The organism is Rhodococcus sp. NPDC060086 (assembly GCF_042730275.1).
In the GTDB taxonomy this organism is placed as follows: Bacteria; Actinomycetota; Actinomycetes; order Mycobacteriales; family Mycobacteriaceae; genus Rhodococcus.
On record NZ_JBHWWZ010000013.1, the window covers coordinates 1 to 108256 of the forward strand.

The following is a 108256-nucleotide window of genomic DNA, read 5'->3' on the forward strand; positions in this document are numbered from 1 at the left end:
GGTCTGCACCGAATTCGGTGCAGACCGGGCTCACGAGAAGAACGGATCGAGACCGGGAACCCGGCCTGCGAAACTCAGATCAGGGGCCAGTCCTCCAGGCCCTCGTACAGCGGGATGTCCTGCGCCAGCTTGCTCACGCGGGCACGCAGCGCATCGAGGTCGGCGCCACCGATGAGGGTCTGCGCGATGATGTCGGCGACCTCGGTGAACTGCTCGTCGCCGAAACCGCGGGTTGCGAGCGCCGGGGTGCCGATGCGCAGGCCCGAGGTGGTCATCGGCGGGCGCGGATCGAACGGCACCGCATTGCGGTTGACGGTGATACCGACCTCGTGCAGCGCGTCCTCGCCCTGCTGTCCGTCGAGCTGCGAGTGACGCAGGTCGACGAGAGCCAGGTGGACGTCGGTGCCGCCGGTCAGGACGGAGATGCCCTTGTCGGCCACGTCGGCCTGCGACAGCCGCTCGGCGAGGATGCGAGCGCCCGACAGCGTGCGCTGCTGACGGTCCTTGAACTCCTCGCCCGCGGCGATCTTCAGCGCGACGGCCTTCGCGGCGATCGCATGCATGAGCGGGCCGCCCTGCTGGCCGGGGAACACCGCGGAGTTGAGCTTCTTGGCCCACTCCTTCTTGGCGAGGATCAGGCCGGAGCGGGGCCCACCGAGGGTCTTGTGCACGGTCGTGGACACGACGTCGGCGTACGGAACGGGCGACGGGTGCAGACCCGCAGCGACAAGGCCTGCGAAGTGCGCCATGTCGACCCACAGGTAGGCCCCGACCTCGTCGGCGATCGCCCGGAAGGCCGCGAAATCCTGCTGCCGCGGGTACGCCGACCAGCCGGCGACGATGACCTTCGGCTTCTCACGAAGCGCGATGTCGCGGACCTCGTCCATGTCGATGCGGTGATCGTCCTTGCTGACACCGTAGGACGCGACGTCGTACAACTTGCCGGAGAAGTTGAGCTTCATGCCGTGCGTGAGGTGGCCGCCATGCGCGAGGTCGAGGCCGAGGAGCTTCTCCCCCGGCGTCATGAGCGCCATCAGCACCGCCGCGTTGGCCTGCGCGCCCGAGTGCGGCTGCACGTTGGCGAACTCGGCGCCGAACAGTTCCTTCGCACGGTTGCGGGCGAGGTCCTCGACGACGTCGACGTGCTCGCAGCCGCCGTAGTAGCGGCGACCGGGGTAGCCCTCTGCGTACTTGTTGGTCAGCACACTGCCCTGAGCCTGCAGCACCGCGCGCGGCACGAAGTTCTCCGACGCGATCATCTCGAGGGTGTCGCGCTGACGAGCCAACTCGCCGGCCATCGCCTGCGCGACCTCAGGGTCGAGATCGGCGAGCGAAGCGGTGTTGACGTCAGTGCCGGGCACAGTTGTCACGAGGATTCTCCAAGCTGAGGGCGGCAGGATACGACCTCCAGTCTACGAACCGCACCCTGCTCCGAGGAACCCGGTCCCCGCAGGTGATCGAGGTCACCGCAGTGAGCTCGGCACGAGCGGTTCGTCCAGCAGTCTGCGGAACCGTTCGGCCCGCTCCACGCCCACCGGGGCCTGGGCGAGCCAGCCACCGAGCAGCCGGTAGCCCTCGACGTAGGTGCTGATGTACGCGCGCCACAGGGGCGATGACAGGAACCGCAGCGACTGCCGGGCACGCTCCGGGCTCGCCAGCGTCCAGCGCTGCAGGAACGCGGCGACCTCGTCGTGGCTGCGCCCACGGTCGTGCAGGAGCAGGGCTGCATCCTGACGGACCGACAGCAGCCCGGCGGACGCCTCCCCCAGAGCCTCGGCAAGTTCTCCGTCGAATCGCATGCCCAGGTCCGCGTAGATCTCCTGCGCCCAGAGCCCCCACCCGGGCCCGACGATCGCCTCGAGCGCGAGATCGGCGAGCCCCTCGGCCATGAGGCACTGCGGGGTGTTGACGAGGAACAGCGTCTGCTCGCCCTGCCCGTCCGCGACGAGGCCCGCTTCCTTCCTGCAGTGTTCGGTGTGGTGCCCGGGGTAGGCCTCGTGCGCGATAAGCCGCGGCAGGTTCGACATCTGCTGTTCGAGATCGGAGTTGATCGCCACCCGCGACCGGTAGTCGCCGAGGTAATAGTTGAAACCGGACCACGGTTTGTCGCCGACCACCTCGTATTCGACGCGCTCGGTCTCGGGCAGCGGATAGACGGCGCGGACCTTGTCGCGGAGCGCGCTCGAGAACGCCTCGACACATTCTTCGAGCCGGTCGGCCGGGATCACCTCGGCCTTGCGATGGGCCTGCAGCCGTTCTGCCAGCGGCTCCCCGCCAGGCAGAAGCGCGTCGAGGCGACGATGCGCGTCGCGGTAGTCGTCCTCGTTGCCCGGCTCGATATGCACGTCGAAGTAGGCCTCGACCTCGTCGACGAATCCGATGTCGTCGCCGGCGAAGGTGCGGGCGGAGCAGTCGAGGGCGCGCAGGTGGGCATCGAGGAATCGGGTTCGCTCGTCCGAGAGTCCCGCGGCCGGAAGCTCATCGCGGAGCCTCTGCGCAATGTGGGATAAATCACGAGGCACCGGCGCGGGCGCGTTCTCCGTTCGACGGCGCAACTCGGGGTCGCCCGTGTAGGCGTCGACGAATCCTTCTTCGAGGCGGTCGAAAGCCAGCCCGAGCTGCAGGTATTCCCGTACGAATGCGTCCGATCCCATACCCGGCAACCCTAGTCGCTCCCCCTGCGAGGCGGCGCGCAGTTCCGAGACGCGCGGGGACCCCGGCGACGCATCATCCTGTGTCAGCGAGCACAATCCCCTGCATGGACACGCAGCGCCACGACCCACCCAAGGACCGCATCGACGGGATGTGCGTCGTCGGAGGGACGTGCCGATGGCGCGCCTGAGCGAACCCAGCCCGTACGTCGAGTTCGACCGCAAGCAGTGGCGGACACTCCGCAAGTCCACCCCACTCGTACTCACCGAGGACGAACTGGTGGGTCTGCGCGGACTCGGTGAGCAGATCGACCTCGTCGAGGTCGCCGAGGTGTACCTGCCTCTCGCTCGCCTGATCCACCTCCAGGTCGCAGCGCGGCAGCGGCTGTTCGCGGCGACCGCGACCTTCCTCGGGGAGAAACACCCCGACCGCCAGGTGCCGTTCGTGATCGGCGTCGCAGGCTCGGTCGCCGTCGGCAAATCCACCACCGCGCGCGTGCTTCAGGCACTGCTGGCGCGATGGGAGCATCACCCCCGGGTCGATCTGGTGACCACCGACGGATTCCTGTATCCGTCGAAGGAACTGATCCGCCGGAACATCATGCATCGGAAGGGTTTCCCCGAGAGCTACGACCGGCGGAAGCTGCTGCGCTTCGTCACCGAGGTCAAGTCGGGGGCCGAAGAAGTTGCAGCCCCGCTCTATTCACACATCTCGTACGACGTCATGCCCGGCCAGTACCACGTGGTGCGGCAGCCCGACATCCTCATCATCGAGGGTCTCAACGTTCTGCAGACCGGCCCCCGCCTGATGGTGTCGGACCTGTTCGACTTCTCGATCTACGTCGACGCCCGCATCGAGGACATCGAGAAATGGTACGTCGACAGGTTTCTCGCGCTGAGGAAGACGTCGTTCTCGAACCCTGATGCACATTTCCACCACTACGCCGGACTGTCGGATCGCGACGCGATGAGCGCCGCGAAGGAACTGTGGCATTCGATCAACCTGCCGAACCTGGTGGACAACATTCTTCCCACCCGGCCGCGGGCGACCCTGGTGCTGCGCAAAGACGCCAACCACTCCATCAACCGGCTTCGGTTGCGTAAGATCTGACCCGGTCAAACCCCGAAACGGCGGTGCCGCGCCGCAAAGTCACGGAGTGCGCGGAGGAAGTCGACCCGCCGGAACTCGGGCCAGTACGCCTCGGTGAACCAGATCTCCGAGTACGCGCTCTGCCAGAGCAGGAAACCCGAGAGGCGCTGCTCGCCGGAGGTGCGGATGACGAGATCCGGGTCGGGTTGCCCCGAGGTGTAGAGGTGACTGTCGACGTCGGCGACGGTGACCGCGTCGATCAGTGCGTCACCCGACAGTCCTTCTGCCTGCTTCTTGCGCAGCAGCGCCTGTACCGCATCGACGATCTCCTGCCGGCCGCCGTATCCGACTGCGACGTTGACGTGTGTGCCGGTCCGGCCGGCCGTCCCCGCAGCGGCTTGACGCAACCGTGTGGCGTGATCGTCCGGCAGCAATTCGGGGGTGCCGACGATCTTCACGCTCCAGTTCTGACCCGGCGCCGAGATCTCTTCGACGACGTCGGCGATGATCTCGAGCAGCGCATCGAGCTCCTCGGGGTCGCGACTCAGATTCTCGGTGGAGAGCAGATAGATCGTCGCGGTCTCGATGCCCGCGGCGTCGCACCAGCTCAGCAATTCGGCGATCTTGCGGGCGCCCATGCGATGGCCGTGAGCGACGTCCGTGAACCCGTTCTCGCGGGCCCATCGGCGGTTGCCGTCGCACATCACCGCGACGTGTCGTGGGTGGCGCGCACCCTCGAGCTCCCTGAGCAGCCGCCGTTCGTAGAGCCCGTACAGCACGCCGCTGAGCCTCACCGCGTCATCACCACGTGAGTCACATTACGCCCCCGGGTTGTCGCGGTTTGCGTCGGTGGGCAACAACACTCGCGCGCCCCGCCCACGCCCCGGTAGCCTGACGTCACCAAACCTACGTAACCGTAGGTTACCGGCCGGTCGGGAAGGATCCGCGCACATGACGGTCTTCGGAATCGACGAACTGCCCGTCAAACCCCGCATGCGCGGGTGGATCCACCTCTGGGCATTCGGGGCCGCCGTGGTCGCGGGCATCGTCCTGGTGAGCCTCGCCGCAGCGACGCATCCCGCTGCAACGTGGCCGACCGCGATCTACAGCATCACGGTGTGCGGCGTCTTCGGCGTCAGCGCCCTGTACCACCGCGTCCACTGGACCGACCCCCGGCACCGAATGTGGATGAAACGCGCCGATCATTCGATGATCTTCGTGTTCATCGCGGGCAGTTACACCCCGTTCGCGACGCTCGCCCTGCCGCCCGACACCGGACGGACCCTCCTGTCGATCGTGTGGGCGGGAGCGGCAGCCGGTGTCGCGCTGAAGATGCTGTGGCCGACCGCACCGCGATGGGTGGGCGTACCGCTCTATCTGCTGCTCGGGTGGGCCATCGTCCCCGTTGCCGGCGATCTCGTGGCCGCGGCCGGCGTCGCGCCGATGATCCTGCTCCTCGTCGGCGGTCTGCTCTACAGCGGCGGAGCGATCCTGTACGCGACGAAGTGGCCCGATCCGTGGCCCTCGACGTTCGGACATCACGAGTTCTTCCACGCGGCGACCGTGATCGCGGCACTGTGTCATGCGGTGGCGGTGTGGCTCGTCGTCTTCGCCTGAGCATCGCTCCTGGCCACGATGATCACGGATTGATAACATCGAAGGGATGCCTATTTCGCTCCTGTCCTTCGAACTGACCGACACCCACCGCGACTGGTTGATCGACCGTCCGCTGACGATTGTGAGCTACATCGTCGTGGCGGTGCTTCTGCGCTATGTGCTGCACAAGATGATCGATCGCATGACCAAGCCGCGACCTACGGTCGACGAGGACAGCAGCACCAAACGATCCATCCTGCGACCGCTCCAAGAACGTGCGGCCAGGAACGGTGTCGGTATGGGCGACCCGGCCGTGCGCGAACGTCGCGCCCAACGGGCGCAGACCATCGGTTCGGTGTTCAAATCGGGCGTCTCGATCGTGGTGCTCGCCTGGGTGGTGTTGCAGACCCTTGCGACGCTCGGGTTCAACGTCGCACCGTTCATCGCATCGGCCGGCATCGCCGGTGTCGCGCTCGGTTTCGGCGCTCAGAACCTCGTCCGGGATTTCATCTCCGGCATGTTCATGCTGCTCGAGGACCAATACGGCGTGGGTGACGTGGTCGATGTGGGCGACGCGATCGGCACGGTCGAATCCGTCGGGCTCCGCGTGACCACCATTCGCGACATCGACGGCACCCTCTGGTACTGCCGCAACGGCGAGATCCAGCGCGTCGGCAATATGAGCCAGGGCCACGCGGTCGCAGTCGTCGACGTTCCCGTCGCCCCCACCGCAAACGTCGACCGTGCCCAGCAGGTCGCCTTCAGGGCGGTGCTCGACACGGTCGAGCGTGACGACCTCGCCTCGTTCGTTCTCGAGAAGCCGGAGTTGCTCGGCGTGAACTCGGTGACGGCAGGTGCGGTCACTCTGCGCATGACGGTGCGAGTGCGCGCCGGCAAACAGTGGGCGGTTCGGCGTGCACTGACCGGCGCGGTACTCGAGGCGTTCGATTCCAGTGGCATCGAGTCGCCGTCGCTGATGCTCGCGACGGTCGCCGGTTCCTAGGAGACGTCGACCGTTTCTTCTGCGGTCACCGAGCCCTCCGGCTTCTTCCTGCCACGCACGATGTCGATCGCGATCACTCCCAGGAGCGAGACGACACCCCAGATCGCGAACGTCACCAGATGGGTGCCCACGGCATCCGCACCGAAGTACACGATCGATCTGATCGACTCGACGGCCGCGGGCATCGGCAGAATGTCGTGCAGCACGCGGAAGATCTCCGGGCTCATGTAGACCGACATCGCACCGTTCGACGCCGGCACACCCAGGAACATCAGGATCGCGACGGCGGGGATGACCGCGAGCATCCCGAACAACCTGGTGAGCAGCGTGGAGAACATCGCCGTGCAGAAGATCGCGACGATTCCGGTACCGAACAACTGCAGGAAGTGTCCGTCGAGGGCGCCGGTGAGAGGATCGGCGATCACCCATACGACAAGCGACATGAACACCGAGAACCCGGCTGCGATCGGGAGCAGCTTCTTCAACCGCATGGCCGCCGGAGCGGCACTGTTGCCCACGACCGCAAGCATGAATCCGGCCATGATCCAGCCCATCGCGACATACATCGTGACCGTGCCCATGGTGTCGGAGTCAGGGAGCGGCGCAAGATCTTCCGTGGTGAGCGGCACCTGCATTCCCGCAGAGACCTGCTCGAACGTCATCGCCACCACCTGCTGCTGGCTCATTCCGGCGGCCTGGCTGGTGATCAGCGTCGCCGTCGGAGACTCGACCGAAGGCAACACGTACGCAGCGACAACGCTGCGGTCCGCAACGGCGGCACTCGCCTCGTCGACGGAGTCGGACGCGGTCAGCTCGAACAGTCCGGTCATGTTCTGTTCGAGTCCGGCCACGCTCTGTTCGGCCTGCTCCATCGTCGCGGCCACCACGATGACGGGCATCTCGCGCGGCGCCGGCTGGTACATCGCGCCGAGCATGATCGAGAACATCATGACGACCATCGCGAGCGGAAAGCATCCGAGGGTGAGGTAGCGGACCCAATTGCGCTCGGGTCGCGGGCCTGCGGTGAGCGAGGCCACCGTGATCTCCGGGTCGCCCCCGTCGGGGTTGCGCTTGCGCTTGATCGCATCGACACCGAGGGTCGCGGCGAGCGCGACCACCGCACCGATCACCAGGACGAGGACATTCGAACCTAGTCCGTCACCGTCGAAGTACAGGACGGAGCGAATGGCCTCACCGGTCGCCGCCGTCGGCAGGAAGGCATGCAACGTCGTGTAGAGCGAGGGCAACGTGTAGATCGACATGCCCATGTTGGACGCGGGAACGCCGAGCACCATGATGAAGAGCATGCCGACGAGCACGGCCATCGGACCGAAGATCTTGGTCAGGAACAGCTGCACCGAGCCCACGGCGAATACCGCGAGCCAGGAGATTCCCAGGATCGCAGCGGTGTGCCCTTCGATGGCACCGAGCACCGGGCCGGCGATGAACCACACGAGCGCGGAGATGAGCGCGGACCAACCGGCGAGGAGCGGAATCGCACGGCGCGTGCGTAGCAATTCGGGTGAGTTCGACAACGTGATGCTCCACGGCATGTAACCCGCGAGCATCAGCCCCGTGGCCATGAACATTGCAGCAAGACCTGCGGTGTCGTTGCCTGGTAGCGGCGCCAGATCTTCGGCGACCAGATCGAGCCCTTGACCGATCACCTGTGGCGCCAGCAGGCCGGTGACGGTGGACGACTGAGAGGCACCCGCGGCACCCGCGGTGTAGACCGTGGCGGACCCGGTGTCCGACAGCGACACCGCGCCCGCAACCTCACGGCTGAAGACGAGGTCGCGCGCTTCGTCGGCCGTGGATACGACCCGAACGTCCACGGCATCGGGATCGGCGTCCTCGAGCGTGCGAGCGAACTGGACGGCCTGCTCGGTCGACCCGGCCACGGCGATCGGCATGTTGTTCGGCGCCGGGGCGTGCATCGCGGCGAGATACCCGGTGATCATCATTCCGACCATCAGGAAGGGCATGACGAAGATCGCGACGTATCGGCCGATTTCTTCCTTGCGGGCACGAGCAAGGTCGGCTTCGGACGGCTCGCCGTCGCCCGGCGGTTCGCCTGTGGGTTGCTCGAGGGTCGATGTGGACATGGCGAATACTCCTCGAATAATTACGTTGCGTGACTTAAAAATGTTACGCTAAGTGTCTTAAATCCTCCAAGATGCAAGACTGGTGACCTTCGTCCCACCCCGGCGGGGGTGTTCGACCGACTCGAGAAAGCGACGGAAGCGGGCATGGGCAGCTACGGCGATCGGGTTCGGCAGGCTCTGCTCGACTCCGCGGAACAACTCTTCGCCGAGCACGGCATCGACGCGGTATCGAACCGTCGCATCGCGGAGCACGCCGGCAACTCCAACCACTCCGCGGTGAACTACCATTTCGGCAGCCGCGACGAACTCATCCGCGCCCTGTTGCACCGATTCTCCGACGACACCTATGCCCGGCGGCGGGAACTCCTCGCGATGCTCGGCCCGGACTCGGGCCTACGAGATCTGTTGACCTGCCTCATCGTTCCGTTCACCGACCAACTGGCGTCGATGCCGATCCCTGGTTGGCGTGCGCGATTCCTCCGCCAGATGCGAAGCGTCCCGTCGATTGCCGAGACCGTGGCCGGCACCATCACGGCCGATCCGGTCGTGGACGACCTCATCCAACGCATACGCGGGCTGCTGACCGAGATCCCGTCGTCGGTACTCACCGGCCGGTCGTGGATCCTCGGTCGCATCGTCACCGACCTCTGCGCCGACTACGAGGAGCGACTCGGGACCGAGCAGGCCGAGCCCAACTGGACCGGCTTCGCGAACTTCCTCATCGACGCCTGTGCGGGACTGCTCGAAGCACCGGTGACCAGCGAGGGGGACTTCCTCGGAGCGCGCAGCTCCCTGGTCTGGCCGTGACCGCGGGGGCAGCAGTCAGCGGGTAGCAAGCGCCTCGCGCAATTTGGGCACCGCCGTGACCGGTCGATCACAGGCGACAAGGTCATCGCTATCGTGAACCACAAGGTCACCATTCAGTCGTAGACGGGCCGACGTGGCCAAGTCGACTCGCGGACCGGAAAGAGTGGCGTCGGATCATGGCAGAGGACCTGACCGTGACTGGGGTGCTCGTGATACCCGCGTCCGAGTTACGCGAACGGTTCTCACGGTCGTCCGGTCCGGGAGGGCAGCACGTCAACACCACCGACAGCCGGGTAGAGCTGTCGTTCGACCTCGCCAACTCCCCCTCGGTGCCGGATCGGCTGCGCACCCGAATGCTCGACCGCCTGGCCACCCGCCTGGTCAACGGGGTGCTCACGATCGCCGCATCGGAGCAACGCGCACAGCTGCAGAACCGCGCGGCTGCCCGCGAACGCCTGGCCTCGTTACTACGTGACGCCGCTGCCGCCCCGCCACCTGTTCGCCGCGCCACCAAGCCCTCGCGCAGAGCAAAGGAACGTCGCATCTCCGCGAAGAAGCGGCGCGGCGTCACCAAACGCAACCGCCGCGCCTCCCCTGACGACTGACCGAAGGTTTCGCCCCCGGGGCAGTGCCGAAACCCACGCCAGCGACGTCCTGGGCGAAGACCGCCGGCCGCGACCGGCTACAGGCCGCAATCCTCACGATCCGGGCGGACCTGGCCTGACGCTACATGGGGCTCACTTCCCGCTGTGAGGAGTCTGCTTCCCGTCTTTCTCGGTGACATCCTCAGTGGTGTCCTCTGCGCGCGCGTCCGCAGCGCCACGGTCGGTGCCCTCGTCGGCGGCCTGGTCGGCCTCGGGGCTTTCCGGCTCGAAGGTCTCGGGGAGATTGCTGAGTCGCTTGTTCATGTTCCAGATGAGCAGAACGATGGCGACCAGCAGCAAGAGGACCAGCGCGAGGCCGAGGGGCGACGCCTTACCGAACTCCGGGCCGGCGGGTGCCTGCGCGAGAACCTCGATTGCCAGCGTGCCTAACGTCATCTCACCTGTCCGTCCTCGATACCCGCGAACAGATCCGATTCGGGGATCTTCGTGGTGACGCGGGTCTTTGCCAACTCGAACTCCTCGGTCGGCCACACCTTCTGCTGGATATCCAGCGGCACCGCGAAGAACGACCCGTTCGGATCGATCTGAGTGGCGTGAGCCCGAAGCGCATCGTCGCGATTCGGGAAGTAGTCACCACAGGTTATCTGGGTGGTGACCCGTGCCATGAGATCGCCCTGCTCGGTGCGCCAGCGGCTGAGCCACTCCTCCATCGGGAACGGTTCGCCGCGACGTTCGTACTCGTCGCGGAACAGTTCGATGCGCTTACGGATGAAGCCGTGCGAGAAGTAGACCTTCTGCACTTCCCACGGCTCGCCGAGCTCGGGGTGGTAGTTGGGGTCGGCTGCCGCGTCGTACGCAGCCATCGACACCTCGTGGCAACGGATGTGATCGGGGTGCGGGTAGCCACCGTTCTCGTCGTAGGTGGTCATGACATGGGGGCGGAACTCCCGGATGGCCTCGACGAGCTTGCGGGTGGGCCCGTCGAGCGGCACCACCGCGAAGCACCCCTCGGGCAGCGGCGGCTTGGGGTCGCCTTCCGGAAGCCCGGAGTCGACGAAGCCGAGCCAGCGATGCTGCACCCCGAGGTGACGGGCCGCGGTCGCCATCTCCTCGCGGCGCACCTCGGGCATGCGGTCCCGGATACCGGGCACGTCCATCGCAGGATTGAGGATGTCTCCTCGTTCGCCGCCTGTCAGGGTCACGACGAGCACATCGTGCCCCTCCGCTGCGTAGCGGGCCGTAGTGGCGGCACCCTTGCTCGACTCGTCATCGGGATGGGCATGCACGGCCATGAGCCGTAGTCCGCTCACGTGTTTCCTCCACCTCACCGTCGTGTATGTCTCGGGACCGGACAGCTACCGCCGGTGCGGGCCGTTCGGATCCCTCCCCTATAGTTCCACCTGACAACTCCTCCGTCAGCCGTGGCCCCACGGGAGCACCCGAACTTCGGCCCTGGCACGAAAGAAAATGATGACCGACACTCCAGAAGAACCCCGCCGCAGCGCGAGATATCCGTCGAAGACACGGACGACCCGCGGCAAGAAGTGGGGGTTCACGGCCATGGGCGTCATCGCGGGGATCGGGCTGGGATTCGTGATGTTCCAGCAGTTCGGGCCCGCCGAGATCGAGTACGAAGTGGTCGCGTTCGAGGTCATCGACGACGACACCCTCGATATCAAGTTGTCGGTCACGCGCAAGGACCCGTCGCAGGAAGCGGTGTGCATCGTTCGTGCACGATCGCGGGACGGCAGCGAAACAGGTCGGCGTGAAATCTTCGTCCCCGCGTCGGACACATCGACGGTGGTACTGGATTCGACGGTCAAGACATCACAGCGCCCCGGCATGGGCGACGGGTACGGCTGCAGCTTCAACGTTCCGGAATACCTGCACGCGCCCTGACGTCAGTGCGGTCCACACCGGGGTTGTACTGCGACTTCCGTGCACGACCCCGCACTGGTGCTAGAATATGCGAATACACGGTTCCACCCATTGGGGCCGTGTATTGCTGCATCAGAGACAGTGCGACCCCGTTCACCGCATTACAGGGGGAACGACGAGGGTCGTGCTGTTGCGGTCGTTGCGTATGCACGACTTGTCCACGGAGCCGGGGGCTCCAACCCGAAGGAAGTGATCGATGATGACCGAGACCCAGGCTACCTGGCTGACGCAGGAGTCCCACGACCGTCTCAAGGCGGAACTGGACCAACTCATTGCCAATCGTCCCGTCATCGCGGCCGAGATCAACGAGCGGCGTGAAGAGGGTGACCTCAAGGAAAATGGCGGTTACCACGCCGCCCGCGAAGAGCAGGGTCAGCAGGAAGCACGCATCCGTCAGCTGCAGGAGTTGCTGAGTGCCGCGAAGGTCGGCGTCGCACCCACGCAGTCCGGTGTCGCGCTGCCCGGTTCGGTCGTCACGGTGTACTACGACGGCGACGAGTCCGACAAGGAAACGTTCCTCATCGCGACCCGCGAAGAGGGCGCGCGCAACAGTGAGCTCGAGACGTACTCGCCCAGCTCCCCGCTCGGCAAGGCCCTCATCGAGGCCAAGGTCGGCGAGACTCGCGAATACGCGCTGCCCAACGGCAAGAAGATGAAGGTGACGCTGACTTCCGCGGAGCCGTACCGAGGCTGATTCCGACGTACACGAGTGAGGCCCGGCCGGAGATTTTCCGGCCGGGCCTCGCTCGTTGCTACTGCGCTCGCTCGTTGCTACTGCGTCAGATGATCCGACGGGCCTTCATGTCGGGGAAGACCGCGCCGACACGCACCACATCGCCGGTGGTCGGTGCATGCACCATCTGGCCGCCGCCGATGTAGATCGCGACGTGACCGGGTCCGCCGGCCTGCCAGTTACCGAACAGGAGATCACCCGGACGGGCAAGCTCGAGCGGAATCTCGGTACCCACATGCCACTGGGTTTCCGAGGTGCGGGGCAGAGTGATGCCGGTCGCGGCGTGCACCGCGTACGAGGTCAGGCCCGAGCAGTCGAAGCCGCCACCGGAGGGCCCGTTGATGTTGCCGCCGCCCCAGACGTACGGCAGACCCAGGAACTTGAACGCAAGGTCGACGACGCGGTTGCCGACGTCGCTCGCGCCGCCCAGTCCGAGGCCGAGGAACGGCGAGAGCAGCCGGGAGAACGCTGCTTCGGTGGCCCGGATCTTCGCGACGTACGGCTTGGTCTGATTCTCGTAGTCGGGCAGCCCGGAAGGCATACCACCCGATCGGCGGACCGCACCCGCACCAGCGTTGTAAGCCGCGATCGTCAGATCCAATGTGTCGCCCTGGACAAGGCCACGCTTCTTCCAGTCGTCGATCTGCTTGTAGTTGTCGCACAACAGGTTGCCGGATGCCATGACGGGGTCGGCGATGCCGAGGATGTCCACCTTGCCGTCACCGTCGGCGTCCTTTCCGTACTCACGCCACGTACCGGGCATGAACTGTCCGGGCCCCTTCGCGCCGACCGGCGACACAGGGGCGGTCGCTCCGAAGCGGAAGCCGTTCTCGGCCGAGTACAGGGCCGCGAGCACCGGCGCGGTGATTCCATCGCAGATTTCCCCGGCTTTGCGCAGCCACGGAGCGAACACCGCGATGGCCCCGATGGGTGCCAGGCCGGTGCCCGGCAGAATCGCCGGAATCGCCGGGAGGGTGACGCCACCTATCGTGGCGCCCGGTTGCGGGCCGAGTATCGGGGCCTGGGGCACCGGCGCGATTCCGAAGGCATTCGGCCGGGGCGCAGGCGCTGCCGGCGCGATCTCGGATTCCGGTGCAGGCGGCCGGAGCGCTTCGAGCGCTTCCTCCGGTAAATGCGGCTCGATAGCCGTCGCGAGCGAGTCGGTGGTGTCGGCGACCACCTGCTCGGCTTGCCCCTGCATCTGCTCAGGCAACGCTGCGACGAAGTCTTCGACCTGCTTGTCGGTGTCCGGGGCCCCTGCCTCGAACGACTCGATCGCCGACGTCACCTGATCTCGTATCTCTGCTGGTATGTCCGCTCCTTGCACGAGCGCACTCGCTGCCGTGGCAACCGCCACGATGACCGCAGACGGGTCTACCGACATACGCAACCCCCATCCATCTTCGAACGACCCCACCGTACTTGTGATGCCGATCACCGGCACGGGTTCCGCTACTTGATATCACATATATTTAAGAACACGTTCCAGTTATGAAACGAGTGGGGTTGATGTGACGGGACGTACCTCGTTGTTACCCGTCCGTTGCCTGTACGGATAAGGACGGATCGGTCAGTAGCTCCACGAGCCGGACAGCGGTGAACTCGGCGTCGTCCTGCCTTTCACTGAGCAACCAGATGATCGCATCACACTGCTCCCGGGTGACCGGCGTGGCCGCTCCCAGGATCCGCCAGGTGTCGCCGACCGGAAAGACCCGCGCGCACAACAGTCCACCGACCGGAACCTCCGAACTCACCGCGGGCGCAGTCAGTTCGCACTGCTCGCCCGAACGCATATCGCGCAACGTCAGGCCCTCCCCCACCTCGACCGCCTCGACCTCGTACACCGAGCGCTCCACCGGCAGCCACTGCGCGAGCAGTTCGCGTTCGTCCTCCGGCAGCAGATGGCCTCGAACCTCCGCGAACTGCGCCAGCCCGCCGCCTTCGCCGAGCATCACATCGTCGAGCAGCGGGTCGGACAACACCGCCACCAGGTCGTCTTCGTTGTCGCTGTATCCACAACGCGCATCCGCGAGATCGAATCGCGTCTCCACCCACAGGAACTCCGTCAACTGCATGCATGCCTTGAAGTACAGCCAGGGCGCGCGGTCCTCCAGTGAGTGCTCGGCCCTTCCCAGATGGCAGGACTTGTATTTGCGACCCGACCCGCACCAGCACCGATCGTTGCGGCCCAGATCCGGACGCTCCGCGGGCTGGAAGGCCTCCAGTACCGAATGCAACGGGTGATCCGGGCCGTCGAGCGACCGACCGAGCAACGACAACGCACGGACGGCATCCCCGCCGTCGGAAACGTATCGCGCCAGATCTTCGAGAGCCGGGTCGAACTCCGAGTCCAGGTCCGTGGAGCGCTCGAAGTAGCGGGCAGCATCATCGACACGGGTAGCGGCCTCCGCGGCCTTCCCTGCGAGCCAGTACGCCGCAGCACCGACCTTCCGCGGCCCGTGGTCCTTCGACCACAACGCGGCACGCTCGATCGACTCGGGTGCAATCGCCTGGTCGAAGAGCTCGTCGAGGACCGTCTCCGCGATGTCCGGGTCGGACAACACCGCGAACAGTCCGGCTTTGCCCTCCGAGAACCGCGACTCGAGGTCGCTGTCGTCTCCCGTGTCGATCGCGTCGACGAGGGACGCGAACAACACGACGCCGGGCACCGCCTCGACCGGAACACCGACCTGTTCGGCATAGGAATCGAATGCGCTGCGGGCGAGGTAGCCCGCGAAGTCGAACCCGGACGGCGCCACGAGACCGCCCGACATCTCCAGTCCCGATTTCTCGATCTGTTCCGACAACGGCAATCCCGGCTCGGTGAACGCGGTGGGCGCCTCGACCATCGCGGCGAACACCGACGCCTCGAGTTGAGCGGGATCACCAGATGCGAGCGCCGCCTCCAACACGGAGGCCAGTTCGGGCGCGGAGTCGGTCGTGGCAACTGCCGGCGCGATCATCAGGCCCGTGTCCGTCACTGTCGCGGCCACGAGATCACCCGGCGATCGCTCGGCGAACGCGCCCCGTCGGAATACGAGCGCCTCGCCGGAGAACGACTCGAGGTCGACGATGCCGCGATCTGCGAGACGGTCGGGCTCGTCGTCCACCTCGACGAGGTCGTAGGCCTCGTCGCCGGTCACGAACACGAGCAGCGGAGAGAACTCGTCGACGGGAAGCACGGCGGACGCGATCTCGGATTCGGTGAGCCGATGTGTCAGGACGCGGCCTCCGAGAAGCGCGTCGAACGCGGCGTACCGGTCGTCGCTGAGATAGGCCAGCATCGGATGCAGGGGCAGCTCCTCGATCGGCAGGTTCAGATCGTCGGCATCGCCACCCGACGCGAGCCGCTCCCCTATCTCGTCGAGCGTGAGCGGTCCGTGCTCTCGAAGCAGGGGAAGCACGGCGGCGATCAGCGCATCATCGGCGGCGAGGTCGTAGTCGAAGTCCACACGCGTGATCGTACGGGGCCGATACGACCTGAGGGTCGTTGCAGACGACTTCACCGTCGCCGGTGCGGCACTATTCGATCTCCACCGCGTATCCGGCATCACCAAGAGCGCCGAGCACCTCACTACGATGTTGCGCGCCACGGGTTTCCATCGTCAACGCAACCTGCACCTCATCGAGCGCGAGCTGCCTCGCCGTGCGCGAATGCACGACGTCGGCAACGCTCGCATCCGAGTTGCCCACCACGCTCAGCAACCCCACCAGCGCGCCCGGTCGATCCGGAATCGACACGCGCACAGCGAGGTAGCGACCATCGGCCCGCAGGCCGTGCCCGATCACATGGGTGAGTACCAGCGGGTCGATGTTGCCGCCGGAGAGGATCGCGGCGACCGGTCCGTCGAACTCCAGTCCGGCAGTGGACAGCGCGGCGACCGCAGCTGCCCCCGCGGGCTCGACGATGAGCTTGGAGCGTTCCATGCACAGCACCAGAGCGCGGGCGAGGGCGTCATCACTGACGGTGACGACGCAGTCGACGTAATCCTGAACGAGCGGAAACGGCACGGCCCCCGGCATTCCCACGGCGATACCGTCGGCGACGGTCGATATGCCCGGTGCTCGTTCGGGGTGCCCCGCCTGCAGCGAACCAGGCCACGCGGCCGCTCCCTCGGCCTGCACTCCGATCACTCGGATCCCCGGACGGACCGCGGTCAGCGCCGCGGCGACCCCCGCGAGCAGACCACCGCCGCCGGTCGGGACCACGACGGCGCTCACGTCGGGGAGTTGTTCGGCGATCTCGAGCCCGACGGTGCCCTGCCCGGCCACGACGTCCTCGTGGTCGTAGGGATGAATGAAGACCGCGCCCGTCTGCGCCGCGAAGTCCTGGGCCGCCACCAGCGCGTCGTCGATCGTGTGGCCGGTGAAGTGGACGTCGGCACCGTAGGCGCGGGTCGCGGCGACCTTCGGCAGAGCGGCACCGACCGGCATGAACACCGTCGACGCGATCCCGAGCCCGGCTGCCGCCCACGCGACGCCCTGCGCATGGTTCCCCGCACTGGCCGCCACGACGCCGCGCGCCCGGTCGTCGGCTGCGAGTCGCGCGATGCGGTAGTACGCACCGCGCGGTTTGAACGAGCCGGTGTGCTGAAGGTTCTCGCATTTGAACCACACCGGCACCCCGGTGCGTTCGGAGAGCACGCGCGACGGCAACACGGGGGTTCGTCGTATGACGGGCGCGAGCATCTCCGCGGCCGCACGGATCTCCGGTTCCCCGACGCGCACCTGATCGAATGCACCCATCGCCTCAGGGTAGGCGACCCGGAACGCGAACGAGGCGCCCCGAAGGGCGCCTCTTCGCGTGTCGCGGGAGCTATCCGAGAGCCTGCTCGATGTCGGCGAGCAGGTCGGCGGCATCCTCGATGCCGACGGAGAGCCGCACGAGATCGTCCGGCACCTCGAGAGCCGAGCCCGCCGTCGACGCGTGGGTCATGGCACCCGGGTGCTCGATCAGCGACTCGACGCCACCGAGCGACTCGGCGAGCGTGAAGATCTCGGTGCGCTTGCAGAAGTCGAGCGCAGCCTGCCTGCCACCGGCGAGACGAACGGAGATCATGCCGCCGAACCGGCGCATCTGCTTCGCTGCAGCCTCGTGGCCCGGATGCGAGTCGAGGCCCGGGTACAGCACCTGGGTGACGGCCTTGTGCCCGGAGAGCGCGTCGACGATCTTCTCGGCGTTGTCGCTGTGACGCTCCATGCGCACCGCAAGGGTCTTGATCCCGCGCAAGGTGAGGAAGGCGTCGAACGGCCCGGGAACTGCACCGGCACCGTTCTGCAGGAACGCGAACGCGGTGTCGAGTTCTTCGTCGTTCGCCACCAGAGCACCACCGACGACATCGGAGTGACCGCCGATGTACTTGGTGGTCGAGTGCAGCACGACGTCGGCGCCCAGCGACAGCGGCTGCTGCAGGTACGGCGACGCGAACGTGTTGTCGACGACGAGTTTCGCCCCACCGGTGTGCGCAATGTCGGCGAGTGCAGCGATGTCGCCGATGTTGAGCAGCGGGTTGGTGGGGGTCTCGATCCACACGAGCTTGGTGTTCGGGCGCAGGGCCGCGCGCACCTCGTCGAGGTCGTTGACCGCGGCGGGCGTGTACTCGATGCCCCACTGCGTGAAGACCTTGTCGATGAGCCGGAACGTGCCGCCGTAGGCGTCGTTGGGGATCACGAGGTGGTCGCCGGGCCGCAGCGCCGAGCGCAGCAGGCAGTCGGTGGCGGCCATACCGGAACCGAATGCGCGACCGTAGGCGCCGCCTTCGAGGGCAGCGAGGTTCGCTTCGAGGGGACGGCGGGTGGGGTTGCCGGTACGCGCGTACTCGAAGCCGTTGCGCATCTCACCGACGCCGTCCTGAGCGAACGTCGACGACGCGTAGATCGGCACGTTGACCGCGCCGGTCTGCGGGTCGGGCTCGAAGCCGGCGTGGATGGCGCGTGTGGCGAACCCGTGCTGGGTGTTGTCCGTCATGTGTATCGGTGTCCTATCGGCCTTCGGAGATGAAACCAAGAAGATCGTGGCGGGTGATGACGCCGACGGGCTTGCCGTCGTCGATCACCATGAGCGCGTCGGTGTCGCCGAACGCCTTCGTGGCGGAAGAGATCGATTCGCCGACGCCGATGTTGGGCAGCGGCGGGCTCATGTGCTGTTCGACAGAGTCGGCGAGGTTGGCGCGACCTTCGAAGACGGCGCTGAGCAGTTCGCGTTCGCTCACCGACCCGGCGACCTCACCTGCGGTGACCGGCGGTTCGGCGCCCACGACGGGCATCTGCGACACGCTGTATTCGCGGAGGATCTCGATCGCGTCGCGCACGGTCTCGGAGGGGTGAGTGTGCACGAGGGCGGGCAGGTCGCCGGACTTGCCTCGCAGCACGTCGCCGACCACGGAGTCGTCGGGCTTGCCGTCCAGCGGAGCACGCAGAAATCCGTACGATGCCATCCACTTGTCGTTGAAGATCTTCGACAGGTACCCGCGACCACCGTCGGGCAGCAGCACGACGACCACGGCGTCGGGGCCTTCTCGCTCGGCGACCTCGAGTGCCGCGACCATCGCCATACCGCACGAGCCGCCGACGAGCATGCCTTCCTCGCGGGCGAGGCGGCGTGTCATCTCGAAGGAGTCGGCGTCGGAGACGGCGATGATCTCGTCGGGGATGGCAGGGTCGTATGCGGCAGGCCAGAAGTCCTCACCGACGCCTTCGACGAGGTACGGGCGACCGGTGCCACCGGAGTACACGGAGCCTTCGGGATCGGCGCCGACGACCTTGACCTTGCCGCCCGACACCTCCTTGAGGTAGCGGCCGGTACCGCTGATGGTGCCGCCGGTACCGACACCCGCGACGAAGTGCGTGATCTTGCCGTCGGTGTCGTTCCAGATCTCGGGGCCGGTGGTCTCGTAGTGGCTCTCGGGACCGCCCGGGTTGGAGTACTGGTTCGGCTTCCAGCCGCCGGGGATCTCGCGGGCGAGCCGGTCGGAGACGTTGTAGTAGCTGTCGGGATGCTCCGGCGGCACCGCGGTCGGGCATACGACCACTTCGGCGCCGTAGGCCTTGAGTACGTTGCGCTTGTCTTCGCTGACCTTGTCGGGGCAGACGAAGACGCACTTGTATCCGCGCTGCTGGGCGACGAGCGCCAGGCCGATGCCGGTGTTCCCGGAAGTCGGTTCGACGATCGTCCCGCCCGGCTTCAGTTCGCCCGAGGCCTCGGCCGCATCGATCATCTTCACCGCGATGCGGTCTTTCGAGCTTCCGCCGGGGTTGAGGTATTCGATCTTCGCTGCTACCAGCGCCGATCCGGGTTTGACCACCGAGTTGAGTTTGACCAGGGGGGTATTGCCGATGAGGTCGACGACAGAATCCGCAATGCGCATACCACCATGATCTCAGACCGTGGTTGTTCGGGGCCTCTCGACCGTCCCCCTCATGGCCGAATGTGACATCGATGCACTCGGAATGGCCCGATCTCACCTTCGGCCACAGCGCCGCGGACGAACGACAACGGCCGGACCACCGCGAGGTGGTCCGGCCGTTGTGCGCTGTGGCTAGTCGCCCTGGAAGTAGGTGAGCAGTCGAAGGATCTCGACGTACAGCCAGACCAGAGTGACGGTGAGACCGAACGCCACGCCCCACGCAGCCTTCTCCGGCGCCTGCGCGCGGATCAGCTGGTCGGCGGCGTCGAAGTCCAGCAGGAAGCTGAACGCGGCGATGCCGATGCATACGAGGCTGAAGATGATGGCAAGGGCGCCACCGTCGCGCAGGCCGAGGCCGCCGTCGATGAAGAAGCCCGCGACCAGGTTGCCGAGCGCGAGGATCAGGACACCGACGAGAGCGCCGACGATCATGCGGGTCAGCCGCGGCGTGACGCGGATCGCGCCGGTGCGGTAGACGACGAGCATGCCGAAGAAGACACCGAACGTACCGAGGATCGCCTGCGCGATCAGTGTCCCGCCGCCTGCACCACCGAAGGTGATGTCGGTGAACATGAACGACAGCGCGCCGAGGAAGAAGCCTTCCGCGACCGCATAGGCCAGGACGATGGCCGGGTTGTCCATCTTGCGGCCGAACGTCGCGACGAGGACCAGGACGAGGCCGATCAGGCCGCCGCCGATCACGAAGGGCAGTGCCAAGCCCACGTTGGAGTGGACGAGGACGTACGAGATGAGCGCCGTGACTGCGAGCACACCGAGTGTGATGCCGGTCTTGGTGACGACGTCGTCGATCGTCATGGACCGCTGATCGGTGGGGCGCGCCCACGGATCGGCAGGCGCGTGCTGCGGCTGTCCGAATTGCTGAGTGGCCTGAGCGGCGCCCGCTGTCGCAGAGCCGAATGAGGCGTATCCGCCGCCCTCTTGCTTGGGCAGGTTGCGGAACACCGGATTACTGGTGGTGCGCACCGTGCACTTCCCTTCTGATGGTTCGCTTCTGTCCGTTGAACCTGTTGTCCGTTAGAACGAGGCAGCCGCGACGAAAGTTCCCGGCGTGGAGCGGGGGCCTTTCGGCTGCGCCGATCGTGCCCCTTCGGCGTGGCCGATAGTGCCCCTTCGGCGCAGCCGATCTTGCCTCGGACAAACCGGACTCTACCGGGTGCGAACCGATCGGGTCACGGTGAACTTGCGGTTGCGACCCGCAACTGTGGTTCGCCCGACCAGTTGCTGCAGGTTGCTGTGGTAGCCGAGGGTGGAGTTGTGCACGGTCCACAGTTCGCCGCCGTCGCGGAGGATGCGGGCGGTTGCCTCGAACATCTTGAACGCGACACCGGTGTGCACCGCGGCACCGACGTGGAACGGCGGATTGCACACCACGATGTCGACGGAGGCGTCGGGCAGTGAACCCGCGACATCGTCACGCAGAGTCTCGATGCGGTCGGCCAGACCGTTGGCGGCAGCGGTCGCAGCGGCCGAGGCCACCGCAGCCGCGGACTGGTCGGTCGCGATGACCCGCGCCGACGGCCGGAGCTTGGCCAGTTCGGCGGCGAGGATCCCGGTGCCGCATCCGAGGTCGACTGCCACGCCGATGTCGCGCGGTGTCTGCCGCAGGAAATCGAGCAGGTAGCGGGTTCCGACGTCGAGTCGCGGACCGGAGAAGACGGCGCCGTGCGCGACCACCGTCAGATCGAGGTCGGCCGATGTCTCGGTGACCGGGTAGGTCGGCTCACCGGGGATCGGAGTGCGGGCTGTGAGCACCCGCGACTTCTGCCGACCCCGCGAGGCGCGCACTTCACCGAACGAGCGTCCGAGGACGTCGTTCATCGCGATGGTGATGTGCTTGTCGCGGCCGCCGGCGAACACTGTGACGTCGGGCGCTGCGTGCCGGGCGATGATCTCCGCGATCTCGGTGAGTGCGCTCAACGAGCGCGGCAGCTGCATGAGTACCACCTGCGCGCCGGAGAGGAGCTCGGCGTCGAGACCGTGGGAGGTGAAGCGATCCGACAGGCCTTCACGGTCGGCGTTCGCGGCAAGTGCGCGTTCGGCGACGATCGAGTCCTGGTGGACGCGGAGTCCGGACGCATCGTGTCGTACGGCGGCCCCGAGGGTGAGCGCACCGAAGTGGTCGTCGATGACGACGACGGATCCGGCGGGCGCAGCGGCGAGCGCGGCGTCCGCCTCATCGAGAATGAGACGATCCGCCGCGTCGACGGCGAGCAGATTCGGCGCTTCCACGTCGGGGAAGCGCCGCAATCTGTCGAACAACTCGCTGTTTATGAGCACTGCCCCTTACCGGCATCTTCGATGGCCTTCAGAGTATCGGCCTGTTCTTCCTCACTCAGGGTCTCCCATTCCGGGAGTTGCTGCTGAGCTTCGGCAACTGCGGCCGCGGCCTGGGCGCGATCCTGGCCCCATTCTTCGAGCTCGTCGAGGTACGGGAGCATCGCCGCGCAATTGTCCTCGTAGGAGTCACCGAGGGTTACCGCAGGGCTACTCGGCGTGCCGGACTCGGCCGATGCGGACGTACTCGTGCCGGCGGCCTCCTCGGCCGGGTCGGATGCCTCGTCGGAGGATCCGCACGCCGCCGTCAGCAGGACCACGCCTGCACCGAGCAGCGCCGCGAGAGTCTTCTTCATGTGTGTGTCCCACTTCTCGTCGCAGTGTCGTTTTCGTCCGGGTCGTCGGCTTCGTCGCCGCGCCCCGGCGGCACAAAGGTAATCGAGACCGGCGAAGCGATCAGCGCCGGGCGTACACCCAGCGGGACTAAACTGGAGAAACCGCTGAACGAGGCACGCCGATGATCGAAAAGGATCCGTTCGTCACCCGGGCTGCACCGGTCCTCACCGCCAACGAGGCCGACACCGTTCGGGCACTGGTCGCTGCCGGATTCACCGATCCGGAGGAGATCGGGCGAGGCGGTTTCGGCGTGGTCTACCGCTGCCGCCAGGAGTCGCTCGACCGGACCGTAGCGGTGAAGGTTCTCAGCACCACCCTCGACCCCGACAACCTCGATCGGTTCCTGCGCGAGCAGCGCGCGATGGGCCGGTTGTCGGGCCATCCGCACATCGTCACCGTGCTGCAGGCAGGCACCGGCGACACAGGGCTGCCCTACCTGGTCATGCACTACCACCCGCACGACTCGCTCGAGGCACGCATCCGCCGGCACGGTCCACTGGAATGGCGGGAGGTCATCCGCATCGGAATCAAGGTCGCGGGTGCGCTCGAAACCGCCCACCGGAACGACGTACTGCACCGCGACGTGAAGCCCGGCAACATTCTCATCACCGAGTACGGCGAACCGCAGCTCACCGATTTCGGTATCGCACGCGTCGGTGGAGGGTTTCGTACCTCGTCCGGTGCCGTCACCGGGTCGCCTGCCTTCACGGCCCCCGAGATCCTGCACGGCAACACCCCCACCGCTGCCGCCGACGTGTACGGGCTCGCGGCCACTCTGTTCTGCACGGTCACCGGCCACGCCGCCTACGAGCGCCGCGAGGGCGAGAAGGTGGTCGCGCAGTTCTTGCGGATCACCTCCGAACCCGTTCCGGACCTGCGCGGTGACGGAATTCCGGACGGCGTGGCCGACCTACTCGAACGCGGCATGTCGACCGATCCGGGTGCGCGTCCGAGCACCGCCCTGGAATTCGGTGAAGAGCTACGGCAGATCGAGCGTCGCAGCGGTATGGCCGTCGACGACATGGCACTGCCCGAGGGCATGCCCTCCGGGCCGACACGCAAGGCCCTGCCGTCGGTCACCACGGGGCGACTGCCCTCCACTTTCATCTCGCCGCCCACCGCTCCCTCCACACGATTCCGGCCACCGGCCCCCAGCCGGCCACTCATCGACCGCACCCGGCTCATCGACCTCTTGCGTGCAGGTGAGCGGCGCCGGCTCACCGCAATTCACGCGCCCACCGGATTCGGCAAGTCCACCCTCGCCGCCCAATGGCGCGATGTACTCGCCGGCGACGGCGTCCCGGTCGCGTGGCTGGCCGTCGACAGCGACGACAACAACGTCCTGTGGTTCCTGACCCATCTGGTCGAAGCGATCAAGCAAGTGCGTCCACATCTGAGCCGTCAGCTCGCGCAGATCCTCGAATCCCACGGCGACGAGGCCGAACGATACGTACTGAGCACCTTGATCGACGATCTTCACAGCAACAAGGTCCAGACCACCTTGATGATCGACGATTGGCATCGGGTCACCTCCCCCGAGACGATCGCCGCGCTGGACTTCCTGCTCGAGCGCGGGTGCCACCACCTGCAGATCGTCGTCACCAGCCGCACTCAGGCCGGACTGCCGTTGAGCCGCATGAGGATGCGCGACGAACTCGTCGAACTCGATTCGAGCGTCCTGCGATTCGACACGGACGAGTCCGATTCCTTTCTGCGCGAAGTGGGCGGACTGCACCTCGACCGCGAGGACGTCCAGGACCTCAACCGCTCCACCGAGGGGTGGGCCGCGGCGCTGCAGCTCGCGTCGTTGTCGTTGCGCGACAGCGATGATCCGACGGGGATGATCGAGAACATCACCGGACGTCACCACGCTATCGGTGAATTCCTCGCCGACAACGTCCTTTCCACACTCGAACCCGAGATCTACGACTTTCTGCTGTCCACGTCGATCACCGAATCCGTCAGTGGCAGTCTTGCGTCGGCCCTCACCGACAACCCTCGGGGACAGGCGATGCTCGAGGAGGTCGAGCAGCGAGACCTGTTCCTGCGGCACGTCGACGACGAACGCATCTGGTTCCGCTATCACCACATGTTCCTCGACTGCCTGCGGCGGCATCTCGAACGAGACCGGCCGGAACGGATCCCGGAATTGCATCTGATCGCGGCGAAGTGGTTCGCGCGTCACCACATGTTGCGCGAGGCGGTCGATCACGCACTGACCGCCGACGACACGCAGTTCGCGGTGGACCTGGTCGCCATCGACGGGATGTATCTGATGGAACACGGCCGCATGACGACATTGCTCGCGCTCATCGAGAAGCTTCCGCACCGCGCAGTGTCGGATGATCCGCGCCTTCAACTGTCGTGTTCGTGGGCCAGCGGGGCGCTACAGCGGGGCGCCAAGGCCAGGGCCGCACTCGAAGCCGCCCGTGACGCACTCGAGCGGAGCGCACTTCCCGAGGAAGAAATCGAAGCGCTTCGTATCGAGATGGACGTGGCCGAAGCGGCAATCCTCATGAACGCAGACCATCCTGCCGACATCGACCGACTCATCCGGCCGTGCCTGGATCGCGCCGACACCCTTCGGCCATGGGTGGTGGCCGCTGCCGCTGTTTTCGCGACCTACACCTCCATATTTCGCTTCGATTTCGTCGAGGCGCAGCGATGGCAGCAGTGGGCCGAACCGTATCACCGGGGCACCCAGGGACCGTTCGCGGGAATCTACGGGCACTGCCTCTCCGGGATCGCCGCCTCCGAACTGCTCGATGTGGCCTTCGCAGAGAAGCACTTTCGTACGGCGCTGCGCACCGCACGCCGCAGCGACGGCGTGCACTCCCACGGCGGCCGGCTCGCCGCCGCGATGCTCGGGGAACTGCTCTACGAGCAGGGCCGGCTCGCCGAGGCCGAAGCACTCTTCGACGAAAGCACCAAGCTCGGGATCGAAGGCGGCATCGCGGATTTCATGATTGCACGGTTCGCCACTGCCGCGCGATTGAAGGTCGCGCGCGGTGATCACGACGCCGCTGTCGCATTGCTCGACGAGGGCTTGCGTGCGGCCGCCACTCACGATCTCCGGCGCCTACGCGCCCGCGTCGACAACGAGCGCGTCCGGCTGGGCCTGTCCACCACACCGCGCGACGCCCGGGACATGCCGGCGACGGACGATCCCGACCCCGACGGTGTAGCCGAGGTGACCGCACAGGTCGAGGACGCCACAGCGATCCGTCTGCTGTACAGCAGCGGCGACCCCGATTCCGTGGCCCACGCCGTCGAATGGGCCGAGTTGTGGCACCGGCGCACCGCCGTCAACGGACGGCGACGCGCTCACCTGCAGGCGACCCGCCTGCTCACCTCGTGCCTGCACGCTGCGGGACGATTCGAAGACGCCGAACACATCCTCGCGCCTGCCGTCGAGATCTGCGGCGACCGCGGCATGCTCCGGTACCTCGTCGATGGTGGAACGCACGTCGTCGCCGTGCTCATCGCACTCCGCGACAGGTTGCGTGAGGATCGATGGCCGAGGGAATGGCCCGTCGTCGACGCAGCGTTCCTCGACGAGATGTTGCGACTCACCGAAACCGGAGAAACCAGCACCGCGCTCTGAGTACGGCACACTTCGAGCATGGCGAACCTCCCCGGAGACGTGCGTACACGGTTGTGGCACGACGGTGTGCTCGTCGCGGAGGACTTCCCCCTCGACGATGTCTCGGAGCATCTCTCGGACGAGCGGGCATTGTTGTGGGTGGACCTGCTCGACCCCGGACACGACCAGCTGAGCGCTCTCGCAGCCGAGCTCGAGTTCGAACGCCACGCGGTCGAGGACGCAGTGGCGCGGGGCGAACGTACCAAGGCCACCCGCTATCCCGGCCACACGTTCCTCACGGTGTACGCGACCCATCTGGAGCAGGATCGCGGCTCGGTCGACGACATCGAGTCGCGCCTGCGCACCACCCGCGTGTCGGCGTTCGTACTGCCGCGCGGAATCGTGACGGTGCGCCGCGGAGGACAGTTCGACATCGACGAGGTCGTCGACCGGTGGGACGAGCACACCGACCTCATGCGATTCGGCACCGGCGCCCTCCTGCACGGCTTGCTCGACGTGATCGTGGACGGACAGTTCGACACCGTCCAGTCATTGGACGACGCGATCGAGAGCATCGAGGACGGACTCTTCGGCGACACACCGATGAGCCGCGCGACCCAGCACCGCATCTATCGTCTCCGGAAGGAACTCGTCCAGCTCAGGCGCGTCGTACTTCCGATGCGCGAGGTGGTGAACGCGGTGATGCGGCACCGCGCCGAGACCGGTAACCATGCCGAACTCGACAGTTGGTACACCGATCTCTACGACCACGTCATCCGGGCGACGGAGTGGACCGAATCGTTGCGAGACATGGTGACCACACTGTTCGAGACCAACCTGTCGCTGCAGGATGCACGACTGAACACGGTCATGAAGAAGCTCACCGGTTGGGCCGCGATCATCGCGGTCCCCACTGCGGTCACCGGGTGGTACGGCATGAACGTGCCCTACCCGGGCTTCGATCAGCCGTGGGGTGTGCTCGTCAGCGCCTGCGTCATCGCAGGGTCGGCGGGGCTGTTGTATCTGCTGTTCAAGCGACGCGACTGGCTCTGACCTCGCGTATTCACACGAATACGAGGATCAACACGATGACCAGCACAACGGCGATGACCGCTGCGAGCACCGAGATCACGGACGTACGACGCCTCCCTGCGCCGCTGCGCACCAACTCAGGATCTGCGTCCGGTGCGTCACCGATGGGGTCTCCGTCGTTCGAATGAGACATGGCACCTCCCGAATCATCGAGCATTGACGCCGGTGTACTCAGGCAGTCTTGCACGTGTGGGTCGTTGCGGTGCGGACGTTTGCGCGCCGATCCGGTGGGTACCCGTAAAGAGCACGAGTATTGCATCGTCACGAGGAGGATCGATGGCCGACTTCATCGACAAGGCCAAGCACAAGGTGGAAGAAGCCACCGGCAAGGCCAAGGAAAAGACCGGCAAGGCTACAGATGACCGCGACCTCGAAGCCGAAGGCAAGAGCGACCGCGCCTCGAGCGGCTTGAAGCAGGCCGGGGACAAGGTCTCCGACGCTGTGGACGACGTGAAGGACGCGTTCAAGAAATAGCCGCCGAAGTCGTGAAACGAACGAGGGTCGGTATACGGAGAATCCGTACACCGACCCTCGTTCTGTGCGTCTATTCCGACGCTCCCTCGGTGCTGTCGAAGAAGTGCCACGTCCCGTCGTTCTCGTGCTGCGCCTCCATGCGCCATCCGAGTTCGGAGTTGTCCGCCCGAACGTCGACGAACCACGCGTGCGCGTCGTCGGCGCTCTCGATGTCCTTGGTGTCCACTACATCCCCGCTGGGGTCGATCACTCTGTACGTTGCCATGTGGTGGGGCTTCCCGGAAGCGACGATGATCAAACGTCAAGGGGGCCCGGTCAGCTGTCGCCCAGTTTCCCGGACAACATCTCGACACGTCTCAGGCTGGCGCCGTCCAGGCCGACGATCTGCGCGGTCTTCCCCTTCTCGGAGTACTTGTGCAGCACCGAATCGAAGGTCGCAACGGTCGACGCATCCCACACCTCCGCGTCGGTGAGATCGATGACGACATGTTCGGGGTCACCGGCGTAATCGAACTGGTAGACAAGGTCGTTGCTCGATGCCCAGAACAGTTCGCCCGACACCGTATAGGTGCGCACGCCGTCGGCGTCGTCGGTGGCGTGCACCCGTGTCATGTGCGCGACCCGGCGTGCGAACGCGACCATCGCGGTGAGCACACCCGCAACGACACCGATCGCGAGGTTGTCGGTGGCCAGCGTTCCGATCACGGTCACCAGCATGACGAGCGTTTCGCTGATCGGCATGAGCTTCAAGGTGCGCGGGGTGATGCTGCGCCAGTCGAAGGTGGTCACGGCGATCACGATCATCACAGCGACCAACGCCGCCATCGGGATCGCGCCCACGACATCGCCCACCGTCACGCACAACACGAGCAGGAATACACCTGCGAGGAACGTCGAGATGCGGGTCCGGGCCCGTCCTTCCTTGACGTTGATCATGGTTTGGCCGATCATCGCGCAGCCACCCATCCCGCCGAACAGAGCCGCGGCACCGTTCGCGACGCCCTGTCCCCACGCTTCACGGGTCTTGTCGGAATGGGTGTCGGTGAGGTCGTCGACGAGCTTGGCCGTCATCAGCGACTCCATCAACCCCACGAGCGCCAGACCCACCGCGTAGGGCGCGATGATCCCCAGCGTCTCGACCGTGAACGGCACGTCGGGGATCATCCAGGTCGGGAAGCCACCGGGAAGCTCACCCTGGTCGGCCACATCGGGAACATCCACACCGAACAGCACGACGACGCCGGTCAGTACGACGATCGCGATCAGTGCGGCAGGCACCGCCGTGGTGAGCTTCGGGATGAACACCACCATCGCGATACCGAAGGCGACCAACGGATAGACCAGCCACGGGACGTCGAACAGATGCCCGAGCTGCGCACTGAAGATGAGGATGGCCAGCGCGTTGACGAACCCGATCATCACCGAGCGCGGAATGAACCGCATCAACCGCGCCACACCGGTCACCGCCAGCACGATCTGCAGCGCGCCGGCCAACCACACGGCGGCGATCAGATAGTCGAGCCCGTGCGAGGCCACCAACGGCGCGATGACCAGGGCCGTCGCACCCGCAGCAGCCGACACCATCGCCGGACGCCCACCCACGAATGCGATGGTGATGGCCATGATGCAGGAGGTGTACAGCGCCACCTTCGGGTCGACGCCGGCGATCACCGCGAACGAGACGACCTCGGGAATCAGGGCAAGCGCGGTAACCAACCCGGCGAGGATTTCGGTGGTCAACCTCCGCGGCGATCGGAGAGTTGCGAGGACGGTATGCACCGATGAAGTCTAGGCACGCGCGTCGTGGCATCGCGCGTCACGGCAGTGCACAGTGTAGAGTTGGACCATCGACCGGTTCGCTACATCCGGACATCTTCCCCGATACGAACCTCGATGATCCCTCCCGAGCTGCACGTTGCTGATTTTGCGCACCCACGTGCTCCTCGGCGATACCCAGATTTTCACGCAGTACCGAAAGGACTCATATGAGCCAGTACACCGAAGACACGGGCCCGCTGTTCCTGCAGCCGGTCAACCCGCACCAGACCGAACCCGAAGTGGTGGAGGCGGAGCACCAGTCTTCACCCGAGCCGTTCGACTACAAGTCGATCTTCTCGTCGCGCGGAGCTTGAACCACCTATCTCCCCGCGAATTCGGCGAGCGCCTCCGAAACCGGTTCGAGGCGCCCGTCGTTGCGCTCGCCGGCTGCAGTGAGCACGTCGATGTGGTTGTAGCCCGGCAGCACGATCAGTACGTTGTCCGGATGTTCTGATTCCGGCAGCGAGATACCGCCGCTGCCCTGCAGCGTGAGGATCGGATGTCGCGCGACCCCGTCCCTGTGGATGTGATGCGTGGCAAACGACGCGGCCGACAACAGTGCCAGATCCGACGGCAGCCGAGTCGGGAAGTACCACTCGGTGAAATCGAGTGGAGGTTCCGACAGATTGCGCGCCAGTTCGTTGATCGACGAGACCTCGCTCGCCGGAGTCGTATAGCGCGACTCGTCCGGAAGCGATTCCGCTGTTCCGACCTCGTCGTAGTCGAGCCACCTGTAGAGCACCTCCGGTCGGCCGTACACCGACGGTGACGCTTTCGGTGCGTCGCCGAACAATCCCGAACCCAGTACCTCGGGTGTGCTCGGGACGGGAAACAGCTTGTCCTGCACGGGGGCTCCCGTGATGAAACCGATGCTGGCCTGCAAGAACCCGAACGGCTGCGAATTGTCGTCGAGGATCGCTCCGAGAACCGCCTCGTTGGTGGCATTCAGCGTGCGTACATCCGGATCCCCGGTCGCGAACATCGCGGCGTCCTTTGCGAACAGAGCCCGCAACGTCCAGTCGACGTTGGGGTTGCCCGGCAACCGCTCGACGAGATCGTTGACGCCCTCCGGGTCGAGACGCGCCGCGAGACCTGCCAGCGCGAGCATGTTCGTCGTCTCCGGGTTGATCACTGCCGGAAGTGCCAGTACCGGCATGGCCCCGGTAATCGCTCCCGTCGCTGCGTCGAGCGGAGCTTTCACGATGTCGGGAATCTGCGGGAACGATCCACCCACCGGTGCGGGAGACTTCGCGACGATCGCGGTGTCGAGTGCGAAATATCCCGAGCACTGGTTGAATCCGGCGTCATCGAGGGTGTGCGCGTTACCGTCGAAATCCCATTCGGCGAAGAACCCGGTGATGGAGCCGCCCAAAGAGTGCCCGCCACACAAGACCTTCTCCCTGCGGAGTTGCGGGTCGGGAAGCTCGTGTCGTAGAACGTCGTACTGGTCGCGCAGGGTCTGTTCGAGTCCGACGTGTGCAAGCCACGCGACGTCGTCGCCCGCGGCGTACCCCGCGAAGCGTGACCCATCGATCTCGGCGTCGTGGAAGTAGTAGTCGGTGGCAGTGTCGAAGTCGCCGGTCGCGAGTGCCGCCTGAATGCCGGTGTGGTCTTCGAGGCAGTTCGAGCGCCTGTCGAGCGCCCAGAACTCGACGTGTGCGCCCCGTGCCGCGGCCGCGACGACGGTATTGCGTGCGACGCTTTCGAATGCGCCTGCACCCTCGAAGATTCCGGGCTGGGCAACGAAAATGCGGTCGGCTTCCGAGGATTCACCTGGCCCGTCGGCCGATCGCCAGCGCAGGTAGGACAGGCGATCGCACCGTTCCGGTCGCGGACCGACGTACCCCGGCAGGGGCGCGGGGATCGTGACCACCGAGCCGATCACCTCGCCGGCGAGCGGCGCGGTAGAGGTGTAGGTCGTCTCGGTTCTGTCGGCAGGATTCGCGGATGCGTGTTGCGCGACGACGACGCTCCCGGCGAGTGCTGTTGCTATCGCCAGCGCGACCCGTATCGCAGTGCTCCCCATCCCATCCCCCAGTGCTTCTGCCCGGTCCCCACGTCAGGATTCAGCAACAGTAGCGGAGACGCAGCGACGAAACACGGTCCGCGGACAGAAACAATAGTTCGGGGAGGCCGTTTCTGTCCGCTGGTGTTGTAGTTGTGCGGCACGGTTGTCCAGGACCACACGCTCTGCAACATTCCGTAGACATCGCGTACGGCGCTGTGCCAAGATCATCGCCACAAAAGAAAAGGTGCCCGCCGCGAGCTTGGACCCTCGCGACGGGCGTCGTCCGACTTAACCCAAGGAGTCGAACGTGGCACAGCATACCCATGCCCCATTACAGGGCGGAATCAGACGCGGCCCGCGCCTGGCCGACAATTTCACTGTCCTCTCCAACACCGTCATCAACGACGGCCAGCTGAGTTTTCGCGCCAGGGGCCTGCTCATCATGTTGCTGAGCAAGCCTGCCGATTGGCACATCCGCTCCGAATCGATCGCGCGCCACTCCCCCAAGGAAGGCCGCGACGCCATCCGCACAGCCATGCGCGAACTCGCCGAAGTCGGGTATCTCGTGGTGGAGAAGTTCCAGGACGAGCGTGGCCGGTGGATCACGATCCAGACGATCTACGAGGAACCGCGCGGGGAAACCCCTGTTCCGCCGAGGCCTGGGAAACCGCCCGCCGGGCCCGCCGACATCGGAAAGCCCGCCCCTCTTACAAGTACTCGGAAAACAAGGACTGAAACGAACAACGACGTCGTGGCGTCGTCGACTCGTCCTGGAACAGACGACGACCGCGCTCTCGTCGCCCTCGAAGCCGCCACTGTCTCGGCGGGCCTGATGGCCTCGTTCGCCAGGATCAAGCCGTCGCAACGATGCGAAATCCTCGCACTGGCGGCGCTACACGGCGTCGACGCTCTCGCATCGGCCGCGAAATCTGCTCATCGACCGGCGAATCCGACGATGCACGTGCACGGCTGGCTGCGCCTCTGGCGCGCACTGCCCGCACCCCGGATGCCGTTGCCTCCCAGGTGCGGGCGGTGCGACGAATACGGCTGGCTCGACGACGACGACCACGGACGCGCCGTCCGGTGCGGTTGTCGCGTGCCGGTTGCCGCCTGACTCACGCCACGCTGACGACACCACCGCACGACGTGGTCGGGATGCTCCACAACGGAATGCTGTTGACGGCGCTCACCGTGAACTCGACATCACCGGGACCCGAGTTCAAATCGAACGTCACAACGTCTCCGCCCGGATACGCGACGGTCGCGGTGTCGTAGAGCGTGCCACCATCACCGGTGTCGCGGTTGCGCCACTCGAACTTCACGTCGGTCTGATACCCGCCGGCGAAGAACCACAAGCTCGACACGTCGGGCATCTGGAGCTGGATCCTGCCCGGCTCGGTCTGCCAGCCGAACAAGCGGCCCGGTGCGTACGGCTGGTCGAGGATGTACGGGCTCACGCCCCAGCACCGATCCATCGGTACCTCGACCGTTTCGGCAGCGGCCGTTCCGGTTCCCACTGCGAGTCCTGTGAGCATCCCGGCGGCGACGATCGTGGCGGTGCCGGCGCGGCGAAGGGCTCGTAAAGACATGCTTACACCTTTCTTATCGGAGGCAGTCCGGCCAGTGCACCATGAATACGAGCGCTTTTGGTGGTTTCCCGCGGAGACGCAGCGATGAAACACGGTCCGCGGACAGTGAGGTTCTTCGAGCCGCTCGGAAACCTTCCTCCGTCTCCACGGGTTTCCTCACCTCGACGACCCGAGGAAACCCGTGCAATGGGAGGAAGGTTTCCGCGTACCGGGTAGTTGCGGGTGCGAAGAGAGCAACTTGTGTAACACATGACACACCTGAGGCGACCATCCAGCGAGGAACCGTGCCAAAACGGACAACCCCCGCCCACGAGGAAGCCTAGAGATGCGTCTGACCGCAGGATCCATGACTCGACGAATCGGCACCGCCATCATCATCGCCGCGACCGCTGCACTCACTGCCGCAACCCCCGCGGCAGCCGACACCATCGTCTACCCCGCCACACTCGACGACGCATTCTTCAGCACCCCGGCCGACATCGCCGATCGGCAGCCCGGCGACGTACTCGCCGTACGCGCCGTACCGCCCCCGCTCGGGTTCCCCGGCACCGATGCGGTGCAGCTCAAATTCCGTTCGACGAATTCCCACGGTGAGCCCATCTCCGCTGTGACGACAGTACTGTCGCCACACGGCGCTGCGCCGGGCCGACCGCTCCTCTCCTATCAGGCCATCATCAACGCCCTCGGTCTCGAGTGCGCTCCGTCCACCGCGCTGTATGCCGCGAATCCGCTGCGGGGAATCCGCGAAGCTCCCGGACTGATCCTGGCGATTCAACGTGGGTGGTCACTCGCCATACCCGATCACCTCGGACCGAACAGCGCGTACGGCGCAGCGAAGGTCGGCGCGCAGATCACCCTCGACGGAATCCGCGCCGTGCAACGGCACTCTCCACTCCAGCTCGCCGACAGTCCCGTCGGGCTCGCGGGTTACTCCGGTGGTGGCATGACCACCGCGATGGCAGCGGTGCTGGCCCCGATGTACGCGCCGGAGCTCGACCTCGTCGGCAGCGCCTACGGCGGGGCGCCCATGGACATCGGCGAGATGGCCAAGGGACTCGGCGAATCCGCCCACCCGGCTTTCGGGCTTGCGATGGCAGCCGCGCTCGGACTCGAACGCGAGTATCCGGACCGGATGCCGATCACTGCGCAACTCAACGAGCCCGGACAAGCGCTGCGCGACCGAATCGCCAACGCATGCACCAATGAGATCCTGGCCTCCGGCGCAGGTCTGAGTATCGCCGACGTCGCCGATCCTGAGGTCGGCATGTCGCTGCTGGAAAGTCCGTCCGTGCGAGAAGTGCTGATCGAGAACAGCGTCGAACAGGTCGCGACAGTGCCGAATGCTCCGGTATACGAGTGGCATTCCCCGACGGATGTTCTGATTCCCTTGGACTCGATCACCACCACTCTGCGGAGGTACTGCGACGCCGGGGTACCGGTTCTGTCCGAACTCGTGCCGAGTCCCGACCACATCACCGCCGCAGTGATCGGACTTCCGGGCGCCTTGGACTTCTTCGACGGCCGATTCGCGGGCGACGAGCCCACGTCGAACTGCTGAGGAGCCGGCGGAGCGTCCGACACACGCTCGCTGAGCGAGGGTTCAAGTGAACCCTCGCCTTGATCTCGGTCTTCAGCACCTTTCCGACCCTCGATCGAGGAAGATCCGGCCACACCTCGATCTGCTCGGGTGCCTTGACCGATCCGATGCGTTCCTTCACGAAGGCGGTGAGTTCACCCGGATCGATGTGCTCGCCCGAGTGCGGTGCGGAACGATGCCGGCGATATCGACGACGTGTCTGCGACGGCAGCCTCGAACCAATTGCGAGACAAGGCCTTGACACTCCTACCCGACCTCGTTTCCGCACGCCGAAAGAGACGGGCGTACCGGTCCCACTGCCGTCGCGGTCGACGGTGCGATCGACAGGGCTCACCGCGCCTCCTGGAAGGGAGCGGCGATGCCTGCCACCGAGCGCGCTTCCAGTCTGAGTGCGGCCCGCCACAAGGGCGCCAACTGAACTACCTCAGGCCCTACGACGAACGCCTGCAGACGGCAGGAAGTTCCGCTATTGTCCTATTCAACTAATGTTGTAGTGAAAGTAGCGACTGCGATGGTCCCCTTTCGGATCGACCGCCACTCCGGCATCCCGACATATGTGCAGTTGGTGCTGCAAACCAAGCAGGCACTGCGACTCGGGGAGTTACGCGAAGGTGATCGACTCCCCACCGCGAGAGAGGTGGTCGGAGCATTGGCCATCAACCCCAATACCGTCCTCAAGGCGTACCGGGAACTCGAACGGGACGGCTTGGTCGAGGCACGTCCCGGCGTAGGGACCTTCGTGATCCGCTCGCTGGCGAAACCCGGCATGGCCGAAAAAACCGCACTACACCGGGAATTGGCACGGTGGGTCAGGCACGCCCGCGATGCGGGGCTGGACCGAGCCGACCTCGAAGCCCTCATGAACAGCGCGCTGGCCATCGAGTACGGCCCCGACCCGGAAGGAACCTGATGACGGGCACTGCCGACGCTTCCCGCATTGCCCTGTCCATGCAGGACGTACACATTCGTTTCGGGAAGACACACGCGCTGAGTGGCTGCTCCTTCGAGGTGCTGCGAGGCAGTATCACTGCGCTTGTCGGACGCAATGGGGCGGGCAAGTCGACGTTGATGTCCGTGCTTGTGGGCTTATTGACGCCCGACAGCGGATCCGTGTCGATACTCGGCCGATCCCCCGGGCAGTCAGGAATCTGCCCGGGATTGTCGTATCTCGCGCAACACACACCGCTGTACCGCACGTTCACCGTCGCGGACATGCTGCGCTTCGGCCGGCATACCAATGCCCAGTGGGATCAGGCCTATGCCGACCGCTTGGTGTCGGAAGCCGATCTGCCTATGGCCGCGAAGGTCAAAACGCTGTCCCCGGGACAACGAACACGGGTGGCGCTCGCGTTGGCCCTCGGACGCCGACCCGAAGTTGTTCTGCTGGACGAACCGCTCGCCGATCTCGATCCGGTGGCACGCCGCGCTGTTGCGCAGACAGTCATGCGGGACGCGGCCGAATACGGCACCACCGTGGTGTTGTCCTCACACATCCTCGCCGAGTTGACCGATGTGGCCGATCACCTACTCCTGCTCGATCAGGGGCGAATTCAATTGTCCGGCAGCCTGGACGATCTCCTCGACGAGCATTATCTGCTCACCGGTTCCGGTGAACAAGAGCCGATCATCGGGCAAGGATCGGTCATCGAGTCCCGGCTCGGCACCCGGAACAACACCTACCTCGTCCACGGGCCGCGCCCACACAGTTGCGGTGAGTGGCAACTCGAGCAACCCGGAATCGACGAGATCGTGCTCGCACATTTGACCGCACCGAAGGAGACGCGAGCATGATCTGGGTGACATGGCGGCATCATCGAAGCACCATCATCGCTGCGCTGGGTTCGATTCTGGTTCTGATGCTGGTAGGGCTGATCGCCGGCCGGATCGTGACGAACGATCCCGGTGCACGTGCTTTCGGCACCTTCTTCGGATGCTTCCGCTCCACCCAGGCCGTTTGCCAGGCCGAATCCGCCCTCACCACCGTCACCATGATCGCCGTGGCGCTGCCGGTGTTGTTCGGGCTTCTGGTCGGGGTCACCGTGTTCTCCCGCGATATCGAACGCGGCACTCACGTGTTGGGCTTGTCCCAATCCGTCAGCCGGGCACGATGGTTCTGGATGCGGATACTGGTGGTGTTCGTGCCCATCAGCGCCGCGATGACGGTGCTCGGATTCGTCCTCGAATGGACCCGCTCCAGTGGCGACGGGCAAAATGGCGCCTTCATCTCCGGGGCCGGTTTCGACCCGTCACGCTTGACCTTCCCGCTGTTCCAATCTTCCGGGATAGTTCTGGGCGCGTTTACATTTGCTGCGCTGATCGTAGGAACGACGGCAGCACTGATCGTGCGCAATACCCTCGGCGCGATGGTGATCACGCTCATCGGGACCGTGTCGGTGATGGTCGGATTGCAGTTGGCGGCGCGTCCGCATTACGCGCCGCCCAGTATCGATGTCCGGCCGCTCAGCGGTGCGGCGCCGTACGTCTCCTACGGCGACGCAGACTTCTGGTTCAATTCGTGGACGATCGGATCGGACTACGTGGACGAGAGCGGCAACATCGTCGAGATCGACTATGACGAATGCACTCGAATGTCGTACAACGACAATTTCGACCAACGTCCGGAAGAGACGTACGCCGAGTACACCGCCCGCGCCGATCTACTGTACGAACAGCACCAGCAGAATTATTCGGCCTGCTTGCGCGCTCAGGGAGCCGACCATTTCGAGGTGCGGTACCACCCCGACAGCAGATTCCGGCAATTTCAGCTGACCGAAGCTGCACTCGTTCTCCTTCTCGCCGCAGTCCTACTCGTTCCCGCGCGGTGGGGACTGCGCCGATTACGGCCTTGACTCGGTGGAACGTCGAGGACGCTTCGCCGGTCTTTCAAGAATGCCGACACCGAAGGGGTCCGGAACCGTGAACATGTACGAGCTTTCGGACCACCGACTATCCAAAGCCCTCACTCACGTTCAGTACCAGCTCTGACCTGCGGCTACATGGTGCCCCCAGTCGGACTCGAACCGACACTGTGCGGATTTTAAGTCCGCTGCCTCTGCCAATTGGGCTATAGGGGCCAACTGGATCACACTAGCGTGTGAGCCAGTCGCGACGATCCCAGCTTCCCGCAACTGCAATCGCGCAAGCGGGAAGCTGGGATCGTCGCGGATAGATCATCGCGCGAGGGACATGGCGATGCCGTCGAGGATGTCGTGCTCGCTCACCACGAGCTCGGTGATCCCGGCACGTCGACCGAGTTCCTCAGCGAGCACGGTGGTCACGATCGAGCCACCACCGATGACGTCGACGCGTCCTTCGTGCATCGGTCCGAGAGCCGCGCGTTCGGCACGGGTCGCGGCGACGAGACCGTCGCACACTTCCTTCAACCGGTCGAACGGGACCGACGACAGGTGGATCCTCGCCGGGTCGTACTCATCGAGATCGTGGGCGAGCGCGGCGAGGGTGGTCATGGTACCCGCGACACCCACCCACGTATGCGCCTTCTCGACGGGGACGCGCTCGAGCGCTTCAGTGATCTTCTCCCCCGCGACCACGCGCGCAGCCGCGACCTGATCCGAGGTGGGCGGATCGTCGTGCAGGCATCGCTCGGTCAAACGCACGCAGCCGATATCTGTGGAATATGCTGCGTGCACACCGTTTTCGTCGCCCAGCACCACTTCGGTGGAACCGCCACCGAGATCGACGACGACGAAAGGCCCACGCGCCGGGTCGAGTTCGCCCACCGCTCCGGTGAACGACAGTCGTGCTTCTTCGTCGCCCGTGATGACTTCGGCTTCGGCACCTGCGACCACGGCACCGAGCACTTCTCGGGTCATTGCGAAGAAGTCGTCACGGTTCTGCGCGTCGCGGGTCGCCGATGTCGCGACCATCCGCACGGCGGTGGCGCCGGTCTCGCGAATGAGGTCTGCGTATTCGACCAGTGCGACGCGGGTGCGTTCGATGGCTTCGGGTGCGAGACGGCCCGTCGCGTCGACGCCCTGCCCGAGCCGGACGACCTTCATGAGCCGGGTGACGTCGGTGAGGGTGCCGTCGTCGGCGATATCGGCGATCAGCAATCGGATCGAATTGGTTCCGCAGTCGATGCCGGCGACACGAACCGTGCTCACTGAGGTTCTCCACGCAGCTCTGCGTACGTCGGCCAGTCGGCGGGGATCGCGGTGCCGCGCAGGCCTGCGTCGGCGGCGAGCGCCACCGATTCGTCGCCCAACGGGTTGAGACCCGGCCCCTTGGCAAGCGAATGAGCGATCAGCACGTGCAGGCACTTGACGCGGTCGGGCATGCCACCACCGGTGAAGTCGGTGCCGAGGGATTCGATGGCGTTGCGCTCGTCGAGGTAGGACTCGTGGGCACGGTGGTACGCGGCAGCGAGGTCGGTGTCGGTGTCGAGGCGCTCCGTCATCTCCCGCATCACACCGGCCGATTCCTGACGACTCGCTTCGGCGGTGAGCCGGGGGTCGGTCAGGTAGTACAGCGTGGGGAAGGGCGTGCCGTCGGGCAGCTTCGGTGCGGTCTTGACCACACCGGGTGCGCCGTCGGGACTGCGGTAAGCGATGGCGAGGACACCGCGGGGTTCGCGCCCGAGCTGGGCGGCGACGGCGTCGAGGTCTTCCTGCGGAACGGGAGCGGTCACCCGGGGATATCTCCTGGTTCTGGGGGTGCCACGGGCATGTGCTGCGGCACCGGGTCGATGTCGGGTTCGGGTGGCGGTTCGACCACCGAAAGCCACAGGTCGCTGTACCAAGCGCCGGTGGACGGTGTTTCCGGTTCCTTCTCCTCGTCGACGAGGGCCACGTCGCCGGGCAGCTGGACCTGATACGGGATGTCGCCGGGCATCACGAAACCCAGACGATTGCGTGCCTCCGCCCGGATCCAGGCGGGGTCGTCGATGTGCGCCTTCTGCTCTTCGAGCGCCGAGATCTCGCTTTCGAGCTGTTCGCGTTCCTGCGCGATCTGCTCGGCTTCCGAGCGTTGGCTGACGTAGGTCCGCAGCGGCACCGCAAGCGTCAATGCGAGTCCGCACACGACGAGCGCCAGGATCACTGCGCGTCCGGTGGACAGCCCGAGGATGGTGCGTTCGGTACGGGGACGACGCCCGTCGCGTGGAGCTCCGACGCGAGTGGGCCGCGCACGGCCCGTGCTCCCTCGCCCACGTCGGGACGAGTGAGCGGGGTCTTCTCGGCCTGCGGGCCGTGCACCCGCGGTCTCCGGACCGAGGTCGGCCGGAGCGGTAGATCCCGACGGACGTGTCCGACTGGGACGACGGGCCCCCGCCGCACTCTCGGTGCGGCTGCGGCGGGCGCCGGGTCGGGATCTACCGCGCTGGCTCATACCTGACTTCAGCCCTCGATGTTGAAGCGCGGGAACGCGAGCTCGCCGGCGTAGCGGGCAGCGTCGCCGAGTGACTCCTCGATGCGCAGCAGCTGGTTGTACTTGGCGACACGCTCGCTGCGGGCCGGGGCACCGGTCTTGATCTGGCCGCTGCCCACGGCGACGGCGAGGTCGGCGATGGTGGTGTCCTCGGTCTCCCCGGACCGGTGGCTCATCATCGTCTTGTAGCCGTTGCGGTGTGCGAGATCGACGGCGTCGAGGGTCTCGGTGAGGGTGCCGATCTGGTTGACCTTCACCAGCAGCGCGTTGGCCGCGCCCTTGACGATTCCGTCCTCGAGGCGCTCCGGGTTGGTGACGAACAGGTCGTCGCCGACGAGCTGGATCTTGTTGCCGATCTTGTCGGTGAGCGCGACCCAGCCGTCCCAGTCGTCTTCCGACAGCGGATCCTCGATGGAGACCAGCGGGTATGCCGAGAGCAGATCGTCGTAGAAGTCGGCGAGCTCGGCAGCGGTGCGGTTCTTGCCCTCGAATGCGTAGCCGGTGCCCTCGGTGTAGAACTCGGTGGCGGCGACGTCGAGCGCGAGCGCGACATCGCTGCCGAGCTTCAGGCCCGTCTTGGCGATGGCCTCGCTGATCAGGTCGAGTGCTTCCCTGGTGCCCGCGACGTCCGGTGCGAAGCCGCCCTCGTCGCCGAGGCCGGTGGCCAGGCCCTTGGCCTTGAGCACCGACTTGAGCGCGTGGTACACCTCGGTGCCCCAGCGCAGGGACTCCTTGAAGGTGGCGGCGCCGATCGGGGCGACCATGAATTCCTGGACGTCGACACCGGTGTCGGCATGTGCGCCGCCGTTGAGGATGTTCATCATCGGCACGGGCAGGATGTGGGCGTTGGGCCCGCCCAGGTAGCGGTACAGCTCGAGGCCGGAGGCCTCTGCACCGGCCTTGGCGACGGCGAGCGACGCACCGAGCAGGGAGTTCGCGCCGAGACGACCCTTGTCGGGGGTGCCGTCGGCGTCGAGCAGGGCCTGGTCGACGGTGCGCTGTTCGGTGGCGTCCAGGCCGATGATGGCCGGGGCGATCTCGTCGAGGACGGCCTCGACGGCGTTCTCGACGCCCTTGCCGTTGTAGCGGTCGCCGCCGTCACGCAGCTCGACGGCTTCGTGCTCGCCGGTGGAGGCACCGGACGGTACGGCAGCGCGAGCGAAACTTCCGTCGTCGAGCAGCACCTCGACCTCGACTGTGGGGTTGCCACGGGAGTCGAGGATCTCGCGGGCTCCTACCTGCTCAATGATGGCCACTGGCTGATTCTCCTTCGATGGACTTCACGTTGCGGGGTCTGCACGCTGAAGACAGCGTAACCGCCGCGACCAGGCAGTGAAGCACGGGCGCGCCGCCCGGAGAAGTGCGGGAGCGTCGGCCTGGTCGTCAGGTCTGCGTTCATGGCCGCACACCGACCCCGTATGCGGCAGCACGGTCGCGTACGAGGGCGAGATAATCGCCCGACAGGTTGTAGGCCATCAGGGCCCTCGTCCAGCCTTCCGCGGTGGTCAGGTCGCCACCGCGGTCGCACAGATATCTGCCCGCACTCAATGCCGCATCGTCGATGTTGTCCGGGTCGGCGATGCCGTCGCCATTCGCGTCGACGCCCCAGCGCTTCCACGTCTCCGGGATGAACTGCATGGGTCCCATCGCTCTGTCGAGGATCGGGTCGCCGTCGAGTTCGCCGCCGTCGGTGTCGCGGATCTCGGCGAGGCCGGGCCCGCCGTCGAGCGGAACCCCTCGGATCTCCGGGTTCGCGGTTCCGTTCTCGTCGAGGCTCGCTCCCCCGTGCCTGCCGTGGTTGCTCTCGACGCTGCCGATTCCCGCGAGCGTGGTCCAGGCCAATCCGCATCCGGGATCCGAGGCACTCAGGACCGCCGCGGCGTGCCCGTAGGCCTCGAGTGCGATCACTGGGACGCCCAGGGTGTCGGCCTGCGGTTCGGCCCAGTCACGCAGGAGCGCGGAGGTTCGGCCCGGTCCCTCGAAGTCGATCGGCGGCACGGGCACACCGGGGACCGGAGGGACACCGTCGGGAACCTCAATTCGCGGCAACTGGGGTGAGCGAAGGTTGGAACCCACCGCGATGATCACCGCCACTATCAGCGCGCTGAACACGAACAGCGGCCAAGCCGAGCGACGACGTCGTGGAGGGGGACACACGTCTCCATCATCCACACGCGTGCACAATCGCAGGTGAACGCGCCTGCGCGGGTGATCACGAAGATCACCCGCGCAGACTCGGACGGTGGAAACCCCGAGGGGTCTAGTGGGCTCCCACCGCGAGTGCAGCGTCCTGCTTCGACGCCGTCGTCGTGGTCGTCCTCGACGCCGACCATGCTTCCCACGCGCTGCCGACGATGTCGTCCAGGTCGTGCCGCGCCTTCCAGCCGAGTTCCGCGCGGATCCGGGCGGCATCGGCGACCACTCGTGCTGGATCACCGGCCCGGGGGTCATCGATCCGCCAGTCGAACGGCACGCCACTCGCCTGCCGTGCTGCGCGCATCACGTCGAGCACGCTGGCGCCGCACCCGCACCCGACGTTGTAGACGGCCGCCATGGGAGCAGTGTCCATGGCGTCGACGACAGTGGCGTGCGCGTCGGCGAGGTCGGTGACGTGGATGTAGTCGCGGATACAGGTGCCGTCCGGGGTGTCGTAGGTGTCGCCGAACACCGACGGTGCTTCACCACGGTCGATCGCCTGGAACACGCGCGGGACGAGGTTGTGGACGCCCCGGTCCGCAAGGTCCTTGTCGCCGGCACCGGCCACGTTGAAGTAGCGGAGCGCAGACCAGCTCATCCCTTCGGCGGCGGCGATATCGCGAAGCAACCACTCGCACATGAGTTTGCTTCTTCCGTAGGGTGATTGCGGCAGCGTCGGAGCGTCTTCCGTGACCGTGCCGTCGCCCACAGCGCCGTACACCGCGGCACTCGACGAGAACACGATCCTGCGTACCCGCAACCGCGCCATGGCAGCGAGGACACTCTGCATGCCGTACACGTTCTGCCGGTAGTAGTAGGAGGGGCGGGTGATGGACTCGTCGACGGCCTTCCGTCCGGCAAGGTGCACGACGCCCTCGACGTCGTACATGTCGATCACGTCCATCAGGAAGTCGGTGTCGAGGACGCTTCCCACTTCGACGGGCACTTCGGCGGGGAGCAGTTCCGGATGCCCGGCCGACAGGTCATCCACCACCACGACGTCTCGGCCGCCCGATATCAGAGCGCGAGTGACGTGTGTACCGATGTACCCCGCGCCTCCGGTCACCAACAACATAGCTTCCACCCTTCATGTCGGGAGAGTCAGACGTGCTCGAAACATTTTTCTGGTCAGTTCGATTCGATCCGGTCGGTCCGTTATGTCGCCACGGAGCGACGAGTGCGAGCATCCGGTCGACGATCCTCTCGACGACCCGGGCCGGCCTGCCGTACCGAGGGGCGCTCACCTGCAGGAGCGGGAGCCCCGCGAGAGGCGAGATGTGCAGGCGTGGGCCGACGTTGTCGATGAGGACGGGGGCGAGGAGGAGGTCGACGCCGGTGACCTCGAGATCCCGGTCGAGCTTGCGCATTTTCGCGTATGAGCACCGATCGGACGGGAGCAACGCGACCGCATCGAACTTGTGTATCTCGGTGATCCGGATTATGTCGGCGTCGGTTCCCAGCACCGGAACGTCGTCGATCGCAACGGGTGATCCTCGGGGAACGGGAAGAGCGTCTTCCCCTGTGGCGTCCGCGAGGCAGATACCCTCGACCTTCCAGCCCGACTCACCCGCTCCGTTGGTGCGGCTGACGAGTTCGTGGACCTCTTCCGCATTCCCGACAACAAGCACGGAGCGCAGGCACCGACCTTGCCTTCGAGCATGCAACACCATGCTTCGCAGTGCTTTCCGAGCAGCGAGGGTCAGCACCAGCGCGAGTGGTAACGCCACGAAGATGTATACCCGGGCCTGATCCGCGCCCAGCGAATAGGCGAGAATGGCCGACGCCGCCACCGCGTAGAGATAGGCACGGACGATTCTGCGGTACTCCCCCGTTCCCGAGCCCAAACTTTTGCTGTCCCAACCTTTCTGAAATGCTATCGACAGCACCGTGACGGCGGTACAAACGACGATCACGGCAATTCTCTGTCCGTCGGCGAGTGCGGTGACCGGGCGGTATCCGACGGCAACGATCAGGTTCGCCAGAGCGAGGCAGAGCACATCGCAGCACAGCACCGACACTTCGTAGCGACGCTCCCACCTCGCGGGACGTACCACGCGGTCGGGTACGACCGCCGGGGGCGCCGTGAATACACGAGCCGGAGTCATCGGATCACGTACCGGTGCGGCGACTGCAGCAAACTCGCCGATGCGCTTGTACATCAAGGTCACCCCTGTTCGGAGCCGTCGGACCCCCGACTCTCAAACCATACCTTGAGACTGTTTTTTACACAATAACAAACTAGACGTTCAGCTCTTGCGCGCAACGTCCCCGAGGAACATTCGACCGGCGTCGTTGCTGTCGACATTCCAAGGGAGCGCGAGCGCACCGACCTCCAGCAATCGCTCGATCTCCTCCGGGCCCTTCGGTGCGCTCATCAGGAATCCCTGCGCCCGAACACACCCCACGTCCAGGAGGTAACTCACCGCACCCACGGATTCGACACCTTCGGCGACTACGTCGAGCCCGAACGACGCGGCCAGTCCGACAATCGAATCGATGATGACCCGGTCACCTTCGCTTCGGTCCAGGTTCTGCACGAACACCTTGTCGATCTTGAGAGTGTCGACCGGCAGCGACTTGAGATGCCCGAGGGAACTGTATCCGGTTCCGAAGTCGTCGATAGCGATCCGAACTCCCAGCCGCTCGAGCTTCGCGAGTGTGGACCGCGTGCGCCGCAGGTCGCCGACGACCACATTCTCGGTGATCTCGAGACACAGCTCAGAGCCGAGAAGACCGTACTGCTCGAGGACCTGCTTCACATAGACGTCGAAATCCAGGGAAACCAACTGGACCGGCGACACGTTGACACTCATGACCAGATCGAGATCTCGGAAATCACGCTTCCACTGCCCCAACCGGGCGCACGCGGTGTCGAGCACCCAGGCACCGAGTTCACCTGCCAGATTGGTGGATTCGGCGACCTCGATGAACTCGAGCGGCTGTAGTTTCCCCAGTACCGGATGGTTCCATCGCACGAGCGCTTCGAGGCCGAGGATCCTGCCGGTACGCAGATCGACCTCGGGTTGGTATTCGAGCATGAGGTGGTCGTCGTCGATCGATGTGCGCAGGTTCATCTCGATCATCGTTCGCCGCTCCCTCCAGTCGTTCATGTCTTCGGTGAACACGCCGACACTGTTGCCGCCCTGAGCCTTCGCAGACATCATCGCCTGATCCGCCTGACTGAGCAGTGTCACCGACAGGATCTGGCCGGGTTCTCCGAGCGCGACTCCCACACTCACACCTCGCCCGACGGTCTGGCCGTCCAGGGCGACGGACTCCCCCACATGCTGCAGCATCGCTTCTGCACGAGCGGTGACCTGGTCGAGTGTTGCTGGGCCGTCGAGCACCACCACGAATTCGTCGCCGCCCAACCGGGAGACCATGTCGTCGCGCCCGTTTCCTTCCGACAGTCGTTGAGCAATCCGGCACAGGTACGTGTCGGCTGCGCGATGACCGAGAAAGTCGTTCAGCGCCTTCATTCGGTCGAGATCCAGGAACAGCACTCCGACGGGCCCGGGCCTGCCTGAGCACAGGCGGTCGTCGAGGTGTTCGAACAGGGCGCGCCTGCTCGCGAGTCCTGTCAGAGGATCGTGGTAGGCCGCGTACCTCAGATCCTCCTCCGCACGAATGCGCGCCTGCACCTGGGTCAGCAGTGCGGCGATCAACTTCAATGTGGTGACCTCGCTGTCGTTCCAAGCCCGATCGCCCTGTTTGATCAACCCCAACGCGCCGGTCGTGACCTGCCCGGCCACCAGTGGCACGGCCGCCACCGACACGTTCGGCATCCCCGACCCTTCGAAGATGCGGTGGCCGTATCCTTCCCAGCTGGGGTCGGGGCCGTCCGCCGGGGCCGGACGACTCAACAGCGGTTCCTTCATGGTGGCTGAAGCCGCAAAGATGGGATCTGCTTCGTGGAAGTAGATCACTCCCAATGGGTCCGGATCCGGAATCTCCGGTCGCGGAGGCCATTCGGCGATCAGGCGCGTGGCACCGATGTCCTGGTCGTTGTACCGGAGAAAAGCGGTATCCACGCCGAAATGCTCCACGAGTTCGCGGAGCACCGCCCGCGCCGCGACGACCTGGGTGGCGACATCGGCAGGCATCAGGTGCGCAGCGACACGGGTGACCAGTGCGTCGAGAGTGTGCTCGGTGCCGCTCATCTCCGTCCTCCGTCAGCCCTGTTCACTCTGGTGGCTGTACCGAACTCGGTCCGGGCGACGGCGGCTGCGTTCTGCCGCGTGCCGGGTCCTCCCGATTCTCATGACGAGTGCGATTCGGTCGTCGCCTGCTACGCCCAGCGACACGCTGAACTTCGTTCGTAGCGCGTCGAGGACATCGGTGTCTCGACGCGACAGCCGATCGAGATCGGCGGGCGTGTCGGCATACAGGAAGACCGGTGAGACCGGCTGGACTGCCAACCCGAGGGCTTGCGCATGCACCCATACACTTTCGACCACAGTGCCGGCGTGCACGTAATCGCGTGCGGAGTCACCTTCGGTGACCACCGCTATCAGGGCTGCGCTTCCCCGTACCCGGTCTCTCGTGATGCGCCCGAGTCCGCCTCCGAGGCCCCAGTCGTCGAGCTGGTCGAGAACGTCGTCGCGTAGGACCACATCGAGCATCGCGCTCTCCGCCGCGTCGAGCCCCAGTGAATTCACTTCGATGCCGCTGTCGGCGTTATCGCTGCCGTGCCACCTCAGTTCTCCGACCATGTCGCGCCTGAGTTCTCTGGTCAGATACCGGATTCGGTCCGACTCGGCCAGAATCTCCGAGCTCTCGTCGAGAGTTGCGGGATCTGTCACGATTCTGATCCGGCCGCCTTCCAGGGTCGCTGCGTCATACAACGCCACGACCTCGCGGCCGGTGAGAGTGCGGTCGTGGGTGGGATGCCGGTTCGTTGCACGCGCGAGCATCGGACCGTACAACTCCGAGAGGTGAGGATCGGCCCCGTCTCCGAACTCCAGAGTCGCAACAGGACGATTCGGATCGATCCTGTCGTTGGAAGCCAGAGTCACCGGGCCGAGGATTCCGTGTGCTGCTGCGGCCACCTTCGCATTGAACAGAGCTGCCCCGACAGCGATACAGCTGCCACGGTGGTGCAGGTCCATCAGTACCGGAGCCGGCTCCGGAGCGATCGAAAAGACGAGCCTTCGACGTTCGACGGTGATCGACCAGGGCTGACTGTTGCCTCCGGACGGTGCCCGAACCGCGGCGTGGACCAGCGCTTCGACCGGCCCTTCCGGCACCTCTTCGTCATTCCGCCCCGTCGATGCCTCGACCGCTTCCGCGGCCGGAGACTCGAGACGCTGGAGAAGTTCGTCGAGATCGATCCGCCCGCGCCCCGAATCGAGATTGTCCCCGAGAGCAATTCGGCGGATCAACCCTGTGATCGTTGCGCCGCCGAGTGCCACGTCGCTTGCCAATTGTGGCCAGGCTTCGAGTGTCTCGTCGATCTCCAGCATGGATGCGGCCAAACGCATCGACAGTTCACCGGCGCCGAGGATTCGCAGTACATGCGGAACCTTGTCTCGACTGGACAGCGCTGCCAGCGCCTCGACATCGACATCACCGAGCAGACCGTGGAACGGTGGGCGCTCCGGCTCGAGGTCGAATCGCTCGACATCGACCAACCCCCTGTCGCTGGTATGCATCACGACAGGCACGCGCCGCCGTGACGCTTCCGCCCTCAACAGCATCTTCATGTCCAGGGAGTCGCACTCGTCGACCAGGACGTCGAGACCGTCGAGAAAGTCGCCCACGGTGCAGGGAACGACGCCGTCGCACCACACCCTGACAGGCAGGTAGGGGTCCACCTCTGCGATACGCCGAGCGGCGATCACGGCCTTGTTGATACCCAGATCGAGCAATGTGGCCGGCACTCGGTTCAGATTGGACAACTCCAACACGTCGAAATCGGCGAGTCGAATCTCACCGCAGACGCCTTCGAGGGCGAGCGTGTGCGCAACAGCATGCCCGACACTGAGGCCGACAACCCCGACCGTGACGGATTCGAGCCGCTCCTGTTCGGCAGCGGTGATCTTGTTCCGATTCCGATCGAGGCGCAGTCTCCGGAACGACGACGGTCCGAGCACCCTGATCGCGGTGCGCCGCCACGGGTAGTACGCCCACTGTGGGGTCTCCTCACGAGCGGCAGGACCACCGAGCCGATGCAGGCCGTCGCACTGTTCCTCCAGCCGGTCGACCAGCACCACCCCTGCCTCGGCACGCAGTCGCTCGAGTTCGTCGACGTGATCCGGATGGTCTTCGGACAAGAGCACCGCCGTGTACACCTCGTCGTTGCCCGGCACGGGGTTCAACCGATATCCGATGTCAGGAGCTTCTCGAGTTCGCGAGTCCGCTCGTCCGACCGGTTGCCCCGTACATCCCAGAGGAGGAGGCGCGTCCGGTACCGCGAATCCGGGTACGGACACGGCGGAATCTCGTCGACGATACGAGCACCGCACTGCGTCCACATCGCCAGGGTGTTCTCCGCAGCGGTGCCCACGAGATACCTGGCGCCGAGGAGCTCCATGCAGTAGGTCGTGGTACGCGCGACCGCGGCACTCAGTTCTCGTCGCCGCGGAACCCCCGCGGCGACCCACCCCATCTTGGACTCGGCCAAACCGTGAGGAAGGCATTCGCCGAGGACCCGGCGGATTGCAGACTGTTGCACCGGATCGGACCACTCGATCATCGGATGCGCATCGTCGACACTTCCGTAGGGCCCCAGTGCTCGTGATCCGCCCACCACCGCACCCTTCGCGTCGAGCGCGGCGAAGAAGTATGTCGTGGAGACACCATCGATGATCTTGTCGTACTCCACTGCCGACTCGACCCCGTACTTCCGGTACGCGACGACCGCTCCGGAGACGAACTCCGCCCACAGGTCCGGCTCCGCAGCAGGGGACGCTGCGATGAAGCGGTATTCCGAATTCTCGTCATGGAATTCGAGGGTTCGCCCCACGAATATCGGAGACAGTCCTTCGACGCTGCGGTCCACCTCGGCCTCCGATCGGCAGCCGTCCGACGCATCCGACCACCACGCATCCGAGGCCCGGGCGTCGACGACCCTGACGAGCCGCCGTTCGCGCTCGCCCACGACCGGTGGCAGGGTTACGCCGATATCGTCACCCATCCGGGCGCCGCTCGTCACCGTTACCGAAATTCCGAGGCAGAATCATGCTGGCGGAGTGTTCATCCCAGGGACACATACAGGTCTGCTTCACCATGCTCCGGAAGAACCAGTATCTCCTCCATGAAGGCTCTCGTGATCTCGCCCTTCTTGTCCGCCGCCTCGACCTGGTCCCACAGATCTTCGCACTGATTCTGTGATACACCGTCGGGAACGAAACGTGCTGCGTACTTCTCGGACACTCTGACCAGCGAGTCTCCGACGACCAGATCTTCGATGTTGTCACAACGATATCCGGCGACTGCCGACCATCCTGCTTCGGGATGTCTGACGTAGACCACCGTCAAGTCCTGGACACCACGTTCGCGGAGTCGCTCCAGGGTGAAGCTCATGAGGTCTGCGGCAGGGCCGAGGACCCCGGGCTCGGCCCCCGGCACCACGAGTCCACCGACCCGATACGGCCCAACTTTGACAATGGTGAATGTCATTGTAGTTCAACGCACTTCGTAGATCGCACGGCGATGTACAGGTCGACCCCGTAGGCATGCGGGTAGTATTCGAAGTCCCCGGTGAACGTCCGCTCGATCTCGCCACGGCGCTCCGCTTCCCAGATCTCCTCCCACAACTGGGAGAAGATCTCAGCGAAATCGTCGCCCGTCACAGAGAACTTTGCATACGTTCCCGCAGGTAGGCGGGAGATCATGTAGCCGGGCGGCACGTCGTCGAGCGAGTCGCAGCAGTACCCGACCGTCTGAATGTAGTAGGAACCGACCTCCTCGGCGTGATCCGTGTATGTCGACGCGAGTGGCCCCGAGTTCTCCCCGTTCAGGACTGCGAACCACACCTTCTCCAGGTGCGGGTCGCGCACTTTGCCGAGCGCTCGGCGCGGACTTCTCACCGGCAGGCCCGCGACAAAAGTTTCTTTGCGGTCGATCAGTCGAAACGGCATCGGGTGTACCTCCAAGCAGCACGGTCTTCCCCCTGCGCGCGCTGCCCGACCCCTCGCACGCAATACCCGGACGATTCGAGACTAGATCCAAAAGCCCCCAGTTTCAAACATTCCCAGAAATCAACCTGAAGTATGTTTTTGATTGATTATCAGCCGTGCGGTCGTTTACGATCGGCGGGCATACCACCCAAGATCACCTTCGAGCGCGACTCGACATCTACCGGTCCGCGGCACCGGCCCACGACTCTGCCACCGTGAACCACCGAACCTCGTAAGCCGACCACTCGAACTGCCGACCGTCGACAGAAGCACTGGTCGTGGTGCCCTTGGTGTTGACGATCACTCGCGCGAAGTCCGTCTCGAGCGCAAGCAACCCGTCCGCCAACTGCACCGTCCGCCGATCGACGGTCGATGGAAACCAACGAGCGAAGCGCTGAAGGACATCGAGGAACGGCAGCGGCCGACCTCCGTCGGCGCGCCAGGTGTCCGTCCAGAGGCAAGTCGCACACTCCGCCCCATCAGGTCGGGGATTCCAGTAGAGGACCGTGTCTGCGCCGCTCCCCGCGAGCTCGATCATCGCGGCGACGCGCAGAGCAACCTGACGCTCCCATGACCAGCCGGGCCCCGGCGGCTCGACGTACCACTCGGCCCACCAGATGGGCAGACCGACCTGCTCGCGGAGCCACTCATTGACCGCAGCGAACTTCTGCACTGCAGTGAACTCGTCCGGCGCGCCCTGAGCCGTGGTCGCGTGGGCGTCGACGACAACGAAGTCGGCGCCCTTCCGATGCATGCTCCAGAAGATGAACGCATCCAAGTACCGTTGATCCACTGCCCCCCACGGCCCCTCCAGCTGCGGGGAAGTACCGAGCGCATCCACCGGCTTACTCGCGAACTCGACGTAAGGCCCGCCGACCTGGTTCGCCGGATCCACTGCCTTCACCGCGTCGTACACCGCGTTGTACAAGGTGGTATACCCCTGCGCATCCCAGCGATTGATCTCGTCGTCGAAGAACCCTTTGAACTCGTTCCACACGAGAAAATGGCGAACCTGAGGATAGCGTCTTGCCACTTCGGCACTCAGTGCGGCGAAATCAGCGAAGTGTTCGGGACTCGGAGCCACCTCGAGTCGGTTCCAGTCGGTCTCCCCTGGTTCACCACCTTTCATCCAGTCCGGAGCGCAGCACAGCACTATCACCGGAGTGCCATCGCTATGGAGAATGAATTCCATTCGACGGTCGAGACTTTCGAAGTCGTATCGGCCGGGCGAAGGCTCCGGATTGTCCACTCCCCACCCCATGATGGCCTGCGCCTGCACCATCGGCACCGACCCGATAGCCCTTTCTGCGGCAGCAGTCGCCACGGGGCTACCGGTGTCAGCGCTGAATTGCGTATGGGTGAATCCCCATCCTGGGGTCCGGATGCTCTCGACTCCGTTCGACGGAGGAATTCCGGGGGATCCCAGGTGCACAGCGAAAAGCACTGCCACCACCGCCGTCGCGACCGGCAACCTGACCGTGCCCCACCGCCGAATCGCTCTTCGTACGGCCGGTCCCGTCCGGATGTGGTGCGTCATGGCCCGGTGACCTCGGTGTCAGGCATGCGTCGATCCGTGCTCGGACGGCGCGAATACCCCTTGCGGAATACGCGCTCGGAGGCCAAGGAAGAGCACAATGTTGACCACCACGAGCAGGAGAAACACGGCCGCGAACACTACAACAAGTATCAATAGTGCGTTGATCACCATCTCTGCCATGCTGATCCGATTCCTTTCCCATCGTCGTATTCAGTGCCCGGCTACCACGGGACACACACGAGTTCGCTGTAGAGGTCGTCGATCTGCGCAGGCTCCAGGTCGGCACTGCGGTACATCTTGGGCCAGCTGTCCAACTCGAACGACATCCGTGGCCGACGCTCGATCAGCCTCAGCTCGGCAAGCGTCGCCACAAGCTTGTGCCGCACCAGCAGGTGTCGGGTCAACGGCATCAGGGCACGTTGGAACAGGTCCGGATTACTCACATGCAGAACGATGGCAAATACCGGTATGCCCTTGTACCGACATTTCCGGTACATGACGTAGCAGGCCTCCTGCCCACGGATCACCACGAGATGACGCGCAGCAAGCGCGTGTGCGTGGTCACGGTACAGGTCGAGCTCGGCGCCGGCGAGTGTGCGCGCGATGACCTGCGGGTCGGAACTGACCCTCGTCCGCGAAAACGAGGCCGGCCACGGGAGATTGGGAATGAGCGCCGCCGAGGTATCGAGAAACCGGAACCTACGCCAGGCCAATATCTCCCGAGGACCGTCGTCGGGCGACAGCACGGTGAAGTGATACCCGTCCTGTGCCAGCAATGCATCGAGCAACGACATACTGCGCGACCGGTACTCGGACAGCACGCACCACGATCCCATGTTGCAGAAGCGCTCCACCCGCCCCTCGACCCGCCGCTGGGAATAGAGAGCCAACAATGTGCCGACCACATTCGGACCGTCCCGCAGCATGAATCCGAAGTTGGGGGCCTCCATCTTCCACGGCACCGTCGAGCATGCCGATTCCCACGGGACTCGGTCATTGTGATTGACGCTCAGGAAGTCCGCCACTTCCGCGAGGTCGGCTTCGGTGATCGGGGTCAGCTCGACGGTCATGGTGCAGAGATCCTTCCGGAGATGTCGCATGGAACGGTGCACGCATTCCGCCACCACGTCTGTCCGGACACCGGGAGTGTGTCGATCGGATCGTAATACGGATAGACCCGGTTCAACGCATCGACGTCCATGCCGTCCAGCCCGGTGCGATAGTTCTTGCTCCAGTGCGAGATCCCGCGGATCCGATCGTAGTAGACCACCTGGTGAACCCATCGCTTGCCGACGAAGGGAACGTCGCACACTATCCGTGGCGTCGCGAATCCCGGCAGGTATCCCATCATCTCCTGTTGCAGTTGCTGCGCCTCCCACAGCGCGACCCGCCAGTGCTCGGCGTGGGGGATCATGTCGCACATGTAGAAGTAGTACGGCAGGATGTTCGCTTCCCCCTGCAAGGCGAAGCACAAGTCGAGCAGGTCGGTGGTGGTGGCATTCACCCCGCGCAGCAACACCCCCTGGTTTCGCACATCCCGCAGACCCGCGTCGAGCAGTGCCCTCGTCGCCTCCGCAACCAGCGGAGTCACCGACTGCACATGATTGATGTGGGTATGCAAGGCCAGATTGACCCCTCGATCCGCGGCGATGCGCGCCACCCGGGCGACTCCGTCGACCACCTTGTCCTGCAGCCAATGCTGCGGCAATCCTGCCAGAGCCTTCGACGCCAAACGGATATCGCGAACGGTGTCGATCTCGAGCAACTCCATGACGAACGCTTCCAGCCGCGGCCAGGGAAGGTTCGCCACATCACCACCGGACACCACCACGTCCCGCACAGACGGTGTCGCACGTAGGTAGTCGAGCATCCGCTCCTGCCGGTCGGCGGGGCGCAGATCCAGCTTCGTCTTGCCGATCGTCGGTGTGGAATTGCCGACGAGATCCATCCGTGTGCAATGACCGCAGTATTGCGGACACGTCGACAACAGCTCGGCGAGAACCTTGGTCGGGTACCGATGAGTCAGGCCCTCCGTTGCCCACATATCGCTCTCGTGCAACGAATCTCGCTCGGCGTACGGATGAGAGGTCCATTCCGGGTCACGATCGCTGAGCACAGGCAACATGTAGCGGCGAATCGGATCGGCATAGAAGGCCTCGGTGAATCCGCAGCGTGTCGTGCCCAGCGGCGTCATGGTGTTCAGCATCTGCGGCGGTAGCAGCATCGACATCGTCGCGCGCTCCTGCTGATCAGCAGCAAGGTCTGCATAGAACTGCTCGTCGAGCAGGTCACCCATCACCGCACGCAACTGCGCGATGTTCTTGACGGAGTGAGCACGCTGCCATTGCGCATCGCGCCACTCGGACTCGGTGACCGCCGCCCACCCCGGATATCGCCGCCAGTCCGGCTCGATCAATTGCTTGCGCACATACCTGTACGGCTGATCGGTGGCGTAGGCGAATCCGGCCTTCTCGGGTTCGATGTATGTGGTCATCGTGATACAACCTTCCGCGAATCAGTCTCCGAAATTCCGGTCGAGATCAATTCGGTGGCGACACGACGGCCGGACCGGATCGCCCCTTCCATGAGCCCGAAGAACTCCAGGCTCGTCTCGGTACCGGCCCAGTGCACTCGGCCATGAGGTTCGGTCAGGCTCGGTCCGAGCTGCAGCCAATCACCGGGACCGAACAGCGCGGCATAACATCCCTTGCTGTACGGCTCGGACAGCCAATCGGTCACCGTGCACTGCGACGGCGCCGGCAGTTGCGGGAACAGCCGGCGGATGTGGGCCAGCGCCGCCTCCTTCTGCGCCGCCTCCGCCATTGCAGAGAATGACGATGCCGCGGCGCCCGTGACGAATCCGGTGAGCACACCGACGGATTCGTCCGGAGGAGAATCATCGACGGTGGACAACAACGGCCCCTCTGCACTCACGGACCACCCCGACAGACCACTCTCACGCCATATCGGCGCCGGGTAGCTCAGGTGCACCTTCACTGCACACCCGCGGCCGGTGACCGCCGTCGCCCGTGGCTCGGGAAGACCGGGCCAGAACTCGATCTGCTGGGCCAGCAGCGGCGGGACGGCAACGACGACACGGTCGGCCCGGTACGCGGTCGACACGCCCTCGCTGTCAGGACCACAGTCCACCACGACCTTGCCCCCGCCCTGGTCGATCGCACGAACCGGACGACCCAACCGCACTCGGTCACCGAGTCGGTCGGCGAGCGCCTCGCACAAGAGGTGCGAACCTCCGTCGACCCGCCATTGCTGTGCCCCACCCTCGAACGCGTTGAGATACCGGATCCCGCCCCCGGACGACAGGTAGAACGCCATGTGCAGCAAAGAGATCGACGCGGGGTCCGCCGCCATCATCTCACCGAGGAACAGCGGGAGAAACGTCTGCGCGTCCGGATGGTCGATCTCCTCGGCCGCCCAGTCTGCAACCGAGATCCGGTCGAGGCGTTCAGCATCCGGGCTCAGCCAGGGAGCATCGGTTCGCACGGATCGGACGACCTCGTCGAGCCGATCGAACAGATCACCGAGAGCCACAGCGCCCAGCGGAGGCACCCGACCCGCGGTGGTCGTCCGCTGCCCTGACATCAGGAAGGTGCTCTCCCCTGTCATCTCGGTGGAAGCCAGACTGAGGCCGTACTCGCGCAACTGCGCGAGAAGCTCGGTGTGCCGCACACCCAGATAGGCGGCTCCGCCATCTGCTGAGAAACTCTCGGACAACGGAATTCCGTGCATCCGACCACCCACTCGATCGCGGGCCTCCAGGACAATGACGTCCGCGCCCGCCGCCACCAGATCGACCGCGGCAGTCAGCCCGGCGAGCCCCGCACCGATCACGACGACCTGCATGCGGATCCCGTTCATGGCGCTACCGCCGTCACTTTGGCGAACAGCCCTTCCGCAGAGGGGGCATCGAGGAAGTCGTCGTACGGCAATTCGATTCCGAAGTCCCGAGCGATTGCACTGAGCACCCGGGTCGCCAGAAGCGAATCGCCACCGAGTTCGAAGAAGTCGGATCGGCCATTCACGTCAGGGGTCTCGAGGACCCGGCGGAAGATCTGGACAATGTGGTCGGGGCTCATCTCTCTACTCCTTCGATGTCTTCGTTCAGTGCGGCACGCTGCGTGGCCGATCGATCGATCTTTCCGCTGGCTGTGTATTCCAGTCCGGCGACGAAATTCACTCGGGCAGGGACGAATTGGTTCGGCAGCCGCTCGCGCAGGAAGCGCTTCAGCTCGACCGGCGTCGGAGTCGCTGCCCCTGCCGGAACCACATACGCCGTCAGTGACATTCGTCCGAGCAGCAGTTCCCCGACCACCACTGCACCTGCGACTGCGGGATGGGTGTTCAACTGCGCCTCGACTTCCGCCGGATGCACCCGCACGCCGAGCACTTTCAGTTGGTCATCGGCGCGCCCTCGTGAGAACACCAGCCCCGTGTCGCTACGAGTGGCGAGATCACCCGTGCGAAACCACCGGGCCGGTCCCGTTCCGTGATCGGCGATGGGAAATCCCGTCGCCGTGTGCTCCGGCATCCCCAGGTAACCGGTGGCCAGTGCCGGCCCGGATACCACGAGTTCACCCTCTTCGGTGATGTGATCACGCACGTGGGGCAGCGGACGCCCGAGTGGTGCGTCGATGTCGTGTGCGGCCACCTCCGACTCTGTGCCCGGCCCGCTCAGCCGCACGGCGTGGGTCACCATCGTCGTCTCCGTGCAACCGTAGGTATTGAGCAACACGATGTTCCCGACGGGAAGCTCACGCCATTGCCGCAGCCGGGTCGGATCGACCCGCTCGCCGCCGATCACCACCAACCGGAGGTGGTCCGGCAGACCGATCTGCTCTTCGTGCAGGTAGAGCACGAGCTCGTGCCAGTACGCCGTCGGCAGATCGATCATGGTGATCTCCTGCTCGACCAGCATGCGCACGAAGGGCCGGAACGATCCGATGTGGGCCGCGTCGTCGAACACCACGGTTGCGCCGGTGATCAACGCGGGCAACATCTCCTCCAGACAGGTGTCCCAGCCGAGAGAGGCGAATTGGAGTACACGATCGTCGGGTGTGAGTTCGAAGAGATCGCGCAAGGCGCGCACCGTCACGGCCAGCGCATGCCGCGAGATCACGACCGGCTTCGGAACCCCGGTGGAACCCGAAGTGCACAGCACATATGCGGGGTCGTCCGGGAGCCACGAACAGTAGGACAGGTCGCTGTCCAGGGCCAGCGCGTTCCCGAGCATGTCGATCCGCAGGTTGTCCGAGTCCCGAGTGTCACGGTCGGTGTCGACCACGCGATCCACTCCGAGGGCTTCGGCGAGAGAATTCTTGCGGCCGACGGGAAGCGTCGAGTCGATCGGACAGTAGGTGGCACCGGCCTGCAGGATCCCGAGCAGGTGCTGGACCACGGTGGGAGCGTGCGACACGACCGCGCCGATTCGGCCGGATTCCCTGTTCGCGCCAGGTCCGTCTGTGTCCGCTCCCCTCGTGCGGAATCTCGATGCGGTGAAGCGGACCCGCTCGGCAAGGTCCCCGTAGGTGATGACGGACCCGTTGTGCACGAGGGCCGCATGTCCGGGCTGACCCTGTGCCGCGGCGACGAAGTCCGTCACCACATCACCGGCGAGATCGACACCGGGTTCGGAAAGAGTGTTCTGAGACATGGTTTCCTCGTTGTCGGTGGATTTCGGTTGCGGGACGATTCGCTCCTTCCTCGTCATGACGTCAACATCACGAAACGCTCGAGTACCACGAGCACGAATCCGATGAACAGTGGTATCGCGGCGAACGTGAGTGGGCGCAGACGTGTGTACTCGTCAGGTTCGAGGCGAAGGCGCCACGCCTCACGCACGCCCAGGGTGCCCACAAGCAAGACCAGGAAAGCCACGCCGACACCGGTCCACGGAGTGAGCCACACCTGCACTCCGGTGGACATCAACTGCTTGTGGTCGGCTTCGGCCTCCGGGGGCCAGTCCAATGAGTAGATGGTGGCGTCCTGGTTCTCGACGACCGCTCGGAACTCGGGCGCGTCGGCCAGCGAGTCGCGGAACTCTTCACCCCAACCCAGGGGGTATCCCTGGCCGAGCTCGACGAACGCCTCCTGGCTTCGCGTGGTGATCAGGTATGTGTCCGGGCCCTTTTCGCGGAGCGCCTGCAGCACCCCTGCTACATCGGTCGGATCGAGCGGTGCCATCGTGTTCGACCAGTGGACTCGTTCCACATCGCGGTAGCCGAGCGGCATGAATGGGGTCGAGTTGAGCTCGGGTACTGCGGTGACATAGAGGAACCGCACGTCATCGGTGGTCTGGTCGTAGACCGATCCCACCGCGCTCACCGCACCGCTGTCGATCCTCTCGAACGGCTCGTTGCCGTATCGGGTGATGAAGAAGGAGAAGAGCATGACCAGCCCGAGAACACCGGCGGCGCAGCGTGCAAGGAAGGACGGCCGCGATACCGGGCGAGGAAACAGGGCGAGAGCGACGAGCACCGAAGCGGGGGCAAGTGCGAACAGGTAGACACGCAGCGCCATTTCACCGCCATAACTCTGCATGAACGCCAAGCCGATCGGAGCGGCAATCAGGACGAGGAGCACACGGTCTTCGATTCCTCCTCGCCGCCGTCGGAGCAGGCCCACCCCGGCGATCACGAAAACCAGTACGGTCGTGAGCATCCGAGCGCGCACCACCCATTGATGTTCCGGATTTCCGAGGCCTGCCCTATCCGAGATATTCGCAGACACCGTCGACCCGACGTTGCCGACACCACTCATCACCTCACCGAAGTGACCGCCCCAGTACGCCTGGGTCATATAGCTGACCCAGGCGACGACGATCACGACGAGCAGCACCGGGAGTCCCCCGAGCACGCATCGCCGCGCGACGACCAGCCCGATGACACTGATGATCATGGCGAAGGGGGTCAGCTGGTGGCAGACGGTGGCTGCAGCGAACAGACCCACCACGACGGCGAGGACCACGACCCGTTCCGACTGCGCGGACTTCCTGGGCGGCAACTCACCGCGCGATGCGTCGCCCCAGAGCCGTGCCCACAACGTGCTTCCAGATCGCAACGGCCACGGGACATCCCCCGATGGTGAGTGAGGTGTACGGAACCAGATGACGAGAAAGCCGACGAAGAGCAGGTAGAGAAGCAGCGCGAAGCCTTGCGGGGAGAAGTAGTCCTGTCCGATCCAGTTGAGAAGACAGAAGAACATGGCCGCCAGCCACTTCGCCTGCCAGGACATCCGGAGCGGGCTCATCAGCAGCGCGAGTGCGACGAGGTACAGCAGGTTGGTGACCACCGAGGCCACGGACACGGCGGCGTGCAGAGCCGTCAGGTCTCCCGAACCGCCCCAGAACGCGGCGAGCGCGAAGAAGCCCGGCCAGGACCAACGGGCGTCGAGGTCCGGTGCCATGGTTCCGGTTCGGGCGATGAATTCGACGAAACCGATGTGGACCCAGCTGATCGGGAATCGTGGCTCAGACTCGAGCAGCAGGGTGATGCCGTGCAACATGAGCACGAGCAGGACCAGATGAATGCCGAGCAACCAGATATACGGTCGTGCCAGCGACAACGTCCCGATGAAGCCGAGGACGAGAAGACCCGGTCCGAGGAGGGTCGATACCGTCAGGACCGATATCAATCCGAGTCCGGTCATGGCTCCGAGATCGACGCTGCGCAACCCGACGAGGTACAACGAGACTGCCGCGATGGGCGCGAAGCAGAGGATCGCCACCGACAGATGCTGCCGGCGGTCCCGAGGAGGCAGCGACGGCTGCGCTCCGGTCTCGAGGAACCGTGGAGCGACCTCGGCCGCCTCGGGCCGGCGCTTGTCCGCGTCGATCAGGGACATACGGTCTCCTCGTATGTCTCGATCTGCGGGGCGGGCTGTGGGCGCCACCGCAAAACCCTCCTGAGGTCGGGAAGCACCGTGAGCATCGCGATGAGTTGACCGAGCAGCACCGCCACTCCCACTGCGGTGAGTCTCGGATCGCCGAACTGCGCGAACACCTGGTGGTATTGCTGCAGTAGGACGACCAACCCCAGTACGGCTGTCGCCCGAAGTGATTGAACGACGATGATCCGTCTGCTTCGGGTCCGTGCTCGCAGCGTGCCGAGGTAGATATCCACCACTGCGCTGGACAGGCTGGCGAGGGCCAGGAGTTGCAGCAGTGGCACCGCGTCGAGGTATCCGTCACCGAGCAGTCCCATGGCGTACGGAGCCGCGAGGCCGACCACGACGAAGCCGACGACGAGCAAACCCAAGGTCCTGATGAGCGCGGCGCGGCAGTAGTCGGCCAATCGTGAGGGGGCGCACACTCCTTCCACTGCGAGAGACACCGCAGTGTTGACCGCCACGAGATTCATCATGTTGGCGATGGACCAGGCCAGGAAGAAGTACGCGTACGTATGCGGAGCCACCCGCAACGCCACCAGGACGGGAACGAGAAAGATCGTGCCGTACTGGAGGAGCGCACCGAAGTAGTCTGCGGCGAAGAACCGGCCGACCTGTGCGGCTCGCACCGCGACGTCGTGCGTCGACGTGCGTACATGTCGAGGCAGGAGCTTGCCGAAGATGAGCAGGTTCACCGGGAACACCACGATGAACATGGAGATGATCCAGGAGAAGAACACTCCCGTGCGGGGCATCGATTCGGCCAGCAGCACGAGCAGGCCGAGCTTCGCGACAGCGAAGGCCGCGTTCCACACGGGTACCCAGACGGCTACGCGCAGGCCGGTCAGGACGCTGTCCTGCACCGTGATCACACTCGCGACCACCGCTGCGGAGATGAACCACAGGCGCATGTTCGGCTCGCGCAGAATGTCGTATGCCGGACCACCCAGGAGGTCGAGCGTGAAGAGAAGGGCTACGGCGAGAACGGCGACCACGCCGGAAGTCAGAAGGTAGACGAATGCGACGACGTGGACGGTGCGCTTTCCGGTCTTCGGTATGAAGCGGTTCAGCGTGCCTGCGAAGTTGGCCGACACCAGTCCGGTCAACAACATCAACGCCGAGATTGCGGCGGATCCGCGACCGACGTCCGAATCGTCGTAGTAGTGCGCGGCGAGGATCCAGTACCCCAGGCCGAGAGCGCCGGTGATTCCGGTGTTGAGGACGAGCGCATAGGTGTTCCGCAGAAAGAGCGAACCGTGAGCACGACCGCTTACCGGCCGACCGGTCCCACGACCATCGTCTGTGGGGCCGTCGTCGGCGGTGTCGATCGCGAGCACGCTCTCAGCCATGTCGTGCGACCCGTTTACCCGCGCGCCGCGCGCCGCGCACGGTCGCGTAGCCCGCAGTCAGTACGCGGTCTCGGAGGTAGAACTGCTTGTCACCGCTCATGATCGAGGCGAAGTCGTTGTCGTCGGTACTCCTGCGGATGGTCAGCCGCGGGATCATGAACGGATCGCCGGATGCGGTCGCGCGAATGTTCCTCACGGATGCTGCGCACCGATAACCGGCTGCTCTGGCAGCGACCCGCACCCGCGGGGTCGAGTAGCCGAAAGGGTAGGCGAGGGAGCGGACCGGAGTACCGACACAGTCCTCGAGGAGAATCCGCCCGATGCGAAGTTCCTCGCACAGTGCGGCATCCGCACACTGATCGAGTTGGGCGTGGCTGTGACTGTGGGCCCCGATCTCGACTCCTGCGCCCGCGAGTTCTCTGACCTGTGCCCAGTTCAGCATCGGTCCCAGCGGATGTCCGGCAGCGTTGGAGCCGGCGTCGTCGATCCAGCCGCTCGTGACGAACACTGTCGCCGGAAACCCGTGGCACCGAAGGATCGGCCAGGCGACGTGCGCGAAGTCCGCGTATCCGTCGTCGAATGTGAGCACCACCGTTTTCTCCGGGAGGGGTAAGTCCTTCGCCAACGCATCGGCGAGGTGGGAGAAGGTCATCCCGGTGTAGCCGTTCTGCGCAAGGAAGGTGACCTGCCGATCGAGCGAGCCGGGGTCGACGGAGAGACGACGTGTCGCGGCGGTGGGGTCTTCCGACACCGAGTGGTACATGAGTATCGGAATCGACTCGTTCATGCTGCCCTCGTTCATGATGCCTCCGTCATTGCAGGTCTCCGACGGAGTGGTACACCGCCGCGCACATAACCTGCTGCGGCGGCGAGCAGGCCGACCGAGATGGCGTACGAACGCTCGATCCCGGCTCGTTCTCCGCGGAACGCTTCACCTATCCCCCGCGCCACGCCCCGGGTGAGGATGCGGGTGGTGTAGCTACGCTCGGCCGAGAGCCCATCTGTGACACCCACGCTGCGCGTCACAGCCGCCTTGGACAGCCCTTCGGCGAAGCAGCGGGAGCGGAAGTAGGAGAAGGTCTCCCGCGCAGCCGGTACGCGATGCCAGATCACCGACCGAGGTTCGAAGACGAAGGTCCACTCGGGGCGATGCTGATGGACCCGGATGCAGAACTCCGTCTCTTCGCAACCCAGCGGACGACTCTGCTCCGAGGTGCGGCCGATGTGACTCGGAAATCCCCCCGCCACCGAGAAGACCTCACGGCGGAAGGACGCATTGCCACCCAGTAGGTTCCGGACCGTTCCCGGCTCCCGTCCGGTGAACGTACAACCCAGAACCCAATCGAACTCTTCCGGGAACCATCGGGGCCGCTCGGATTCCCAGGCCGGCAGGGTGGTGCCTCCGACGCCGACGATGTTCTCGTCGACGTAGGCGTCACGGAAGTGCCTGAGCCACTCGGGATGAGCCACTGCGTCGTCGTCCAAGAAGGCCACCACATCACTGGTAGTGATGTCGACGCCGGTGTCCTTCCCGCCGGACAATCCGCGTTGCTTCCGGTTCTCCACGACGGTCACGTCGGGCAGGGCAGCGCGGAAGCGTTCGTACAGATCGGGATTGTGGTCGACGACGAGGACGATCTCGTGCGGCGGCGTCGTCTGATTCCGCACCGATTCGACGGCAGCGAGAGTGTCGTCCCAGCGCTCGAGTGTGTATGCGCAGATCACCACATCCATGGTCATTGTGCGCGGAGGTATTGCGGCGGTCATGGAGCATCGTCCTTCGTATGTGGAAGCGAGTTGTGGTCGTTCGGCACCAGCCACAGCAGGGCCGCGGCAACGCCCACTGCGACCACGCCTGCGCGAGGCGACCATGCATCGGTCGTCAACATCGCCTGCGCGACCAGAACGTTGATGACGAGGGCGCCGGCGGCACTGACGATCAGAGCGAGTACGGCTTTGACGCCAGGAAGCAGCCGGACGATCGCGATCAGCGGGGCCGCAACGACGAACGACACCACCCACAGTCGACCCGAAAATCCCCAAGGATCAGGAATATTCACGGCGATCGCCACTCCCCCGAGCGCGGTCACAGCTGCAGCGAGGAGACAGTGTTCGAGTCGTGCGCCTTCTCGCGGCGCCCTTATTGTCGTGCGGAGGCGCTCTGCGGTGTCACGAAGCACGACGGACTCCCTCTCCCTCCGTGGACAGGTCGACCGCTGCGGTCCACCCGAGGTCCCGTCCCACATCCGCGGCAATCTCCCGGGTCCGACCGGTTCCGATGTAGTAGGTGCCTGTGATCGAGACGGGGGCGCGGCCGGCACGGACGAAGGCCTCGACGGCATCGTCGATGCAGATACGGTCCCGGGTGAAATCCACTTGCACACCGTCTTCCTCGCGGGGGTCGTAGACGTCTGCGAGCGCCAGGCAGATCGGTGCCAGACCGTACATCTCCGCGTATGCACCGAGATAGAGTTCACCGGCGAGTTTCGCCGCCTCGTAGGGCGATCGCGGAGTGGCCCACGAGTTCTCCACCTCGGATACGAGTCTCGTGGTACTGCACCGAGGACTGCTCGATGTCGCGTAGACGATTCTGCGTATGCCGACCCGCCGACTTGCTTCGCAGAGATTGATGGTGCCGAGCACGTTGATGCGGGCATCGAGTTGCGGATCGGACGACGACACGGCGGGGTCGGTCTGCGCGGCGAGATGGAAGATGACTTCAGGGTTGACTCCGGCCACAACGTCGACCAGTTCGGGGCTCTGAATACCACGCTGCACCAAGCTGAATCGACCCAGGCTCGGATCTCTTCGGAACATGGCACGTTCGAGATTTGCGGTGGTGCCCGAACTGAGATCGTCGACTCCGACCACGTGATGCCCCTCGTCGAGGAGTCTATCGACCAGAGCGGACCCGATGAACCCTGCAGCACCGGTGACCAGTGTCCGCACGGTTCATTCTTTCGCGAGCTCGGGGGCGCCGCCGTGGGACAGGGCCTGTGCGAGGTAGCCGGACATCCCGGAATCGTGCCCGCGGAGGACGGTGCGCAGCACCCTGATACCGTCACGGACCGCGTGGAGATTCGATTTTCCGGACCGCCGGGGCATTTCCAGGCTCGGCACCTCCACGACCCGCAATCCACCCTGCATCGCGTGCACCACCATTTCCGCCTCGATCTCGAAACCCGGTGCAGAGAGAGACAACAGCTCCAGGTAGCGGCGATGGAACGCGCAGAAGCCGTAACACAGGTCGGTGAGTTCGGCGTCGTAGAGAGTATTGAAGACGGTCAGCAGGAAGCGATTTCCGAGCCGGCGGAAGGGTGTGATGTCGAGCGAACCGCCACCGACGATGAACCGCGAACCCTTGACGAAGTCGTATCCGTTGTTGAGGAAGTGCAGATAGTGCCGAATCTCTTGGGGCGCCATGCTTCCGTCTGCATCCATCATCACGATGATGTCGCCGGTGGCGGCCAGGAACCCGGTCCTGAGCGCGCTGCCCTTGCCGGTGCCTTCCTGGGGCACGACCTTGATGTCCGGCCGGCAGCTGTTGGCGGTGATGAGCGTCGAGTCGGTCGAGTTCCCGTCGACCAGGATGATCTCACTGATCTCGTCGGCAACCTGCTCGAGCACCCAGGCGATGTTCCGCCCTTCGTTCCTGACCGGGATGATCAGACTGACGGTGGGCTTCTGTGCGGGGACGGTGGTGCCGACCCGATCGAGGCGTGCACTGTCGGCAATGTCGTCGGGGGTTCGCGTGGGTCTCCCCGGCCGGAAATGTTCGGTTGGGTCGACCATCCGCTCTGGTGATGCTCCGGCCACGAGCCCATTGGGCGGGCGTACCTGGGTCATGCTGGACTCCGATCTGCTCTGGGCACGGCGCACGTAGGCGCGTGTGGCAAATTCCGCTGGTCCGAACCCGACATTCGTATACCGGAGTTTGCCTCTCCCGGTGATTAACCTGTCGTGCGTACGATAGTAAGCCATAAAACAGTATTTGGGTTTGTTTCATCCCGAGAAATAATCCTTGCGTTTCTCAAGCTGGACGACCCCGAGGTCGACAGGCCTCGAACTCAGCGATGCCAGTGGCGACGCCACGCCTCCGCATCGAGGCCGAACCCGGGACCGACACCAGGAGCGCCCCGATCGACACCGCCCGCCGCCGACTCCTCGGCCGCACGGATCGCCGCGGCGAATTCCAGCACGGCGCTGCGAAACGACGACTCCGTGTCGCCGGATTCGCCTACGCGAACGCACCTAAAACCATCCGGCACGAGATCGTCGGGCAGGCCCGCCCGTCGCGCCCGCTCGAGCACCTTGTCGGCCAATGCCAATGCCGGTTGCGCCATGGCGATGCCGTCGAGGCAGGACGGTCGCGCTTTCTCGACCGCCTTCGCCGCCTCCCACGCCGCCTCCTGTTCGGCGACATCGAGCGGACCGGTGTGCCCGTTGGTCAGGTGCGGGCTACGCGCAGCCAGCTTCGCCACCAGCGTCGCCGCCACATCGTCGACGGTGAACTGGCCCGCAGCCTCGGCGATCCTCGAGTGGAACAACACCTGCAACAACAGGTCTCCGAGTTCTTCACGCAGAGAGTCTGGATCACCGGAGTCGATGGCATCGAGAACTTCGTAGGTCTCCTCGACCAGGTAGCGCCGCAGGCTCTCGTGCGTCTGGGTGACTTCCCAGCCCCCGAAGGACCAGAGGCGGTCCATCACCTCGGCGGCTCGGCTCAGCGCGTCTCCCGTGTCCGTCATCGCTCGCTCAGACCTGCGCCCCGGCCTCGACACGCACATCCACCGAACCCTGGGGCTTCCCATCCATCGCGAGGAGGAAATCGGCGATGAACTGGAGAAGTTCGACGTCACGCACGCGATCGGATGCGATCCCACCGGTCCGCGGTAGCGGCAACTGCACGGTGCCGCTCGTGGCGCGGTACTGCGCCGTCGGGTACAGACGCTTGAGTCGCATCTGCTTCGAGTCGGGAAGCTCCATCGGCGAAATCTTCAACTGCGTACCGGTGACCGCCACTTCCTCGAGTCCGTACACACGCGCGAGCAACCGCAACTTCGCGACCGAGACGAGCCTGCGCACCTCCTCGGGTAGCGGACCGTAGCGGTCGACGAGTTCGTCGATGACCGCGCTGATCGCCGAGTCGTCGGTGGCGGCGGCGAGCTTCCGGTACGCCTCGAGCCGCAGGCGGTCGGAGGTGACGTAATCGGCGGGGATGTGCGCGTCGACGGGAAGATCGACCCGCACCTCTTTCGGCGCCTCGTCCGTGGTGACCGGTGTGCCGTCGGCGGCGGCACGGAACGCCTCGACCGCTTCACCGACGAGCCGCACGTACAGGTCGAAGCCCACGCCTGCGACGTGTCCGGACTGTTCGGCACCGAGCACGTTTCCGGCGCCGCGGATCTCGAGGTCCTTCATCGCGACTGCCATACCGGCACCGAGGTCGGAGTTCTGCGAGATCGTCGCGAGCCGGTCGTAGGCCGTTTCGGTGAGCGGCTTCTCGGGCGGGTAGAGGAAGTATGCGTAGCCGCGCTCGCGGGAACGTCCCACGCGGCCGCGCAGCTGATGCAGCTGCGACAGGCCGAGCGCGTCGGCACGCTCGACGATCAGGGTGTTGGCATTGGAGATGTCGAGACCGGTCTCGACGATCGTCGTACACACCAGCACGTCGAATTCGCGTTCCCAGAATCCCTGCACGGTCTTCTCGAGGATGTCCTCGTTCATCTGCCCGTGCGCCACCACGACACGTGCCTCGGGTACGAGTTCGCGAATCTTCTTGGCGGCCTTCTCGATCGAACTCACCCGGTTGTGCACGTAGAACACCTGGCCGTCGCGCAGCAGCTCGCGGCGGATGGCCGCGGCCACCTGCTTGTCGGCGTACCCGCCCACATACGTGAGGATCGGGTGCCGCTCCTCCGGCGGAGTGAGGATCGTCGACATCTCACGGATCCCCGCCATACTCATCTCGAGCGTGCGCGGGATCGGAGTGGCAGACATGGTGAGCACGTCGACGTGGGTGCGAAGCGCCTTGATGTGCTCCTTGTGTTCGACGCCGAATCGTTGCTCCTCGTCGACGATGACCAGGCCGAGATCCTTCCACCGCACACCGGTCTGCAGCAGACGGTGGGTGCCCACCACGATGTCGACCTCACCCTCGGCCATACCCGCGAGGATCTCTTTGGAGTCGCCCGAGTCGGTGAAGCGGCTCAAACCCTTCACCACCACGGGGAACGCCGCCATCCGCTCGGTAAATGTCTGGAGGTGCTGCTGCGCGAGTAGAGTCGTGGGCACCAGCACCGCGACCTGCTTGCCGTCCTGCACGGCCTTGAATGCGGCACGCACGGCGATCTCGGTCTTGCCGTAGCCGACGTCGCCGATGACGACGCGGTCCATCGGCACAGCCTTCTCCATGTCGTTCTTGACCTCGGAGATGACCGTGAGCTGGTCCTGCGTCTCGGTGAAGGGGAAGGCGTCCTCCATCTCCTTCTGCCACGGGGTGTCGGGGCCGAACTGATGACCGGGCGAGGCCTGACGCGCCGCGTACAGCCGTACCAGCTCGCCGGCGATCTCCCGAACTGCCTTGCGCGCTTTACGTTTCGTGTTGGCCCAGTCGGATCCGCCGAGCTTGCTGATGGCGGGCAACTCGCCGCCGACATAGCGGGAGAGCTGATCGAGCGATTCCATCGGGACGAACAATCGGTCGCCGGGCTGGCCGCGTTTGCTCGCGGCGTACTCGATCACGAGGTATTCGCGTCGGGCGCCGCCGATGGTGCGTTCGACCATCTCCACGAAGCGGCCGATGCCGTGTTGGTCGTGCACCACGTAATCGCCGGCGGTGAGTGCCAGCGGATCGACCTGGTTGCGGCGCTTGACCGGGGTCTTGCGGCCTTCCGCTGCGGTGACGCGGTTGCCCGTGAGATCGGCTTCGGTGACCAGCACCACCCCGGGGACCTGATTGTCGCCGTTGCCTGCGAGCACGAGCCCCTCGTGGAGCGCACCCTTGATGACCCCGACCTGCCCGCGGACGGGCTCGGCTCCGGGTTCGAGCTTGGCCGCGGGAACCTCGTTCTCCTTCAGCCGCTCGAGGATGCGTAGCCCGGTGCCGGTGCCTGCAACGACGATCGCGGCGCGCCCACCGGTGGTGACATGTGCGCGCAGGTTCACGAACAGCATGGACAGTAGTTCCTCGGATCCGCGCACCTCGGGGGCCGACTGCACGTCGAGCACCGTTTCGGTGTCGGCTCCCGAGGCGAGTGGCGACAGCGTCCACCACGGTGTGCCGTTCGCCTGGGCGGTTTCGCGGACCTGCCGCAGAGACCGGTACGACGATGCCGCGAGGTCCATCGGTTTGCCGTCGATACCCTTGAGGTTGCTAGCGTCCAGAGGTGCGGCGCCGCCGATCGACGCGGCCGTCCACGATGCCTCGAGGAATTCCTGGCCGGTGCGCATCAGATCGGTCGCGCGGGTGCGCACCTTCTCCGGATCGCACAGCAATACGTGCGTGCCGGACGGCAGGACGTCGGTGAGCAACTGCAGCTCGCCGGGCTGCAGGACGGGCAGGAGCGCCTCCATGCCCTCGACGGGAATGCCGCCGGACATCTTGTCGAGCATCTCGACGAGCGAGGCGTCGGCCGGGTTGTCCTTCGCAAGCTGCGCCGCCCGTTCCTTGACGGCCTCGGTGAGCAACAGTTCCCGGCAGGGAGTGGCGATGACGGTCGCGACCTCGACGTCGAGGATCGACCGCTGATCAGCTACGGAGAACGGTCGCAGCTCGGTGACCTCGTCGCCCCAGAATTCGACACGGACGGGATGGTCGGCGGTGGGTGGAAAGACGTCGAGGATGCCGCCGCGGACGGCGAACTCACCGCGTTTACCCACCATGTCGACGCGCGCATAAGCGAGTTCGACGAGCCGCTCGACGAGCGTGTCGAAGTTGTGTTCGGAGCCTACCCGCAGGGTGACCGGCTCGATCTCACCGAGGCCGGGCGCCATGGGCTGCACGAGCGAGCGCACGGTCGCGACGATGACGCGCAGTTCGGAACCGAGTTCGCCGTCGTCGGGTCGCGCCAGCCGACGCAACACCTGGAGTCGCTTACCCACGGTGTCGGCGCTCGGCGACAGGCGCTCGTGCGGCAGCGTCTCCCACGACGGGAACTGCACCGCGGACTCACCGAGCATCTCCGCGAGTTCGGCGGTGAGGTCGTCGGCCTCGCGACCGGTGGCGGTGACGACGAGTAGTGGCGCCTTCTCGGCGAGGGCCGCGGCGACGAACGGACGTGCCGCAGGCGGCGCGACCAGCGTTTGTTCGGCGGAACCGGCGAGTTCGGCGACCTTGCGGAACTGGTCGTCGGCCAGCGCGATCCGCGCCAATCCGGACAGAGGGGTGGCGGCCGGGGACACAGCGGACAAGGAAAGCGCTCCTGAGTGTGAGACGAAGACCGTGACGAGTCTATGCCGTGGGGGCGACACGTGTGGACGGCCAGGGCATAGAGCTACCGGAACCGCGCCTCGTCGGCATAGGCGGCGAGGAGGCCGGCACTGCTGGCACCGAGTGCCCGCCCCGCCCATTCCGAGAGCCGTCCGAGCAGCTCGGCATCAGTGGGGCCGTCGCCCTCGGAGGCGTCGGGATGCGGTGGCAGCCATCGGCGGCGCACCACAGCAAGCAAAGTGCGCTGTGCTGCCTCGGGAGCCGCGTCGAGAACGAAGGTGACGAATGCGTCGACGGTCCACGGTTCGACGTCGACCCGTTCGAGGGCCGCGGCCAGCGAGGGGGTCTGCGTGACCACGGCGTCCGCGTGGGAGAGCAACGCCACCGACATCATGTGCGTCTCCGCGGGGTCGACGACATACGGAACCTCCCGCAGCACGGTCGCCGGCCATGTCACCCGCGCCTCGGGGAATGCACGCTCGAGTTCGGCGAACAGGTAATCCCGTGTCGCGCGCGACAGATCCGCCGGCAACCGGCGGTCCACCTCCGCGATGATGCCGTCGCTCCAGAAGGGTTGGCAGTGACCGTCTTCGGCGAAAGCCAACGCGATGTCGCGAACTCGTGGTCGGACCAATGCGGTTGCCCCCAAGACAACCCGAACCGGCACGCGCGTCCCCCTTTTCTCGGAATCGTCAGAACTCGTCGTACAGACCTTCGCGGCGTGACAGTTCGGCAAGACTGTCGAGCACCTCGGTGCGGATCCGGCTCTGCCTGTCGGCGATGGCCAGTACATCGGTACGCGACACCCGGCGGTGCAGTCCGTGGAATTCTGCGGGCAGGGCACCGGTGTCGATCAGCTGTGCGACATGATGCCGTGAGCTACCGAGGACATCCGCCGCCTGCCTGACGGTCAGCAGTGCCGGCACCGCCGAGAAGGTGATCGCGACGGTGGGTCCGAGGTCGTCGATGGCGCGCGCGAGTGCGCTCGGCGCCTGCTTCGCGTCGAAGGGTCCGAAGTTCACAGCGCGACCTTACGAGACGCGCAACCGCCGCGACACGAACTGACGGAAGTAACCGAGTTTGTCTGCGGGTACGAGCGCGGGCAGCAGGATCGACCACATCGATTCGATCTGCTCGATCAGCTGGTCGGTTCTGCCGAGCGCAGCGGACACGGTGCGTGCCCCGATCAGCGACTGCAGGAGGAGGAAGGACAGCGCATCGACGTCGATGGAGGGTTCCAGATCGCCCTCGTCGTGTGCGCGCTGCATGAGGTCCAGCATGGAAGTGAACCACGAGCCGAACGGTGCGACCTCGTTTCCGTGGTAGTCACCGATCTCCACGAGCAGCCGGAACATCGCCCGCACGATCCGATCGGACTCGGACAGGCTGGCGTTGAGGACGGACACTTCGATGGCAGTTTCGAGTGCGGGGGCGCGCTGTTCCATCTTACTGAGCGCGGCGGCGGCGAATCGTTCGCAGCCGGAATCGATCACACCGCGAGCAAGTTCTTCCTTGGAGCCGAAATGGAAGTAGAGCGCACCTTTGGTGACACCCGCCTCGTCGATGATCTCGTTGAGACTCGCATTGGCGTAGCCGAGTCGCACGAAGACTTCCGCCGCTCCACCGAGTACGGCCTCACGCGTTGCTTCCGCCCGAACCTGGCGCGCCATCCCGCCGCCTCCCTCGTCCAACGACCACGTCAGTTGTGCCGCCAAACCCGGGAGGCGGTACGAAAGAGAGCCTTCTACCTCATACCTGACCGGAAGTCACCCGAATAGACGACAGCTCGCCTACCGTAGCACCTCCAGACAGACTGTATGCAGGTGACGTGCCGTCCCGAAAACGACACGATCCGGTGAACCCATGAAGGTCGTCGACGATTCAGTCGGTTCCCAGCGCCGGATCGGCTTCGAGGCGAGTCAAACCGTTCCAGCACAGATTGACCAGATGCGCGGCCACCACTTCCTTCGAGGGCGTCCGCTCGTCGAGCCACCACGTCGCCGTCGTCGCGACCATGCCCACCAGCGCCTGCGCGTACAAAGGCGCGAGCTCGGGATTCAGCCCCCGTCGTGAGAAGTCGCCGGCGAGCAACTGCCCGACCTGGCGCATGGCCTCGTTGAGCAGACTCGAGTAGGTACCTTCCTCGGCCGCCATCGGCGAGTCGCGCACCAGGATGCGGAAACCGTCGGTGCGCTCCTCGACGTAGGTGAGCAATGCGAGGGCGGCACGCTCGACACGAACCCGCGACCGGTTACGTGTCAGGGATTCGGTGACCATCGACATCAGGATCGTCATCTCCCGATCCACGACCACGGCGTACAGGCCTTCCTTACCTCCGAAGTGCTCGTACACCACCGGCTTGGACACCTGCGCCCGCTGCGCTATCTCCTCTATCGACGCCCCTTCGTACCCACGTTCGGCGAACAGGGCACGACCGATCTCGATCAGTTGCTCACGCCGCTGGGTGCCGGTCATACGGATGCGCGGAGTGCGTTCGGCGGAAGGTTGCGATGATCGCGACACCTGACTCCTTCTCCCACGGCACCACACCGGCACCGTTGTCCGGCTTGTTCCGACCACCCTAGCTACACCCGCGATATCGGGCCCCACATTCGACCTCCGTTCCGTCTCGTGCAAGGATCGGGGGCGCACGCCCGGGGATCGATGCCCGGGGGTGTCGTAGTCCGCCGTGGTGTAATCGGCAGCACCTCTGATTTTGGTTCAGATAGTTCAGGTTCGAGTCCTGGCGGCGGAGCGGGGGACATTTGCCGGAGCCGTCGAGCTCCAGTGCGCACGTCGTCGGGGCGTCCGCACGCACGCCGCGCCGAGGGAGCTACATGCAAGTGCAGACCGCGATGATCGTCCTGGCCGCTGGAGCGGGAACGCGAATGCGATCCAAGACCCCGAAGGTCCTGCACACACTCGGCGGCCGCTCGATGCTCTCGCATTCTCTGCACGCCGCCTCCGCCGTCGACCCTGCGCACCTCGTCGTGGTGGTCGGCCACGAACGCGAACGTGTCGAGGAAGCCGTCGCCGACCTCGCGAAAGAGCTCGGACGCACCGTCACCATCGCGGTCCAGGACGCCCAGAACGGCACCGGTCACGCCGTCCAGTGCGGTCTGACGCAACTCCCCGAGGACTTCACCGGCACCATCGTCGTCACTGCGGCCGACGTGCCGCTGCTGGATGCCGACACCATCGGTGAGCTTCTCGAGACCCACGCCGATCCCGAGCCCGCAGCGGTCACCGTCCTCACTACGACGGTGACCGAACCCACCGGCTACGGACGCATCGTGCGCACCACCGACGGAGACGTCGCCTCGATCGTCGAGGAAAAGGACGCGACCGCTGCCGAACGCGCCATCACCGAGGTCAACTCCGGTGTGTACGCATTCGACGCCGCCCGGCTGCGAACATCGCTCGGCGAGCTGAGCACCGACAACGCTCAAGGCGAGCTGTACCTGACCGACGTGATCGGCATCGCCCGTGGCCGCGGCGACGTCGTCCGTGCCGTGCACACCGATGACGCGATGCGCGTCGCCGGCGTCAACGACCGTGTGCAGCTCGCCGCGTTGACCTCCGAACTCAACCGGCGTCTCCTCGAGCGCTGGATGCGCGAGGGCGTGACCGTGCTCGACCCGTCGACAACGTGGGTGGACGTCGAGGTCGTCCTCGCCCCCGATGTGACGCTGCATCCCGGTGTCCAACTCCTCGGCCGTACTGCGATCGCCGAAGACGCCGAGATCGGCCCCGACACCACACTCACCGATGTGCAGGTGGGCGCGGGGGCATCCGTGGTCCGCACACACGGCTCGGGCGCGACGATCGGCGCGTACGCGACCGTAGGGCCGTTCAGCTACCTGCGCCCCGGCACCGAGCTCGGTGCGCACGGCAAGCTCGGCGGGTTCGTCGAGACCAAGAACGCGCAGATCGGCGCCCATTCGAAAGTCCCCCACCTCACCTATGTCGGCGACGCCGAGATCGGTGAACATTCCAACATCGGCGCCTCGAGCGTGTTCGTGAACTACGACGGTGTCGAGAAGTACCGCACGGTGGTGGGATCGCATGTCCGCACGGGTTCCGACACGATGTTCGTGGCGCCGGTGAACGTCGGTGACGGGGCCTACACGGGTGCCGGGACGGTGCTGCGCCGCGACGTTCCGCCGGGGGCACTGGCGGTGTCGGGTGCGCCACAGCGCAATATTGAGGGGTGGGTCCAGCGAAACCGCGCTGGGACCGCCGCTGCCGAGGCAGCATCGCAAGCACAGCAAGCAGAGCAAGATCACGAGCGTCAGAAGGACGGCCAGGACCAGTGACCAATTGGATCGACAACCAGAAGAACTTGATGCTCTTCTCCGGCCGGGCACATCCCGAGCTGGCAGAGCAGGTCGCTAAGGAACTCGGCGTCCCCCTCACCCCGCAAACCGCCCGCGACTTCGCCAACGGCGAGACCTTCGTCCGTTTCGAGGAGTCGGTCCGCGGTTCCGACGCATTCGTGTTGCAGAGCCACCCGTTCCCGCTCAACGAGTGGGTCATGGAACAGCTCATCATGATCGACGCGCTCAAGCGTGGTTCCGCCAAGCGCATCACCGCGATCCTGCCGTTCTACCCCTACGCCCGTCAGGACAAGAAGCACCGCGGACGCGAGCCCATCTCGGCCCGCCTCATCGCCGATCTGCTCAAGACCGCAGGCGCCGACCGCATCATCACGGTCGACCTGCACACCGACCAGATCCAGGGCTTCTTCGACGGCCCGGTCGACCACATGCACGCGCAGGGTCAGCTCGCCGAGTACATCCGCGGCAAGTACGGCGTCGACAACATCGCCGTCGTCTCCCCCGACTCGGGTCGCGTGCGTGTCGCGGAGAAATGGGCCGACACTCTCGGCGGCGCTCCCCTCGCGTTCATCCACAAGACCCGCGACCCGCTGGTGCCGAACCAGGTGAAGTCGAACCGCGTGGTCGGTGAGGTCGAGGGCCGCACCTGCATTCTGATCGACGACATGATCGACACCGGCGGCACCATCGCCGGCGCTGTCAAGATCCTGCGCGAGGCCGGCGCAGGCGATGTCATCATCGCCGCCACGCACGGCGTGCTCTCCGACCCGGCCGCCGAGCGCCTCGCCGCATGCGGCGCGCAGGAGGTCATCGTCACCAACACGCTGCCGATTCCCCCGGAGAAGCAGTTCGAGTCGCTCACCGTGCTCACCATCGCGCCGCTGCTCGCGCAGACGATCCGCGAGGTGTTCGAGAACGGCTCCGTCACGTCGCTCTTCAACGGCGTCGCCTGACCGGTTCCACCGCAAGGCAGACTGACGGGATGTTCACAGGATTTCCCGTCGCGGCACTCGACTTCTACGAGGATCTCGAGGCCGACAACAGCAAAGCATTCTGGGCCGCGCACAAGGCCGTCTACGACGACTGCGTGCGCGGCCCGATGCTTGCCCTGCTCAGCGAACTCGGAGACGAGTTCGGTGACGGCAAGGCGTTCCGTCCGTATCGAGACGTCCGGTTCAGCAAGGACAAACTCCCGTACAAAACCCATCAGGGTGGCTACGTCGCCACCGGGCCGGGTATCGGGTTCTACGTCGAGATCAACGCTGCGGGGCTACGCATCGCCGGCGGATCCTATGCCGCGACGTCCGCTCAGCTCGCCGGGCTCCGCTCTGCGATCGATCACGAGCGTCGCGGCCCCGAACTCGACAAGATCGTGCGCCGCATGACACGCGCCGGCTATGAGATCGATGGCGAGCAACTGAAGACCCGTCCGCGAGGGTTCTCGGCGGATCATCCGCGCATCGGCCTGCTGCGGCACAAGACACTGCATGCCGGCCGCACCGAGGTGTCGCCGCCGTGGCTCGACACCGCTCGCACCCTCGACGAGGTACGAGGTTCGTGGCGGGAAGTCCGCCCACTCGTCGAATGGCTCACGGCTGCCATGGTGACGTGACCGGCTTCGCGGCCGATCAAACCGTTCGGTTTGCAAATGCCGTGCAGCGCAATGGTTTGTCGTCACACTCACGTCACACGGCCGTCACCGCACGTACATCGATGATCTTCATCACGCCGCCGTGGAACGTCGCAGGTCGAATCAGACCCCGGGCAGCGGAGACCGGGTCGTTTGACCTAGGGTGGCTCCTCGTGATCGACGCGCAGATTCTCGAGGCCTCACTGGAAACCCCGACAAATCGGATTGCGCGAAGGTGGTCTCCCGGCGCCTGCGTGTGGTGCGGCGACACCGACTCGGTAGAAGAGTTCCGAAACGAACCTCGTTGCGCCACTTGCCGCGGACACGAATCTGTGATCGACGAGGCCCGGCGTTTCATGGGCACCTACGGCCTGCGTCCCATCGGCGGAACCCTGCAGTCCGAAGACGAGGAAGAATACGACCACCGGGTCGCCGCACGCGATGCGCGCCGCGCACTCAACGACATTCGTCTCGACGTGCAGCCGGACCCCGCGCTCGTCCGTAAGGCCCTCCGCCCCCGCGCTGCAGCCATCATCGCGGACAAGCCCGCTGCCACGAAGTCGAGCTCCACGTCGCGCTCCTCGAACTCGGCGCCGTCGGCTTCCCGTCGCACCTCCGCTGCAGCTGCAGCCACTACGAGCGTCGACCTCGACGAGATCCAGAGCCGTGCACTCGCATTGCTCGATCAGCTCTCCGCGATCGATGCGCAGCTCACCCTGGTCGCCGAGCAGTCCGGTCTGGCGGCCCGCGCTCGCCGCAGCGATCTCGAGAAGCAGAAGGCGACCGTGCTGCGCACTCTCGCCGCGTTGGAGAAGGCTCGGCTGAGCGCCGCGAAGTAGGAGCACCGCCGCGGCCATCTCGGGCACTTTTCGATCACAGGCCCGAGGCCGCACCCGGCCGGCCGACCACGACGGCGAGCCGTCAGGTCAGAGCGCCATCGGCGATTTCGACCGTGAGCGGGACCAGTTCATCGCAGTTCGGGGTGTCACTGGTCAGGACGACCGCCGGAACGTTGCGTCCACCCGACCAGTTGTGGCGTTCCGCTCCGGGCCGATTGGTGTCGATCACCGATTCGACCGGCGCCGAGATCCGGCAGGAATCGCCGGATTCGCGAATGTGCAATGTCAGGCCGTCGAACATCACCTCGCGGGTGTCGTCGCCTTCGGTGGGCACGAATTCGGGCTCGAGTCCGTAGTGGATGCTCCACATCTGCGGCGCGGTGCCCTCTGCTTGCGGTGTGAGGACACAACGGTACGGATCACTGTCGATCTGCCATCCGACCAGATCTTCCGGTGCGAAGCTGCCGACGATCTCGCACGGATCGGCCGCTGCCAGCCGGATTCTGCCCGGACCGCTGGTCGGTCGTGCCGGCAACGACGGCACCCGCGCCAGCGTCACCGAAAGGACGTCCGCTGCCACATCGCACACCGGCACCACGTTGCCTGTCGATTCGTCGGAGCGGTACTGCGTGGCCTCGATCGTGGCGAACCGCGCGGGTGGAACCGCGTCGGCGGTCACGGTGACGGGGATGTCCAGCGCGAATCTCAACGTGCAGCCTGCGGAGTTGTCGCGCGCTGTAGTGGTCCGATAGACCTCGGTGTCGCCGAACGACCTGTCGAGTCCGCCCTCCGTGGTCGGTGCAGGCGACAGGTCGATGGTGACGTTCAGTTCGTCGTGCTTCGCTCCCCCGGACGGATGTACGACGGCCGTGCAGGTGTCGAGTGCGACTTGCGGCCCGAGTTGACGCACTTCGCCGTACCCGGCAATCACCTTTTCCGGTAGCAGCCCGCACGGGTCGAGCCGACGCAGTCTCTCTGCAACCTCGAGCAGCATCTTGTCGGCCGGGAGGATCGAACGACTGTGCGTGTTGGGGGCGAGGTACTCGACGGGAGCGGACGGGGTCTCGGTCGGTGTTCCTGCCATGACGGTCGCGCATCCCGTGAGAGCGGACGGCACGACAACAGACGCGACGACGGCAACCGCCATCGACCGTGTGCCTCCCCGCACGCCGACCACCGACTTTCCCAAAGAAACGTCAACCGATCGTCAAGGCCGACGACACCAACGTACGGCACTTCCGACGAATCGGCTGCGCTCGGCGCGCAACATGTCGCGCGCCGAGCCGGCCGTTCACTGCACGGCGCTGGGCGCGGTGATCGAGCCGATGTAATCACAGACGGCAGCAAGAACCTCGCTGCTCCGAGGCACCGCCCCCGACATCCAGAACACACCGTGCACGAGCCCGTCGAATCGGCGAACGGTCGCGTCGACGCCCGCGGCCTCCAACCTGGCCGCATAGTCCTCGGCCTCGTCTCGCCCGACCTCGTACTCGTTGGTGAGCACGAGCGCCGGAGGAAGGCCACTCGAATCACCGGCGCGGGACGGTACTGCGTACGGGTTGCTCGCGTCGCCGGGCACGTCCAGATACTGCATCCAGAACCAGTCGAGTCCCCGCTTCGTGATGACGTAGCCCTCCGCGTATTCGCGGGTCGACGGGAATTCCGCGCTCGGGTCGATCACCGGATAGATCAGCACCTGCCCACGCAGACTCGGCCCTGCCTCGTTTCGGGCGCGCAGCGCCGTCACGGCCGCGAGGTTGCCACCGGCGCTGTCGCCGGCGATCACGATGTTGTCCGGGTCGCCGCCGAAGTCCGCGATGTGCGCGGCAACCCAGTTCAGTGCCGCGTAGGCGTCGTCGGGCGCGGCAGGGAATCGGTGTTCGGGTGCCAATCGGTACTCGGCGGACACCACGATGGCTCCCGCGCCGTTGGCGACCGCACGGCAGGGTTCGTCGGCGACGTCGATGCTCCCTCCGATGAAGCCGCCGCCGTGGAAGTAGAGCACCACGGGCAACGGCGTCTCGGGCACCGGTCCTGCCGCCGCGGGAACATAGATCCGCACCGGCAGGTCACCGCCGCCTCCCGGGTAGGTGAGGTTCACGACCCGCGCGACGTCCTGCGCGGGAGCCTGAAGTCCGGTGAAGGTGTCGATCACTGCGCGTGCCTGCTCGACGGAGAGCTGTTCGAACGAGGTGAACCCCTGAGAGTTCAGTGTCTCGATGAGCTGGGCTACGTGGTCGTCCAGAGCCATGGGAATCCCTCGATGTGTAGGTGTGGGTAGGTCGGATCAGGACGCGAGCGAGACGCGCTTCGCGCCTGTGTCGGCGCCGACGAGAGTGAATCCCTCGTAGCCGCGTTCGATCACCTCGGCGCACTTGGCCCGGTAGGTCGGCGCGCCACCGAGATACACGAGGCACACTCGGGGTTTGCCCGGAATATTCGCGCCCATGTACCAGGAGTCGGTGTTCGGCATCAACGTCGAGTTCGCGAGTTCCGCGCAGTGTTCGACCCACGCGTTCTCCGCGTCCGCGACCGGTTCGATCGTGTCGAGGTCTCGGCCCCGGAGGTACTCGATGGACTCCGCTGCGAAGTCCACGTGGTCCTCGATCGCCAACGGCATGTTGTAGAGCACCGACGGGGACTGCGGCCCGGTGATCAGGAACAGGTTCGGGAAGTCGTGCATCATCAGGCCCAGATACGTGTGAGGACCGTCCGCGAACTTGTCTTCGAGCTTCAGCCCGTCGCGTCCGACGATGCCCATTGCCAGCAGCGGGCCGGTCATCGCATCGAATCCGGTGGCCAGGACGATCACGTCGAGTTCGTGCTCGATGCCGCCGGTACACACGCCCGAAGTGGTGATTTCCTCGATCGGTGCGTTCTTGACGTCGACGAGTGTCACGTTGTCACGGTTGTACGTCTCGTAGTAGTTCGTCTCGAGCGGGGGCCGCTTCGTCGCGTACGGGTAGGTCACCGGTGCGAGGAGCTTCGCGACCTCGGGGTCGTTCACCCGCTCGTGGATGCGCTCACGGATGTACTCCGACACCGTGTCGTTGGCTTCCTTGTCGAACAGGATGTCGCGGAAGCTGTCGATGAACAGCCGGAAGCCGCCGGCGTCCCAGCGCTCGTCGAACACTCGGCGTCGCTCGTGCGCGGAGACCTCGAGTGCCGAATCCTGCACCTGGTCGTACGGCACACCGAGGAAGTGCTTGCGCGCGGCGTCGCGCAACTCCTTGTAGTTGGCCTTGACCTGGGCCATCTCTGTCTCGTCCGTCGGGGCGTTGCCGATCGGGGTCGCGTAGTTCGGGGTCCGCTGGAACACGGTGAGGTGCCCGGCTTCCTTTGCGATCTCCGTGATGGCCTGGATGCCACTCGAGCCCGTACCGATGATGCCTACCCGCTTACCGGTGAAGTCGACGCCTCCGTGCGGCCAATTGCCCGTCAGGTAGGTCTCGCCTGCGAATGCGTCGATGCCCGGGAACTCCGGTGTCTTCGGCACCGACAGGTTGCCTGCACCCGAGATGAAGTACCGGCCGGTCACGGTCTCCCCGGTGTGCGTGGTCACCGTCCAGAAGCGGGCATCGTCGTCCCACACCACCGACTCGATGCGGGTCTCGAACGTGATGTCCTTGCGGAGGTCGAATCGGTCCGCGACGTGATTCAGGTACTCGAGGATCTCGGGTTGTGCAGCGAACTTCTCGCTCCAATGCCATTCCTGCTGGAGTTCCTCCGAGAAGGAGTACGAGTAGTGCACCGACTCGATGTCGACGCGAGCACCGGGGTATCGGTTCCAGTACCACGTCCCGCCGACGTCGCCTGCAGCATCGAAAACCCTGGTCGACAGGCCCATCAGGTCGCGGAACTTGTGCAGGGCGTACAGCCCGGTGAAGCCGGCGCCCACCACGATGACGTCGACATCGGGGGTCGTGGAACGGGGGAAAGGCATAGCGTGGCTCCTCGTGAATCGCAGTGGAGAAGGTCGAGAACAACCATGACGCGCATCACACCCCCCGGACACGGGGTGAATTACCCCCTTCGCTACCTGTGTTACCCGTCACAACGAGTGGGGTATGTTCGGCGGCGTCCCCGAGAACACCCAGGAGTCCGCGCTGCCTTCGCACACATCCCCTCCTCGATCCATGGCCGGTAGGTCCATGACGAGCTTCGTCGGGCGTCGACACGAACTCGACGCTGCACGCTCATGCCTGCAGCAGTCTCGGCTCGTCTCGTTGGTCGGCCCCGGAGGTGTGGGTAAAACGCGGTTCGCCGAGGAACTCGTCGACCGCACCGGGCGTGTCTTCCGCGATGCACCTGCGTGGATCGACCTGGCACCCGTAGGCGATCCGGGGGCGGTCGCGGCTGCCGCAGCTGCGGCCCTGGGGGTGACGGACCAATCGAGCAAACCGGTGGTCGACAAGCTCACCGACCGGGTGCGCGGACGGCAGATGCTCATCGTCATCGACAATTGCGAACATCTGCTCTCGCCCGTCGTCGAACTTGTCGCCGCCATCCTCGCGGCTGCTCCCGAGATCCGGATCGTCACGACGAGCCGTGAGCCACTGCGCATCGCCGGTGAGCAGATCTACGATCTGCCGCCGCTCTCCCTACCGGAGCATTCGGAGCACTACCGTGCAGCCGAGGTCGCTCACTTCGAAGCCGTGTCCCTGCTCGTCGAGCGAGCCCGCAGCACGGTATCCGATTTCGAGCTCACCGACGCCAATGTCATTGCAGTGGTTCAGCTGTGCCGAAGACTCGACGGTATTCCGCTGGCAATCGAGCTCGCCGCCGCGAAGTTGCGCTCGCTCTCTCCCGCTCAGCTCGTCGAACGGCTCGACCGGCGTTTCGCCCTGCTCACCGGCGGCGATCGGAGCGCACTGCCTCGCCAGCAGACGTTGCGTGCGCTCGTCGATTGGAGCTACGAATTGTGTTCCGGCCCAGAGCGCTCGCTGTGGGCACGATTGTCGGTTTTCGCAGGCGGGTTCGATCTCGACGCTGCGGAGGCCGTGTGCGGGTTCGGCGACATCCGTTCGGGCGACGTCCTCGACCTGCTGGACCGGCTGATCGCGAAGTCCCTCGTGATTGTGGACCGGTCATCGGATCCGGTTCGCTACAACCAGCTCATGACCGTGCGGGAGTATGGAAGCGAACTGCTCGAGGCAGCCGGCGACACCGACATCCTCTGCCTTCGGCACCGCGACCACTTCGCTGCTCTCGCGTCGACGTCCGTCCGACATTGGTGCGGCCCGGACCAATCCGGGCTTCTGGCGCAGCTGCGAGGCGACCACGCCAACCTCATGGCCGCCCTCGACTGGTCTCTCCGCACGGCCGGCGAGGTACCCGTCGCAGCGGAATTCGCGGTCGCATTGCGCTATCACTGGATTGCAGGTGGCTACCTGTCGTACGGTCGGCGCCGCGTCGAGCAGGTTCTGGACCATCTGGCCGATCCGGTGCGTGAGCGTGGCGATGCACTGTGGGTGGCCGCGTGGATCGCGCTCATCCAGGGCGACCGCGACGCAGCCCATCGCTACCTCGCCGAATGCAGCTCTCTCGCCACCGCACTCGGCGACGTCACGCTTCGCGCGCATGCCGACCATTGGCGGGGTCTGCACGAATTGTTCAGCGGGCACACCGCGCACGCGATCACCCTCTTCCACGCCGCAATCGCGGTGCACCGCGACAACGACGACACCGCGTCGGTGCTCACCGCCGAGTTCCAGTTCGCGATGGCGCAGTGCTACGAAGGCCTCCACGACGAAGCACTGGCCACCTGCTCCCGGGTGTTCGAACTGGCAGATCGATACGGGGAGAAATGGAACCACGCCTATGCGCTGTGGGTGTCCGCGCTCGTGCACGTCCACCGGGGTGACACCACCGCTGCAGTGGATGCTTCTCAGCAAGCTCTGCGCATCCAGCAGCATTACAAGGACAAGATCTGCACGGCTCTGTCCATTGAGGTCCTTGCGTGGGCCGCGGTCGCCCGCGCCGACGCCGAGCTGTCCGCACGGTTGTTCGGGGTCGCCGCAGTCGTGTGGACACGACTGGGCACCACCGTGGGCGCGTTCGGCCCGCACACGACCGACGATTCGCATGCCGCCCGTGACGCGGCCCGGAATTCCCTCGGCGACAGTACGTTCGACAAGCTGTCATCCCCACCGGAAGGCATGACCATCACCCAGGCCGTGTCGTTCGCCCTGGGTGAGCAGCCGTCGCTGCCAGTCCGGGTGGTCCAGGACACCTCGCCGTTGACCAAACGAGAATTCGAGATCGCCCGGCTCGTCGCAGACGGCATGAGCAACCGCGCCGTCGCCGACAAACTCGTCATCTCTCCCCGCACCGTCGACGGGCATGTCGAGCGAATCCTCGCAAAACTCGGCGTCACGTCCCGGACACGGATCGCGACCTGGGTGACGGCTCACAACGGCTGAGCCTCATGCCGAACCACCACAGCGACGACCCGCCAGCGGCGAGCGCACCCAACGAGGCGATGAGCACGACGACGCCGAACGCGGTGGTTGCCGGGTGCGAAGCCGCGGATACCTCCGCACGAGCGTGACGAGCAACCGGAGGGTCGCGCCGTAACTCTCGTGGTCGAACGGTGGGAGTGCTGGGTGGCAGCATCCGGTCGCGACCGCCATGAGCAAGAGGGTGGGGGCGGGACGTCGTGGTTCCGAAGTTTCCGTGTCGAGGCGCCGCTGTGCAACCGGGCCGGGTGGACGCGCCGTTCCCGGAGATCCGCGGGGAACTTCCGTAAGCTTCGCCCGGACCGAGAAGGGTGGGGCGTGGAGACGAATGCACTGTGGAGTCGACGACGATTCCTTACGGGTGTTGCGGCGACCGGCGCGGCACTGACCAGCGTGGCCTGGTCGTTCAGCGGTGAAGCGGCGGCACAGCCTGCGCAGTCGAACCCTTCCGTCCGCGACACGATCAACGGAATCCTGGCGTTCGTCGTCCCTGGAAGCGACCCGTACTCGCAGCACCAGGGTGTGGCGACCGAGTCACCGGGCGGCGTCACACCGGGCACCGCCCAGACGCTCGAGCGCACGTTCGACCTGGCAGTTCCCATCCCGCTTCTCGGAGATCTCGGCATCGACGTCACGGGCTCTGCCGCGATCGCGGCGCTCGTCGATCTCTTCGCGGTCACTGCCGATCCCGCGTCCGTCGCGGGGCCGTTCGCGTCACCGTTCGCGAATCTGTCCTACGACGTCAAAGCGCACGTGTTCGAATTGCTCGACACCGAGCCGCAATTCCCGGGTCGCCCCATCGAGTACGCGGTCAATGCCATCCCCACGCTGGCCGCGTTCGTCGCCTACTCGGAGGTCTCCGCGTTCGATCTCGAACGCCGTGAACTCACCGGACGTCCGGTGGGCTGGGAGCTGTCGGGCTACGAAGGCGTCAGCGACGGGTGGGACGAGTTCCAGGGCTACTACGGTGGCGTCGATCGAGCGGAGGGGTGACGTTGACCGATGTGATCGTGATCGGCGCCGGAGGCGGCGGGCCGGTCGTCGCGAAGGAACTCGCCGCACGGGGTCTCGACGTGCTGGTGATCGAATCCGGGCCACGCTTCGACGACCCCGAGAACCAGTGGACGCACTTCGAGAACGACGCCAACAACCCGATCACCGGGTTCCTCCGCGAAGGTCCCGGCGACCGGTCGAAAGGGCCGTGGCTGCGCGACCTCCCACAGAATTCGTTCGTGTGGCAGGTCTCCGGTGTGGGCGGCGCGACGCTCCACTACTTCGGCAACTCGCCCCGCGCGATGCCCGGTGTGTTCGAGGGTTACGACGGCGCCGACCGCGACATGTACGACACCGAGCACCTGTTCCCCTTCGGGTACGACGAACTGCGCCGCTACTACGAGTGGGTCGAGGCGACACTGCCCGTGCAGACCGCGCCCATGGGCACGAAGGAGAAAATCTTTCTGCGCGGCGCGGCAGCGATGGGTCTCCCCCACCAGACGTCGCTCGATACCACCGGCCCGGCGCATCGCGCGCAGCAGAACGCGATCCTGCAGCCCGGCGGTACCGCCGGACGCACCCGCGACCCCGCGCTGCTGCATCATCCGCAGGCTCGCGGCTGCACGATGTGCGGGCATTGCTATCAGGGCTGTTCTCTGCCGCTGGGTGCGCCGCGGAATCTCAAGGCCCGAAGATCCACGGACAACTCGTACGTGCCGATGATGCTCACCGCCGACGCGTGGTCACCGCACGGCAGGCCCGTCACTCTCGTGACCGACGCCGCGGTCACGAAGATCCTCGTCCACGAGGTCTCCGGGGAGACGGTGGCGCACGGCGTCCGATTCCTGACGGCGGACGGTGAGGAGCACGAAGCGGAAGCTCCGATCGTCGTATTGGCTGCGGGAGCAATCGAATCGCCGCGCCTGTGGCTCAACTCGGAACTACCCGACCCACACGAGTGGGTCGGACGCGGCCTGACCGACCACCACATGGATGCGGTGTTCGGCGTATTCGACGAGTACACCGGCGAAACCCGTGGTGCCGGCTCGAATGCGCGTGTCGACCTTCCCGGATACGGTGCGATCGAGCAGGTGGGCATGCCGCCGGCGCTGCTGGCGTACTCGCTGGGCTACAGCGACTCGGGGATCCACGGCTACGGTCGCGCGGGTGGTGTGGTCGATACTGCGGGAGCCGACAGCCTCGGCCGACTGGTCGGTCGCGATCTGCTGAGCACACTCTCCGATGCCGACCGTGTCCTCGGCGCACTCGTGATCACCGACGACGACGTCGAACCCGGCAACCGCGTGAGCGTGCCCGGTCTACTACCTGCCGACGAGCACGGAGTGGTTCCGCGCGTGACGATGCAGCACCGCACGAGGTCCGACCGCACCCGGCGCAACCGGGAGTACTGCACCCGCAAGGCCATCGAGTTGATGCGCGCGGCGGGTGCGAAGTCGGTGCACCGCTGCGACTGGCCGCCGTTGATCCTGCATGCACAGTCGAGCATGAGAATGGGTTCTCGCGAAGAGAACTCCGTGCTGGATGCGTCGGGGGAAGCCCGGTGGGTCAAGCGTCTCTACATCGCCGACAACTCGGCGCTCCCGAACAGCCTGGGCGGCCCCAACCCGACCCTGACGACGCAGGCCCTCGCGACACGCACCGCCGAGAACATCGTCGAGACGTACTTCGGTGGTGAGAGGTGGGTGGGACGCGAGGACCCGGTCTCGTCGATCGACGACCGCGTCACGCATGCGGTGGTGGCGCGAGGGTTGTAGACGCGAAAGCGACTTTCCTCAGGTTGTCCGGGTTTCCGTGGGTCGTGAGTCAACGGAAACCCGCACGACAGGAGGAAACTCTCCTTGATTCGACGCTACCGCCGGGATGCAGCGAACAGCGCGAATCTCCCGTCCGGATCGACCCATTCGTGCCGGACGGTGAATCCCGCCTCGTCGAGCTCCTTCCCGATGCCCGCCAACCGGAACTTCGCGGAGATCTCCGTGCACATCTGTTCCCCCGCAGCGAAGGTCAGTTCCAGATCGAGATCTCGGACGTGCACCGTCATCGCCTCTGTCGCTTCGAGTCGCATCTCGATCCATTCGTTCTCGGCGTCCCACACAGCGCGGTGCACGAACTTGTCGGGATCGAAATCGGCGTCGAGCCGACGGTTCAGCACGCGCAGCACGTTGCGGTCGAATTCGGCTGTCACCCCGGCAGCATCGTCGTACGCCGGGATGAGGACATCGAGGTCGACGACGAGACCGGCACCGAGCACCAGCCATTCGCCGGTGTTCAGGATCGTCCCGAGGTTCGACAGGAATTCGGCGCGCTCGCCGGGCGCGAAGTTGCCGATCGTACCGCCGAGAAACGCGACCATGCGGTGTCCGCCCGCAGGCAGGTGCTCGAGAGAACCGGTGAAATCGCTGACCACGCCGCGCACCGCCAGGTCCGGATACTCGGCAGACAGGCGACGCACCGCCGCGCTCAGTGCCGGCTCGGACACGTCCTGCGGAACATACGTATGGATGTACGGTTCCAGCGCGTCGAGCAGCACCCGGGTCTTCTCCGACGAGCCCGACCCGAGCTCCACCAGCATCTCGGGTTTCGCCGCTTCCGCGATGTCCGCGGCGTGTTTCTGCAGCAACGCGAATTCTGTTCGGGTGGGGTAATACTCGGGTAGCGACGTGATCCTGTCGAACAACTCGCTTCCCCGCTCGTCGTACAGCCACGTCGGCGACAAGCGTTTGGGAGTGGACGTGAGCCCACTGCGCGCATCAGCGCGCAGCGTCTCGTCCAACTCTTCGGGCGTGATGAACACGTCGATGGTCACGTAGCGGACACCTCCAGTGGAGTGACGACGAGCTTGCCGGGTATCGCATGGACGAGGTGCTTGTCGGGGACCTGCTGCCAGCGTTGGTCGTCGTCGAACGGTTCCGAACTCACAATGGCGACATTCTCGTCCACGAGCGTCCACAACGAGTGATACCACGCGGTCGCCCACAACCCAGATCCGTTGCACAGCAACAGGTTCAGTCGGGACTCCGGCGACCGTGTGACGATGTCGTGGACGAGCGAGATCAACGCGGGCTCCGGTTCCGCCGAACGCAGTCGCGAGCGCAACAGCATCCACAGCGCAGCAGAATCGGTGGGTGAGTCGAGTTCGAGGAGTTCGGACACCGGGAGATTCTCCGCGAGTTCGACGAGCGAACCCGGCCATCCGCGTACCACCCCGTTGAAGCTGAAAGCCCACCGGCCATCCGAAAACGGTGCGCTGGCAGAACGTTCCACCGGCATTCCCACCGTTGCGGAACGGAGCGCGATCATCACGGCTTCGGATCTGATCGTCGGCAGCCCCTCGGTAACGAACGGGTCGGCCCAGACCGGTTGCGGCGAGCGGTAACGGCCGAGAACACCGAGGTCCGACCACCAGGCCACCCCGAAGCCGTCGGCGTTGACGGTGCCACCGCCGCGCATGTCGGTCGGTGCCCACGATTGCCGCACAAGCGAATTCGGGCCGTCGGCGAGCAGGGACGCCACCGACTCGTCCGGGCCGAGGTACCCCAGGTGTCTACACATCCGGCGCCTCGTCCGACTCCGGCGCATCGTGTGCAAGACGGAAACCGGCGAAGATCTGGCGGCGGATCGGATGATCCCAGTTCCGGAATGTACCGCGACAGGCAACTTGGTCGGTCCCGAAGGAACCACCGCGGAGCACACGGAAGTCGCCGCCGAAGAACACTTCCGAGTACTCCCTGTACGGGAACGCACGAAATCCCGGGTAGGGCTCGAAGCGCGACGACGTCCACTCCCACACGTCACCGATCAACTGATGCACGCCGAGCGGTGATACCCCCGCCGGGTAGGCGCCCACCGCAGCCGGACCGAGGTGGCGCTGGCCGAGATTGGCGTGCTCCGGATCGGGGTCGTCGTCTCCCCACGGGTACCGCCGGCTGCGTCCTGTCTCGGGATCCCACCGTGCGGCCTTTTCCCATTCTGCCTCGCTGGGAAGGCGCGCTCCGGCCCAGCGCGCGAACGCGTCGGCCTCGTGGAAGCACACGTGCACGACGGGTTCGTCCGGATGCACGGGTATCTCACGACCGAAACTGCGCCGCCACCAACGACCCTCGGTGTCGCGACGCCAGAACTGAGGTGCTTCGAGGTCCGCGTCGCAGCGGTGCGCCCACCCCGCGTCGCTCCACAGGTCGCGGCGCCGGTAGCCGCCGTCGTCGATGAATCCGGCGAAGCGCCGGTTGGTCACGGGCACCGTCTCGAGCAGAAAAGCGGGCACATACACCCGGCGCGCGGGTTTCTCGTTGTCGAGCGCCCCCGGGTCGGTCGAGGTGCCCATCTCGAACTCTCCCGCCGGGACCAACACTCGACCATGCTCCGGCGGAGTCGCGGCATGTGGCGCCTCCGGGGCGTCGAGCACGGGAGGACCCACACGCAACTGGTGGGTCGCGAGCATCGTTTCGTCGTGCTGCTGCTCGTGCTGCGCCATCATCGAGAAGACGAAACCGTCGCGAGTGAGCTCGGAGTCGAAGTTGCTGTCTTGCAGAACCTTCCACGACAGTTCGCGCACCTCGTCCGCGTACCGACGCGCCCCGTCGGGATCGAGCAGCGGAAGCTCGGTTCTGCTCGCGCGGGGATGCAGGAACGCATCGTAGAGTTCATCGATCCCCTCGCGCACCGGCCCGCCGCCCGCGACTTCACGCAGCAGCCAGCGTTCCTCCTGATTAGCGATGTGCGCGAGATCCCACACGAGAGGACTCATCAGCGGTGAATGCTGCCGAGTCAGTTCGGTATCTGCGATATCCGTCAGCGCGCATGTCCGAGCACGAGCGCGTTGGAGATCGCGTTCGAGGCGGTCCCGCAGCATCTTCACCGCTCGGCCACCCCCGGCGACTGTCCGCGCATACAGCGTGTCGCGGCGGCATCGAGCGCCGCAGTGAATCTCATATCCGGTGAAGACTCCGCAGCCAACGACAACAACCCCACTGCGGCAGCACGCAACTCGACGGCAGCCAACCCCTGTCGCGCCGACTCGGCCCACAACTCACGTACCGGTCGGGCGATCGCCGCCGCCTCCGTCATGACCTCCGAACTCCTCAGCAGCGCTTCGATGGTCGCGATCGGCACCTGCCACAGATCGCCCGGCTGCGCGTCCAGGTACCGGACCTCGAGATGACCGCACGGACGCACGGGCGGAAACAGCGTGGTCAGGTGATAGTCGAGATCGGCGAAAGTCGGCCTGCGACGGAGCTCGTCGTCGAGATCGCCGTCGAGCCACTCCGCGAACGAGGCCCCGGGTGGCGCGTGCCACTCCTGGTCTGCCGATCGGACACACAACAACGGGGCGTCGAGCGCCCACGCCGGATACTTCTGGGGATCGGTCACGATCGCGGTGCGCTCGGGATCGAGCGAGAGCCACGTGCGCATCCGCTGCGACACCCACTCCCCTTCCGGAGCACCTCGCAGCACAGGCGAACACCCGAACGCCGCGATCAAGGCGGGGCCGATCGCGTGGAGCAGCTCCCAGCGACGAGCGAGTTCGGCGTCGTCGACTCCCACGTCGACGCTGACCTGTACCGCGGCCGTGCTGTTCATCATCAGACGCCCGAGAGGGCCGATCCGGTCGAATCGCAATTCCATCGCCGAGTACCGCGGCGTGCGGAGCAGACGGTGCGGCGGCCGGATTTCGTCGGTGGCACTGCCGAGCATCGACACCGCGCGGCGTGCGAGCAACGACCGCAGCATCTTCGCGTCGGCACTCAGACGATCCACCGTCTGCCGCGCCGACGTGCAGGGCACGCTCGCCAACTCCACCTGTCCGCCCGGTTCCAGACTGACCGAACTCCCCGACGGCAGCGGGCGAGCCGAGGACGACGGCGCGACTGCCTTCGGAGCGTGAGGTCCGAGTGCCTCGACGATCGACGTGAGTTCCGGCCTGGACGCCGTTCCGTCGGCACGTGAAGTCAGCCATTCGAGCTCCGCGCCGATCAGCCGCGGCTGGCCGAATCGGAAGCTCATCCGCCGCACGTACTCCTCTGCGGAGGCGCGCGGACCGAGTTCCCTGTCGGCGCGCGGCATCGCCGCGTCCATCGCCATCACCACTCGATCCACCCTCCTCTGTCGGTGGGCCCGGTCACTGAGCGAGCCTAACGCGCGTATCGGCGCAACGCCCGTAGAACGCTCCGGCGCCGCATCGACCACACTAGATTCGGCAGGAGATCGTGACGACAGGAGAGGGAGGCCCACTTCCATGCTCGACGTGCAGCAGGCCCGCCGCGACACTCCCGGGTGTTTCGAACGGGTGTTCCTCGACAGTGCGGGGTCGTCGCTTCCCCCCACCCCGGTCGTCGACACGGTCGTCGCTCACCTACGACGCGAAGCCGAGATCGGCGGATACGCTGCTGCCGCCGAACGCCTCGACGACCTCGCCGGGGTCAAAACGTCCCTCGGACGGCTGTTCGGAGTCGACGCCTCATCCGTAGCGTTGTCCGACAGCGCATCGAGGGCATGGACGTCGTTCTTCTACGCGGTGCCGCTCGAACCGGGCGACCGCATTCTGCTGTCGCAGGCCGAATACGCCGCCAACGCGGTCGCGGCGCTGCAACGTGCCCGCGCCACCGGCGCGCGGGTCGAGGTCGTCCCCTCCGACGACACAGGACGCATCGACCTCGAGGCATTGCACGATCTGCTCGACGAACGCGTCAAGCTCGTCTCCGTGGTGCATGCACCGACGAACGGCGGTCTCGTCAATCCGGTCCGCGAGGTATCCGATGCCGCACACGCCGTAGGGGCGCTGGTGCTGCTCGACGCGTGCCAATCGGTGGGACAGTTGCCCGTGAGCGTGCCCGAACTGGACGTCGATGCGCTCTCCGGCACCGGTCGCAAATGGTTGCGCGGTCCTCGGGGTACCGGGTTCCTCCACGTGCGTCCCCGGTTGATCGCCGACCTCGAGCCTGCCGCGATCGATCTGCACAGTGCGACGTGGACGTCCCCCGACACGTACGAGCTCGCTCCCGACGCGTCGCGTTTCGAGATGTGGGAGGCCGACGTCGCGGCCCGGCTGGGCCTCGGCGCCGCCGTCGACTATCTGCTCGATCTCGGAGTCGACGCCGTGGTGGAGGCCATCGCCTACCGAGCCGAGCACACCCGCGACGGGCTCGGACGGATCCCGGGTGTCACCGTGCACGATCGCGGTGCCCCACTCGACGGGCACGATCGTGGTGCCCCACTCGACGGGCACGATCGTGGTGCCCCACTCAGCGGGATCGTGTCGTTCACCGTCGACGGCATGGAGCCGACGGCCGTGCGCGACGCGCTGGCCGCACAGTCGATCACCGTGACCGTCAGCTCACGCAGCTCCACACTCCTCGACATGTCGCAGCGGAAACTCGACGCGGTGGTGCGTGCCTCACCGCACTATTTCGTCTCCCCCGCCGATGTCGATCGCTTCCTCGTCGCGGTGCGCACGCTCGCACAGTGAGGCCCGTTCGCATTGCGCATTCGGATCCGGTAAAGTATGTCGAGTTGTCTCGGCGAGGGTGAACCGTGAAATCGTCGGTTTACCGTGATCGACGCGGCCGCGGCTCCTCAGAGCGTGGAAATCGCTCCTACTGCCGTGCGTGTCCGGTCCCGCATTCGCCGAGAAGACCGACCCCGTGAGAGTTCACTAGCGTAGGAGCCGTTGCATCATGTCCAACGAGAACCGTCTCGTAGCCGCTGTCCGCACCGAGTTCGGTAAGGGCGCCGCCCGCCGTACCCGTCGTGCCGGCCAGGTCCCCGCCGTTCTGTACGGCCACGGCACCGATCCCAAGCACCTGTCGCTGGGCGCCCTCGAGTTCGCAGCAGTCCTGCGTAACCACGGCACCAACGCCGTCCTGACCCTCGACGTCGAGGGCACCGAGCAGCTCGCGCTCACCAAGTCGGTCACCATGCACCCGATCCGCCGCAACATCGAGCATGCCGACCTGCTCGTCGTGAAGAAGGGCGAGAAGGTCACCGTCGAGGTCCCCGTCGTCCTCACGGGCATCGCCGGCTCCGGCGCGCTCGTCGTCACCGAGGCCAACACCATCAAGATCGAGGCCGACGCCTTCAACATCCCCGAGGAGATCTCGGTGTCGATCGAGGGCGCTCCCGTCGGTACCCAGATCCTCGCGGGTGGTGTCGAGCTTCCCGCAGGCGCGACCCTGCAGGACGATCCCGAACTGCTGCTCGTGAACATCGTCGAGGCCGCTGCACAGGCGAACGCCGACGATGCAGCTACGACCGAGGAAGCAGAAGAAGAGGCCTGAGCCTCTCTCCTGCTACCTGAACCTTTCGGGCTCAGTGAGATCTTTCGTGCGGCGCGTCATCCTTCGGGGTGGCGCGCCGTACGCGCATTCTGCCGAGCAGAACGCCGAGCAGAACGCAGCCACACACAGTTCGAGGAAGGACCTGCACGTGAGCGAGGACACCGCGCTCGTCGTGGGCCTGGGAAACCCCGGTCCCAAGTACGAGACCACCCGGCACAACATCGGCTTCATGGTTGCCGACGTGCTGGCCGACCGGGTCGGCGGGAAGTTCGGCGCACACAAGAAGAGCAACGCCGAGATCGTGCAGGCCCGCCTCGACGGACGGCAGGTGATCGTCGCGAAGCCCCGCACCTACATGAACGTGTCGGGTGGCCCGGTCGCAGGTCTGGCGAAGTTCTTCTCGGTCTCGCCCGCGAACATCATCGTGATCCACGACGAACTCGACCTCGACTACGGCACGATCCGTCTCAAGCAGGGCGGCGGCGAGAACGGGCACAACGGTCTGCGGTCCACGTCATCGGCGCTGGGCACGAAGGAATACCTTCGGGTGCGCATGGGGATCGGCAGGCCTCCCGGTCGTCAGGATCCGGCGGACTTCGTGCTGAAGCCGTTCTCCTCCACCGAGCGCAAGGACCTCGGGGTGCTGTGCGAGGAAGGTGCCGACGCCGTCGAACTGCTCCTGAAGCTCGGTCTCGAAGGCGCTCAGAACCGGATCCACTGACCTCCGTCACCTCGGTGGAATTCTGACCGGTGGACGAACACCGATCCACCGAAGATCCGCATCAGCGGAGCAGTGATGCCGACGTTCCGCGCCGCAGCTTGCCCGACGACGTCTTCGGGATGTGGCCCGGCCCGAGCACCGCAACCGTGCGCGGACGTGCACCCACCTCCGCACACACCGCGTGCACGACGTCGTGCTCGATGCGGCGCACTTCGTCGAGATCGTCGATGAGGTTGGTCTCCACCGCCACAGCGAACGACTCCCGCTTGTCTCCCGCGTCCAGCCGGATCGCGACGGCATTGCCCGGTCGCACGCCCGCCACACCGCACGCGACGCGCTCGATATCGGTGGGATAGATGTTGCGTCCGCCCATGATGATGACGTCCTTGACCCGGCCGCACACGACGACGAGTCCTTCTTCGGTGAAGTAGCCGACGTCGCCGGTGTCGAGCCAGCCGTCGCTGTCCTGTGCGGGTACCGGCCCGTCGACCGTGACGTATCCGTGCGTGACGGCCTTTCCTCGCAGCTGGATGACCCCGACCCCGCGGGTGGGAAGTTCCTGCCCGTCGCGACCCACGACCCGGCCTTCGAGGCCGGAGACGAGGTGCCCGAGTGTCGGTAGACGGCGGGCGTTCGAATGGGCCGACGGCACGGCCATCCCTCCCGACTCGAGCAGATCCGGATCGACGACGTCGAGCACCTGCCCGTGACCGGGATCGGGTACCGACACCGCCAACGTCGTCTCCGCCATCCCGTAGACGGGGGCCAGCGCCATGGGGTCGAGCCCGAAACGGGTTCCCGCCTCCGCGAGCGCATCCATGGTGTCGGGGTCGACGGGTTCTGCGCCGTTCCACATCCACTTGACCGACGACAGGTCCACCGCACCGTCCTCGGCCTGCGCCAGCTTGCGCGCCAGCAACGAGTACGCGAAATTCGGTGCAGCCGTCACAGTTCCGCGATACTTCGTGATGAGATCCGCCCACAACATCGGTGCCCGAAGGAAGTCGAGCGGAGTCACCGATACGACCTCCCCGCCCATCTGCATCGGGACGCTGAGGAAACCGACCATGCCCATGTCGTGGAAGAGCGGCAGCCAGCTGATCATGACGTCGTCGTCGAGCGAGAACTTGATGCGTTCGAACATCGCGTAGCCGTTGACGTAGAAGTTCTCGTGCGTGATCTGTACGGCCTTCGGCGATCCTGTGGATCCGGAGGTCAGCTGCTGCAGCACAATGTCGGATTCCGCGGTCTCGACCGGGTCGATCGCATTACCCGCGCGCAGATGCTCGACGGCGACGACCTCGATCCCCCGCTCACGCAGCAGTGGCTCTGCAATGTCGAACGGCGCGCCGAGCACCACGATCCGCGCCCCGATCATGTGCAACACGGTCTCGGTGTCGCGCGTCCACCTGTCGAGATCGGTGCGCGGGGTCGGCTGGTGCAGCATCGTGATGCTTCCGCCGCGCATCCATACGCCCTGGCAGATCGGGGCGATGTCGGCCGGGAACCCAGCGAGGATCGCGACTGCATCGCCCGGTCCGATCCCGTCCGCGGCCAGGCAACCCGCCATGCAGCGCGCCTGCTCGTGGATCTGCATCCAGGTCTGCCTGCGCGGCGAGTCCGGCTCGCCGGTGATCAACCCTCGTGTACTCGTGCGCCCCGTCGCGTACATCTCATCAGTGAATCTGCTCACGAAACACTCCTCGCTCCGATGCGGCCGGGCTCTTCCGTGCCGAAATCCCGGCCCTACGAATCAGAGTGGCCCGGAATCGGGCAACCGGAAGCCTCCCCGGAGAAACGTGATCGAATGTGAGGGAAAACGACACCGAATCGCCTAGTAACATGGAGAAGTTGCCTGCGATAGAACACCGACCAAAAAGTTTCGAGAGGTTTCCGCGTTGAGTACCCCGCCCGCCTCCGCCAGCGAATCCACCAACGCCGCGAAGCCCGCTTCGTCGAACGCAGTCCGTTCCGAGGCGCTGCGACGGCGCACGTTCGCCGTCATCTCCCATCCGGACGCCGGTAAGTCCACTCTCACCGAGGCCCTCGCACTGCACGCGAAGGTCATCTCCGAGGCCGGCGCCGTGCACGGCAAGGCGGGCCGCAAGTCCACCGTGTCCGACTGGATGGAGATGGAGAAGGCCCGCGGTATCTCCGTCAGCTCCACCGCGTTGCAGTTCAACTACGCGTCGTCCGAGGCCCCGGAGACGGAAGACGGTGTCACCGCTGTCGACACCGTCAACGTCATCAATCTCGTCGACACGCCCGGTCACTCCGACTTCTCGGAGGACACCTACCGGGTACTCACCGCGGTCGACGCGGCAGTGATGCTCATCGACGCCGCAAAGGGCCTCGAACCGCAGACGTTGAAGCTGTTCCAGGTGTGCCGCCACCGCGGTATCCCGGTGATCACGGTGATCAACAAATGGGACCGGCCCGGTCAGACGCCTCTCGAGCTGCTCGACGAAATCGAGGAGCGCATCGGTCTCACCCCCACGCCGCTGTTCTGGCCGGTGGGTATCGCGGGCGATTTCCGTGGTCTCCTGCGACGTGGCCGGGACGATCATGCGGGCGAAGCCGTCGAATACATCAAGTTCACGCGCACCGCGGGTGGCGCGAAGATCGCCCCCGAGGAGCATCTGTCCCCCGAGGTCGCGCTCGAACGCGAGGGCGACACCTGGGTCGAGGCCGCCGAGGAATCGGAGCTGCTGTCGGCGAGCGGGCAGGATCACGACCAGGAGCTGTTCCTGGCGGGCCAGACGTCGCCGGTGATCTTCGCGTCCGCCATGCTCAACTTCGGTGTCCGGCAGATCCTCGACACTCTCGTCGCACTTGCGCCGCCGCCGCGGAGCCGCCTCGCGATCGACGACACGCCCCGCGAAGTCGACGACCCGTTCAGCGCCGTGGTGTTCAAAGTCCAGGCCGGGATGGACACCGCCCACCGCGACCGGCTCGCCTTCATGCGCGTCGTATCGGGTGTGTTCGAGCGCGGCATGGTCGTCACCCACGCCCAGACCGGCAAGCCGTTCGCGACGAAGTACGCCCTCACCGTCTTCGGACGCGAACGCACCACGGTCGAGAACGCCTACCCCGGCGATGTGGTCGGCCTGGTCAACGCCACCGCCCTGGCACCCGGCCATACGTTGTACGTCGACAAGAAGGTCGAGTTCCCGCCCATTCCGTCGTTCGCGCCCGAGCACTTCGCGATCCTGCGGGCCGAGAGCGCCTCGAAGTACAAGCAGTTCCGCAAGGCCGTCGACCAGCTCGATTCCGAAGGCGTCGTGCAGATCCTCCGCAACGACATCCGTGGCGATGCGTCGCCGGTGATGGCGGCCGTCGGGCCCATGCAGTTCGAGGTGGTCGCGGCGCGGATGAAGGCCGAGTACAACGTCGACCCGAAGATCGAGCCGCTCGGGTACGCGCTGGCGCGCCGCACCGACGCGGAGTCGACCGTGGAACTCAACCGTCAGCGTGGCGTCGAGGTGTTCGAGCGGTCCGACGGTGTGCTGCTCGCGCTCGTCAGTGACAAGTGGCGGCTGCAGTACATCCAGAAGGAACTCCCCGATCTCACTCTCGAGCCCCTGGTCGCCGCGACGGATTGACCCGCCGACGGCCGATACCGGACATACGGGGTGACGCGGACACCCTTCGGCTGGTATTTTGCTGCCGTCGAGCACGCACGCTCGGGTGATTTCAGGAGCTTGTCAATGAACGACGATGCATCGTCCGTGCCGTCGGAAGAACTGCCGAAGAGCGGGGAGACCGAGACCAGCACCAACGAGACCCGACAGTCCGGGTCCGGTGGCCGGTCGAAGGGTCCGAAGAGGTCGGGCACCTTCGTCTACCCGCTGCCGAGCACACCGCTCCCGAGTAGTACACCGATGACTGTGCTCACCGTGGAAGACCCCTCGGGTGTGCACGCGATCGACCGCAACCCGGCCGGCGGGGTGGCCGCCGGAACCACGAACGAAGGGACGTCCTCGGTGACGAGCACCAGCACCAACGGCAGCACGACCAGCACCAACGGCTCGACGACCGATACCTCGGGTACGGTCGGCACCGCCTCGGCGAGCACGCTCGGCACCGCCTCGGCGTCCGGCGTGCCCTCACGCCGCAACTCGATGGGTGTCGCGTCGGTGCGGATCGCTGCGCGTCTGGCCCACGGCGAGCTCGGTTCGCGGTCATCCCACGGAATCGACCCGACCATCGACAACGACGAACTGCTCCAGCTCCTCGGTGAGTACCTCGTGGCCGGTGGTCTCGAGAAGCCCGAGATCCACGCGAAGCTCGGTGGTCAGTCGATCGTGGTCGACCTGCAGTCACCGCATCGCTTCACTCGCTGAGCCACTCGGGACGCCGACCCCGCTCAGGCGAACAGTGCGGCGATGGTCGCCGGGTCGATCTCCTCGACCTGCGATGGCGACCATCGCGGTGAGCGGTCCTTGTCGACGAGCACGGCGCGCACGCCTTCTGCGAAGTCGGGTTCCGCGCTGATCCGCACGGCCACCTCGAGTTCGCGAGCGAGGCATTCGTCGAGGGTGCTCTCGGCACCGCGCCGCATCAGGTCGACGGTGGCGCACACGCTGGTCGGCGACAGTGCACGCACCGCCGCGCGCGTCCGATCGGCCCACTCGGCATCGATTTCGGAGTCGGCATTCGTGAGCCGGTTCAGCATGTCGTCGATCGTGCCGTCTCCGAACACGGTCTCGATGTCGGCGAAGCGCTGTTCGAGTTCGGATTCCGGTGCAGGCACGACGAATTCGTCGAGCGCATCCTGCCAGTGACCCGCGCGGATGCGCTCGGCAAGGTCGTCGACGCGGTCGCTGGGAACGAAATGGGTGGCGAGGCCCACCGCCAGAGCATCACCGGCTCCGATGCGAGTTCCCGTCACCGCCAGGTACATCCCGACCGCGTCGCACCGCACAGCGGTGCCGCGCAGGCGGGGAAGGAAGTGGCTCGACCCGACATCGGGGATGAACCCGATCGCGGTCTCGGGCATCGCGAACGACGCCTTCTCCGTCACGACCCGCACGGCACCGTGCACCGAGATCCCGAGTCCACCGCCCAGGGTGACGCCGTCGAGGACCGCGAGATACGGCTTCGGGTAGGTGGCCACGAGTTCGTCGAGCCGATATTCGGCCGCGAAGGACGCGCGCACCGTGTCGAAGTCGCCTGCCAACACCGCGTCGCGGGCGGGTTTGATGTCTCCACCCGCGCAGAAAGCCCGGTCGGAGAGGCTCGTGACGAGCACCGCCGTCACGGCGGGGTCGTCACGCCACTGCAACAGTGCAGCGTGCATGTCTCGGATCATCGACCCCTCGAGCGCGTTGAGCGCTTCGGGCCGGTCGAGTTGCACCTCGCCGACCCCGTTGGCGACGTGTGTGCGGATGAACGACTCTTTCACGGGCCGGAGCCTACCGGTCGTGCGCGACTCGAGCGTGAGGTGCGCGCGCGGGTCGGTGGAATTCTACGGTTCGCCGGTCGCCGGGTCGCCGGTGATCGGGCCGACGAGCATCCACCGATGCCCGAACGGGTCGATCAACGTGGCGTTGCGGTGACCGTGGTTCTCCGAGATCCACCGTTCGACCCGACCTCCGGCAGCACGGGCGCGTTCGAGGACGGTGTCGGTGTCGGCGACCGGGAGCATCAGGCTCACAGATGTGACGCCCCCGGCCGGTGCAGTAAGGCCCATCTCCGGGAATTCTTCCGCGAGGTACACCATGCCCGTCGGGAAGCCCAGTTCGGCGTGGCCGAGCCTGCCGTCGTCCATGAAGATCGGCTCGCCCTGCAGAGTCGCACCGAACGCGCTTGTGTACCAGTCGATTGCGTCGCGCCCGCGCCCCACCGTGAGATACGGGATCGCGCCGCCGGGAGGAAACACCGTGTCGGGAGTCGCCATGGATATCTCTCCTTTCGGACGTCACATCACTGTGGTGCGGTTCAGGACGCCCGCGGTTCAGGACGCGCTGGTGGCTGCTGAAGCAGCGTCCAGCGGTTGCTGCTCAACCGGAACGACGGCATATCTGCCAGGGAGACGACCGTCTCCCAGTTGCGTTCGTATCCGGTGTGCGTGATCCGCCAGGCACCGTCGTCGCAGCGGACGTACCGGTCGTGGTAGTACGCCGATCCGCGCAGGATCATGCCGTCTTCCGGAACGATCACAGTATCGGCGAGCAGCCAGGTGCCCGTTGCGCTTCGGCCGTTCTCCTCGATCCGGATCTCGGGGTGACTGCAGTGATGCTCTGTGACCATATGGAGTCCGAGCGTATTCTCGAGGAAGTTGATGAAGACGTCTCGGGATTCGAAACTGAGATGTTCTCCGTACACGGCCGTTGCCTCGGGAACGAGGGTGTCGGAGAGTTCTGCCCAGTTCTTCGTGTCGAGAGTTCGCGCGTAGCGATACTTGACCTGCGCAATCTGCTCCATCGCCTCCAGATCCATCGCTGATCTCCCGTCACCGTGTACCTGTTGCCAGGCTAGCCCGGATGACGGTCGGGCGACGTCCGATTCGAAGACCCGCCGATCAACTGGATTGCAGTTCGGTCACGGACCGGTCCCGGTGTTTCGGATCGAACCCCGGCGCGGGATTTTGCAGCGCGCCGAGAACCACGTCGACGATGAGGTCTGCATAGGCATCGTCGTCGCCCGGCGCGGGCTCCGAGAGCCCGAACAGCGCGTGACTGAGCACCGCGCCGGTCACGATCTCGAGCAGCAGCGTGACCGAGGTGCCCGCGTCGAGTTCGCCGCGCTCGACAGCCCGATGCACGATGGTGCGCGCTGCGAGGACCCGACTGCGGTTGAGCGTCTCGGTCAAGCGGGCGAGCAGTTCGGGATTGACCCGCGAGTCGAGCGCCACGCGCAAGCTGACCAGGCCTGACGGTGTGCGATACCCGTGCAGGAGTTGTCGTGCGAGCTCGGTGAGATCGGAGTGCAGTGCTCCGGTGTCGATCGGTTCGGGTAGCGGGCTGCGGGCTTCGAGGGCCTGGACGAGGAGATCGTCCTTGGTGTCCCATCTCCGGTACAGTGCTGCGCGGCCGACGCGGGCCCGGCGTCCCACGGCGTCGAGAGTGAATCCGCGCCAGCTGGTCTCGGCGTAGACCTCGAGTACTGCATCGAAGACCCGGTCCTCGAGGTCGGCGTCGCGGGGGCGGCCGCGACGACGGGGAGCGGCGGCGTCGGTCACGTCACGAGTGTGCCAGACCGCACCCCGTATATACAGACTGAATCAGTCCGTATTACGCTCCGGGGTGCCACTCCCCGACCACCCGGAGGCAGCCATGACAGATCCGGCACGGACACCCGTCATCATCGGTGTCGGCGACCTGCGCTCCGGACGCGCCGGCTCGCCCGCCGATCCGCGAGAACCACTCGACCTCATCGTCGAGGCCACACGCGCCGCGCTGGCCGACACCGGCGCAGCCGACGAACTCGCCTCCCGCGTCGATACCGTCCGCGCGGTGAAGACAGCGAGCTGGTCGTACGACGACCTACCCGGACTGCTCGCCGAACGTATCGGTGCCACACCCGAGCACACCTCGACGACCCCGATCGGCGGCCACTGGCCGGCAGCCCTGCTCGACCGCATCGCACACGACATCGCGGCCGGAATCAGCTCCGTCGCACTGCTCGTCGGCGGCGAGTCGCAGGCCTCGGTCACGGGCGCCCTCAAGGCCGGGACCGACCCGACCGCACTCGGCTGGGTCACCGCCCCCGGCGGTCCCCCGGCATTCGATCCGGACGATCTGGGCAGCGCCGCGATGCAGCGCGCCGCGATGGTGGCCCCCACCCGCGTGTATCCGCTGTTCGAGAACCGGTTCAGCCACCGGCTCGGGCACTCCCGCGAGAAGTCGATCGAGTGGTCCGCGCAGCTCTACGGCGCTTTTTCCGCGCTCGCGGCGGACAATCCCGCCTCGTGGAATCCGGATCTGCGCACCGCTGAGGCCATCCGCACCGTCGGACCGAAGAACCGCGCGGTGACCGATCCGTATCCCCTGCTGATGAATGCGATGCCGTTCGTCGACCAGGCCGCGGCCGTCGTCGTCACCTCACTTGCGACCGCACGCGAACTCGGCGTCGCCGACGATCACCTGCTCTACGTGTGGGGCGGCGCGGGCGCGACCGAACCGGCAGACATTCTCGCCCGTGCCGATTTCGGCCACTCCGCCGCACTCGCCGACGCCCTCCGGCGCACCCTCGACCGCGCCGACCTCCGCGCAACCGACTTCGACATCATCGATGCCTACAGCTGCTTCCCTGTGGTACCCAAACTGCTCGTCGAGCATCTCGGGCTTCCGCGCGACACCGTCCCGTCGGCCACCGGTGGCCACTCGTTCTTCGGTGGCCCGCTCAACAGTTACACACTGCATTCGATCGTCGCGGTCGCGCGTCGCCTGCGCACCGACGGCGAGCTTGCGCTGGTACACGGCAACGGCGGATACCTCACCTACCAGCATGTCGTGGTGCTCGGATGCGCACCGCACACCGACGGGTACATCGGCGATCCGGAACCGGTACCGATGCCCGCGTCCGCGACGGAGACCGCAGTCGACTATTCGGGCGAGGTCGAGATCATCACGGCCACCGCGGAATTCGGCCGAGATGGCATTCCGTCGATCGGATTCCTCATCGGTGTGACCCCGGACGGGCGACGCGTGTCGGGTCATACCGACGCGGTCGGCGCACAAATCCTCGCTGCGGGGACCGACATCATCGGCACCAGCGTGCACGTCGTCGACCGCGGCGGCAGTCTGACACTCGCCTCGACTACCGCCGCGGCGAGTCATCACCACCCGGAGGACGAGACCCCCGGCTGAACCCGAGGGCGCACGATATCGAGATCCGATACCGCGCGACGGTCCATGCCGTGCACTTCTGCGTCGACGCCGTCATCGGATCGAAGAGGTAAGGCCACGGCCGCAGGAACAGCGGACTGCAGCCGCACGAGATGTCCGGCCAGTTGCTGTGATCGATCGACCACGTCTTCGACTGCGAAGACCTGGATGCCGCCCCGCTCCCACGGCCCTACACCGAGACCTGAGCCGACCACCAGGATCGGGCCCGGTGGACGAAAAGTCGACCGACTCGGAGGCGCAGCGGCACCCGTCCGGTCGTCACTCGACGGTAACGACGGAAGCGACACCGTGGCCATCAATCCGGAGTCCACGTCCCAGAGGGCATTTCCCGCGGTCCACCCCAAACCCACGAAGGAACCGAGGAACAGCAGAAATACTGCTGCTCCGGTCAGCACCGGACGCGGCCCGGCCGAGGTGCGATGTGGCGACGGCGCCGGGCCTGCGAGGTCACTGCCCGGACTCCAGGACGAACCGCCGTCGCTCGCAGCCTCAGCACTGTCGGACAGAGCACCGAGAGTCGCGGAATCGGTCGTGGCTCCGGTCGGGGGCAGCTCCTCCGCTACGCGGTCTGCGAAGGCTGCTGCCGTGGCGATACGCCCAGACACTGCGTCGTCGGCAACAAGCCGGAGAGCGTGCTCACCGATCCGGCCGACATCGTGGCCGAGCAGAGTTCGGACGAGCGCGCCCAGCCCTACAACATCGTCCGCTTTGCCCCAATCGGGAAGCGTTGCGGGAAATGCCATTACCGCCTTGCCATCGACGTCGACGCGGATGCGGCCGGGATCGTCCAGGCACGGAATCGCCGAAAGGTGGTGTGCCGTGCAGACCATCTCGACGAGGTCTGCCGTCATCGCCGCAATCATGGCCGGTGCCGGCCGGCGTCCAACGGCGTCGACGATGCTCCGCCCCGGCGTCCATTCGGCGACCACCAGGCAGAACGAGTCCGCGTCGACGATGTCGAATACTCGGGCCGCAGCCCCTGCATGCCCGTACGCCGCCGATGCGGTTCGGATACACAACAACTCGAAGAACCTTGTCCGCCGATCCCCCCACCGGGCCGGAACAGGAACGACGGTGAGCGCCACGTCACGATCGATCACCGTGTCGTGTCCACGCCAGAATTGCAGATTCCCTGCTGCGATGTGACGTTCGAGCAATCTGTAGCGGTCGTTTGCCACATATGTTCCGGGACGAGTCAGGGATTCGATGGGATCGCCGGGTGGCCGAGCAGATGCTGAGGTAGCCATAATCTCCTCTGAAATAAACCCCGACCGAACGCGATGAGTTTTATGAAGAATACCTAACCAACCGGTTTGCGCTAGGGTTTATGTCGATCTTGACCACACCGAGCGCCCTGCCGACAGCTCGAGCTGTGCGGCCTTCACCGAAGACGCCCCTACGAACTTCGACCTGCACCGAATACGCAAAAACCCTGTCGTGCACCGGGTGTGCAGAAGCTGCGCCCATGCGCGCCTGGTATCTGCTCGTTGCTTCGACGGTCGGGTCGCGGTCGCCCTGCAATTCTGTTTGCATTTCACCGGGATATCCGCTGCCGATTCCGGCGAATCGACAGCGGATATTCCGCTCGGTTCAATCGATGACACCACTAAGTGCGGTCACGCATCTTCTCGAGCCCGAGCACGACCACCACGGCGACGACGACGTGCATCAGTACGAGAGTGACGGTGCTCGGGCCGTCGAAGTCCGCACTGAGCGTCCCTTGGATCGTCGCGAGCGGCAGGAGCGCACCCACCACCTGGGCGATCCGCACGATCGGGTTCCACCACAGACTCAGCAGGGCGGCGACGGTGAGCCCAACCGTGAGCGGGACGACGGTCATGAGCACCACGCCGCCCGGCGCGACGCTCACGACCGCCCCGGCATCGGTGTACTCGAACGATCCACCGGCCAGCAGACCGGCCGACCAGAGCACGAGATTGGCGATCAGCGCTGAGAGGACCGAGGCGACGACGATCGTGGGTCGCCCGTACTCGCGCGACCACACGGACGTCGATGAAACAGAAGATGTTCGGGTGACAGACATGTTTCTCTCCTCATGGGCGTGTTCAACTGACTGCGCCCAGCCTGCAACCTCGAGTTGACTCGAGGTCAAGAGGAAAAATCATGGACCCGGAAACTTTCCTTGCCCTGTACGGGTTCCCGTGGGTCGTGAACCAACGGAAACCCGCACAGGGTGTGGAAACCTTTCGCCGGCTAGTCCAGCGAGTCGGCGAGCTCCATCCACTGCTCCTCGGCGGCTTCCTTGTCCGCAACCACCTCACGCAGCTCGGCGTCGAGCTTCTGCAGTCGATCGGGATCGGTTGCCGCGTCGGCCAGTTGCACATGCAGCTTCGACTCACGCTGGTCGAGCTTGACGATCGCCCGCTCGAGACGTGAGAGCTCCTTGCGCGCGGCGCGCTCTGCGGCGCCGTCCCGCTTCGGTGCGGACCCCTGCGCCCCCTTCGACACCTGGGACGCCACCGACGGCACCCCGCCGTCGCCCATCGCTGCGCGTCGTCGCAGGTATTCCTCGATGCCGCCGGGCAGGTTGGTGAGCTTGCCGTCGCCGAACAACGCCCACGTCGAATCACAGATGCGTTCGATCAGGTACCGGTCGTGGCTGATGACCACCAGGGTTCCGGCGAAGTTGTCGAGAAGATCTTCGAGTTGCTGCAGGGTGTCGATGTCGAGGTCGTTGGTGGGCTCGTCGAGCAGCAGCACGTTCGGCTCCGCCATGAGCACGCGCGTCAACTGCAGGCGACGGCGTTCACCACCGGACAGGTCGCCGATGGGGGTGCGCTGACGGGCCGGGGTGAACCCGAGCCGTTCGGCGAGCTGACCCGCCGATACCTCTTTGTCGCCCAGCATGATTCGCTCGGCCACATCCTTGACCGCGTCGAGCACCCGCATGTCGGTGGGCAGGTCGTCGAGTTCCTGCCGTAGCCAGCCGATCTCGACCGTCTGCCCCTCGATGCGCTTGCCGGACGCGGGTTGGCGCTCACCGGCGAGGGTGCGCAACAACGTCGTCTTCCCGGACCCGTTGACTCCGACGAGGCCGATCCGCTCCCCCGGCCCGAGGCGCCACGTCAGGTCGTGGACGAGTTCGCGGCCGTCCGGAGTGGCGAGGGTGGCGTCCTCGAGTTCGATGACGATGCGACCCAGCCGGCGCTTCGCGAACGATGCGAGCGCCACCGAATCGCGCGGCGGCGGCACGTTGGCGATGAGCGCTTCCGCAGCCTCGATGCGGTACTTGGGCTTGGACGTGCGCGCGGGAGCACCGCGCCGCAGCCACGCCAGTTCCTTGCGTGCCAGGTTCTGTCGCCGCTCTTCCATGGCGTCGGCCTGACGGGAACGCTCGGCCCGCGCGAAGATCCAGTCGTTGTAGCCGCCCTCGTACGACTCGACCTTGCCGCCGACGACCTCCCATGTGCGGGTCGCGACGGTGTCGAGGAACCACCGATCGTGAGTCACGACGACGAGCGCGCTGCGCCGCGACAGCAGGTGCTCGGCCAGCCACTGCACGCCCTCGACGTCGAGGTGGTTGGTGGGCTCGTCGAGCACGAGCACGTCGAGTTCCTGCACGAGCGCGGCCGCCAGCGCGACACGTCGCCGTTCGCCGCCGGACAATCCGTCGACGACGGCGTCGAGACCGAGCTTGTCGATGCCGATCCCGGCGAGAACCGAACGGATGCGCGCATCGCCCGCCCACTCGTGTTCGGCCACACCGAGCGGGCCGAGCACCACGTCGCCGACCGTCGAGCCTTCGGGGAGCACACCGCGTTGGGTCACCACCGCCATGCGCAGGCCGCCCACGCGGCTGACTCGACCGGAGTCCGGTTCCTCGAGGCCGGCGAGCACCTCGAGCATGGTGGTCTTGCCGCCGCCGTTGAGGCCGACCACGCCGATGCGTTCGCCCTCTTCCACCCCGAGCGACACGGAGTCGAGCAACGGCTTGATGCCGAAGGATTTCGAGACCTGTTCGAGGTTGATCAGATTCGCCACGTGGTGCAGAGCCTTCCGGAATTGTGTATCGGTATACGGGAACTGGATGTCAGGGTCTAGCAGGATCGACGACGCGCGCGCCCGGTACCGGACCCGACGCGATTCGCACGGTGCGGCACACCCCGGCACCTGCGAGTTCGGCACTCACTTCGACCGCGGCGCGTTGATCGTCGACGAGGAACGCGCAGGTGGGCCCGGAACCGGACACGATGCCGGCGAGAGCTCCCGCTTCGATCCCCGCCCGCAGGGTGCGGCGCAGCGCCGGATTCAACGACAGGGCGGCCGATTGCAGATCGTTGCCGAGCAGCGGAGCGAGCGCACGGGGGTCGCCGGCACCGAGCGCGTGCAGCAACTCGTCGGGGTCGCCGATCCGCTGAGGGTCGCCGATCACGCGCAGTCGGTCGAGTTCACGGAAGACGACGGGTGTGGACAGGCCGTCCTTCGCGATCGCGAGCACCCAGTGGAAGGTGCCGCGCGAGAGGACGGGCACGAGTTGTTCGCCGCGTCCGGTCCCGAGGGCGGTGTTGCCGTGCAGGCAGAAGTTCACGTCGCTGCCGAGTCGGGCGGCGATCTCGTCGAGATCGTCCCGGCTGCTGCGAAGACCCCACAGTGCGTCGAGCGCGACGAGGGTCGCGGCGGCGTCGGCGCTGCCGCCGGCCATGCCACCGGCCACGGGGATGCCTTTGTCGATGGTGATCTCGACGTCGGGTGTGCGTCCGGCGCGTTCGGCGATCATCTCCGCGGCGCGCCAGACGAGATTCGACGAATCGGTGGGGACCGACGCCGCATCGGGGCCACGGACCTCGACGCGGAGGGTGTCGGCGGGGGCGACGGTCACCTCGTCGTGCAGCGACAGCGCTTGGAACACGGTGCGCAGGTCGTGGTAGCCGTCGGGACGTAGGTCGCCGACCGCGAGGTACAGGTTGACCTTGGATGGAGCCCGCACGGTGACGGAGCCGGGAACGACGGAAAGCACGAATACACAGCTTACCCGTGCTTCGGGTAGTGACACGACCGCAATCGAGGACGGAAACTGTCCGTTATCCGTGGCACAGTCGGATCATGCGCGAAACCTCCGCCCGATTGCTGCGGCTCCTGTCGCTTCTGCAGATGCGGCGGGAGTGGTCCGGCTCCGAGCTCGCAGAGCGCCTGCAGATCACCACCCGCACCGTGCGACGCGACGTCGAGAAGCTCCGTGACCTCGGGTATCCCGTCGATGCGAACGTCGGGGTCGGTGGAGGGTACCGGCTGGGTGCGGGCGCCGAGATGCCACCGCTGCTGCTCGACGACGACGAGGTCGTGGCCGTCGCACTCGCGTTGCGTTCCGGCACCGCCGACGCTGTCACCGGCATCGGCGACGCCGAGACACGCGCACTCGCGAAACTGCGGCAGGTGATGCCCTCACGGTTGCAGCATCGACTCGAGGCCCTGAACGTCGAGGTCGTAGACAACGGCCCGGTCGCCTCCGCGGTCGATGCGGAACTGCTCGCAGCCGTGACGACCGTGTGCCACAACCACGAGCGCCTGCGCTTCGACTACCGCACACACGACGGCACGTCGTCACGCCGGGAAGTGGAGCCGCACCGGGTGGTTCGGGCGGGACTGCGCTGGTATCTCGTCGCATGGGACCTCTCCCGCGACGATTGGCGCTCGTTCCGAGTGGACCGCATGGAGCCGAAGATTCCCACCGGTCCGCGCTTCGCTCCGCGTGAGCTTCCGCCCGGCGGTGCTGCGGAGTTCGTCTCGCGCGGTATCGCACGTGGCACGGCAGCGGTGACCGCAAAGGTGCTGCTGCACGCACCGTTCGAATCGGTCGCCCCGATGGTCGAGGACCGCTGGGGAAGTCTCGAGCAGGTCGATGCCGGGACCTGCGCGATCGTGCTCGGCGGCAGGTCGCTCGATTCGATCGCCGAGTGGCTGGTCGCTTTCGACGTGGACTTCACGGTGCTCGAGCCTTCCGGCCTGCGAGACGCCTGCCGGACGCAGAGCGAACGGTTCCGGTTTCTCGCCGACAGGTACTCGCGCGCATGACACCCGCCGCATCTATGCTCGATCGATCGCCGTCATCACATCACCGGCGTCAGATCTGGAGGAAATACATGAGACGAGTTCTGCGTAGCACCGTCGCAGTCGGCGCGCTCGCGCTGGCAGCTGCCCTGGGTACGGCAGGCACAGCGTCGGCAGAGCCGGCACCTGCACCTCGCGTGTGCTCCATGGGCGATCTCGTGCTGCGGTCGCTGAACCTGGTCGACTGCGTGAATCCGCCGACAGGATCCGCTGGGATCGCCACCGGCTCGGCCGACGGGACAGGTTCGTCCACCGGCTCGTCGGACGTCGGCATCGTCGGGCACGGCGCCGTCATCGGTTGACGCAGTTCGATTCTCGACACACAACACGGCAGGGCCGGCACCCGATTCGGGTGCC

Annotated in this window: 98 protein-coding genes and 2 tRNA genes; 32 read left to right on the top strand and 68 right to left on the bottom strand. The window is 65.7% G+C overall.

Features of this window, described 5'->3' with window-relative positions; all coding sequences use genetic code 11:
- Nucleotides 1-74: 74 nt before the first annotated feature.
- Together glyA and ACFWB0_RS10360 are read right to left on the bottom strand one after the other, a co-directional pair.
- Nucleotides 75-1370, bottom strand: a complete 1296-nt coding sequence (gene glyA / locus ACFWB0_RS10355; protein ID WP_378490357.1) for a serine hydroxymethyltransferase — start codon at nucleotides 1368-1370, stop codon at nucleotides 75-77.
- 93 nt (nucleotides 1371-1463) lie between these two features.
- Entirely contained in the window at nucleotides 1464-2654 is a 1191-nt protein-coding gene (locus ACFWB0_RS10360; RefSeq protein WP_378490358.1) for a DUF885 domain-containing protein, read from the bottom strand.
- 175 nt (nucleotides 2655-2829) lie between these two features.
- On the opposite strand from ACFWB0_RS10360, the gene coaA reads away from it, so the two are divergent.
- Nucleotides 2830-3762 (top strand): type I pantothenate kinase, encoded by a 933-nt coding sequence (gene coaA / locus ACFWB0_RS10365; protein WP_378490359.1) that lies wholly within the window; start codon nucleotides 2830-2832, stop codon nucleotides 3760-3762.
- Nucleotides 3763-3767: 5 nt separating this feature from the next.
- On the opposite strand, the gene ACFWB0_RS10370 is transcribed toward coaA, so the two are convergent.
- Nucleotides 3768-4535 carry an isoprenyl transferase gene (locus tag ACFWB0_RS10370; protein ID WP_378490360.1) on the bottom strand — a complete coding sequence of 256 codons (768 nt, stop codon included), beginning with the start codon at nucleotides 4533-4535 and terminating at the stop codon, nucleotides 3768-3770.
- Between the two features lie 157 nt (nucleotides 4536-4692).
- Between ACFWB0_RS10370 and ACFWB0_RS10375 the strand changes: the two genes are divergently transcribed.
- Together ACFWB0_RS10375 and ACFWB0_RS10380 are read left to right on the top strand one after the other, a co-directional pair.
- Complete coding sequence (locus ACFWB0_RS10375; protein ID WP_378490361.1) at nucleotides 4693-5358, top strand: hemolysin III family protein; 666 nt, start codon at nucleotides 4693-4695, stop codon at nucleotides 5356-5358.
- Nucleotides 5359-5404: 46 nt separating this feature from the next.
- Nucleotides 5405-6340, top strand: a complete 936-nt coding sequence (locus ACFWB0_RS10380; RefSeq protein WP_378490362.1) for a mechanosensitive ion channel family protein — start codon at nucleotides 5405-5407, stop codon at nucleotides 6338-6340.
- On the opposite strand, the gene ACFWB0_RS10385 is transcribed toward ACFWB0_RS10380, so the two are convergent.
- The gene (locus ACFWB0_RS10385; protein WP_378490363.1) at nucleotides 6337-8445 is read right to left on the bottom strand and encodes an ABC transporter permease; all 2109 of its coding nucleotides are present in this window, start codon (nucleotides 8443-8445) and stop codon (nucleotides 6337-6339) included. The genes ACFWB0_RS10380 and ACFWB0_RS10385 overlap by 4 nt on opposite strands.
- Nucleotides 8446-8553: 108 nt before the next feature.
- On the opposite strand from ACFWB0_RS10385, the gene ACFWB0_RS10390 reads away from it, so the two are divergent.
- Both ACFWB0_RS10390 and arfB read left to right on the top strand, forming a co-directional pair.
- Entirely contained in the window at nucleotides 8554-9252 is a 699-nt protein-coding gene (locus tag ACFWB0_RS10390) for a TetR/AcrR family transcriptional regulator (protein ID WP_378490364.1), read from the top strand.
- Between the two features lie 176 nt (nucleotides 9253-9428).
- Nucleotides 9429-9857: an alternative ribosome rescue aminoacyl-tRNA hydrolase ArfB gene (gene arfB, locus ACFWB0_RS10395; protein WP_378490365.1), complete on the top strand. Its 429-nt coding sequence runs from the start codon at nucleotides 9429-9431 to the stop codon at nucleotides 9855-9857.
- Between the two features lie 132 nt (nucleotides 9858-9989).
- Here the strand turns inward: arfB and ACFWB0_RS10400 are convergent, their stop codons facing one another.
- Both ACFWB0_RS10400 and mca read right to left on the bottom strand, forming a co-directional pair.
- On the bottom strand, nucleotides 9990-10292 hold the full coding sequence (locus ACFWB0_RS10400) for a hypothetical protein (RefSeq protein WP_378490366.1): 303 nt from the start codon (nucleotides 10290-10292) through the stop codon (nucleotides 9990-9992).
- Nucleotides 10289-11167: a mycothiol conjugate amidase Mca gene (gene mca, locus ACFWB0_RS10405; RefSeq protein ID WP_378490367.1), complete on the bottom strand. Its 879-nt coding sequence runs from the start codon at nucleotides 11165-11167 to the stop codon at nucleotides 10289-10291. The genes ACFWB0_RS10400 and mca overlap by 4 nt, the downstream gene beginning before the upstream one ends.
- A gap of 160 nt (nucleotides 11168-11327) precedes the next feature.
- On the opposite strand from mca, the gene ACFWB0_RS10410 reads away from it, so the two are divergent.
- Both ACFWB0_RS10410 and greA read left to right on the top strand, forming a co-directional pair.
- Nucleotides 11328-11756 carry a DUF4307 domain-containing protein gene (locus ACFWB0_RS10410; protein WP_378490368.1) on the top strand — a complete coding sequence of 143 codons (429 nt, stop codon included), beginning with the start codon at nucleotides 11328-11330 and terminating at the stop codon, nucleotides 11754-11756.
- A gap of 238 nt (nucleotides 11757-11994) precedes the next feature.
- Nucleotides 11995-12489, top strand: a complete 495-nt coding sequence (gene greA / locus ACFWB0_RS10415; protein ID WP_378490449.1) for a transcription elongation factor GreA — start codon at nucleotides 11995-11997, stop codon at nucleotides 12487-12489.
- An 85-nt stretch (nucleotides 12490-12574) separates the two neighbouring features.
- On the opposite strand, the gene ACFWB0_RS10420 is transcribed toward greA, so the two are convergent.
- From ACFWB0_RS10420 to ACFWB0_RS10455, 8 genes are all read right to left on the bottom strand, one after another.
- The gene (locus ACFWB0_RS10420) at nucleotides 12575-13912 is read right to left on the bottom strand and encodes an NlpC/P60 family protein (RefSeq protein ID WP_378490369.1); all 1338 of its coding nucleotides are present in this window, start codon (nucleotides 13910-13912) and stop codon (nucleotides 12575-12577) included.
- A 148-nt stretch (nucleotides 13913-14060) separates the two neighbouring features.
- Complete coding sequence (locus ACFWB0_RS10425; protein WP_378490370.1) at nucleotides 14061-15980, bottom strand: YecA family protein; 1920 nt, start codon at nucleotides 15978-15980, stop codon at nucleotides 14061-14063.
- Nucleotides 15981-16050: 70 nt separating this feature from the next.
- Nucleotides 16051-17274, bottom strand: coding sequence for a threonine ammonia-lyase (gene ilvA, locus ACFWB0_RS10430; protein WP_378490371.1), 1224 nt, complete (start codon nucleotides 17272-17274; stop codon nucleotides 16051-16053).
- A 70-nt stretch (nucleotides 17275-17344) separates the two neighbouring features.
- The gene (locus ACFWB0_RS10435) at nucleotides 17345-18496 is read right to left on the bottom strand and encodes a cystathionine gamma-synthase (protein WP_378490372.1); all 1152 of its coding nucleotides are present in this window, start codon (nucleotides 18494-18496) and stop codon (nucleotides 17345-17347) included.
- A 13-nt stretch (nucleotides 18497-18509) separates the two neighbouring features.
- Nucleotides 18510-19895: a cystathionine beta-synthase gene (locus ACFWB0_RS10440; RefSeq protein WP_378490373.1), complete on the bottom strand. Its 1386-nt coding sequence runs from the start codon at nucleotides 19893-19895 to the stop codon at nucleotides 18510-18512.
- Between the two features lie 171 nt (nucleotides 19896-20066).
- Nucleotides 20067-20918 carry a Bax inhibitor-1/YccA family protein gene (locus ACFWB0_RS10445; protein WP_378490374.1) on the bottom strand — a complete coding sequence of 284 codons (852 nt, stop codon included), beginning with the start codon at nucleotides 20916-20918 and terminating at the stop codon, nucleotides 20067-20069.
- Between the two features lie 183 nt (nucleotides 20919-21101).
- Complete coding sequence (locus ACFWB0_RS10450) at nucleotides 21102-22232, bottom strand: class I SAM-dependent methyltransferase (protein WP_378490375.1); 1131 nt, start codon at nucleotides 22230-22232, stop codon at nucleotides 21102-21104.
- Nucleotides 22223-22585 (bottom strand): hypothetical protein, encoded by a 363-nt coding sequence (locus ACFWB0_RS10455; RefSeq protein ID WP_378490376.1) that lies wholly within the window; start codon nucleotides 22583-22585, stop codon nucleotides 22223-22225. The genes ACFWB0_RS10450 and ACFWB0_RS10455 overlap by 10 nt, the downstream gene beginning before the upstream one ends.
- Nucleotides 22586-22746: 161 nt before the next feature.
- Here ACFWB0_RS10455 and ACFWB0_RS10460 point away from each other — a divergent pair, with 161 nt between their 5' ends.
- A complete protein-coding gene (locus ACFWB0_RS10460; RefSeq protein ID WP_378490377.1) occupies nucleotides 22747-26229 on the top strand; it encodes a protein kinase in 3483 nt (1160 codons plus the stop codon).
- A gap of 18 nt (nucleotides 26230-26247) precedes the next feature.
- Nucleotides 26248-27261: a magnesium transporter CorA family protein gene (locus tag ACFWB0_RS10465; protein ID WP_378490378.1), complete on the top strand. Its 1014-nt coding sequence runs from the start codon at nucleotides 26248-26250 to the stop codon at nucleotides 27259-27261.
- 10 nt (nucleotides 27262-27271) lie between these two features.
- Here the strand turns inward: ACFWB0_RS10465 and ACFWB0_RS10470 are convergent, their stop codons facing one another.
- Entirely contained in the window at nucleotides 27272-27433 is a 162-nt protein-coding gene (locus ACFWB0_RS10470; protein WP_378490379.1) for a hypothetical protein, read from the bottom strand.
- A 143-nt stretch (nucleotides 27434-27576) separates the two neighbouring features.
- On the opposite strand from ACFWB0_RS10470, the gene ACFWB0_RS10475 reads away from it, so the two are divergent.
- Nucleotides 27577-27774, top strand: a complete 198-nt coding sequence (locus ACFWB0_RS10475) for a CsbD family protein (RefSeq protein ID WP_378490380.1) — start codon at nucleotides 27577-27579, stop codon at nucleotides 27772-27774.
- 70 nt (nucleotides 27775-27844) lie between these two features.
- Here ACFWB0_RS10475 and ACFWB0_RS10480 read toward each other — a convergent pair whose 3' ends face one another.
- Both ACFWB0_RS10480 and ACFWB0_RS10485 read right to left on the bottom strand, forming a co-directional pair.
- Nucleotides 27845-28039, bottom strand: a complete 195-nt coding sequence (locus tag ACFWB0_RS10480) for a hypothetical protein (RefSeq protein WP_378490381.1) — start codon at nucleotides 28037-28039, stop codon at nucleotides 27845-27847.
- A gap of 50 nt (nucleotides 28040-28089) precedes the next feature.
- Nucleotides 28090-29553, bottom strand: a complete 1464-nt coding sequence (locus ACFWB0_RS10485) for a SulP family inorganic anion transporter (RefSeq protein ID WP_378490382.1) — start codon at nucleotides 29551-29553, stop codon at nucleotides 28090-28092.
- A 206-nt stretch (nucleotides 29554-29759) separates the two neighbouring features.
- Between ACFWB0_RS10485 and ACFWB0_RS10490 the strand changes: the two genes are divergently transcribed.
- The gene (locus tag ACFWB0_RS10490; protein ID WP_378490383.1) at nucleotides 29760-29906 is read left to right on the top strand and encodes a hypothetical protein; all 147 of its coding nucleotides are present in this window, start codon (nucleotides 29760-29762) and stop codon (nucleotides 29904-29906) included.
- Nucleotides 29907-29911: 5 nt separating this feature from the next.
- Here the strand turns inward: ACFWB0_RS10490 and ACFWB0_RS10495 are convergent, their stop codons facing one another.
- On the bottom strand, nucleotides 29912-31618 hold the full coding sequence (locus ACFWB0_RS10495; RefSeq protein WP_378490384.1) for a hypothetical protein: 1707 nt from the start codon (nucleotides 31616-31618) through the stop codon (nucleotides 29912-29914).
- Between the two features lie 289 nt (nucleotides 31619-31907).
- Between ACFWB0_RS10495 and ACFWB0_RS10500 the strand changes: the two genes are divergently transcribed.
- On the top strand, nucleotides 31908-32714 hold the full coding sequence (locus ACFWB0_RS10500; RefSeq protein ID WP_378490385.1) for a replication protein: 807 nt from the start codon (nucleotides 31908-31910) through the stop codon (nucleotides 32712-32714).
- Nucleotide 32715: 1 nt separating this feature from the next.
- Here ACFWB0_RS10500 and ACFWB0_RS10505 read toward each other — a convergent pair whose 3' ends face one another.
- Nucleotides 32716-33189: a hypothetical protein gene (locus ACFWB0_RS10505; protein ID WP_378490386.1), complete on the bottom strand. Its 474-nt coding sequence runs from the start codon at nucleotides 33187-33189 to the stop codon at nucleotides 32716-32718.
- 346 nt (nucleotides 33190-33535) lie between these two features.
- Here ACFWB0_RS10505 and ACFWB0_RS10510 point away from each other — a divergent pair, with 346 nt between their 5' ends.
- From ACFWB0_RS10510 to ACFWB0_RS10525, 4 genes are all read left to right on the top strand, one after another.
- Nucleotides 33536-34747, top strand: a complete 1212-nt coding sequence (locus ACFWB0_RS10510; RefSeq protein ID WP_378490387.1) for a lipase family protein — start codon at nucleotides 33536-33538, stop codon at nucleotides 34745-34747.
- A gap of 550 nt (nucleotides 34748-35297) precedes the next feature.
- Nucleotides 35298-35696 (top strand): GntR family transcriptional regulator, encoded by a 399-nt coding sequence (locus tag ACFWB0_RS10515; RefSeq protein WP_378490388.1) that lies wholly within the window; start codon nucleotides 35298-35300, stop codon nucleotides 35694-35696.
- Entirely contained in the window at nucleotides 35696-36577 is an 882-nt protein-coding gene (locus tag ACFWB0_RS10520) for an ABC transporter ATP-binding protein (RefSeq protein ID WP_378490389.1), read from the top strand. Before ACFWB0_RS10515 ends, ACFWB0_RS10520 begins: the two co-directional genes overlap by 1 nt.
- Nucleotides 36574-37635 (top strand): ABC transporter permease, encoded by a 1062-nt coding sequence (locus tag ACFWB0_RS10525; protein ID WP_378490390.1) that lies wholly within the window; start codon nucleotides 36574-36576, stop codon nucleotides 37633-37635. Before ACFWB0_RS10520 ends, ACFWB0_RS10525 begins: the two co-directional genes overlap by 4 nt.
- A 148-nt stretch (nucleotides 37636-37783) precedes the next feature.
- Here ACFWB0_RS10525 and ACFWB0_RS10530 read toward each other — a convergent pair.
- The 33 genes from ACFWB0_RS10530 to ACFWB0_RS10690 all read right to left on the bottom strand — a co-directional run bounded on the left by ACFWB0_RS10530 (nucleotide 37784) and on the right by ACFWB0_RS10690 (nucleotide 72181).
- Nucleotides 37784-37860, bottom strand: a tRNA-Leu gene (locus ACFWB0_RS10530).
- 96 nt (nucleotides 37861-37956) lie between these two features.
- On the bottom strand, nucleotides 37957-38910 hold the full coding sequence (locus tag ACFWB0_RS10535) for an exopolyphosphatase (RefSeq protein ID WP_378490391.1): 954 nt from the start codon (nucleotides 38908-38910) through the stop codon (nucleotides 37957-37959).
- On the bottom strand, nucleotides 38907-39434 hold the full coding sequence (locus tag ACFWB0_RS10540; protein WP_378490392.1) for a DUF501 domain-containing protein: 528 nt from the start codon (nucleotides 39432-39434) through the stop codon (nucleotides 38907-38909). Before ACFWB0_RS10540 ends, ACFWB0_RS10535 begins: the two co-directional genes overlap by 4 nt.
- Nucleotides 39431-40132, bottom strand: coding sequence for a septum formation initiator family protein (locus ACFWB0_RS10545; RefSeq protein WP_378490393.1), 702 nt, complete (start codon nucleotides 40130-40132; stop codon nucleotides 39431-39433). Before ACFWB0_RS10545 ends, ACFWB0_RS10540 begins: the two co-directional genes overlap by 4 nt.
- A gap of 8 nt (nucleotides 40133-40140) precedes the next feature.
- Complete coding sequence (gene eno / locus ACFWB0_RS10550; RefSeq protein ID WP_378490394.1) at nucleotides 40141-41427, bottom strand: phosphopyruvate hydratase; 1287 nt, start codon at nucleotides 41425-41427, stop codon at nucleotides 40141-40143.
- A gap of 139 nt (nucleotides 41428-41566) precedes the next feature.
- Nucleotides 41567-42328 carry a lytic transglycosylase domain-containing protein gene (locus tag ACFWB0_RS10555; protein WP_378490395.1) on the bottom strand — a complete coding sequence of 254 codons (762 nt, stop codon included), beginning with the start codon at nucleotides 42326-42328 and terminating at the stop codon, nucleotides 41567-41569.
- 103 nt (nucleotides 42329-42431) lie between these two features.
- Nucleotides 42432-43442, bottom strand: a complete 1011-nt coding sequence (gene galE, locus ACFWB0_RS10560; RefSeq protein ID WP_378490396.1) for a UDP-glucose 4-epimerase GalE — start codon at nucleotides 43440-43442, stop codon at nucleotides 42432-42434.
- Nucleotides 43351-44526, bottom strand: coding sequence for a hypothetical protein (locus tag ACFWB0_RS10565; protein ID WP_378490397.1), 1176 nt, complete (start codon nucleotides 44524-44526; stop codon nucleotides 43351-43353). The genes galE and ACFWB0_RS10565 overlap by 92 nt, the downstream gene beginning before the upstream one ends.
- Before the next feature lie 87 nt (nucleotides 44527-44613).
- Nucleotides 44614-46527, bottom strand: coding sequence for a putative bifunctional diguanylate cyclase/phosphodiesterase (locus ACFWB0_RS10570; RefSeq protein WP_378490398.1), 1914 nt, complete (start codon nucleotides 46525-46527; stop codon nucleotides 44614-44616).
- Between the two features lie 12 nt (nucleotides 46528-46539).
- Nucleotides 46540-48675: an Rv1355c family protein gene (locus ACFWB0_RS10575; protein WP_378490450.1), complete on the bottom strand. Its 2136-nt coding sequence runs from the start codon at nucleotides 48673-48675 to the stop codon at nucleotides 46540-46542.
- Between the two features lie 5 nt (nucleotides 48676-48680).
- Nucleotides 48681-49502, bottom strand: a complete 822-nt coding sequence (locus ACFWB0_RS10580; RefSeq protein ID WP_378490399.1) for a hypothetical protein — start codon at nucleotides 49500-49502, stop codon at nucleotides 48681-48683.
- Between the two features lie 59 nt (nucleotides 49503-49561).
- Nucleotides 49562-49987, bottom strand: coding sequence for a hypothetical protein (locus ACFWB0_RS10585; RefSeq protein WP_378490400.1), 426 nt, complete (start codon nucleotides 49985-49987; stop codon nucleotides 49562-49564).
- The gene (locus ACFWB0_RS10590; RefSeq protein WP_378490401.1) at nucleotides 49984-50448 is read right to left on the bottom strand and encodes a GyrI-like domain-containing protein; all 465 of its coding nucleotides are present in this window, start codon (nucleotides 50446-50448) and stop codon (nucleotides 49984-49986) included. The genes ACFWB0_RS10585 and ACFWB0_RS10590 overlap by 4 nt, the downstream gene beginning before the upstream one ends.
- A gap of 217 nt (nucleotides 50449-50665) precedes the next feature.
- Nucleotides 50666-51811 (bottom strand): xylan 1,4-beta-xylosidase, encoded by a 1146-nt coding sequence (locus ACFWB0_RS10595; protein ID WP_378490402.1) that lies wholly within the window; start codon nucleotides 51809-51811, stop codon nucleotides 50666-50668.
- Nucleotides 51812-52042: 231 nt separating this feature from the next.
- On the bottom strand, nucleotides 52043-52204 hold the full coding sequence (locus tag ACFWB0_RS10600; protein ID WP_378490403.1) for a hypothetical protein: 162 nt from the start codon (nucleotides 52202-52204) through the stop codon (nucleotides 52043-52045).
- A gap of 41 nt (nucleotides 52205-52245) precedes the next feature.
- Nucleotides 52246-53094, bottom strand: a complete 849-nt coding sequence (locus ACFWB0_RS10605) for a hypothetical protein (RefSeq protein ID WP_378490404.1) — start codon at nucleotides 53092-53094, stop codon at nucleotides 52246-52248.
- A complete protein-coding gene (locus tag ACFWB0_RS10610; protein ID WP_378490405.1) occupies nucleotides 53091-54518 on the bottom strand; it encodes a KamA family radical SAM protein in 1428 nt (475 codons plus the stop codon). The genes ACFWB0_RS10605 and ACFWB0_RS10610 overlap by 4 nt, the downstream gene beginning before the upstream one ends.
- Nucleotides 54515-55903: a flavin monoamine oxidase family protein gene (locus tag ACFWB0_RS10615; protein WP_378490406.1), complete on the bottom strand. Its 1389-nt coding sequence runs from the start codon at nucleotides 55901-55903 to the stop codon at nucleotides 54515-54517. The genes ACFWB0_RS10610 and ACFWB0_RS10615 overlap by 4 nt, the downstream gene beginning before the upstream one ends.
- Nucleotides 55900-56121 carry an acyl carrier protein gene (locus ACFWB0_RS10620; RefSeq protein ID WP_378490407.1) on the bottom strand — a complete coding sequence of 74 codons (222 nt, stop codon included), beginning with the start codon at nucleotides 56119-56121 and terminating at the stop codon, nucleotides 55900-55902. Before ACFWB0_RS10620 ends, ACFWB0_RS10615 begins: the two co-directional genes overlap by 4 nt.
- Entirely contained in the window at nucleotides 56118-57695 is a 1578-nt protein-coding gene (locus ACFWB0_RS10625) for an AMP-binding protein (protein ID WP_378490408.1), read from the bottom strand. Before ACFWB0_RS10625 ends, ACFWB0_RS10620 begins: the two co-directional genes overlap by 4 nt.
- A 53-nt stretch (nucleotides 57696-57748) precedes the next feature.
- The gene (locus ACFWB0_RS10630) at nucleotides 57749-59884 is read right to left on the bottom strand and encodes a hypothetical protein (protein WP_378490409.1); all 2136 of its coding nucleotides are present in this window, start codon (nucleotides 59882-59884) and stop codon (nucleotides 57749-57751) included.
- A complete protein-coding gene (locus ACFWB0_RS10635) occupies nucleotides 59875-61275 on the bottom strand; it encodes a hypothetical protein (protein WP_378490410.1) in 1401 nt (466 codons plus the stop codon). The genes ACFWB0_RS10630 and ACFWB0_RS10635 overlap by 10 nt, the downstream gene beginning before the upstream one ends.
- Entirely contained in the window at nucleotides 61268-62077 is an 810-nt protein-coding gene (locus ACFWB0_RS10640; RefSeq protein WP_378490411.1) for a polysaccharide deacetylase family protein, read from the bottom strand. Before ACFWB0_RS10640 ends, ACFWB0_RS10635 begins: the two co-directional genes overlap by 8 nt.
- Nucleotides 62074-63042, bottom strand: a complete 969-nt coding sequence (locus ACFWB0_RS10645) for a glycosyltransferase family 2 protein (protein WP_378490412.1) — start codon at nucleotides 63040-63042, stop codon at nucleotides 62074-62076. The genes ACFWB0_RS10640 and ACFWB0_RS10645 overlap by 4 nt, the downstream gene beginning before the upstream one ends.
- Nucleotides 63039-63365: a hypothetical protein gene (locus tag ACFWB0_RS10650; protein WP_378490413.1), complete on the bottom strand. Its 327-nt coding sequence runs from the start codon at nucleotides 63363-63365 to the stop codon at nucleotides 63039-63041. The genes ACFWB0_RS10645 and ACFWB0_RS10650 overlap by 4 nt, the downstream gene beginning before the upstream one ends.
- A 79-nt stretch (nucleotides 63366-63444) precedes the next feature.
- Nucleotides 63445-64224: an NAD-dependent epimerase/dehydratase family protein gene (locus tag ACFWB0_RS10655; protein WP_378490414.1), complete on the bottom strand. Its 780-nt coding sequence runs from the start codon at nucleotides 64222-64224 to the stop codon at nucleotides 63445-63447.
- Between the two features lie 3 nt (nucleotides 64225-64227).
- Nucleotides 64228-65121, bottom strand: a complete 894-nt coding sequence (locus ACFWB0_RS10660) for a glycosyltransferase family 2 protein (protein WP_378490415.1) — start codon at nucleotides 65119-65121, stop codon at nucleotides 64228-64230.
- Nucleotides 65122-65342: 221 nt separating this feature from the next.
- On the bottom strand, nucleotides 65343-66062 hold the full coding sequence (locus ACFWB0_RS10665; RefSeq protein ID WP_378490416.1) for a MazG family protein: 720 nt from the start codon (nucleotides 66060-66062) through the stop codon (nucleotides 65343-65345).
- Nucleotides 66031-69687 carry a transcription-repair coupling factor gene (mfd, locus tag ACFWB0_RS10670; RefSeq protein ID WP_378490417.1) on the bottom strand — a complete coding sequence of 1219 codons (3657 nt, stop codon included), beginning with the start codon at nucleotides 69685-69687 and terminating at the stop codon, nucleotides 66031-66033. The genes ACFWB0_RS10665 and mfd overlap by 32 nt, the downstream gene beginning before the upstream one ends.
- Nucleotides 69688-69770: 83 nt before the next feature.
- Nucleotides 69771-70373 (bottom strand): PIN domain-containing protein, encoded by a 603-nt coding sequence (locus ACFWB0_RS10675; protein ID WP_378490418.1) that lies wholly within the window; start codon nucleotides 70371-70373, stop codon nucleotides 69771-69773.
- Nucleotides 70374-70398: 25 nt separating this feature from the next.
- Entirely contained in the window at nucleotides 70399-70728 is a 330-nt protein-coding gene (locus ACFWB0_RS10680; protein ID WP_378490419.1) for an excisionase family DNA-binding protein, read from the bottom strand.
- Between the two features lie 9 nt (nucleotides 70729-70737).
- Nucleotides 70738-71376 (bottom strand): ScbR family autoregulator-binding transcription factor, encoded by a 639-nt coding sequence (locus ACFWB0_RS10685; protein ID WP_378490420.1) that lies wholly within the window; start codon nucleotides 71374-71376, stop codon nucleotides 70738-70740.
- Between the two features lie 211 nt (nucleotides 71377-71587).
- A complete protein-coding gene (locus tag ACFWB0_RS10690; RefSeq protein ID WP_378490451.1) occupies nucleotides 71588-72181 on the bottom strand; it encodes a TetR/AcrR family transcriptional regulator in 594 nt (197 codons plus the stop codon).
- 208 nt (nucleotides 72182-72389) lie between these two features.
- Between ACFWB0_RS10690 and ACFWB0_RS10695 the strand changes: the two genes are divergently transcribed.
- From ACFWB0_RS10695 to ACFWB0_RS10715, 5 genes are all read left to right on the top strand, one after another.
- Nucleotides 72390-72461 (top strand) — tRNA-Gln (locus ACFWB0_RS10695).
- Nucleotides 72462-72543: 82 nt separating this feature from the next.
- Nucleotides 72544-74022 (top strand): bifunctional UDP-N-acetylglucosamine diphosphorylase/glucosamine-1-phosphate N-acetyltransferase GlmU, encoded by a 1479-nt coding sequence (glmU, locus tag ACFWB0_RS10700; RefSeq protein ID WP_378490421.1) that lies wholly within the window; start codon nucleotides 72544-72546, stop codon nucleotides 74020-74022.
- Nucleotides 74019-74996, top strand: a complete 978-nt coding sequence (locus ACFWB0_RS10705) for a ribose-phosphate diphosphokinase (protein ID WP_378490422.1) — start codon at nucleotides 74019-74021, stop codon at nucleotides 74994-74996. Before glmU ends, ACFWB0_RS10705 begins: the two co-directional genes overlap by 4 nt.
- A gap of 29 nt (nucleotides 74997-75025) precedes the next feature.
- The gene (locus ACFWB0_RS10710; RefSeq protein ID WP_378490423.1) at nucleotides 75026-75655 is read left to right on the top strand and encodes a DUF2461 domain-containing protein; all 630 of its coding nucleotides are present in this window, start codon (nucleotides 75026-75028) and stop codon (nucleotides 75653-75655) included.
- A 191-nt stretch (nucleotides 75656-75846) separates the two neighbouring features.
- On the top strand, nucleotides 75847-76512 hold the full coding sequence (locus tag ACFWB0_RS10715) for a hypothetical protein (RefSeq protein ID WP_378490424.1): 666 nt from the start codon (nucleotides 75847-75849) through the stop codon (nucleotides 76510-76512).
- 82 nt (nucleotides 76513-76594) lie between these two features.
- Here the strand turns inward: ACFWB0_RS10715 and ACFWB0_RS10720 are convergent, their stop codons facing one another.
- The 3 genes from ACFWB0_RS10720 to ACFWB0_RS10730 all read right to left on the bottom strand — a co-directional run bounded on the left by ACFWB0_RS10720 (nucleotide 76595) and on the right by ACFWB0_RS10730 (nucleotide 80455).
- Nucleotides 76595-77659, bottom strand: coding sequence for a hypothetical protein (locus tag ACFWB0_RS10720; RefSeq protein WP_378490425.1), 1065 nt, complete (start codon nucleotides 77657-77659; stop codon nucleotides 76595-76597).
- A gap of 144 nt (nucleotides 77660-77803) precedes the next feature.
- A complete protein-coding gene (locus tag ACFWB0_RS10725; protein WP_378490426.1) occupies nucleotides 77804-78763 on the bottom strand; it encodes an alpha/beta hydrolase in 960 nt (319 codons plus the stop codon).
- A gap of 36 nt (nucleotides 78764-78799) precedes the next feature.
- On the bottom strand, nucleotides 78800-80455 hold the full coding sequence (locus ACFWB0_RS10730; protein ID WP_378490427.1) for a flavin-containing monooxygenase: 1656 nt from the start codon (nucleotides 80453-80455) through the stop codon (nucleotides 78800-78802).
- Nucleotides 80456-80663: 208 nt separating this feature from the next.
- Here ACFWB0_RS10730 and ACFWB0_RS10735 point away from each other — a divergent pair, with 208 nt between their 5' ends.
- From ACFWB0_RS10735 to ACFWB0_RS10745, 3 genes are all read left to right on the top strand, one after another.
- Complete coding sequence (locus tag ACFWB0_RS10735) at nucleotides 80664-82934, top strand: LuxR C-terminal-related transcriptional regulator (protein WP_378490428.1); 2271 nt, start codon at nucleotides 80664-80666, stop codon at nucleotides 82932-82934.
- 354 nt (nucleotides 82935-83288) lie between these two features.
- Nucleotides 83289-83963, top strand: a complete 675-nt coding sequence (locus ACFWB0_RS10740) for a twin-arginine translocation signal domain-containing protein (RefSeq protein ID WP_378490429.1) — start codon at nucleotides 83289-83291, stop codon at nucleotides 83961-83963.
- A gap of 2 nt (nucleotides 83964-83965) precedes the next feature.
- Entirely contained in the window at nucleotides 83966-85738 is a 1773-nt protein-coding gene (locus tag ACFWB0_RS10745; RefSeq protein ID WP_378490452.1) for a GMC family oxidoreductase N-terminal domain-containing protein, read from the top strand.
- Between the two features lie 95 nt (nucleotides 85739-85833).
- Here the strand turns inward: ACFWB0_RS10745 and egtD are convergent, their stop codons facing one another.
- Genes egtD through egtA form a run of 4 tightly spaced genes read right to left on the bottom strand, consistent with a single transcriptional unit; the run spans nucleotide 85834 to nucleotide 90065 of the window.
- Nucleotides 85834-86790: an L-histidine N(alpha)-methyltransferase gene (gene egtD, locus ACFWB0_RS10750; RefSeq protein ID WP_378490430.1), complete on the bottom strand. Its 957-nt coding sequence runs from the start codon at nucleotides 86788-86790 to the stop codon at nucleotides 85834-85836.
- Nucleotides 86787-87536 (bottom strand): ergothioneine biosynthesis protein EgtC, encoded by a 750-nt coding sequence (gene egtC / locus ACFWB0_RS10755; protein ID WP_378490431.1) that lies wholly within the window; start codon nucleotides 87534-87536, stop codon nucleotides 86787-86789. The genes egtD and egtC overlap by 4 nt, the downstream gene beginning before the upstream one ends.
- Entirely contained in the window at nucleotides 87529-88836 is a 1308-nt protein-coding gene (gene egtB / locus ACFWB0_RS10760; RefSeq protein ID WP_378490453.1) for an ergothioneine biosynthesis protein EgtB, read from the bottom strand. Before egtB ends, egtC begins: the two co-directional genes overlap by 8 nt.
- Before the next feature lie 2 nt (nucleotides 88837-88838).
- Complete coding sequence (gene egtA, locus ACFWB0_RS10765; protein WP_378490454.1) at nucleotides 88839-90065, bottom strand: ergothioneine biosynthesis glutamate--cysteine ligase EgtA; 1227 nt, start codon at nucleotides 90063-90065, stop codon at nucleotides 88839-88841.
- A 154-nt stretch (nucleotides 90066-90219) separates the two neighbouring features.
- Here egtA and ACFWB0_RS10770 point away from each other — a divergent pair, with 154 nt between their 5' ends.
- From ACFWB0_RS10770 to pth, 3 genes are all read left to right on the top strand, one after another.
- Nucleotides 90220-91449, top strand: a complete 1230-nt coding sequence (locus ACFWB0_RS10770; RefSeq protein WP_378490432.1) for an aminotransferase class V-fold PLP-dependent enzyme — start codon at nucleotides 90220-90222, stop codon at nucleotides 91447-91449.
- Nucleotides 91450-91657: 208 nt separating this feature from the next.
- Nucleotides 91658-92257, top strand: a complete 600-nt coding sequence (locus ACFWB0_RS10775) for a 50S ribosomal protein L25/general stress protein Ctc (protein WP_378490433.1) — start codon at nucleotides 91658-91660, stop codon at nucleotides 92255-92257.
- Nucleotides 92258-92405: 148 nt separating this feature from the next.
- Entirely contained in the window at nucleotides 92406-92978 is a 573-nt protein-coding gene (gene pth / locus ACFWB0_RS10780; protein ID WP_378490434.1) for an aminoacyl-tRNA hydrolase, read from the top strand.
- Nucleotides 92979-93039: 61 nt separating this feature from the next.
- On the opposite strand, the gene ACFWB0_RS10785 is transcribed toward pth, so the two are convergent.
- Nucleotides 93040-94671 (bottom strand): fatty acyl-AMP ligase, encoded by a 1632-nt coding sequence (locus ACFWB0_RS10785; RefSeq protein ID WP_378490435.1) that lies wholly within the window; start codon nucleotides 94669-94671, stop codon nucleotides 93040-93042.
- A 205-nt stretch (nucleotides 94672-94876) separates the two neighbouring features.
- Here ACFWB0_RS10785 and ACFWB0_RS10790 point away from each other — a divergent pair, with 205 nt between their 5' ends.
- On the top strand, nucleotides 94877-96580 hold the full coding sequence (locus ACFWB0_RS10790) for a peptide chain release factor 3 (protein WP_378490436.1): 1704 nt from the start codon (nucleotides 94877-94879) through the stop codon (nucleotides 96578-96580).
- A 105-nt stretch (nucleotides 96581-96685) separates the two neighbouring features.
- Nucleotides 96686-97321: a hypothetical protein gene (locus ACFWB0_RS10795; RefSeq protein WP_378490437.1), complete on the top strand. Its 636-nt coding sequence runs from the start codon at nucleotides 96686-96688 to the stop codon at nucleotides 97319-97321.
- A 23-nt stretch (nucleotides 97322-97344) separates the two neighbouring features.
- Here the strand turns inward: ACFWB0_RS10795 and ACFWB0_RS10800 are convergent, their stop codons facing one another.
- The 4 genes from ACFWB0_RS10800 to ACFWB0_RS10815 form a co-directional block, all read right to left on the bottom strand.
- Nucleotides 97345-98382: an enoyl-CoA hydratase/isomerase family protein gene (locus tag ACFWB0_RS10800; RefSeq protein ID WP_378490438.1), complete on the bottom strand. Its 1038-nt coding sequence runs from the start codon at nucleotides 98380-98382 to the stop codon at nucleotides 97345-97347.
- Between the two features lie 63 nt (nucleotides 98383-98445).
- Nucleotides 98446-98877 carry a VOC family protein gene (locus ACFWB0_RS10805; protein WP_378490439.1) on the bottom strand — a complete coding sequence of 144 codons (432 nt, stop codon included), beginning with the start codon at nucleotides 98875-98877 and terminating at the stop codon, nucleotides 98446-98448.
- A gap of 41 nt (nucleotides 98878-98918) precedes the next feature.
- Nucleotides 98919-99419: a nuclear transport factor 2 family protein gene (locus ACFWB0_RS10810; protein WP_378490440.1), complete on the bottom strand. Its 501-nt coding sequence runs from the start codon at nucleotides 99417-99419 to the stop codon at nucleotides 98919-98921.
- 82 nt (nucleotides 99420-99501) lie between these two features.
- Nucleotides 99502-100161: a TetR/AcrR family transcriptional regulator gene (locus ACFWB0_RS10815; RefSeq protein ID WP_378490441.1), complete on the bottom strand. Its 660-nt coding sequence runs from the start codon at nucleotides 100159-100161 to the stop codon at nucleotides 99502-99504.
- A gap of 94 nt (nucleotides 100162-100255) precedes the next feature.
- Between ACFWB0_RS10815 and ACFWB0_RS10820 the strand changes: the two genes are divergently transcribed.
- A complete protein-coding gene (locus ACFWB0_RS10820) occupies nucleotides 100256-101791 on the top strand; it encodes an acetyl-CoA acetyltransferase (RefSeq protein ID WP_378490442.1) in 1536 nt (511 codons plus the stop codon).
- Here ACFWB0_RS10820 and ACFWB0_RS10825 read toward each other — a convergent pair.
- From ACFWB0_RS10825 to ACFWB0_RS10840, 4 genes are all read right to left on the bottom strand, one after another.
- The gene (locus ACFWB0_RS10825) at nucleotides 101761-103077 is read right to left on the bottom strand and encodes a hypothetical protein (protein WP_378490443.1); all 1317 of its coding nucleotides are present in this window, start codon (nucleotides 103075-103077) and stop codon (nucleotides 101761-101763) included. The two genes, ACFWB0_RS10820 and ACFWB0_RS10825, sit on opposite strands and share 31 nt — an antisense overlap.
- Nucleotides 103078-103436: 359 nt before the next feature.
- The gene (locus tag ACFWB0_RS10830) at nucleotides 103437-103874 is read right to left on the bottom strand and encodes a DUF6069 family protein (protein WP_378490444.1); all 438 of its coding nucleotides are present in this window, start codon (nucleotides 103872-103874) and stop codon (nucleotides 103437-103439) included.
- 170 nt (nucleotides 103875-104044) lie between these two features.
- Nucleotides 104045-105832, bottom strand: a complete 1788-nt coding sequence (locus tag ACFWB0_RS10835; RefSeq protein WP_378490445.1) for an ABC-F family ATP-binding cassette domain-containing protein — start codon at nucleotides 105830-105832, stop codon at nucleotides 104045-104047.
- Between the two features lie 49 nt (nucleotides 105833-105881).
- Entirely contained in the window at nucleotides 105882-106808 is a 927-nt protein-coding gene (locus tag ACFWB0_RS10840; RefSeq protein ID WP_378490446.1) for a 4-(cytidine 5'-diphospho)-2-C-methyl-D-erythritol kinase, read from the bottom strand.
- 86 nt (nucleotides 106809-106894) lie between these two features.
- Here ACFWB0_RS10840 and ACFWB0_RS10845 point away from each other — a divergent pair, with 86 nt between their 5' ends.
- Both ACFWB0_RS10845 and ACFWB0_RS10850 read left to right on the top strand, forming a co-directional pair.
- Entirely contained in the window at nucleotides 106895-107863 is a 969-nt protein-coding gene (locus ACFWB0_RS10845; RefSeq protein ID WP_378490447.1) for a helix-turn-helix transcriptional regulator, read from the top strand.
- A 68-nt stretch (nucleotides 107864-107931) separates the two neighbouring features.
- On the top strand, nucleotides 107932-108201 hold the full coding sequence (locus ACFWB0_RS10850) for a hypothetical protein (RefSeq protein WP_378490448.1): 270 nt from the start codon (nucleotides 107932-107934) through the stop codon (nucleotides 108199-108201).
- Nucleotides 108202-108256: the final 55 nt, after the last annotated feature.

Coding starts and splice junctions, on each gene's coding strand:
- ACFWB0_RS10360 (WP_378490358.1), bottom strand. CDS start 2,654: ATGGGATCGGACGCATTCGTACGGGAATACCTGCAGCTCGGGCTGGCT.
- coaA (WP_378490359.1), top strand. CDS start 2,830: ATGGCGCGCCTGAGCGAACCCAGCCCGTACGTCGAGTTCGACCGCAAG.
- ACFWB0_RS10375 (WP_378490361.1), top strand. CDS start 4,693: ATGACGGTCTTCGGAATCGACGAACTGCCCGTCAAACCCCGCATGCGC.
- ACFWB0_RS10380 (WP_378490362.1), top strand. CDS start 5,405: ATGCCTATTTCGCTCCTGTCCTTCGAACTGACCGACACCCACCGCGAC.
- ACFWB0_RS10385 (WP_378490363.1), bottom strand. CDS start 8,445: ATGTCCACATCGACCCTCGAGCAACCCACAGGCGAACCGCCGGGCGAC.
- arfB (WP_378490365.1), top strand. CDS start 9,429: ATGGCAGAGGACCTGACCGTGACTGGGGTGCTCGTGATACCCGCGTCC.
- ACFWB0_RS10400 (WP_378490366.1), bottom strand. CDS start 10,292: ATGACGTTAGGCACGCTGGCAATCGAGGTTCTCGCGCAGGCACCCGCC.
- ACFWB0_RS10410 (WP_378490368.1), top strand. CDS start 11,328: ATGACCGACACTCCAGAAGAACCCCGCCGCAGCGCGAGATATCCGTCG.
- greA (WP_378490449.1), top strand. CDS start 11,995: ATGACCGAGACCCAGGCTACCTGGCTGACGCAGGAGTCCCACGACCGT.
- ACFWB0_RS10420 (WP_378490369.1), bottom strand. CDS start 13,912: ATGTCGGTAGACCCGTCTGCGGTCATCGTGGCGGTTGCCACGGCAGCG.
- ilvA (WP_378490371.1), bottom strand. CDS start 17,274: ATGGGTGCATTCGATCAGGTGCGCGTCGGGGAACCGGAGATCCGTGCG.
- ACFWB0_RS10435 (WP_378490372.1), bottom strand. CDS start 18,496: ATGACGGACAACACCCAGCACGGGTTCGCCACACGCGCCATCCACGCC.
- ACFWB0_RS10440 (WP_378490373.1), bottom strand. CDS start 19,895: ATGCGCATTGCGGATTCTGTCGTCGACCTCATCGGCAATACCCCCCTG.
- ACFWB0_RS10455 (WP_378490376.1), bottom strand. CDS start 22,585: ATGAAGAAGACTCTCGCGGCGCTGCTCGGTGCAGGCGTGGTCCTGCTG.
- ACFWB0_RS10460 (WP_378490377.1), top strand. CDS start 22,747: ATGATCGAAAAGGATCCGTTCGTCACCCGGGCTGCACCGGTCCTCACC.
- ACFWB0_RS10465 (WP_378490378.1), top strand. CDS start 26,248: ATGGCGAACCTCCCCGGAGACGTGCGTACACGGTTGTGGCACGACGGT.
- ACFWB0_RS10470 (WP_378490379.1), bottom strand. CDS start 27,433: ATGTCTCATTCGAACGACGGAGACCCCATCGGTGACGCACCGGACGCA.
- ACFWB0_RS10475 (WP_378490380.1), top strand. CDS start 27,577: ATGGCCGACTTCATCGACAAGGCCAAGCACAAGGTGGAAGAAGCCACC.
- ACFWB0_RS10480 (WP_378490381.1), bottom strand. CDS start 28,039: ATGGCAACGTACAGAGTGATCGACCCCAGCGGGGATGTAGTGGACACC.
- ACFWB0_RS10490 (WP_378490383.1), top strand. CDS start 29,760: ATGAGCCAGTACACCGAAGACACGGGCCCGCTGTTCCTGCAGCCGGTC.
- ACFWB0_RS10495 (WP_378490384.1), bottom strand. CDS start 31,618: ATGGGGAGCACTGCGATACGGGTCGCGCTGGCGATAGCAACAGCACTC.
- ACFWB0_RS10505 (WP_378490386.1), bottom strand. CDS start 33,189: ATGTCTTTACGAGCCCTTCGCCGCGCCGGCACCGCCACGATCGTCGCC.
- ACFWB0_RS10510 (WP_378490387.1), top strand. CDS start 33,536: ATGACTCGACGAATCGGCACCGCCATCATCATCGCCGCGACCGCTGCA.
- ACFWB0_RS10515 (WP_378490388.1), top strand. CDS start 35,298: ATGGTCCCCTTTCGGATCGACCGCCACTCCGGCATCCCGACATATGTG.
- ACFWB0_RS10520 (WP_378490389.1), top strand. CDS start 35,696: ATGACGGGCACTGCCGACGCTTCCCGCATTGCCCTGTCCATGCAGGAC.
- ACFWB0_RS10525 (WP_378490390.1), top strand. CDS start 36,574: ATGATCTGGGTGACATGGCGGCATCATCGAAGCACCATCATCGCTGCG.
- ACFWB0_RS10545 (WP_378490393.1), bottom strand. CDS start 40,132: ATGAGCCAGCGCGGTAGATCCCGACCCGGCGCCCGCCGCAGCCGCACC.
- galE (WP_378490396.1), bottom strand. CDS start 43,442: ATGTTGTTGGTGACCGGAGGCGCGGGGTACATCGGTACACACGTCACT.
- ACFWB0_RS10565 (WP_378490397.1), bottom strand. CDS start 44,526: ATGTACAAGCGCATCGGCGAGTTTGCTGCAGTCGCCGCACCGGTACGT.
- ACFWB0_RS10570 (WP_378490398.1), bottom strand. CDS start 46,527: ATGAGCGGCACCGAGCACACTCTCGACGCACTGGTCACCCGTGTCGCT.
- ACFWB0_RS10580 (WP_378490399.1), bottom strand. CDS start 49,502: ATGGGTGACGATATCGGCGTAACCCTGCCACCGGTCGTGGGCGAGCGC.
- ACFWB0_RS10585 (WP_378490400.1), bottom strand. CDS start 49,987: ATGACATTCACCATTGTCAAAGTTGGGCCGTATCGGGTCGGTGGACTC.
- ACFWB0_RS10590 (WP_378490401.1), bottom strand. CDS start 50,448: ATGCCGTTTCGACTGATCGACCGCAAAGAAACTTTTGTCGCGGGCCTG.
- ACFWB0_RS10600 (WP_378490403.1), bottom strand. CDS start 52,204: ATGGCAGAGATGGTGATCAACGCACTATTGATACTTGTTGTAGTGTTC.
- ACFWB0_RS10605 (WP_378490404.1), bottom strand. CDS start 53,094: ATGACCGTCGAGCTGACCCCGATCACCGAAGCCGACCTCGCGGAAGTG.
- ACFWB0_RS10610 (WP_378490405.1), bottom strand. CDS start 54,518: ATGACCACATACATCGAACCCGAGAAGGCCGGATTCGCCTACGCCACC.
- ACFWB0_RS10615 (WP_378490406.1), bottom strand. CDS start 55,903: ATGAACGGGATCCGCATGCAGGTCGTCGTGATCGGTGCGGGGCTCGCC.
- ACFWB0_RS10620 (WP_378490407.1), bottom strand. CDS start 56,121: ATGAGCCCCGACCACATTGTCCAGATCTTCCGCCGGGTCCTCGAGACC.
- ACFWB0_RS10625 (WP_378490408.1), bottom strand. CDS start 57,695: ATGTCTCAGAACACTCTTTCCGAACCCGGTGTCGATCTCGCCGGTGAT.
- ACFWB0_RS10630 (WP_378490409.1), bottom strand. CDS start 59,884: ATGTCCCTGATCGACGCGGACAAGCGCCGGCCCGAGGCGGCCGAGGTC.
- ACFWB0_RS10635 (WP_378490410.1), bottom strand. CDS start 61,275: ATGGCTGAGAGCGTGCTCGCGATCGACACCGCCGACGACGGCCCCACA.
- ACFWB0_RS10640 (WP_378490411.1), bottom strand. CDS start 62,077: ATGAACGAGGGCAGCATGAACGAGTCGATTCCGATACTCATGTACCAC.
- ACFWB0_RS10645 (WP_378490412.1), bottom strand. CDS start 63,042: ATGACCGCCGCAATACCTCCGCGCACAATGACCATGGATGTGGTGATC.
- ACFWB0_RS10660 (WP_378490415.1), bottom strand. CDS start 65,121: ATGACCCAGGTACGCCCGCCCAATGGGCTCGTGGCCGGAGCATCACCA.
- ACFWB0_RS10665 (WP_378490416.1), bottom strand. CDS start 66,062: ATGTGCGTGTCGAGGCCGGGGCGCAGGTCTGAGCGAGCGATGACGGAC.
- ACFWB0_RS10685 (WP_378490420.1), bottom strand. CDS start 71,376: ATGGCGCGCCAGGTTCGGGCGGAAGCAACGCGTGAGGCCGTACTCGGT.
- ACFWB0_RS10690 (WP_378490451.1), bottom strand. CDS start 72,181: ATGACCGGCACCCAGCGGCGTGAGCAACTGATCGAGATCGGTCGTGCC.
- glmU (WP_378490421.1), top strand. CDS start 72,544: ATGCAAGTGCAGACCGCGATGATCGTCCTGGCCGCTGGAGCGGGAACG.
- ACFWB0_RS10710 (WP_378490423.1), top strand. CDS start 75,026: ATGTTCACAGGATTTCCCGTCGCGGCACTCGACTTCTACGAGGATCTC.
- ACFWB0_RS10720 (WP_378490425.1), bottom strand. CDS start 77,659: ATGGCGGTTGCCGTCGTCGCGTCTGTTGTCGTGCCGTCCGCTCTCACG.
- ACFWB0_RS10725 (WP_378490426.1), bottom strand. CDS start 78,763: ATGGCTCTGGACGACCACGTAGCCCAGCTCATCGAGACACTGAACTCT.
- ACFWB0_RS10730 (WP_378490427.1), bottom strand. CDS start 80,455: ATGCCTTTCCCCCGTTCCACGACCCCCGATGTCGACGTCATCGTGGTG.
- ACFWB0_RS10735 (WP_378490428.1), top strand. CDS start 80,664: ATGACGAGCTTCGTCGGGCGTCGACACGAACTCGACGCTGCACGCTCA.
- egtC (WP_378490431.1), bottom strand. CDS start 87,536: ATGTGTAGACACCTGGGGTACCTCGGCCCGGACGAGTCGGTGGCGTCC.
- egtB (WP_378490453.1), bottom strand. CDS start 88,836: ATGCTGCGGGACCGCCTCGAACGCGATCTCCAACGCGCTCGTGCTCGG.
- egtA (WP_378490454.1), bottom strand. CDS start 90,065: ATGGCGATGGACGCGGCGATGCCGCGCGCCGACAGGGAACTCGGTCCG.
- ACFWB0_RS10770 (WP_378490432.1), top strand. CDS start 90,220: ATGCTCGACGTGCAGCAGGCCCGCCGCGACACTCCCGGGTGTTTCGAA.
- ACFWB0_RS10775 (WP_378490433.1), top strand. CDS start 91,658: ATGTCCAACGAGAACCGTCTCGTAGCCGCTGTCCGCACCGAGTTCGGT.
- ACFWB0_RS10795 (WP_378490437.1), top strand. CDS start 96,686: ATGAACGACGATGCATCGTCCGTGCCGTCGGAAGAACTGCCGAAGAGC.
- ACFWB0_RS10805 (WP_378490439.1), bottom strand. CDS start 98,877: ATGGCGACTCCCGACACGGTGTTTCCTCCCGGCGGCGCGATCCCGTAT.
- ACFWB0_RS10810 (WP_378490440.1), bottom strand. CDS start 99,419: ATGGATCTGGAGGCGATGGAGCAGATTGCGCAGGTCAAGTATCGCTAC.
- ACFWB0_RS10820 (WP_378490442.1), top strand. CDS start 100,256: ATGACAGATCCGGCACGGACACCCGTCATCATCGGTGTCGGCGACCTG.
- ACFWB0_RS10825 (WP_378490443.1), bottom strand. CDS start 103,077: ATGGCTACCTCAGCATCTGCTCGGCCACCCGGCGATCCCATCGAATCC.
- ACFWB0_RS10830 (WP_378490444.1), bottom strand. CDS start 103,874: ATGTCTGTCACCCGAACATCTTCTGTTTCATCGACGTCCGTGTGGTCG.
- ACFWB0_RS10845 (WP_378490447.1), top strand. CDS start 106,895: ATGCGCGAAACCTCCGCCCGATTGCTGCGGCTCCTGTCGCTTCTGCAG.
- ACFWB0_RS10850 (WP_378490448.1), top strand. CDS start 107,932: ATGAGACGAGTTCTGCGTAGCACCGTCGCAGTCGGCGCGCTCGCGCTG.